The sequence below is a fragment of the Paraburkholderia sp. JPY419 genome (assembly GCF_050435705.1).
Classification (GTDB): Bacteria; Pseudomonadota; Gammaproteobacteria; order Burkholderiales; family Burkholderiaceae; genus Paraburkholderia; species Paraburkholderia youngii.
In genome coordinates this window covers 857,728-969,884 of sequence record NZ_JBNDKV010000001.1, presented here as the reverse complement: position 1 = coordinate 969,884, position 112,157 = coordinate 857,728, and the positions used below count along the sequence as shown (strand labels likewise).

Genomic DNA, 112,157 nt, shown 5'->3' with positions numbered 1-112,157 from the left:
TCCTACAATAATTCAAGCTGTCTGACCCGGCCCATCCGAACCAGCATCACAACCGCAGCAGGGCATCGGCGACGGCCAGCACAGGAGGGACTATGCGGTCGGAAGTGAAGTCCGGCGTGCGTCTGAGACGTTATGCAATCACGGTGGCGGCCGTCGTCGTTGCCCTGATCGTCGTCGGACGCATCACCGGCGTCCTCGTCGACTCGCTGTGGTTCTCTTCGGTCGGCTATGGTGGCGTTTTCTGGACCATCCTTTCGGCGCGGGTGCTGCTGTTTGCGACGGTGTTCGCGATCTCGGCGTGCGCGATCTGGCTGTCGGGGATGTTGGCGCATCGTTACGCGAGGCGTGTCGACGTCTTGCGAGCGCAAGCAGGCGATCCGTCGCATGCGAGCGAGGTTGCCGTCGAACTGTCCGAACTGATCGCGCCGCACGTTCCCTGGCGCGCCAGTATTGCCTGCGCCGCGGTCGTCCTGGGGCTGGTTATCGCCGCTAGCGAAGTTTCGAATTGGGACATCGCGCTTCGCTTCATTTATGAGGTGCCTGTTGGCGAGCGCGATCCGATTTTCGACAGGGATATCGGCTTTTATCTTTTCTCGCTCCCCGCGTATGTCGCTCTGAAGAACTGGCTGCTGCAGCTAGTGTTCTGGAGCGCGGTCGTGGCAGGTGCTGTGTACGCGTTGCGCGGCGACATTGCGCTGGAGCGGCCACCACGCACGCTGTCGGCCGCGGCCATCACTCATGGCTCGGCACTGCTCGGCTTGTTCTTTGCGGTGAAGGCATGGTCGTGGTGGCTCGACCGCTTCCTGCTGCTCTATGGCGACAACGGCGTCGTGGTCGGCGCCAGCTATACCGATGTCCACGTCGAGTTGCCGGTCCTGTGGATGCTTGTCGGCCTTGGAGCCGCCTCGTCGGTTGCTCTTTGGATCAACATGCGCCAGCGCAGCCATCTGCAGCCCGTCGCTCTCGCACTTCTCGTATTCGGCAGTTCGATTGTGTTCGCCGAGATCTATCCTGCGCTGTTTCAGCGCTTCTATGTCAAGCCGAGCGAGCTGAAACTGGAAACACCCTATATTGAGCATACGATCGCGCTAACGCGACAGGCGTACGGCCTTGCAAAGATCGAGGTCAAGCCGTTCGAGGCCGAGCAGGGATTGACGCTCGACTCGCTGCAGGCCAATCGGGCGACCATCGACAACATCCGGCTTTGGGATGTGCCACCGCTGATGGACACTTACGCACAGCTGCAGGAGATCAGGACTTACTACAAATTTCTTTCGGTGGACATCGACCGCTATCAGCTCGATAGCGGATACAGGCAGGTGGTGCTGTCGGCGCGAGAACTGGAACCGGCGATGCTTCCGTCCAACGCCCAAACGTGGGTGAACCTGCATCTTATCTTTACTCACGGCATCGGCGTCGTGATGTCGCCAGTCACCGAGAAATCCACTGAAGGCTTACCGTCTTTCTATCTGCACGATATTCCGCCCGTCTCCAGCGGCGGGCCGGCGATTCGCGAACCACGTCTCTATTTCGGTGAAGGCCGGCAGGACTATGTGATCGTGAACGGCAATGTAGCTGAGTTCGACTATTCCCGCAGGCCGACCAATGCGTACACGAGGTATAGCGGGCGCGACGGCGTCACGCTCGGCGGTGTGGGAGGCCGCAGTCTCTTTGCCTGGCAGCTCGACGATCCGAACATTTTGCTGAGCGGCTATATCACTGACCAGAGCCGGATTCTGCTTCACCGCAACATTCAGGACCGCGTGCGTACGATCGCGCCGTTTCTGACTCTCGACCATGACCCCTACGTCGTCGCAAGCGATGGGCGGCTGTTCTGGATACAGGACGCCTACACCGTCAGCCAGTGGTTTCCTTACTCCCGGCCCGGTTTCGGCGACAACGCCAATTACATTCGAAACGCGGTCAAGGTCGTGATCGACGCGTATAACGGCACGGTCGACTTCTACGTCAGCGATCCCGCCGATCCGCTCCTGCGCACCTACGAGCGCATCTTCCCCGCTATGTTCAAGCCTTTGGACGCGATGCCAGCGGCGCAACGGCAGCATATCCGCTACCCCGAGGATCTGTTCCTGATCCAGGCGCAGCTCTACCGCGCGTATCACATGGATGCGCCGGAAGTGTTCTACAACCGCGAGGATCTGTGGCAGTTTCCTCAGGAGCTGGTCGGCATGGATGGCGGAAGCTCCGCCAGCACGATGCCGCCGTATTACACGATCATGCGACTCCCCGGCGACCCGCGCGCCGAGTTCATCCTGATGCTGCCGATGGTGCCGAGCCAGCGGGAGAACATGATTGCCTGGCTCGCGGCGCGCTGCGATCAGCCCGGGTACGGCAAGCTCATCGTGTATACCTTTCCGAAGGACAAGCTGGTGTACGGGCCGTTTCAGATCGAAGCGCGCATTCAGCAGAATACGGAGATCTCGCAGCAGATTTCGCTGTGGAACCAGATGGGCTCACGCGTCATTCGCGGTCATCTTGTAGTCGTGCCGATCGAGAACTCGATCCTCTACGTTTCTCCGCTCTATTTGCGCGCGGCCTCCGGTCAGTTGCCGGAGATGAAGAGAGTAATTGCCGCCTATGGCGACCGTGTGGTGATGGAGGACACGCTGGATCAAGCGTTGGCGGCGCTTTTCCAGGAGACCGCGCGAGCGGCATCGCCATCTCGGGGCACAGTGGATGCTCGCGCGCGAGAGGCACTTGCCCACTATGACCGCGCGATCGAGCGACTGAAGGCGGAAGACTGGAGCGGCTTCGGTGCGGAACTGAATGCGCTGCGGCCGTTGCTCGAGGCACTCGGTGCTGGCCGTTCCGATGATCACAAATGACCAGCGGGACAAGGAACGGGTCGTTGAAAGCCTGCGCGTCGATCAATGCGGTTCGCCGAGGCAAGCGTCGGCAACATCGACGATCGGCTCGCTGTCGGCGTGAGCTTCAGGAAACCGATCAACACACCTGATCTGAACGTAGGTCCACCAGGTTCCCGGTGGATCGTGACCCAGCCACATCACCGTGGCTGCGACCTTGGTTCGCAGCCCCCATTGCCGCCAGTCGGCGCCGGTTGGCGAAAAGTTTCCGTGAATGTCCTTATAAAGGTTGCGGTCCAGGCCGTACCGCTTCAGATAGGGCGGGTTGATGCGTTCCTCGACCGTAGCCGGCTCGCCACGTCCGATGCCCACCTGCGCTACAGCCGCGTCCCGGCGGAAATCGCTGACCGCACGGCCGACCACCAACAGCTCGAACAGCAATACCCCACCAACGGCGATGCAAGTCGCAATAATGCAAAGCGAGAGCGCCCAAAGCACCCGCCTTGTGGTCGTCGGTGTCTTCATCCCTGCCGACCTCCCTACCGGCATTGGAATTCGCGGCCAGCAAGAGCCAAGCCGGTCCGCAGTCCGGTACGGGTACTTCAGGCCCTTTGTAGAAGGTCAATCGCCTTTTCGGCGTCGTCCAGCGAGTCGAGCGCGAGATAAGCGATGAATTGCGTGCCAAGCACAGCGGCCGAGACGCCGCGCAGATTGATCCCGCCATCCGCCAGCATCTGGCTCAATTGCGCGATGATGCCCAACTGGTCCAGACCCATTACACGGATGGAGTGAAGGCTCGGGGTGACGCTGAATCCCGCCTGGGTGGCGGCGCGGGTCGCACTGTCTCCCTGTAGCGGAGCGACGAACACGACTCCTTTACCCGATGCCTCTGGCGTGCGACGCGCCACGATGAACTGCAAGTCGGCACCAGCATCCCGCAAGACGCTTAAGACTTTCGCAAGACCTCCCGGTTTGTCGTCGATGGTAGCTGCCCAAACCTCGACACGTTCCACACTCAGTTCCATGGCCGTCCCTCCCGGCTCGAATCTCATTAGAAAAATCTACTTCACGAACGGCATGCGGGCAAGGCCCGTTGGACTGCGCACCGGTCGGCGATCCGCGTCCAACTTGCTGCTGCCCGGCATCTGTATCAAGATCAAGTCGCCTCTTCACACACAGGCGACTCTGATGACAGACGATCCCGATGACGATCCCGACGCGCTCAAAGGCCCAGGCGGCATGAGCTTGAGGCAGATCCACGAACAGGTGCAGAAGTCCGTCCAGCGCGACCGCGAAGCGCAGACTGCGCGCCACGCGCCCGTTCCACCGCAAAGCCGCTGGCAGCGATGGGTGCGCTATGTATGGGGCCGTAGCGGGCGGCGTTAGCCGCAGGTTGAATAGGGCCGGCACTGCATTTACGCGGCTACCCATTTGGGTGGTGTGCGCCCCCTGTGGTTCTGTCATTGTGAATCCGTCGTCATAACGCAATGGGCAGGGGGCTTGAAATGGAAACCACATCCTCGAGCAGCAATCCTTTGATGGATCTCTCGGACAATCTGGCGGACGTCGTCGCGCGAGTGGGGCGGAGTGTCGTGGCGGTACACGGCCGGCATCGCATGCCGTCGAGCGGCGTAATCTGGCGCCGTGGCGTCGTCGTGACCGCCGCACACACGCTCAGGCGCGAGGAAGGGATCGAAGTCACATTGACCGACGGCCGTACGGTCGCCGCGGTCCTCGCGGGTCTGGACCCGGGCTCCGACGTCGGCGTGCTGAAACTGGACGGCGTCGATCTCGACCCGATCGATTCTGGCGATGCCCACTCACTGAAGCCGGGTCATCTTGCGCTCGCCGTCGCCCGTGCGGATGATTCCGGCGTTAGCGCTGATTTTGGCGTGATCGGCGGCGTAGGGGGGGCCTGGCGCACGTGGAGAGGCGGACAACTCGATGCGTTCGTGCGGCTGGACGGCGGTCTGCGCCCCGGTTTCTCCGGTGCGGCCCTCGCGGATATGCGCGGGCTGGTGGTCGGCATCTGCACGTCGGCACTGATGCGCGGCGCCGGCATCGTGATTCCCGGGACGACCGTGGAGCGCGTCACCGATGAACTGTTAGCGAAAGGGCGCGTGTCGCGGGGCTACCTTGGTGTCGGCACGCAGCGGGTCGGCCTGCCGGACGCCTGGGTCAAGGAAATGAACCTGTCGTTCGGCAGTGGCTTGTTGATCAACTCGCTTGCGCCGGGCGGCCCTGCGGAGCAGGCGGGCGTGCTGATAGGCGATGTACTGATCGAACTGGACGGCAAGCCTTGCCGCGACATGGGCGACGTAAGTGCCGCGCTGGGCTCCGCAAGCGTTGGGCAGCAGTTGCAGATCGCCTTGATCCGAGGCGGCGAACGCCACGCGTGTTCGGTAACAGTGGGCGAACGGCCCCAACGGAATTCGTGCAGATGAGGTCCGGGAAGGGACGAAATGTCGGATGGACGGACGAGACAGACGGTGCCTTTGCGGGTCGCAGTGATTGCGGCATCGTGGCAGGAGCGCGCCAGCCTGCAAGCGCTTGTCGAGGCGAACCCCCACACTCGAGTTCCTGGGTAGCGCAGCCGATGCCGAAAAGCTCGTCGATTGCCTCGCCGGATCGGTGCCGGATGTGATCGTCGCCGACACCGCGCCGGAGGCAAGCGACGCGCTCAAGATTCCACTCCAACTCTCGCACGCGTTGCCGTCGCTCGTGCTGTTGAGCGACGACCCGGACAGCGACTGGATGCTCGATGCGTTGCCCACCGACGCAGTAGCCATCCTGCCGCGCAACGCGATGCCAGCCGAAATCGTCGTCTCCATCGAAGCCGTGGCCGCGGGCCTTTGCGTGCTGACGCCCGACATCCTCGCAAGGCTGCTCGCGGAAACGAGACCGTCGCGCCAGAAGGCACCCGGCGAAACGTTCGAAGCGTTGACGTTACGAGAGATCGAGGTGCTGGCGATGCTCGCCGACGGACTCGGCAACAAGGAGATCGCGCGGCAACTCGACATCTCCGACAACACGGTGAAATTCCACCTGTCGTCCATCTTCGGCAAACCTCGGTGCGACCAACCGCACCGAGGCGGTGATGCTCGGCATGCGGCACGGATTCATCATGGTGTAGAAAAGCTCGTGCGCACACCGTAAAGACCGGTTACCCGCTCGCGGAGCTCATCGGTGAAGAACGCTTTGGCAGCGTCCTCCGATTCCCAAACGTAGAAGTTCGTGGCTTCACGCTTTGCCGAATTGAGCGTGAAAGCCTTTGAACGTAGCCCGGGCATTCCCTCGAACCTTGCAGGTGCGGTCTCGGCAATCGTCCGCACGGCTCGGCTTCACGCACCTCAACGAAGAATCATCGGTGGGATCTCCGCAACCAGTGCATCGATCGCGCAACGAGTCTTCGATGGAAGATATCGCGTGTTCGGCCACACCGCGTGGATGTCCTGTGGTCGCACGCCGCAACGCTCCCTCACCGCGACGAGTTCGCCCGTCATCACATATCGTGTCAGCAACCAGCATGGCAACTGCACGAGCCCCAGACCGGCGACACCGGCTCCGGCAATCGCCTGGATATCGTCGAGGCTCAGTTGCGGCTTGATCAGCAATTCCCGTTCAACCCCGTCCGTGTCGAGTACGCGCCATGGCGACACCACGCCGGCGCGCGAGTAAGCGATGCCCGCATGCTTCGCGAAATCGTCGATATCGACGGGCGTCCCATGCCGCGCAAGATACGCTGGGGCCGCTCCGATGCTGGTTTCCTGAACGCCGAGATGCCGTGCGGCGAGGCTCGTGCTGTCGCGCAAAGCGCCGATGCGCACCGCAAGATCGATGTTTTCCTCGACGAGATCGACTGCCCGGTCTGTAAACGAGATGTCGATCTGTAGTTTGGGGTGCTTGCGTGCCAGTCCGAACAACACCGGAGCGACGCAATGGTGGCCGAATGCGAGCGGCGCGCTGACCCGCAGGCGACCGCGTGGCTCGCTGTATCCGGTCTCCAGTTCGGCTTCGGCGGCGTCCAGCTCGGCAAGCGCGCGGACGCATCGATCGTAATAGCTGCGCCCAGCCTCCGTCAGTGTCTGGCTACGCGTCGTGCGCTGGAGCAGGCGTACGCCGAGGCGCGCCTCGAGCTTCGCAATCACCTTGCCGATGGCCGACCGCGTGAGGTGCATGCGTTCGGCCGCAACAGTAAAGCTACCGGCTTCGATCACCTTGACAAAGACCGCTACGCCATCGAGTTGATCCATCGAATTGGGTCCTCGCGGGAACAAGTTGTGGGAAAAAACCGCCTCAATAGGGACGCTGGTTCCCGTTATAGTACATCCGACGTGATGCTGATCGAGTAGCTCCATCCGTGTACGCCGACGTGTACGCGCAAACGCACCTTTCCCTTGCGATAGTCATGACACTCGCCTCCCCACCAAAAAATGCCCTCGCGCTCGCCGCGGTATGCCTGACCTCGTTGATGTTCGGCCTCGAAATTTCCAGTGTGCCGACGGTGCTCTCCACCCTTGAAGGCGTGCTGCACGCAGATTTCAAGGAGATTCAATGGATCATGAACGCCTACACGCTCGCGTGCACCACCGTGCTGATGGGCACCGGCGCGCTGGCAGACCGTTTCGGACGCAAACGCATCTACGTGGCCAGCATCGTGATGTTCGGGATCACCTCGCTCATCTGCGGCCTCGCACAGAGTGCGTCCGTCCTGATCGTCAGCCGTTTTTTGCAAGGGACGGGCGGCGGAGCGATGCTGATCTGCCAGGTGGCGGTGCTGTCGCATCAGTTTCAGGAAGGGCGCGACCGCAGCAAAGCGTTTGGCGCGTGGGGAATCATCTTCGGCATCGGCCTCGGCTTTGGTCCGATCATCGGCGGCATGATCGTCGCAGTCGCCAACTGGCAGTGGGTGTTCCTCGTCCACGCGTTGATCTCGATCGTGGCGCTAGGTCTCGTCTACGCGGGTGTGCAGGAGTCCCGCGACCCGCATGCGCAACATCTGGACGTTGCTGGCATGCTCACGCTTTCCGCGTCGTGTTTCGGTCTCGTCTATTTGATTACGCAAGGTCCGGATCTCGGCTTGGAGAGCCCCGCCGCGCTCGGCATCGTCGCGGCGACGGCGTCGGGTTTTATCGCGTTCATCCTCGTCGAGAAGCGTAGTCGTCGGCCGATGTTCGACTTTTCCGTGTTCCGGACCCGCCGGTTTTCAGGTGCGATATGCGGATCGACGGGCATGAACTTCAGCTATTGGCCGTTCATGATCTATCTGCCGATCTATTTTCAGGGCGCGCTCGGCTACACGAATGTGAAGTCCGGACTGTCGCTGCTCGCCTATACGCTACCCACGCTCATCGTGCCGCCATTTGCCGAGCGGCTTGCGCTGCGCTTCGATGCGAGCAGGGTCATTCCGCTCGGACTGTTCATCATCGGTCTCGGCTTCATCCTGATGAGGTGCGGAGCTGGCGTGGAGCAAGCGAGTTGGCTCACGATGCTACCGGGGTGCCTGTTGTGCGGAACCGGGCTGGGGATGACCAACACGCCCGTCACCAATACTGCGACCGGCTCGGTCTCGTCGAACCGCGCAGGCATGGCCTCGGGTATCGATATGAGCGCGAGACTGATCAGTCTGGCCATCAATATCGCGCTGATGGGTTGCATACTCTTCGAAGGTGTGCTTTCTTATCTTTCTCGCGCGCTTCCCGGCCATTCCGAAACCTCGTCGCTGCGTTTTCTCGCGCAAAAAGTGGCAGCCGGCAATATTGCGCATCTGACGCGGGACAGCGCGAAACTCGCAACCGCCGATCCGCATGGCGTGATCGCTCATGCGGCGCTCGTGCACGGCTTCGGTCTCGTGATGCTGTACGCCGTGATCTGTGTATGGGCTTTGGCGCTGCTCAGCGTCGTCGCGTTCGGACTGGGCACCTACGCGCATCGTCCGAACTCTGCGCTGGATGAGTGTGCCCGTCATCCGAGCACGTAAGCCTGCTGCACAAGCCATCCCGCGACCATTGAGGAACGCGGACACTTCAGCAGCCGTTGTGCTCAGTCACGCGTCCCATTGGGGAGCGAAGGGGGGAACGACGTAACGCTGATCCTTGCGAAGCGCTGCGATTGCTTTGCGGTCATCGTCGTCGAGTCGAACAGCCAGTGCATTCAGATTTGCTTGCTGGCTTTCGCGCCGCTGCGCCTTGGGGATCGCAATAACGCCGTTCTGATCGAGCAGCCAGGCAATGGCAATCTGTGCGGCAGTCGCACCGTGCTTGCTGCCGATCCGCGCCAATGTCGCATCGCTTGCCGCACGTCCCTGGGCGAGCGGCGCATACGCGATCAACGGGATGTTTTTCGAGCGCAGATAGGCGAGCATCGCGGACTGATCCAGGAACGGGTGATATTCAAGTTGATGACAGGCGATCGGCGCGCCTATGTCCTCAACGGCCGCTTCGATCAACGGCATATTGAAATTGCACACGCCGATGCCGCGGGTAAGCCCCGCCTCCTTGAGCTGCATGAGCGTCTCCAAAGCAGCCGCAAGATTCATGTCGCGGGACGGCCAATGGATCATGTAGAGGTCGACGAAATCAAGTCGCAGCTTCTCGAGGCTCTTGGCAAATGCGCGGCGCAGGGCATTGGGTTCGAGGTTCTCGTGCCATACCTTGGTCGTCACGAATAGCTCGTCCCGCGCGATGCCCGAGCCGGCGATGGCGGCCCCCACCGATTCTTCGTTCCGGTACATCTCGGCGGTATCGATATGCCGATAGCCGACTTCCAGCGCGCTTTCTACGACCGGCTGACAGTCGTTGCCGGGCATGCGGAACGTACCGAAGCCCAGGCGTGGTATGGCGAGCTCTCCGCGTTTGATCGTTTCCATACTGTTCCTCCGTGTTGATGAGGCGTCCAATGTCTCACGCGCCAATTGATGAATAAAGTATGGTTCAATCAAATTTGAAATGATTAAAATCACGAATCCATCAGTATTCGAGGCGCATCATGACCTTCGACGGTCGATTGTTCGCGGGGATAACGGTGCTTGCCGCTGTCGCCGAAAGCGGAAGTTTCGTTCGTGCCGCAGAGGCGCTCGGCGTGTCTCCGTCGGGCGTAAGCAGAGCGATAAGCCGGCTGGAACAGCAGATCGGCGTCCGCTTGCTCGACCGTACGACCCGATCGCAAACCTTGACCGACGAAGGAAGGCGTCTCTACGAGACTGTCAGCCCACATCTGGTCGGCATCGAGTGCGCGGCAAGTGCAGCATCGGGTTCTGCCGGCGTGGTCCAAGGCAAGTTGCGCGTCAATGTGGACCCCTTCTTTTCTCGGACCGTCCTCGCGTCGAAGCTGCCCGGATTTCTGCGGCAGTTTCCAGAGCTTTCGGTGGAATTGATCATGCGCGATGACGTGGGCGATCTCGTTGCGGATGGCTTCGACCTTGCGATACGCTTCGGGCCGCCACCGGTTGGTACTCTGGTTGCTCGCAAGCTGCTGGAAGCGCGGATCATCACGGTTGCGTCTGCGGCTTACCTTGAAAGCAACGGCCGCCCCAATTGTCCTGATGACGTCGTCGATCACGAACGCATACTTTTCTACAATCCCGTATCGGGACGCCCCTTTGAATGGGAGTTCCAGCGGGGCAAGGAAGTCGTTAGCATCCCGATCTCCGGGCGGCTGCTGGTCTCCGATGTCGGCACGATGCTGAACGCTTGCGTAGCGGGCGCAGGAATCGCCCAGGTCATGTCGATCGGCACGGAAACACTGATCGCACAGCACGAGCTCGTCGATCTGTTTCCGGACTGGCCGGATGAACGTTTCCCTCTATATGCGCTCTATCCGTCGCGGCGGCACCTGGCCGCAAAGGTGCAGGTGTTCATCGCGTTCTGCGTTGATGCGCAGATCACGCCAAATGGGTCTGCGACCTCGGAGCAAGCAAAGCGGAGCCGATCTCCATCGAGGCGTTCGCGTTCCCGCTCGCGCTGATATGTGCGGAGAAGGCGAGGAGCGGGGATTTCAATATTTAACGAACGCTGACCGGCGAGGCGGCACAGGACCCAAGGAGGCTATGCGATGCTCGCACTCTTTACCGATTTCGGGGCCGACGACATCTATGTCGGGCAGGTAAGGGTCGCTTTGCTGCGACACGCGGCAGCCGGCACCCCCATTATCGATGTGCTGCATACTGCCCCGAACTACGACCCGCGGGCAGGCGCGCATCTACTCGCGGCGCTAGCACGGTGGTATCCGCCGGATTGTGTGTTCCTTGCCGTGGTCGATCCCGGCGTGGGTAGCGAGCGGGATGCCGTCGTGCTGCAAGCCGACGGGCAGCGGTTCGTCGGGCCGGACAACGGGCTGCTCTCGGTCGTGGCGGCGCGCGCGGCACATACCCGGGCCTGGCGGATTACATGGCGTCCCGCCGCGCTTTCCGCCTCGTTTCATGGTCGCGATCTGTTCGCCCCGATGGCGGCATGGGTGAGCCGCGGCGAGTTGCCTTCCGACAAGCTCGTTGAGAGGACAGGCTTGAGCGTGCAACTGGATGCGGGCGATTTCGCCGAGGTCATTTACGTCGATCACTATGGCAATGCGCTGACGGGGCTGCGGGCTGGAACCGTGCCGAGGTCTGCACGGCTGAGCATCGCAGATGCCGATGTCGGGTATGCGCGGGTCTTTTCCGATGTAACGGCAGGTCGAGCTTTCTGGTACGAGAACTCGATCGGGCTCGTCGAGATCGCCGTGAATCGCGGCAGCGCCGCGACGCAGCTTGGCGTGCGTGTCGGAGATGCGGTCCAGGTGAAGGAGGGCGGCGAATCGGTGAGGTAGCGCGCCCTATCAGAGTTGGAGCGTCGCGAATGGCAAGGTGATTTTGCGGGTGAATTCGTCCGTCACGAATGGCATGGTAATTGCGACGGATCACACATCGGTCGAAGAACGTATCCGCTGCAGAAACGTGACGTATGAGACCGATGAACCCCAAAAAAAAAGGTTCTTCGCGGATTTCAGTGGAGGATGGGAACTATCGGCTGGAGTCGGACAGGAGGCGCCGGTCGCAACAACGTTGGTGGCGATTTGCGAGTGCCAACCAGTCGTTTTCAGACGGAGACGGTCCCTCCTCGAAACTGATTGCCTCGTCCCCGCAAAATTCGACCGAGCCATGGCGCCGGCGCCGAGCTATCTGTTCGAATGCACGCCGCATAGCCGGAGAAATGACTTTCCATATTCGTTTTTCTTGGTTCCGCTGTTCCTTAACGTCCAATAGATTGTGCGTTCGAAAATTCCAATAACTTAGACACGCTCGACATGTTCAATAGACGTTTGATAGCTTTGGCCGCGCTCCCATTCATTCTGGAGGCCTGCGGTGGAGGCAGTATTTCGGATAGCCCGAACCCTTTGGCGACCTCGGATCAGTTGGCAGCCGAGAAACTTGCAATCGCTGTTGTTGAGGAGCCCGCCGTTGTTGCGGCAAAAGCTACGCTTAAAGCCAACTGGCTGGCGGCGGCTCGAGCGACCGGCGGCGTATCGGACGAGGCGTTGACAAACCTCGATGAAGCCGTAGATGAAAGTGTGTTCGCCTTCGCGCTATCGCTTGCTTCCGGCGATGCCAACGACCCGAAGGTGGTTTCGTTTCTCGCAGCCCCGCACAATTGGTACGGAATGAACGTGCCGGGATCGCGGACAACCTTTGATAACCCGGACACCATATACCGCAAGATCCCGATTGATCCTGCGTCGAGCTACGTGTTAACGGGAACAGTCCACGCACAAAAACCTGTCGATTTCAATTTCAGCCTCTACAGCAGCACCAGCGCAACGCTTTCCAACCTCGCCGGCGACCAACTCGCCACACAGGCAGATGGCAGTTTCGTCATCAACGCCAGCTCGTCATCAGGCGGGGGCAGCAATCAAATCCAGCTCGTCTCGGGTGCCGCGTCCATCTTCGTGCGCGATACGATCAACGAATGGGGAGTACAACAATTCAACAGCCTGGCGATAAAGCGGACCCCGTCAGTCTCGACGCAAGCACAGACCGCTGACGCGCTCGCTACGACTCTGGCAGCGACGCTACAAACTCCGGCTGCGGCTGCGCCCTTCATTGCCTACAATGCTCTTGGGTACGCTCAGCCTGTCAACACGCTTCCTACGCCATCGCTGGGCGGCACCGGGGGGCGCCTCGCCAACCAGGCCGGGTCATATGCTGCATTCCAGCTTGCCGATGACGAAGCACTGGTCCTCACCGCCAACCTCGGTGGGGCAAAATACTTCATCGCACCGGCCTATGGCCGATGGACGATCACGACCGACTACATCAATCACACCCAGACGCTAAATAACGCGCAAGCGGTGCCCAATCCGGATGGCACGTACACGTTCGTGATATCGCCGAAAGACCCAGGCGTCTACAACTGGGTTGACACGGCAGGACTGCACCAGGGCTTCCTTAACCCACGTTGGCAAGGATTACCCACGTCACCTGCTTCGGTGGGTCCGTCGGCGACGGTCAAGGTTGTGAAGCTTAGCGACCTTCAGACCGTTCTCCCCACGACAACGAAGTACGTCACTGCGACGGAACGACAAGCACAGTTGGCTGCGCGTGCTGCGAGTTACGCGTCGCGATACGCACCCTGAACTCTTCGCGTTGGCGTGAATGAGCGCCTGGCGGCGACGCAAGATCTCGCCGCCGGCTATACATTGAGCGCGGTCGTCCAAGACGCTACATCAATGACTCGTTCCCAGATAAGCGGCCTTCACTGACGGATCGTTGCGCAATTGCAGCGCCGGCCCGTGCGCGGCGATCCGGCCGTTCTCCAATACGTAACCGTAATCCGCCACGTTGAGCGCCGCCGCGGCGAACTGCTCGACGAGCAGCATCGTCACGCCCTGGCCCTTCAGATTCTCGATGATGCGAAAGACCTCTTCGACGAGTATCGGTGCGAGCCCCATCGAAGGTTCGTCGAGCAGCACGAGTTCCGGATTCAGCATGATCGCGCGCGCCATCGCGAGCATCTGCTGCTCGCCCCCGGAGAGGGTGCCGGCCAGTTGATGGCGCCGCTCTTTCAGACGCGGAAAGAGTTCGATCGCGCGTTCCAGATCGGCGTTCACGTCGCCGCGCGGACGCGCCCACGTGAGGCGTGGAAAGGCGCCGAGGATCAGGTTGTCGTGCACGCTCATCGTCGCGAACACGCGCCGTCCTTCCGGCGAATGCGCGAGCCCGAGACGCGCGATGCGATGCGAGTCGAGCGCATCGATCCGCTTTGCGCTCGCGCCCACGCCCATCGTGATCTCACCGTCGCTGGGGCGGATCATGCCGGAGATCGCGCGCATCGTGGTGGTTTTCCCCGCGCCGTTCGAGCCGATCAGCGTGACGACCGAGCCCTTGGGCACGTCGATCGAAATGCCGTGCAGCACTTTCACCTTGCCATATCCTGCATGCAGATTCTTGACCGATAGCATGTGTGTTCCTGAGTGTTCCTGTGTATCTCGTGGGTCGAGATGAGCCCGGCTCAGGCCGCTTGCCCCGCCGCCTCGCCGCCGAGATAAGCCTCGATGACTTTTTCGTTCGACTGGATGTCGGCCGGCTTGCCTTCCGCGATCTTCTGCCCGAAGTCGAGCACCGACACGCGATCGCAGACGCTCATCACGACGTCCATGTGATGTTCGATCAGCACGACGGTGATGCCGTGAGCGCGCACCTTGCGGATGATTGCGACCAGCTCCTTGATGTCGGGCGCGGTCAGGCCGGCCGCCGGTTCGTCGAGCAGCAGCACTTGCGGATCGAGCGCGAGCGCCCGCGCGATTTCCAGCAGCCGTTGCTTGCCGTAGGGCAGGTTGCGCGCTTCTTCGCCGGCGGCATGTTCAAGCCCGACAAAGCGCAGCATGCCCAACGCGCGCTCACGGGCGGCGCGCTCCTCGCGCCGGTACCGCGGGGACATCAGTCCGACGTCCGCGATATGTGCGCGAAACGTGTGATGCAAGCCGACCAGCACGTTTTCGAGCGCGCTCATCTCGCCGAACAGTTGCACGTTCTGGAAGGTGCGTGCGATGCCCGCCAACGCGATCTGCGACGAAGTCTTGCCCGCGAGCGACATGCCGCGATACTCGATCGAGCCCGCGGTCGGCACATAGATGCCGGTCAACACGTTCATCATCGTGCTCTTGCCGGAGCCATTAGGGCCGATCAGCCCGTGAACCGTGCCACGCCGCACGCTCAGGTCGACCTGGTTGAGCGCCTTGAGCCCGCTGAACTGCATCAGGATGCCGCGTAGTTGCAGGATTTCTTCCGTGTCGCCCGCGTGCACGGCGGCGACCGCGTCTGCGCCGATCGTCGCGGGTTGATGGGCGTTGACGGTGCTCGCGCGCACCACGCCGCCCATCATGCTCTTGCGCACGAATCCGATCACGCCGTCCTGCAGGTAGTACACGACGAGCAGGATCATCAGGCCAAAGATGCTCAGCCGCCAGTCGGCGAGCGTGTCGATGCAGTACGAAAACGCGGCGAGCCCCACCGTACCGAATACCGGAATCGCCACCTTGCGTGGCGTCGACACCTTGCGCGCGAGCGCTATGCCTGCGCCGATCACTACCGCGGCTGCCAGCACCGATGCGACGACGCGGAACATATCGATGTCATCGAGCAGCTTGGGTAGGAGCACGATGATCGCCGAGCCGAGCACCGCGCCGGTGCGCGTCTTGCGCCCGCCCATGATGATCGCGAGCAGGAACAGGATGGTCAGCTCGAAGTTGTAGGTATTCGGTGAGATGTACTGCTCCGAATACGAGTAGAGGCAGCCGGCCAGACCGGCGAAGCCCGCGCTTATCACGAACGCGTAGACCTTGTAGCGGTACACCGATACGCCCATACAGTCCGACGCGATCGGACTGTCTCGGAGGGCTTCGAAGGCCCGGCCCAGATGCGACTTGAGCACCCGGTGCACGACGATCAGCGAGGCCACCAGCAGGACCGCGACGAGCCAGTAGTACTCGACTTCGTTCATCGGCCGCGCACCGAGCGACGGCTTCGGAATCTTGACGCCCATCGGCCCGTTGGTCAGAAAATCCATCTCGTTGATGAGAATCTGAAGGATCGTGCCGAACGCGAGCGTCACCATCGCGAGGTAGGGGCCGGACACGCGCAGTGCGGGCAGCGCGAGGATCGCGCCGAAGCCGGCCGTGACGAGAATCGCGAGCGGCGCGGTCACGAAAATCGGCAAGCCGAGCTTCATGAACAGCACGCCCGCCGTGTAGGCGCCAACCCCGAACAGCCCCGCATGCCCGAGCGAAACCTGGCCGGTGTAGCCGACCACGATGTCGAGACCGAACAACAGGATCGCGTAGATCATGATGGTCTCGACCAGATGGATGTAGTACGGATTGCCCGACAGCACCGGGAACACCGCAAGCGCGATCAGCACAAGTGCCGTCGCAACGAGTTTCTTCAGATTCACGGCGGCCCTCACACTTTCTTGATCGAAGTCTTGCCGAACAGCCCGGCGGGTTTCATCGCGAGCACGATGAGCAGCAGGACCAGCCCCGGCACATCCTTGTAGCCGGTGGAGAGATAGAAGCCGGTAGTGGTCTCGGCGATGCCGAGAATCACGCCGCCGACAAGAATGCCCAAACCGCTGGTGAGACCGCCGATGATCGCCACTGCGAACGCCTTGAGGCCGAGCACTGCGCCCATCGTCGCGCCGGTCAGCGTGAGCGGAGCGATCAGCACGCCGGCGAACGCGGCGGTCAGCGACGAGAGGGCATACGAAAACGTGATCACGAGGCCGGTGTTGATGCCCATCAGCGCCGCGGCGTCGCGGTCGTTCGCCGTGGCCACGACGGCCTTGCCGAAGATCGTCTTGCGGTTGAAGAACTCGACGGCCAGCATCATCGCGAGCGCGCCGCCGACCACCAGAAGTTCCATCGGCAGAACGTTGGCGCCGAACACCTTGAGCGGCGCTTCCGGCAACGGCGACGGGAAGCGCAGATCGTCGCGGCCCCAGACGTTTTCCGCGACGTTCTTGAAGATGATGCCCAGCGCAATCGTCGACATGATCCAGCCGAATTCGGATTTGATCCTGATCGCGGGCCGCACCCCGATCCGTTCGACGAACGCGCCCTGCAACAGACCGAACGCGCAGACGAGCGGGATCATCAGCCAATAGTTGACGCCGAGCGAAACCAGCGTGAGGCCGACTAGCGCGCCGAGCATCAGCGCGTCGCCCTGGCCGAAGTTCAGCGTGCCGGAGGTCGCGAATGTGAGTTGGTAGCCGAATGCGATCACGGCGTAGATCATGCCGAGTGCGATCCCGCTATAGATGAGCTGTAAAAAAATGGTCATCGTCGAGCGCCTTAGAGTTCACCATCTATAAAACAAAGCCGCCCCCGCTGGCGGGCGGGTGCGGCTTTGGAGCATGCTGCCGCGCTGGATTTGGGCTTTTATCCGCGCTTAGTTCGTCGACGCCTGCTTGCTGCGCAACTGGCTGCCGTCCTTGCGATCAGCGTCATACGCATAGATCACGCGGCCGCCCTTGACCTCGCCAACCACCGGCACGTTCGGGCTGATCGCCTCGTGGTCGTCGTGAGTGAACGGCTTGTCGTACACCATCACGACGCCTTCCACCTTGCTGTTGAGGTTTTCGAGCGCGGCGCGCACCTTCGAACCATCGGTCGAACCTGCCTGGGTCATCGCCGCGGCCAGCAAATAGACCGAGTCGTACCCTTGGGCGGCGGACACCGCCGATTCGATGCGGTTGTTCTTCGGCTTGAACTCCTTGAGGTACGCGTCGATGAACGCCTTGCGCTTGGGCGTGTTCGCTTCCTGAATGAACGTCTGCGGCATCCGCGCGCCTTCGCCGTTGGTGCTCGCGTTGTCGATGTAGTTCGCCATCGACAGGGTCCAACTGCCGACCAGCGGCACTTTCCAGCCGAGCTTGGCCATGCCGTTGGCGATCTGCGCGAGTTCCGGCCCAATGCCGTAGGTCAATACCGCTTCAGCGCCGGCCTCCTTGGCCTTGAGCAGCTGCGCGGTCATGTCGACGTCCTTGATATTGAATTTTTCTACGGCAACCGGCTTCACGCCTTTCGTGGCCAGCGCCTTTTCGAGGTCTTCGCGGCCGAGCTGACCGTAATTGGTCGAGTCCGCGAGAATCGCGACCTTCTTGAAGCCGCGTTTGGTGATCGCTTCTTCAACGATCATCGGCGCCTGAATGCGGTCGGCAGCGGCGTTGCGGAACACGTAGTTATCTGGTTGATCGGTGAACTGCTTCGTCAGGACACTGCCAGTCGCGACGTTGTTGAACACCGGGATCTTCGCTTCCTGGAAGAAGCGTTGAGACGCGAGTGCCACGCCGGTATTGATGTAGCCCACCACCGCAGCCACTTTTTCCTTGTTGATCAGCTCTTGCGCGATCTGTACGCCGCGTTCATTTTTCGCCTCGTCGTCGCGCTCGACCAGCACGATCTGACGGCCAAGCACGCCACCGGCTTTATTGATTTCCGCGGTGGCGAGCCGCACGCCGTCGCGCATGCTCACGCCCATCGAAGACGAACCGCCGGTGAAAGGTCCGTCGACACCGATCTTGATCGGCTCGGCGGCGAAACTGACGTCAATGAGGGCACACAACGCGAGCGCGCTCACGACGCTCTTCAAGCGAATTCCCATACTGTCTCCGTAGCATGTCTTTTTTTGCACAGGGCCTGGAAGCGGCTTCCATGCACGCCGACTGGACGTTCTCAGGGAGCCTGAGCGCCCGTCGTGACGGAGTATGGAATTGTTAATATATATGTAATATTCGGACTTACCCGCGTGGTGCAATAGCGCGGTTATTGGCAGCGCCAATCCGGTCCCGTCGCCAAGCCTGACAAACCATCACCTCGCCCGTGCCGCAAGGCGCGCAATGATCCGCTCAGCCATTGCGCGATCGATGACTTCGAATGAGCGGCTCGTGCGCTCATAGGCATACATGGCGCCAGTCGCAATATCGAACCACCAGCCGCTCAGTACGAGTGCCCCGGCGGTGACTTGCTGGCGGACGATCGGGTAGGTCATCAGGTGCTCGAGCTGCACGAGCACGTTGAGTTGCGACAATTGATCGTGCGCTTTCAAGCTGTCATCGAGCGGACCTTCCTGTTCGAGCCGAAACGCCGCGGTGTTGGCGTGGCATAGCCATTTATCGAGGTTTGGCGATTTCAGCTTGGCGTTGCGTGAGAACACGGCCTTCATCGCGCCGCACTCAGAATGCCCGCACACGACGATATTCGCGACTTTCAACACCAGCACCGCATATTCGATTGCGCTGGCCTCGGAAAGATCTCCGGTGGAGACACCGTCCGCAGTGGCCGGCGGGATCAGATTGCCCACGTTGCGCATCGTAAAGAGATCGCCGGGATGGGTCGATGCCAGCAGATCCGGCACGACGCGGCTGTCCGAGCAGGTGATGAAGAGCGCATCGGGAGTCTGCGCGAGCGCCAGTTTGCTGAACTGCTGTGCGTATTGCGGCAGCATTTTCTCCCGGAACTCGACGATGCCCATGATGAGTTTTCGCACGATCGCCTCTCAAACGACGGGTTGCCTTGCCGCCGAGGTCTCCGAGCCTCCAAGCCCTTGCGAGTCCGGGATACGGGCCAACGCCAGGTCCTCCGGAAATGGATGCCTCACGCCGATCTCACGGTCCAGCAGGGTCAGCTCGACCCGCAATGCGTCGTGACGATGCTCCGGCAAGCACTGGAGGAGATTCTCTATCGCCGCGCGCTGACGTCGCGCGATCTGGATGCTGCCCGCGCCATACTGACGTATCTCGCGAAAACTGATATGCACGAAATCTTCCCAGTTCGGCGTTCGAAAGATCACGCACACACGGCCAGACTTATCCCTGATCTCTTCGGTGTACAAAGACCGTTTTCCGACTACGCGCAATAGCCGCTGTAGTTGGTCGATGGCCAGCACGGCCGTTGTGGGATCGTTGATCGCGGCCGATAACGCCTTCAGCGCAATATCGACGAGGATGCGGAACGCGAACATGGGATCCTGTTCCATCGTGCGTTCGGTCCCAAAGGCGACCAGCGTACGCAGCCGGTTTTCATCGATTGCGCCCGCGTCCCCGTACAGATAGAACAAGGGTTCGTCCACCGCGACGAAATCGCCGACTTGCGGCACGAATTCGATAACCGAGTTCGTGCGTCTCGCCTTGGCAACCAGCCTTTCGAGATTCACGGCCAGAACGATGCCGGATGTACCGCTGTGGCGAATGATGCGATCAGGTGCGCCTCGCTTGCGGTCAATGCACGGCGGGGCGATCCGGCCCGTCGCCGGCGCGGGATAAACGCCTTCGATGACCGCTATCCCAAGTTCCCCAACTCGCGCCACGAGGCTCACTGGCCGCAGGAATTTCGCCGCATAGTCGATCAGGAAAAGGAAGGCGACGACGGAAGCGAATCCGAATAGCGCTGCGATGAATACCTGAAGCTGGTGCACCTCGCTGTCACCCATCCAGCCTAGGGTCCTGTTGGCGAATAACAGTGTGAAAACGAACAATCCCGAGATGTTGCGGATCACGTTGTCGCGCAGCAAGGTCGTCGCGATGATCCGCGGGGTGTATTGACCGCCAGCGACCTGGATCGCGACGAGCAGCGACCCGAAGGTAAATACCAGAAACGCCAGGTCCGCGGAAACGATGTCGCCGACAAGCGACCGCGCTCCAGTCATGGACAGCCCGAAAAGGCCAGTTTTTGGATCGAGGATGTCGTGTCCGATCAACCACCTTCCCAGCATTTCAGTGAGCGGCTTCACCACCGCATAGATCGCTACCGCGACGAGCGGTACCGTCCACAGGGAAGATCTGAGGTAACTCTTTAGGCTGTACCAGCGGTTCCAGTCCATGATTGCACGGTTCCTACGTCGCGATTCGCCTCGGACGATGAAAAGGAGACTCCTCGGGCACGTGGAGTCTCCCCAACCAATAAGACACGCGACCTTCAGGTCGGTCAATGAGACTTTGGTCCGACAGCTCGACGCCTGTGGATGCGAAACCGCGCGACGACGATGACAAGAGATCGTTATGAAGAATGGCCGCAGGTGAGCGTCGTCTAACGCGCCATCGTGGGGAGTGCGTCTTCGGCGACTGGCGCTCCCGCCCGCACATCTTCGGCAGCGGCGGCGGTATCGGACGCCACATGGGCCAGCTTCATCAGACGCGGCTGCAGCAGCAGCGCGACGAGACCGCTCCAGCCCGTCTGATGCGAAGCGCCGACGCCACGCCCGCTGTCGCCGTGAAAGTACTCATGGAAAAGCACGAGATCGGACGAACGCGGGTCGGCCTGCAACTGCGGATAAGCCGCCATCACCGGTCGCATGCCGTGCTCGTCCTTCAGAAAGAGGGTGGTGACACGCCGTGCGAGACCGTCGGCGATCTCGCTGAGCGAGCACCGGTTGCCTGACCCCGTCGGATACTCGATGCGGAACTCGTCGCCGTAGTAGCGATGGAATTCATACAGCGATTCGATCAGCAGATAGTTGACGGGCATCCACACGGGTCCGCGCCAGTTCGAATTGCCGCCGAATACGCGCGATTCCGATTCGGCCGGCTGATACTCGATGCAGACATGCGCGCCGCCATGATCGAACTCGTACGGTGTATCGCGATGCACGCGTGACAGTGCACGCACGCCGTGATCGGACAGGAATTCGTTTTCGTCGAGCGCGCGCCGCAGCAGCGCCGTCATCCGGTATCCGCGCAGCAGCGACAGCAGCGTGGTATTGCCCTTGCCGGGTTCGGTCCAGCGCGACACCAGCTTGGCCAGGTTCGGCCGGTGATCGAGAAACCACGCGAGCCGTTCTCGCAAGCCGGGCAGATGGCCGTATATCCGTTCTTCGAGCACATGCACGGCGAACAGCGGGATCAGGCCGACGATCGAGCGAACGCGCATCGGCACACGCGTTCCATCCGGAAGATGCAGTACGTCATAGAAGAATTCGTCGCGGCCGTCCCACAGCCCTGTTCTGCAGCCCTCGCTGCAACCGACGGCTTCCGCGATATACAGGAAGTGCTCGAAAAACTTCACCGCGATTTCGACATACGCGTTGTTCGTCATCGCGAGCTCGAGTCCGATCTGCATCAGGTCGAGCGCATACGAGGCCATCCACGCGGTGCCGTCGGCCTGGTCGATGCGGCCGCCGGTCGGCAGCGGCGAAGAGCGGTCGAAGATCCCGACGTTGTCGAGCCCGAGAAAGCCACCCTGGAAGATGTTGCGATCCTCCGCATCCTTGCGGTTGACCCACCACGAAAAGTTCAGCAGCAGCTTGTGGAACATCACTTCGAGAAACTGGTGGTCGCCGACGCCCGTGACTTCACGGTCGAGTTCGTACACGCGCCATGTCGCCCATGCATGAACCGGCGGGTTCGCGTCGCCGAACGCCCACTCGTACGCGGGCAATTGTCCGTTCGGATGCATGTACCGTTCTTTCACGAGCAGCAGCAACTGTTTCTTCGCGAAGTCGGGATCGATCATCGCGAACGCTGCGGCATGAAACGCGAGATCCCACGACGCGTACCACGGGTATTCCCACTTGTCCGGCATCGAGACGACGTCGCCGTTGCACATATGCCGCCAGTCGGCGTTGCGACCGTACCGGCGTCCTTTCGGCGGCTTCGGCTGACCGGGGTCGCCGTCGTGCCAGCGCGTCACGTCGAACTGGTAGTACTGCTTCGTCCATAGCATGCCGGCGAGCGCCTGGCGTTGCACGAGCCGTGCATCGGCGTCGGCGATGTCGTGCTGGAGCGCGGCGTAGAACTCATCGGCCTCCGCGATCCGGCGCGCGAACAGCGCTTCGAAGTCGAGCGGCGCGTCGCCGCGCGTGATGCCCGCTAGTGTCGCCGGACGCCAGCGCAGATACAGCACCGCGCGCTCGTGCGGCGCGAGCGACAGCGCCACATGCGCGGCGGCGCGGGTGCCCGCGTCGCGGCGTATCGCCTGCTCGTCGCCATCGACGAGGTAATCGTTGAAGCCATCCTTGAACGGGCCCGCGCCGGCGATGCCGAAAATGCGGCGCACATTGGTTTCGTTTTCGCAGAACAGCCATTCGATCGGCTGCGGCGCCGAGGCCGTGACGATCATCGTGCCCAGCGCGGGATTGTGCGCGATCACGCGCGCGCCTTCGGCGGACTTCGCCTCGAGCGTCAGCGAGGGCCTGCCGGGCTTGCCCGACCAGGCCCAGCGGTTGCGCGCCCAGAACAGCGGCAGCACATGAAGTGGCGCGTGCTGATCCGCGCGATTTTCGACGCTGATGCGCATCACGATGTCGTCAGGTGTGTGCTTCGCGTATTCGACCCAGACGTCGAAATAGCGATCGTTGTCGAACACGCCGGTATCGAGAATTTCGTATTCGGGCTGATCGGCGCCGCGCCGGCCGTTTTCGCCGATCAGGTCCTGATACGGATACGCATCGTGCGGGTACTTGTAGAGCATCTTCATGTACGAGTGCGTCGGCGTGCCATCGACATAAAAGTAAAGCTCCTTCACGTCTTCGCCGTGATTGCCCTGCGCATTGGTCAAGCCAAACAGCCGCTCCTTCAGGATGGGGTCGCGCCCGTTCCAGAGCGCGAGCGACACGCACCAGTCGAGTGGATCGTTGCCGAATCCGGCAATGCCGTCCTCGCCCCAGCGGTACATGCGGCTGCGCGCCTGATCGTGGGGGAAATACTCCCAGGCGGTTCCGTAGTCGCTGTAGTCCTCGCGAACCGTGCCCCACTGCCGGTCGCTCAGATAAGGCCCCCAGCGGCGCCAGCAGTCCAGGTCCGGGCCATGCAGACGGATTCCTTCCTTCGAACGGAGCAGATCGTTGGTGCGTAGCGATGACATGAGACCTCCCAAGCTGGGATCGACTGCCAAACACTTTCAGTGCGTGAGTCCCCGCCGGTCCTGTGGCGCATGCGCTGCCGGGCGGTATCTGGATGATAGGCGCCCTTTAGCCTTATTGAGTTCGGCTCCGAACCAGGGAGGTGCAGATACTAGCGCCATCGGGCATCCATGACGATGCACGTTTTGTCCAGGCAAACGTCGTCTCTATCCGTTGCGGGGAACGCGGCTCAGGCTCTAAATTGGCGCCATTAAGCCCAACTGGCGCTTGCGCGAGAAACAAGATTACCTCGCGCGCCACCCGCGCGAACATACCGACAGCGAAGCGGACTGTTCGGACGGCTCTGGAGGAGACACCGGCATGGCCCACCGGATAACCCTCCGTTTTGAGGACAAAGTGACCCGCTTCATCGACTGCGAGGAGGGCGAGCGCGTCACCGATGCCGCCATCCGCGCCAGGATCAATATCCCGCTCGATTGCCGCGATGGTGTGTGTGGCACCTGCAAGGCGGTCTGCGAGTCCGGCGAATACGTTCTGGGCGACTGTGTGGAAGAGATCGGCCAGATCGCGCTCGATCCGGCCAGGCCGATCCAGTATGTGCGGGGCAACAATCTGACCAACTCCGGGCCGGAGCATCTGTTCGCGAAGCTGGGTGCGTTGTCGTCCTGACGCGGATCAGGGGGGCGAAAGCGAGTCAGTTCGCTCTCGCCTTTTCAGGTGGCAAGGAACGATCGTGGGCCGCGGAGCGGTATTCGGTTGGCCGCAGTCCCGTCTGCTTGCGGAAGAAGCGTCCGAAATACGCCTCGTCCTGAAAGCCCAGTTCGCTGGCGATCTGCTTCACGCTGAGCGTCGAATAGCCGAGCAGCCGCTTGGCCTCATGGATCGAGCGTGCATCGATCGCCTCGATGGCCGAGACCCCGAACGTAGCGCGGCAGATGCGGGAGAGCTGGCCGGTGGTCACGCCCATCTCGCCGGCATAGCTGGCGACCGGGCGCCGCTCACGGCAATGGCGGTCGAGCAGGGCGCGGAACCGTTCGATTCGCGCGGCCATCGTGCGCTGCTCGGAACTGGCCGAGAGCCGGGCGCTCTCGCTGAGACGCCCGATCTTGACGAACAGCGTGATGGTGAGTGCGGCGCCCGCGGTGAACTGCCAGCGCTCGTGGCTCTCCGCCTCGTGCCCGATCGACTGAAACAGGGTGTCCAGAGATGTGCCGCGCTCGACGTCGGGATCGATCGACAGCACCGTCGGCGTGCGGATGAATTCCAGCAGCTCGGGCGCGGCCGTCATCGCCAGTGATTCCAGCGCGGACTGCGCGGCGGTGATCACGTGACCGTCGATGTCGCTGCGGAAGTGAAAGCCGTGGACCGAGCGCGCCGGCACGACGACCAGGCATGGCGCCTGGACGGCCCAGGTCTTGCCGTCGATGAAAGTCTCGCCGCCGCCGGCGGTGACGTACAGCACCTGGATCAGCGCATCGTGGACGTGCGGTTCGATGTCGAAGTCGAAACGCCCGGCACGCAGCGGAATGCGCTCGTAATGGACCATGTCGACCCAAGGCTGGTCGGCTTCCGCGCCATAGAGCGCGAAATGCAGCACGGTCCGGCGGCGCTGCTGGTCAGAGGCCATGATGCACGTTATGTCCTGCTCTATGTCGACTCTGTCCATTGTTCCACAGGCGCTCGAGGCGTTCAATGGCGATACGGATATCAGGAAGCGTATTCGCATAGATATTTCAGGAAGGTAATTACATGAGACAGGAACTTGAAAATCGCGGAGCGGCCTCGACCCCGTACGCGCTGAACTTGCACGGAAAGGTCTGCGTGGTCACGGGTGCGGGCAGTGGCATTGGTGCCGGCATCGCGCGCGCCTTCGCCGCTGTCGGCGCGCATGTGGCGCTCGTGGATCGGAATCTTGCCGGTGCTGAAGCTGTCGCCGCCGAGCTTCGGAAGGCCGGTGCGGTGGCGCAGGCGATCGGCTGCGACGTGTCGGACGAAGCCTCGGTCGCCGCAGCTGCCGACAAGGTTCGCGCGGAGATCGGGCCGGTCAGCGCGCTCGTCAACAATGCAGGGCTGCTGCGCGCCGGCGCGCTCGAGACGGTCTCGATCGAGGACTGGAACCAGGCCATCGCCGTCAACCTGACCGGCTATCTGCTGTGTGCCCGGGCGTTCGGGCGCGGCATGCTGGCGGCGGGCAAGGGCAGTATCGTCCACGTTGCGTCGATTGCGTCGCTCAATCCGCAGACCAATAGCGGTTCTTATAGCCCGACCAAAGCGGGCGTGCTGCTGCTGTCGCGGCAGTTGGCGGCGGAATGGGGCCCACGCGGCGTACGCAGCAACTGCGTGCTGCCCGGCATGATCCGCACCGCGCTGTCCGCGAAGTTCTACGAGGAGCCCGGCTTCGAGGCTCGCCGCGCCGCCGCCACCGCGAGCCGCCGCATCGGCGAGCCGGAGGACCTGGCCGGCCCGGCGCTGTTCCTCGCTTCCGATATGGCTGCCTACGTCAATGGCGCGGAGGTGCTCGTCGACGGCGGGCTCGATTGCATGCTGATGGACATGGTTCCGCGCCCCGGCTTCAACGCTACCGCGGCCACGTGAGCGCCATCACACCACAACGACAAGGAGATTGGATATGACCAAGGAGATCACCTGCGATCTGGTCGTGGTCGGATCGGGTGCCGCGGGCCTCGCCACTGCGATCACCGCACGCAAGCGCGGCCTCGATGTCATCGTGCTCGAGAAGGAGCCCGTGTTCGGTGGTACGACCGCGCTGTCGGGCGGGGTCTTATGGATTCCGCTCAGCAAATACGGCCGGCAGCAAAACCCGGCCGACACCGTCGAGCGCGTGCGCGAATACATGATGAGCGAGACGGGCAATAACTACGATGCCGCCGCGGTCGAGTGCTTTGTCGAGAACGGGCCGAAAATGGTCGAGTTCTTCGAGCGCGAGACCGAGATGAAGTTCGTGCCCACGCTCTATCCGGACTATCACCCGGATGCGCCCGGCGGCGTCGACATCGGCCGCTCGATCCTCGCCGCGCCCTATGACATTCGCGGGCTGGGCAAGGACATGCGACGCCTCAAGCAGCCGCTCGAGACGATCACGTTCATGGGCATGATGTTCAATTCATCGAACGCGGACCTCAAGCACTTCTTCCGCGCGACCAGGTCGATCGTTTCGTTCCTCTATGTGGCGCGCCGTCTGGCTACGCACATCAAGGAGCTGGCGCTCTACCGGCGCGGAATCAACGTCACGAGCGGCAACGCGCTCGCCGCGAGGCTCGCGAAGTCGGCGCTGGCGATCGACATCCCGATCCTCACTTCGACGCCCGTGAAGGAACTGCTGAGCGAGAGCGGCAAGGTGACCGGTGTGCGCGCGAGCGCCGCGGACGGTGAGCTTCGAATCACTGCCCGGCACGGCGTCGTGCTGGCTTGTGGCGGCTTCCCGCACGATCTGAAGCGCATCGCGCAGGTCTATCCGCATGTGAAGCGTGGCGGTGAGCATCTGTCGCCCACGCCCGTCGGCAATACCGGCGACGGGCTGACCCTGGCGGAGAAGGTGGGTGGTGCCGTGAAGCTCGGCTTCGCCGATGCGGCGGCGTGGATGCCTGCCTCGAAGGTGCCCTTCGGCAAGGGCCGCACTGGCGTGTTTCCGCATCTGCTCGACCGGTATAAGCCCGGCGTGATCGGCGTGCTGCGCAGCGGTCAGCGCTTCACCAATGAATCGAACTCCTACCACGACGTTGGCGCCGCTTTGATGCGCGCCTGCGAGGGTGAACGGGAGACGGCGATGTGGCTGATCTGCGATAAGGTGGCGCTGGGCAAGTATGGACTGGGCTATGCCAAGCCCGCACCGATGCCGGTGGGGCCGCTGCTGCGCAAAGGCTACCTGATCAAGGGCGACACGATCGGCGAGCTGGCGCGCAATTGCGGCATCGCTCCCGATGCGCTCGAACTGACGGTCCATGCCTACAATCGCGATGCCGGGCGCGGAGAAGACCCGGCGTTCCATCGCGGTCGCACCTCGTTCAACCGTTATCTCGCCGATCCGGACCACAAGCCCAATCCTTGCGTTGCGCCTATCGCGACCGGCCCCTTCTATGCGGTGAAGGTGGTGATGGGCGATCTGGGCACCTTCGACGGCCTCGAGACGAGCGTCACTGGCGAAGTGCTGCGGGCCGACGGCAGCGAGATCGAGGGCCTTTACGCGGTCGGCAATGACCGGCGCAGCGTGATGGGCGGCAACTATCCGGGCGCCGGTATCACGCACGGGCCGAATATGACGTTCGGCTTCGTCACCGGTAACGCGATCGCCACCAAAGCCATGTCTTCCAAAGAGGAGGTGTGCGCATGAATACACGCTCCATGTATCTGGCAAAGCCCCTGTTGGATTTCCGGGTCTACACGATCGCGCTACGCAAGATGCCCGAGTTTCTCGACGTGTTCGACAGGCTCGCGATGCCAATCCTGCTCGAGACGCTTGGACATCCGCTCGGCTTTTGGACGAGCATGGTCGGGCCGCAGAACCAGTTCACCCACCTGTGGGGATATGACGATCTGGCCGACTACGAACGACGGTGCCTGGCACGCGATACGCACCCGGACTTCCCCGCCTATCTGAAGGCATCGGGCCATCTGATCACGGCGCAGGAGACACGGCTCATTCGCGCCACCGCGCTGGATAGCGTCGCAAAGTAAGCCGAAGCTGTCCGCCGAAGCGGGCTCCATCGCGGAGCCCGCGTGCTTCTCTCACAGAAGAGGCGGCTCAGGTCTGGTTGCCCCACAGATCGTCGATCGGGCGGATCGCCAGCAAGTATCCGTTCGCAGTGCGCGACGCAACGAATGAACTGGCCCAGCTGAGCAATATGGCGGGATTTCCGGGTCGGTCGCCGCTCGGCAAGGGATGAAGAATTTGCGGGCACATCCCTGCGCGCATGCTTCTCCACCTGCATTGACGCGCACTACGCAGCAGAAAATTTCGCACCTTATCCCCGCTTTCTCTGTCAAACGATAAGCCGCCCGAACCGCCGTTCAGGGCGCCGGCACTTCCGCGCCTACAGGCACGGGTTGTGCACGTGATCTCCTGCACGCATTCGACATCGGACGAATAGGGAGGGCGGTCATGACCACGACTGCCAGTTTTCACATCGGGTATACGCGATATCTCGGACCCGAAAGCGAGCCCGTGCAGCCATTGCCGGCCTTCGCGCGGGAACCCGAGGCGCTGATTTCCCTCTATCGAGCGATGGTGCTGACCCGCGCATTCGATACCAAAGCGGTCGCGCTGCAGCGCACCGGCAAGCTCGGCACATTTGCATCGTCGGTGGGGCAGGAGGCGATCGGGGTGGGCGTCGCGAGCGCGATGCAGGCCGATGACGTGCTGTTCCCTTCATATCGCGATCATGCGGCGCAATTGCTGCGCGGCGTCACGATGACGGAAAGCCTCTTGTATTGGGGCGGTGACGAACGCGGCAGCGACTTCAGCGTGCCGCGGCTCGACTTTCCAAATTGCGTTCCTATCGGCACCCAGGTGTGTCATGCCGCCGGCGCGGCCTACGCATTCAAGCTGCGCGGCGAGCCGCGCGTCGCCGTGACGATCTGCGGCGATGGCAGCACATCGAAGGGCGACTTCTACGAAGCGATGAACATGGCGGGCGTCTGGCAGGCCCCGCTCGTGCTCGTCGTCAACAACAACCAGTGGGCGATCTCGGTGCCGCGCAGCAGACAGAGCGCGGCCCAGACGCTCGCGCAGAAGGCAATCGCGGCGGGCATCGACGGCTTGCAGGTCGACGGCAACGATGTGATCGCCGTGCATCAGGTGATGCATGCGGCACTCGCGAAAGGGCGCCGAGGCGACGGCCCGACGCTGATCGAAGCGCTCAGCTATCGACTCGGCGATCACACGACGGCCGACGATGCAACGCGCTATCGCGACTCGGATGAGATTCAGAAGCAATGGGAACAAGAGCCGCTGCTGCGTTTGCGCAAGTATCTGATGCGGATGAACCTCTGGGACAAAGCGCAGGACGAGCAACTCGGCCGGGCGTGTCACGCGCAGGTCGAGGCAGCCGTCGAGGCGTATCTGGCTGTGCCGCCCCCCGATACTTCCGCGATGTTCGATCACCTGTACGAGACGCTGCCGCATGCCATGCGTGAGCAACTGGAAAGCGCGCAGCGATTCGCGCCGATCGCGGGCAATGGTCGGCATGGTCAGAACGGAGGCAACGGCCATGGCTGATCTGAACATGATCGATGCGCTCAATCTGGCGCTCGCGTACGAACTCGAGCACGATCCCGCCGTCGTGCTGCTCGGCGAGGACATCGGCGTGAACGGCGGCGTGTTTCGCGCGACGGTCGGCCTGCAGGCACGCTTCGGCACGCAACGCGTGCTCGACACGCCGCTCGCCGAGGCAGCGATCGCGGGCACCGCGATCGGCATGGCGGCGATGGGACTGAAGCCCGTTGCCGAGATCCAGTTCAGCGGGTTTCTGTATCCGGCGATCGATCACGTGCTCAATCATGCGTCCCGTCTGCGGCATCGGACCCGCGGACGCCTCACCTGTCCGCTCGTGATCCGCACGCCGTGCGGCGCAGGCATCCATGCCCCCGAGCATCACTCCGAAAACCCCGAAGCGCTGTTCGCGCACATTCCCGGCTTGCGCGTTGTCACGCCTTCCTCGCCGGCGCGCGCGTACGGCCTGTTGCTGGCCGCGATTCGCGATCCCGACCCGGTGATCTTCTTCGAGCCGACGCGCCTCTATCGGCTGTTCCGGCAGACAGTGGAAGACAACGGCGAAGGGCTGCCGCTCGACACCTGCTTTACGCTGCGCGACGGCTCGGATGTGACGCTGGTGTGCTGGGGCGGTGCCGTGCAGGACGCACAGGGCGCCGCCGATCTGCTCGCGCAGGAAGGCGTGATGGCCGAAGTGATCGACGTCGCGACCCTCAAGCCGATCGACATGAACACGATCCTGGCCTCGGTCGCGAAGACGGGTCGCTGCGTGATCGTGCACGAGGGTTCGCGCACGGGCGGCATCGGCGCGGAGATCGCCGCCAATATCGCCGAGCGCGGACTTTATTCGCTGCTCGCGCCTGTGCAGCGCGTGACCGGCTACGACGTCGTGGTGCCGCTGTACCGGCTCGAGAATCAATACATGCCTGGTGCCTCGCGCATCGTCGCCGCGGTGCGGCAAGCTATGGAGGCGTCATAAAGCCATGAAAATCTTCAAACTGCCGGACCTCGGCGAAGGCTTGCAGGAAGCGGAAATCGTCGAATGGCATGTGAGCGACGGCGATGAAGTGCGGGCGGATCAACCGTTGCTGTCGGTCGAAACGGCGAAGGCGATCGTCGAGATTCCGTCGCCGCAATCCGGCCGCATCACGAAGCTGTTCGGACGGACGGGCGATATCGTGCATCTGGGCGCGCCGCTCGTCGCGTTCGAGGGCGAGGCCGATGATGCGGACGCGGGCACTGTCGTCGGCCATATGGAAGTTGGCCAGCATGTCGTGCAGGACGCGCCTGCGTCGCCTGGCACGGGAGGTGGCGTCAGCGCGGGCGGCGGTGTGATCAAGGCGATACCGGCGGCGCGCGCGCTGGCGCGCAAGCTGGATGTCGATCTCTCGATGGTGACGCCGTCCGGCCCGGAAGGCGTCATCACAGCGGCTGACGTGCAGCGCGTCGCGAAGATACTTGGCGAAGTCGGTCCGGCCGAAGTGCTGCGCGGCGTGCGGCGTGCGATGGCGCACAACATGGCACGAGCGCAAAGCGAAGTGGCCGCCGCGACCGTGATCGACGATGCCGACATTCACGCATGGCCGCCGCACACCGACGTGACGATCCGCCTGATCCGCGCGCTGGTCGCGGGCTGCCGCGCCGAGCCGGCACTGAACGCATGGTTCGACGGACATACGGGGCGACGCCACGTACTTGAGAAGATCGATCTCGGCATTGCCGTCGATCTGGCCGATGGGCTTTTCGTGCCGGTGCTGCGCGACGTCGCGCATCGCGATGCGGCGGATCTGCGCGGCGGTCTCGACCGGATGCGCGCCGATATCCGCGCGCGCAAGATTCCGCCGGAAGAAATGCGCGGCAACACGATCACGCTGTCGAACTTCGGGATGATTTCGGGGAAGTACGCGGCGCCCATCGTCGTGCCGCCCACCGTCGCGATCCTCGGCGCGGGGCGCATCCATGAACAGGTCGTCGCGGCAGACGGCGCGCCTGCCGTGCACCGGATCTTGCCGCTCAGCCTGACGTTCGATCATCGCGTCGTGACAGGCGGCGAGGCGGCGCGCTTCCTGGCGGCGACGATCGCGGATCTGCAGAACGCGTAATGACGGTCAGCGCGTGCTAGGCCTGATTCGCCAGCATCGCATCGATAAGAGCGCGAGCGTCGCGGTCGATGCACGTGAGGGCAACGCTCTCCGACTCGTATGTAACGGGATCGGCGAAGTCACCGGTGACGTGTTGTTTTCGAGTCCTTCTGCGTAGCGACCACGTGACGCGATAGGTCAGCGCGATTCCATCGGACAAGCGCGCCGTGCGTGGCTCCATTTGCGCTTCGATAACGAATCCGCGATAGCGCCCGACGATGTGACGTTTCATCGATTGATGAACGATCAGGCAGCCAGGCGGCCTATCCCCATTTCCGGACGGCGCAGGCCCGGCGGGAACACGTGCCATGTGCCGTCGGCATGGCGAAAGAAGAAGAGTGAAAACGTCCCGGACGGCCGATCGATCTGGATGCACACGCGGCATGTGCCGTCCGAGCGGCAGCGGTCGAGCAGACGCACGCACGCCCCGCGGCCCCGTGTCGGGCCAACGAGTTTTTCGACCTCGGAACGCAGTGACCTGTTGCCCGCCATGATTTTCCCTTCGATATCCGATGAGTCCATGCTATGGAGATCGGCGCGTGCGTCCAATCGGCGCGGGCGGAATGTCGTCTCAGGAAGCGCTGATTTCGGCCGTCAGGATTTCCTGAATCAGGACCAGCACGCGGAACGGCAATATTCAAAGATCCAGAACCAGCTCCGCGGATTTCGCTCGCGACACGCATACCATGATCTGCGTATCTTTCTCGTCGTCGCGCAGCACCAGATCACGATGATCTGCCTCCCCTGAGCACAGCGCTGTCTTGCACGAGCCGCAGGTGCCGCTTTCGCACGAACTCGGCACGCGCACGTTGGCGTCGCGCAGCACCTCGAGGATCGAGCGATTGGCGGGAATGTCGAACGAAGTGCCGCTGCGCGATAGCCGTACGGTGAACGGCGTGCTTTCGCGTGCATTCGCATTGCTTGCGCCGAAGCTCTCGAAGTGCACCGTGCCCGACGGCCAATGGCCGGTCATGTCCCGCACGGTGTCCATCAGCGCCTGCGGGCCGCAGCAGTACACGTGTTGCGCCGGCTTCGACCGCTCGAATACGGGCCAGAAGTCGAATGCTTTCGACGGGTCGCCGTGATCGTGATGAATCTTCACGTCGGAACGCCATTCTTCGCTGGTCAGTTCATCGAAGAACGCTGTGCCTTCCGGATCGCGGGCGAGGTAGTACAGCTTGAACGAGCGCAGGCCTTCCGCCCGCAACTGCCGCGCCATCGACAGCATAGGCGTGATGCCGATGCCGCCCGCGACGAGAACGAATGACTTGGCGCGCTCATCGAGGGGAAACTCGTTGCGGGGCAAGGAGACGTCCACGGCGTCACCCTCGGCCGTATCGTCGATGAAGCTCATCGAACCGCCGCGTCCGTTGCTGTCGCGCTTGACCGCGATGACGTAGCGATGACGCTCCTGCGAGTCATTGCACAGCGAATAACTGCGTCGCGAACCGTTGGGCACCACGACGGTCAAGTTCGCGCCCGCCTCGAACGCCGGCAGCGGCGCGCCTTGCGGGTCGGTCAGTTCAAAGCGCCAGATGTCACGGGCGATCTTCTCCTTGCCGGCAATCTTCAGTCGAAGAAAACCGTCTTCGAGTGGGGGCGTCATGTCTGTCTCCTTCTGGCCAGTCCAGTCTTGCGTTGCATCAACATGGACGCATCTTATGGCTAGATCTCTAATGATGCAAGTCAAGGCGCACGATTTTTCGCGGTGTTGCTCTCGGTATAAACCCGTGCTTGTCAGCGACATAAAGCCGCCGTAACCTGAATATTAGAGCTCTAATCAAACTATCCAGAAAGAAATTCGGAGAGATTCAGTCATGGCACATTCAACGTTGCACTCAGGGGACCTATCCCTGTCTGCCATAGCCGATTCGGCGGCGGAGGAGGCGACATACCGCAAGATCACGCTGCGGCTAATGAGCTTTCTTTTCCTGTGCTGGGTCCTCAACTATCTCGATCGCGTCAACGTCAGCTTCGCGCAGCTACAACTGAAGCACGATCTCGGGTTGAGCGACGCGGCGTACGGGCTCGGCGTGAGTCTGTTCTTTATCGGCTACATCCTGCTCGAAGTGCCGAGCACGCTGCTGCTGCGGCGCATTGGCGCCCGCAAGACCGTCACCCGGATCATGCTGCTGTGGGGCGGCATCTCCACTGCCATGGCTTTCATGACCGCTCCGTGGCAGTTCTATCTCGCGCGCACGCTCCTCGGCGCGGCCGAAGCGGGCTTCTGGCCCGGCATCATCCTCTATCTGTCGTACTGGTATCCGGCGAAGCGCCGCGCTCGTATCACATCGCGGTTCCTGCTGGCGATCGCGGTTGCGGGGATTATCGGCGGCCCGCTTTCCGGGTTCATCCTGCAAAACTTCATGGACGTCTGGGGTTTTCGCAACTGGCAGTGGCTGTTCTTCCTTGAAGGCTTGCCGGCCGTGATTGCCGGTGTCGTTGCCTACTTCTACCTGATCGACCGACCGCAGGATGCGAGGTGGCTAACCGAGGAGCAAAAACGAATCGTCATCGGCGCGCTCGACGAGGAAGGCCGCAGCAAGCCGCATAACTCGCCGAGCACGCTCCTCGCGGCGCTGCGCGACCCGCGCGTGTACGTGATTGCCGCGGGCTGGGCCACGGTGCCCATCTGCGGAACCATCCTCAACTACTGGACGCCCACGATCATCAAGCAGTCAGGTGTTTCCAACCTGCTGCAGATCGGCTTCCTGTCGGCGCTGCCTTATATCGTCGGCGCGGTCGCCATGCTGCTGATCGCACGCAGCTCCGACCTGCGGCTCGAGCGCCGCTGGCACTTCGTGCTGTCGACGACAGCGGGCGCCACGGGCGCGGTGCTCCTGACGGTGCTGACGAACAACTCGGTTGCCGCCATCGCGTGCCTGAGCCTCGTTTCGGTGAGCTATTTCGCGGCCGCAGCCATTATCTGGACCATTCCGCCGAACTACCTGAAGGGCGCGGCGGCCGCCGGCGGTATCGGCGTGATCAGCAGTCTCGGTCAAGTGGGCGCTTTCTTCGCACCAATAGTCCTCGGCTGGGTGAAGAGCGCGACCGGCAGCTTCTCGGCCGGCATCCTGCTGGTCGCGGCGCTCGTTTTCATCGGCGGCATCGCCGTCTTCTTCGGCGTGCCGCGCGAGCGGCAGGCACAGCAATCCGGCGCGTGACGATGCACGCGACGACCAGCATTTTGACAGTCAGACAGGAACAGGAATGAGCAAGCTTCAACTTTCCATCGCGGTGGGCAACTACGACCGGATGCGACCGCTGATCGACGGCGACGTGCAGATCGACGGAGTAGACCCCGTGTTCATGCTGCAGGACCCGGAGGAGATCTTCTTTCGTGCGTTCCGGCACGCGGATTACGACATTTGCGAGCTGTCGCTCAGCAGCTATTCGGTGAAGACGGCCGCGGGCACGTCGCCCTACATCGCGGTGCCGGTTTTTCCGTCGCGCGCGTTCCGGCACAGCTCGATCTACGTGCGTTCCGACCGCGGGATCGACCGGCCCGAAGACCTGAAGGGCAAACGCATCGGCGTGCCGGAATATCAGCTGACCGCCAACGTATGGGTGCGGCTCTTTCTCGAAGAAGAATACGGCGTGAAAGCATCGGATATCCGCTGGGTGCGGGGCGGCTACGAGGATCCGACGCGCGTTGAGAAGATTGCGCTGAAGCTTCCCGAAGGCGTCGTGCTGGAAAACGCGCCAGAAGGACAGACGATCTCGAATCTGCTGGCCAATGGCGAGATTGACGGCGTGATCGGACCGCGCGCGCCGTCGTGCTTCGACCGTGGGCATCCGAGGGTCAAGTACCTTTTCGATGATCCGCAAGAGAGCGCCGCCCAATGGTACGAGCGCAGGAAGCTTTTCCCGATCATGCACACCCTGGGCATTCGCAAGACGCTCGCGGATCAGCACCCGTGGCTGCCCGGTGCGATCGCGAAGGCGTTCGAGCAATCGAAGGAAGTCGCGCTGTCCCGTTTGAGCGACACCTCGGCGACCAAGGTGACGCTGCCGTTCATCGAGGACCAGTTGCGCAATGCGCGGCGTCTGATGGGGCACGACTTCTGGTCGTATGGATTCGCCAACAATGAACACGTGATCGACCGCTTTCTCGCGCAGCACCACGCCGAGGGACTGTCGAGTCGACGCCTCGAGCCTGCCGAACTGTTCCACCCGGCCAGCCTGGAGCGATTCAAGATCTGATCCCTCACGGCGGTTGTTCGCGCCGTCGCGCATCCGGCAGGTGCTGGGCGCGCGATGGATGCGCGGAAGGGAACAACGCATCCAGAATAATCAGTCGTCCAGAATAGAGATGAAAATGAAGAGACACACATTCCCGCTCGCCTGCGGCGGGTTGCTGACGCTCGCCTGCACGGCGGCCCATGCGCAGAGTTCGGTTACGCTGTACGGCATCGTCGATGCGGGCGTCGAGTACGTCAACCGGGTGACCCAAGGCAAACAGACGGGCTCGGTGATCCGCGAGCAGTCGGGCAATCTCGCCGGATCGCGCTGGGGGCTCAAGGGCTCGGAGGATCTCGGCGGCGGTTACAAGGCCGTGTTTACGCTGGAGGGCGGCTTCAACGTGAACACCGGCGCGCTGGGTCAGAGCGGACGGCTGTTCGGCCGCAAGGCATTCGTTGGTGTCTCGACGCCGTACGGCACGCTCACGCTCGGACGTCACCAGAACCTGCTTTACGAGTTGATGTACAAGTACGACGCGCTGACGTTCAACCCCAGCTACTCCGCGCAAAGCATGGACAGCCAGTTCGTGAACCGCGCGGACAACTCGGTGCGCTATGGCGTGCATCTCGGCGGCGTTACGTTCGCGGCACTGTATAGCACTGGATTCGACGCGACGATTCCGAACGGTGGGAATGTGCCCGGCGCAACGAAAGTGGGCCGGGAAATGAGCGCGGCGGTGCTGTATGACCGCGGGCCGTTCAGCATCGGCCTGACGTACGACCAGTTGCAGGGCACCTCGATCGCGACGCAGAGCGACGCGCAGCAGCGCGCGCTGCTCGGCCTCTCGTACGACTTCGGGCCGGTCACGACGCTGGCAGGCCTGCGCTGGCTGAACACGCGCAATACGGATGCGCCGCCGAGTTCGCTGCTCTACTGGGGTGGCGTGACCTGGAGGGTGAATGCACCGCTTTCCATTTCGGCCAGCGTCTATCACACGCAGTTTCGCAATCCGCACGGCGGCCCGACGATGGGAGCATTGCTCGTCGACTACTCGCTGTCCAAGCGCACCGACGTGTATGCGGAAGGGGCGTATGTCTCCAATCGTTCGTTTTCCAATGTCGGTATTCGCGGCACGGGCGTGGATATTGCGCCAGGCATGGACCAGGCGGGCGTGACCGTGGGCATTCGCCACACCTTCTGAGCGGTCCGGGCGGTGCGCTCAAGTGGCTCTCGCGCGGGCTAAAGCGCTATGATTATCAGCGGTGTGATCACAATAACAGCGAGGAAGGCATGGCAGCAGCACGTACTTCGGGCAGAGGCAAGGGCAAGGGCGGGGTCGCGAGCGAGGACCCCATTCTGCGGCACTGGCGTGAGGCGGTACCGGACGATCGTCTCGCTCACCTGGTGAAGGATGCGGGCCGCGCGATGATTCGCGGTCTGCAAATGCGCCTGGCGCAGCATGAAGTCTCGTTCGGCCACTGGGCGTATCTGCGCGTGCTATGGGTCACCGACGGGCTGACGCAGAAGGAACTCAGCGACGAGACCGGCACCACCACCCCCACCACGTTCAGTGCGGTGTCGGCAATGGAAAAGCTCGGCTATGTCGAGCGCCGCTACGAACCCGGCAATCGCAAGAACACGCACGTCTATCTGACGCCGCGCGGACGGAGCCTGAAACACAAACTCGTCCCGCTCGCGGAAGAAGTCAACGAAATTAGCGTCCGGGGCCTGAAAGCCACCGAGATCAACGTCGCACGCAAGGTTCTGCTGACGATCATCGAGAACATGGCACGCGACGAATCGGAGTCGGACGACCCGGCGCTGCGTATTCCGTCGACTCGGGAAGTGGGGAATCTGATCGCGGCGCGCGGGGAAGAAGTCGATCAGGATTGACGCGCGGCTCGGCGTTGCGGGTCATTCCCGACTGGCAAATTCATTATAGATCTAATAATATTTGCGGGCGTGCCAAGTCCATGACAGGCACGACGGCAGGCCACGGCATGCTGCTGCTCCTTCGCTCAAAACATACGGATCTGGAATGGATGGAATGACCCGCGCGGCGATGACGCGCAACGTCCGCGATGCGCTCGCGGAAGATGTCGGCGAGGCCGACTGGACGTCGCTACTGATCGACCCCGACGCTTCAGCCGAAGGGGTCTTGACGGTGCGAGAACCTGCGCTGTTGTGCGGCAGACCGTGGTTCGATGAAACACTGCGGCAGGTCGACCCGCGCATCACGGTTGAATGGTTGGTCGGCGAGGGCGAACGGATGCACGAAGGGCAGACCGTCTGCCGGATCGCTGGTCCGGCGCGCGGCATGCTGACCGCCGAGCGCACCGCGCTCAACTTCATTCAGTTGCTTTCTGGCGTAGCCACCGAGACAAGCGTGATGACGCGGATCGTCGAAGGCACGTCTGCGCGGATTCTCGACACGCGAAAAACGCTTCCAGGATTGCGCCTCGCGCAAAAATACGCAGTTCGTGTCGGCGGCGGCGAAAACCATCGTCGGGGGCTGTACGACGGAATCCTGATCAAGGAAAACCACATCGCGGCGGGTGGCGGCATTGCGTCGACCCTTCGCGCTACCGAAGCATTGGGTGCAGGTGTGCCCGTGCAGGTCGAGGTGGAGACGCTCGATGAATTAACGGAAGCGTTGGCTGCTGGCGCCGCGGCGATTCTGCTCGACAATTTCTCGATCGAATCGATGCGCGAGGCTGTGCGCGTCACCGCGGGGCGCGCCGAGCTGGAAGTCTCGGGCGGTGTGACAGAGCGGACGCTGCGAACGATTGCCGAAACCGGCGTGGACCGTATCTCGTTGGGCAAGCTGACGAAGAACATCAGGGCGATCGATTTTTCACTGCGCTTCGCGGCGTTCGCCGGATAAGCGGAGGTCGGGGCGCATGTGTGCGCTCCGTAGAAGGAAGCGCCGATAAAAAAAATCCCTCGTTTTAACTGTGCATGGCGCAGTTCAAAACGAGGGTTTTTGCGCTTACCTCGAACTATCCAAGCGTCACATCTGCGCCCGTTTCGCTCGACTTCAGTATCGCGATACAGATTTCCAGCGTGCCCTTCGCCCATTCGCCGTCGTGAAGGGGCGAGCGTGCGTCCACGACCGCGCCATACAACTCGTCGATGACTTCGGCGCGCGGCACGGCGGGCGCAGGCAACGGCAGCGTTTGGCGCTGCTCGTCGCCGTAGACGACGATCGAATCGGGCAGCGGGCGCAGGTCGGCGCGTTCGCACGAGACGATGATCGGGCCGAAATGCTGATGCAAGCGCGGCGGCTCGTGCGCGTCGGCCGTTGGCGGCTTGTATGCGGAACCGCCGTAGGTGCCGGCCGCTTTGAGCCTGGCCTCGTCGCCCGAGGACGCGAGCGTCTCCAGACGGCGGCGGGCGCTGCCGTACGTGTCGGGGCTCGTACGATCGCCCATTTCGCCGATCCAGCCGCTCCACTCTTCGGTGTTGAAGTGGCCATAGCCGTTGTACGAGAGCGAGGCATAAGCACCGTTCTCGAACCAGATCAGCGCCGAATAAGCGCCTTCGGTCGGGCGGGACGGATCCCACCGTCCCACGCTCGCGCGCAGCCGCGTCGCGCGCGAGCCGGCGAGCATCCGCACGATATCGACCTGATGAGCCGCCTGGCTGAAGACGGCGCCGCCACCTTCAGCCGTGGCCAGCTCCTCGGGCCGGCGCGGGCGATACAGATAGTCGGTGTAGTTGACGGCCTGGATCATTTTCACCGCGCCGAAATCGCCACGACCGATCAGTTCGCGCGTACGCAGGTACGGCGTGTCGAAACTATGGCAATGACCGACGATCAGATGCACGTTCGCTGCGCGGCATGCAGCGATCATGCGATCGCAGTCCGCAGCGGCGAGCGCCATCGGCTTTTCGACCAGCACGTGCTTGCCTTTTGCCGCGGCAATTTCAGTGTGCTGCGCGTGGAACTGGTGCGGACTCGCAACGTAGATGATCTCGACGTTGGGGTCAGCCGCCAACTCCGCCACGTCCGCATAGGTGGGCGCCGCGAAGTCGGCGGCGAACTGCCGCCGCGCTTCGTCACGCGGATCGCACGCAGCGACGAGCTGGACTCTGGGGTCGCGCAGGAAGGTCGGCAGCATCAGCGAGAATGCCCGTCCCAGTCCTGCGACCCCGATGCGCAAACGGCGTTGCTCCATGGCCGTGTGCCTCCCGTTATTGCTTGACCTGATAGTCCGTTGCGAGCGCGGACGGCTGGTCGGCCGGTTCCGGATTCCTCTTGCTGACGTAACGCGCGGCATACGTGCGCCAGTCGATTTCCTTCGGCACGACAGCCTGGTACGAACACACTTCGCGGGGAATCGCTTTTGCACCGGTGCCAATTGCGTCGCCATCTTTCTCGAATTCGGCGAGCGCATCGATCATGCGGCGACGGAATTCGACGATGGCGAGATCGCTCGCGCCGAGGCGTTCGTCCGAGCGGTTCGCGATCGGGCCCATCGTGACCCACATCGCAATGTCCTGGTTCGGGAAGCCCGAAATGCCGGTGAAATTGCCAGCCTTCATCGCCTGGCGGTCCTGCCAGAAGCGGTTGTCGTGATTGCGCAGCGGGCGATAGTACTGGTCGAGGTCAACACCGACCTGCTGACGCAGGAACTTGCGCCACGTTTCCGTTTCCGGCGTCGTCTCCGGATCGCCCCAGGCGATGAAGTAGAAACGCCGTGTTCGTGTCGTCCATCGGCACGTTGATGTTCGCAACGTTGTACAGGTTGTTCGGCGGAATCAGCACCGTTCCCGGCGCCACGAACACCGTGGAGCGCACGTAGTCGTGCGTGTTGGCGTTGAAGATCGGGCGGCGCAGCGCGGCGTAACGGAAGCCGTAGTCGGTGCGCTCGACCTGCAGGCGCGGGGCCTTGTCGGTGGACGGGCGCAACCAGTTCTTCGCGGTCGCCTCGGCGCCGCCTACGCGTGCCGGCACGAAGTCCGACGAATGCAGGCTGGAGCTGTGCGCGGAGTCGATCGCGCCTTCGAGGATTTGCGCCCAATTGCACGGCAGCAGCGCCTTGGCGATGCTCACGCGGGTGTCGGAAGTCGGCGCCCAGGCCGGCGGCACGAATTCGGGGATCGCGTCTTGCGGGCCCATATATGCCCATACCATGCCTCCCCATTCCTGCACCGTGTAGGCCTTGTGCTTGACCTTGTCGGTCATGCAGCTCGCTGCCGGCTCGGACACCATTTCAAGCACGTTGCCCGAGACGTCGAACTTCCAGCCGTGATACAGGCAGCGCAGGCCGGAGTCTTCATTGCGGCCGTAGACGAGCGATGCGCGACGGTGCGGGCAGTACTCGTCCAGCACGCCAACGCTGCCTTCCGAGTCCCGGAACACAACGAGGTCCTCGCCAAATACGCGCGCCTTGACCGGCGCGCCGTCCGGCTCGCTGACTTCTTCGATGAGGCAAACCGGCGTCCAGTGCCGGCGCATCAGTTGGCCCATCGGGGCATCGCCTTCGACGCGGCACAGCAATTCATTTTCTTGGTGGGTCAGCATGTAATGTCTCCCGGCGAAAGCTCGCCTTCATCAACAGGTGTTGCCCAACTATATTAGATATCTAGTGAAAATGGCAAGAGCCTTTCGAGACATCCGGGAAAGTACGTATGGTCGAAAGCGACCCTGGCTCATGAATATTCGATCTCTAATGTAAAGTGGCGGGATTCATCGCCGACGGATCCGATTTGCGAGGCGCTGGTGTTCCACCCGGCTGGTCTCGAAAGACGGAAGGATTCAAGCCACGCTGATGACGGAACGCTGGCAACTTCGCGGCGTTCTATGTTGGACGGCTATGATAGAGCCCTTGATAAAGCCGGATTGAACGGACATGACAGACTCTGTATTGAAAGATGTCGAAGCCCCTGTGCGGGAAAGTGACAACAGTCTTGTGTGGTCAGACGCACGGCTACTCGGCTTCACGCCGATGGATGACGTGCATAAGGAATTCTACGAAGTCGCGCTGAGGCTCGTGACCTGCACCGATGCGAGCGCCCTTGCCGCGATCGAGGAATTCGAAAAACACGCCGTCAGCCATTTCGAGCAGGAAGACGAATGGATGCGCACGACCAACTTTCCCCCGCGCGATTGCCACATCGAAGAACACGAAGCCGTGCTGAAGTCAGTGCGGGACGTTAAAGCAGCGGTCGAAGCAGGGCAGGCTGGTTGCGCGCTGGTGCATGACATCGGCATGCATCTGTACAACTGGTTTCCCGGACACGCCGACTACCTGGATTCGGCGCTTGCCGCATGGATGACCAAACAGACGATGGGTGGAAAGCCCGTTGTGTTAAGACGGACGATTTGAAGATTGCCGTTTCGACCGTCGAAATACACCGGGCGCCATAAGTTGTAGCCAGGGGACTGCCGGCTCAACGAAACATATCCTCGAGGCGCCTATTTGCGCGACTCACTATGCGTTTCTGCCTTGCGCGCTCAGAGTTTCACCGCGCTGCGGCTTCCGTCAACGCATCGTCGCGTGCGGACGTAGCTGCTGGGATTGCCGCTGCAGATATCAGCCCCGTTCAACTACCCGACTCGCGCAGCATGATGTCGCCCGTTTCAGAGAGGCCGCGAAGGCGGTAGCCTCGGCATACTCGATTACCTGACGCCCAAATACATTCGTCATCGCCTGATCGTAAGGAATGGGACATGAATCAAAAACCGCGTGGCCTGGACAATGGCCTGACGAACTACGGTGATCACGACTTCGCGCGCTATCTGCGCCGGTCGTTTGCCAAATCGATGGGCTACACCGGCGAATCGCTCGACAAGCCGATCGTCGGGATCTGCACCTCGGAGAGTGGTTTCAACAACTGCCATCGTCACTTCCCCGAAATGGTCAGGGCGGTCGAGCGCGGTGTGCTCGCGGCGGGCGCGTTGCCGGTGGTATTTCCGGTGATTTCGCTTGGCGAGGTATTCCTTTCGCCGACTTCGCTGGTCTATCGCAACCTGATGGCGATGGCCGTCGAGGAAATGATCCGCGCCCAGCCGATGGATGCGGTGGTGATGCTCGGCGGATGCGACAAGACCGTGCCGGCGATGTTGATGGGCGCGATCTCCGCAGGGCGGCCCGCTGCCATGGTGGTGGCCGGTCCGATGATGACCGGTCGACATCGCGGCGAGCGGCTTGGCGCTTGCACGGACTGCCGCCGCTTCTGGGCGAATTTCCGCGCGGGGAAAGTCCCGGAGCAGGAGATCAGGCAGGTGGAGGGGCGTCTGGCCGTCACCGCGGGAACGTGTGCGGTCATGGGCACGGCGTCGACGATGGCGCTGATCGCGGAAACGCTGGGCATGATGCTGCCCGGGTCGGCGGCGATCCCGGCCGTGCACGCGGATCGTCTGCGCAATTGCGAGGAAACCGGAGCGCTGGTTGCGCGCATGGCCCTCGATGGCGGACCGAAACCGGCCGAGATCGTGACGCCCGCATCGGTGCGCAACGCGTTGCGCGTATTGTTGGCGGTCTCCGGTTCGACCAACGCCGTGATTCATCTGGCGGCGATCGCCGGTCGTATCGGACTGAAAATCGATTACGACGAGTTCAACCGGCTGTCAGATGAAACGCCGGTACTCGTGGATCTCAAGCCGGTAGGCAACGGCTACATGGAAGATTTCCATGCGGCCGGCGGGCTGGAGGGCGTTCTGCGCGGCTTGATGCCCCAACTTGATCTGACTTGTCGCGACATCGCCGGGCAGAGCCTCGATGAGCGGTTGAACAAGCCGCTTGCCGATCCGATCGATACGGCAGTGATCCGCTCGACGGAGAAACCGGTCAGTGCCGAGGGCGGGCTGATCGTTCTGAACGGCAGCCTGGCGCCTGACGGTGCTGTTCTGAAGCGCGCCGCCGCTACCCCCGAACTGCTCGAACACGAAGGGCGCGCGGTGGTATTTACTTCGCTCGAAGATCTGGCCGCGCGCATCGACGACCCCGATCTGGACGTTCGCGCGGACGACATTCTCGTATTGCAGAACGCGGGGCCGCGCAGTGCTTCAGGCATGCCCGAGGCCGGCTATCTGCCGATTCCGCAGAAACTTGCGCGGGCGGGGGTGAAGGACATGGTGCGCATTTCCGATGCGCGCATGTCGGGCACCGCATACGGGACCATCGTGCTTCACGTGACGCCGGAGGCGGCGCTCGGCGGCCCGCTCGCGCTGGTGCGCAACGGCGACCGGATTCGGCTGTCGGCGCGGGACAAGCGGATCGATCTGCTGGTTGACGACGCCGAACTGGCGCGTCGTGCCAGTGAATTTCGTCCGGCGGAAGGGATGTATGCGCGCGGTTACCAGCGGCTTTATCACGATCACGTGCTATCCGCCGCGGCAGGGTGCGACTTTGATTTTCTCACCGCCTTTCCTTCCGACGAGCTCAAGTAAGCTCATCCGCTCCAGCGGTGTCGTCGAAAATGCGCTCATCGAATTCGATCGGGAAGGGGGCGTTCCGGCTCAGCGTTCCGGCGTCGGATGCGTTCCGGTACTCGGCAAGACGGGCCGAAACGATGTTTCGAATGTGATTCCCGACTATCGCGGTTTGCTTGGGCCCCAGTGTTTCGAGGCGACCCAGCAGGTCGCCAGGGAAGCGAAGCGAAATGTAGGGAGTATCGGGCCCGGCTGGGTTGCGCACTAGCAGCACGTTCAACCGACCGTCCGCCGCAGCCTCTTCGCTGTAGATAGCGTCATCGTGGAAGGAGCGCGATACCGCCTGGGCGACGCGCTCCAGAACACTGCGAGTGATCTGATAGATGGGCATATTCGTCTCCTGATCGGACGCCCGACAATCGTATCACTTTCCCTTTTTCGCGCCTGCACGTAGCGCGTCACCCTGGTACGCGTCGCCGACCTCAGGCAAATTTGTTTGAGGCTGCGTTATACTCAATTCCATGGATACGAAACTGACCTCGCTGAAACTGCACCGTTGGTGGCACGCCTGAATCCGGCGGCCCGTTTCCACACACATACGCATATTCGCAAACGTGATGCCGCCAGTCCTGGCGGCAATTTCGTTTCAGCACGCTCGTGGCTGGTGGCATCCAAATCAGGAACCTCCTGTCCATGACACACACCAACCGCCCCACGATCTTGACCGGTGACCGCACCACCGGCCCGCTTCACCTCGGCCACTATATCGGCTCGCTGCGTGCGCGCGTCCAACTTCAGCATGAGGCACAGCAGTTCCTGCTTCTCGCTGACACGCAGGCGTTAACCGACAACGTCGGCCGGCATCAGAAGGTTACCCAGAACGTCATCGAAGTAGCGCTCGACTATCTTGCGGTGGGCATCGACCCAGCGAAGTCGACCATCTTCATCCAGTCCCAGGTGCCAGAACTGGCCGAGCTGTTTCAGTATCTGCTGAACGTCGTGACGGTCGCGCGCCTCGAGCGAAACCCGACCATCAAGGAGGAGATTCGCCTGCGCGGTTTCGAGCGCGACATCCCGGCGGGCTTCCTGACGTATCCGATCAGTCAGGCGGCTGATATCACCGCGTTCAAGGCAACCCACGTACCCGTGGGCGATGACCAGCTACCGATGATCGAGCAGACCAACGAATTGGTGCGGCGCTTTAACAACACCGTCGACCGACCTGTGCTGGTCGAATGCGAGGCTGTGCTGTCACAGGTCACGCGATTACCCGGCATCGATGGCAAAGCCAAGATGAGCAAGTCCCTCGGGAACGCCATCGCACTAGGCGCCACGCCGGACGAAATCACGAGGGCGGTCAACAACATGTACACCGACCAGAACCACTTGCGAGTCAGCGATCCTGGTCAGGTGGAAGGCAATGTCGTGTTCGCGTTTCTCGATGCGTTCGAGCCGGACGTGCAGAAAGTCGACGAACTGAAATCCCACTATCGGCGGGGTGGACTTGGCGATAGCGTGATCAAGCGCGTGCTGAACGAGCGGCTCCAGTCGCTCATTGAACCGATTCGCACACGACGTCGCGAGCTGGAGCAAGACCCGGCCGAGGTGCTTGCGATCCTGCGTCGCGGTACGATGCGCGCACGGGAGGTGGCGGGAGAAACTTTGTCAGAGGTCAAAAGCGCGCTGGGCTTGACGTACTTTCAAAGCTAAACCGAGAGGATCGGCTGTGTCGCGCTCCCCCGCTATTCGTCAGCTTCCATCACGTCAGTGAGGTAGGCGACGTCGTCAGTCTCCGACAGCGGCGTTGCCAGATGTTCACCAAAAAGCGCCAGCGCCTCTTTCGTATAGGGCTGTTGCCAATGCCAGTCCAACGCAGCCTGATCTTTCCAGCGCTCGAACACCACGTATTTGTCGTCGCTGCCTTTTACCTTGAACATCTGAAACTCATTGTTGCCTGTCTCCGTTCTCGTGAGGCGGATGCCTGGCAGCATCTTCTCCAGCACCTTTCCGGCTGAACCCGGCTTGAAGTGGAGGTTGAGCATCACGATCACTTCACCGGAAGCGGTAGTTCGAGTGTGTTGATTCATGGTCACGATTCCTCAGGCAACGTGCGGTTTCATTCTGGCGCGGTCGTGTACTTCAAGATCGATGATGACTAACGCTGACATGTCACTGCTCCTGTCGGGTTGCGAATGTATTGTCCTGAACGATTGGAATGATACTGGTCGGTATCATTGTGTGTGCTAGTATGATGCCGATCAGTATCGTGGTCAACAAGTCAGCCCGAATTCTCCAGTTGGCGACTGTGGCAGACCACTCAAATCTGCAGAAAACATGACTACCTCCGCACTTTCGCCTCGCGAACGCATCATCGAAGCCGCGCAGTCGCTCTTTTATCGTGAGGGCATTCGCGGCATCGGCGTCGAGGCTATTGCTTCAGCCGCAAACACCAACAAGATGGCGATCTATCGTCACTTTGATACCAAAGACGATCTGGTCACTTACTGGCTGGCTTCGGTGGCGCACGAGTACGAACAGATGTGGGCCCATTGGGAAAATCTGTACCCCGGGGATCCCGCATCGCAACTCAAGGCGTTGGTCCAGTCCGTCGTTCAGCGACTTCGCACCGAGGGCAACCGCGGATGTGCGCTCGCGAACAGCCTGGCGGAACTCCCGGACGAGAACCATCCGGCCCGCGTGGTAATTGACCGGCACAAGAATGCCCAACTGCAGCGCATTCAGACACTATGCGGCGAGGCCGGGCTTGGAAATCCCGAACATTGCGCGATGATCCTGCATCTGTGCTTCGAGGGTGCCCAGATTGCGGCGCAATATTTAGGCGCGGATCGTGTCGCTACGCAGTTGGAGAATTTAGTCGACGCGATGCTGGGCACACGAGGCGCGGCACGTTCCAGGCATGACGTAAAAGGTGGTCGACATGGTAAGGCCCATGTTACGAAACGATCCGTCTGACGAAGGCGAGAACGATGTCGTTCTCCGCTCGCTTCGGTGAGCATCGGTAGGCGTCGTCGTGCGCCGCGTGCCTATCTATTTTCGACGACGGCAAGAATCAGCAATCACGGTGGCGGATTTCGCAATTGCCGCGTCGAGGCACAACCGGCAGCATGGAGTCACATCATGCATCGCTCTCCCTTGCCGGGGTCGCTTTAGTGCTGCATCGCGACAACGGTTCGCCATTTTTTTCATTGGCGGTTTTTGGCTCCGGGTCGATTCAGGTCCTCGAAGAATCGGTTGCTGCCCAGAAGGCGATGATGAACCGCATGATCTGGCCAGGTATTCGCGACGAAATCGAAATCTCGAAGCTGGACCGTGCGGTCGTCTTGTCCGACGACACATCGAGGGCTCAACAAATCACGGAATTGTTGCGCCGCAGGAGCCTCAAGGGCATTTCCCGACCTATGGAGATCGTGATGCAAACGCTGTCACACTGGATCGTTGTTCTGACCAATGCGTACATGGAATACACGACGTGCAACTGGAACGCCACGCACGTATACCGGCGCACGGTTGGATATGACCAGGTGATATGGTGCTGAACGGGAGGCGGGCTTATTGTTCCTTGCGGTGCGTGACAGTTCTCGTTCAACACTCGCAGTTTGTAAATTACACCTTTTTCACGTAGGCGTTACACCATCCTTTTGCTTCGACCAGTTTGCCCCCATAGGTCGGGCAAGGTCCATTCGTGGAATCGGGTTTGCCTTGATACAGTTGGCAATTGGCGCAAGTCTGCCCTGTCTGATACCGAGGGAATTTCGCCTTGTCGACCTTCGACGCGTCCATCTTGTATCCGAGCGCCTGCGCGGTCGGATCGTTTTTGGGCCAGCACGGGCGCGTCCGCGTTTGACTTCGTCGAGAGAACGGTCGTTGAGGCAACGGATGCGGCAAGTATCATGAAATGACGGCGAGAGAGCGGCACGATCGAAACTCCTTTCGAGACACAATCAGACGGCCGCAAAGTGACGGTTAACCGGTCAATCGCGAACCGCCTCGTCATAACGCATGAGCAATCGGCATACCTTTCGATTGTCGAACACCGGTTTCGCAGCTGGCCTGCTGGCCGACATATCACATTGAGACATATTGAAAGCGAGGGCGTGCGCGGGCCCGCGTGACTCTCGTGTCATCCGCCTACCGGCGAACGCCTGTCATTGCGACTTGAGGTGCAGATCGTTGCTCACGGATTGAACCCCCGGCACGCTGTGGGTCACCGCAAGGGCTTCCAGAATCTGAGCCTGTGAATCCACGTATCCCGACAACTGCACGACGCCTCGGTACGTTGCCACGCTGATCGGCAACGAACGTAGCGTGGAGTCCGCGGCAAGCGCCTGCTTTACTCGGCCGGCGAGCGTGGCGTCGTCAGTGGCGACTGCCGTCGGCGCGGTCGCGGACGGTCTCGCCGTAGTCGTCGACTTACAGCCGTTGGTGAACATGAACGCGAGCAACGCGAACATAGCGACGATCAGTAACCGGCCTTTGATGTAGGGCGCCTTTCGCATTGAAGTCGATTTCCTGAAGAAGCTCTAAATGAAACATTCGTGCATTCACTTCATCTAAACGAAGCGGTCCGGCTTTCTCGAGTATACGGCGTCGGGCGGGGCTTGGACGATTCGACCAGGCATCCTCAAAGCTGGCGGTTATTCGACGTCGAGGAGCGGAAAATGCCGGCGTTGAAACCACGTCGGTCCTGGCTACAGGCTTTCCCGCCCACCGCCTTCGCGATGGTCATGGCGACAGGCATCGTCTCCATCGCTGCGCATCTGCTTGACTACGACATCGTTGGCTGGCTCCTTCTCGGCATCAATGCGGTGAGGTGGCCTGTCTTGCTCGCCATCACGTTATGCCGTCTGTTGCGCTATCCGCGCGCGGTGCATGCCGATGTTGTCGATCACAGCCGCGGGCCGGGCTTTCTGACGCTGGTCGCGGCGACGGCCATGCTCGGCAGCCAACGATCGGTGTATCGCGTCCTGCCGCGCGTTGTGCCATCGTTCCTCGGTCTCGCGGCCGCGATGTGGCTCGTCATCACCTATACGTTTCTGGCCGCGATGACGATCGGACAAAGCAAGCCCGGTCTGCACACTGGACTCAACGGAACCTGGCCGCTGCTGCTCGTTGCGACCGAGTCGATTGCCGTGCTTGCGACTGCGATATCGCGAATGGACGCGCTTTTTATCGAAAAGCACGTGATCGTCGGCGAGCCAGTTCGCTATACGGCGGCTGAATGGTCCGTCGTCTTTCCGCTCGGCATGTACTCCGCCGCGACCTGTCTGTACGCGGAGGCCACCCAGCTTCACGCTCTCAGTTCCGTGGCTCGTGTCACCGTCGTTGTCGCCTTTGCGGCGTGGGCGCTGGCCTCGGTCGGCCTGCTACGCGCGGCGCTCAGGTCGGTCACGGGAAAATGACGCGCTTTCCGCGAACCCATTGGCAGTGCTCTGAGCGTCGTTCGCCCGGCTCATCGGTCGTTGACATATTTGCCTTAGGCAAATAATAATTTGCTCAAGGCAAATATATGGGTGCGATCATGTCAGATGTCACCGTCGACCAGCGCGCGCAAACCGTTCGCAGCTTCAACCGTTTCTATACGCGCCAGATCGGCGTGCTGCACGAGCATCTGCTCGAAAGCGAGTTTTCGCTGACCGAGGTCCGCATCCTGTATGAGCTCGCGCACCGCACGGACCTCACGACTTCGGACCTGTGCCGCGAACTGGGCCTCAATGCCGGCTATCTGAGCCGCGTGATCTCGGGCTTTGAAAAGAAAGGCCTCGTCGTCAAATCGCGCTCGGCGACGGATGCGCGCGTTGCGCATCTGGAACTGACGGACCAAGGCCGCGCGACCTTTGCGCCGCTCGATCAAGCCTCGCAGCGCGAGGTCATCGCGATGCTCGAGCGGCTGCCGCAAACCGCGCAGCAGCAACTGGTCGATGCGATGGAACAGATCCGCGCGCTGCTGAGCGATCCGGAGCCGGGCTTCATTCTGCGCGAGCCGCAACCGGGCGACATGGGCTGGATTGTGCATCGGCAAGCCGTGCTGTACGCGCGGGAGTTCGGCTGGAACGCAGAGTACGAGGCGCTGGTCGCCGAAATCGTCGCGAAGTTCGTCCGCGAATTCGATCCGAAGCGCGAACGCTGCTGGATCGCCGAGAAAGACGGCAAGCCGGTCGGCTCGGTGTTCGTGGTACGGCAGGACGACGCGACCGCGAAGCTGCGGCTGCTTGCCGTCGAAGCAAGCGCGCGAGGCCTCGGCATCGGCCATCGTCTCGTCGACGAGTGCATCCGCTTCGCGCGCTACGCCGGCTACCGGCAACTCGTGCTGTGGACCAACAGCGTGCTCACCGACGCTCGCCGCATCTATGAAAGGGCGGGTTTCACGCTGATAGAGGAGGAGCCGCATCACAGCTTCGGCAAGGACCTGATCGGTCAGAACTGGGCGCTCGATCTGTGAAGGTGGATGGCAAGGCGTCGTCGGCCGCCGCAATCACCGGTGTGCTGGTCGGCGTGGCAATGGTGTCGACGCGCGCGGTGTCGACCGAAGCATCGCCGCCAACGCTCGCTTTTCTGCGGTACCTGAGCGGCACGCTCGTCCTCGCCATCCCGGCGCTGTGCGGCCCGCGGCCGCGCTTCACGCTGAAAGACGCCATCGCGATCGCCGTCCTTGGCGTTTTTCAGTTCGCGCTTCTGATCGTGCTGATCAATGACGCGTTGCGAACATTGTCCGCGGCTAGCTGCGCGCTCGTGTTCTCGACCATGCCGCTTTTTACGATGATTTTCGCAATCATGGTTGGCCGCGAGGTCTTTCGCTGGACCAAGCTTGCCGGCCTCGCGCTTGCGGTTTGCGGCATCGCGTTGCTGTTGGCGTCGTCGGCTTCACCTGCTGGCGCGCATCCCAGCACGGCCCCTGCATTCGCTGCATTGTTCGGGGCAACGTTGATCGGCGCGGTGTGCAGCATCATGTACCGGCCGTATGTGCAACGCTATCCGGCGCTGCCCACCAGCGCATTGGCGATGACCGCCGCGGTCGTCTTTCTCGCCGTATGGTGCGTTGTTGCATCGGAGCCGCTCGTCCCCGGCTTGACCGCAACGCAATGGGCGAACGTCGGCGTCATTGGCTTATCGAGCGGCATCGGATATCTTTGTCTGCTGTGGGCGCTCGCGCGTATCGATGCGAGCCGCGTCGTCGCGTTTCAGGCGCTCGGGCCGGTCACGGCCGCGGCCATCGAACTGTTCATCGCGCGGCGTCCGCCTTCGATGCCGTTGCTCATTTCGATAGCGATCGTCGTCATTGGTCTCAAGCTGGCGGTGAGCGAGGCTCCGCCTTGGCCGAGACGATGCGGCATGCGGCGCGCCGCGCGGCGTTGAATAGCGGTCATTGCGCCACTCAACCGCAAGCGCGGAATCGCCTAGACTACAGAACCTACGGACGCTGTCGTCCCCGCGACTCTATCCGGCCATGGCGCATATCTTTTTTGCAGCTTCGATTCAGCGACATATCGCAACGCCCGAGCGCGAGATCGACGCGCGCACACTCGGCGAAGCGCTCGAAGCCGTGTTCGTCGCGCAACCTCGACTGCGCGGCTACATCCTTGACGATCAGGGCTCGCTGCGACCGCATCTCGCGGTGTTCGTCGACGGCCGGCGGGTCCACGACCGGGAACATCTGTCCGACGCGCTCGGCGAGCAAAGCCGGGTTTACGTGGTTCAGGCGCTGTCGGGCGGGTGAGAGGGCCTATCAGTACTCGAGGAGTCACTCGATATGAGCGATCGATTGCTTGTCGCGACCCGCAAGGGCCTGTTCGATGTCAGAGCCGATGGTGAGGGCGGCTGGCACTTCGGCGATCTGCATTTCGCCGGCGAGCCAGTGAGTATGGTGCTGCGCGATCCGCGCGACAGCTCGCTGTATGCGGCGCTCAATCTCGGCCACTTCGGCGTGAAGCTGCATCGCCGGCGCGCGGGCATCGCGGATTGGGAGGAGTGCGCGGTTCCGGTCTACCCGCCGCAGCCTGCCGACGAGACGCCTGCCGCGGACGGCGCGCACGCGAGCGCAGGCGCCGACAGCGATGACGAAGCCCCGCCCAGCCGGCCAGCCACTCCCTGGACGCTTCAGCAGATATGGTCGCTTGAAGCAGGCGGCCCCGACGAGCCGGGCGTCTTGTGGGCCGGCACGATTCCAGGCGGGCTTTTCCGATCCGGCGATGGCGGCGACACGTGGGTGCTCAACCGCGCGCTGTGGGATCGCCCGGAGCGCCGTGAATGGTTCGGAGGCGGCTACGACGCGGCGGGAATCCATTCCGTGATGGTCGATCCGCGCGACAGCCGGCACGTGACGATCGGTGTGTCGTGCGGCGGCGTCTGGCAAACCGACGACGGCGGCGCGAACTGGCGCGTGAGTGCCGAGGGCATGGAGGCCGACTACATGCCGCCGGAGCGGCGCGGCGACGCCAACGTGCAAGACCCGCACCGCGTCGTGCAATGCCCGGCAAACCCGGATGCGCTGTGGACTCAGCATCACTGCGCCATCTTCCGCTCGCTCGACGGTGCGGCTCACTGGCAGCGGATCGAAGCGCAGCCATCGAGCTTCGGCTTCGCGGTTGCCGTCCATCCGCGCGACCCGGACACCGCGTGGTTCGTGCCTGCCGTGAAAGACCAGTGCCGCATTCCGGTGGACGGCCAATTCGTTGTCACGCGCACACGCGACGGCGGCCGCACGTTCGAACGTTTCTCGAACGGGTTGCCGCGAAAACCGGCGTATGACCTTGTGTATCGGCACGGGCTCGCGGTGGATGACTCTGGCATGCGCCTCGCGATGGGGTCGACCACCGGCTCGCTCTGGACGTCCGACGACGGCGGTGAAAACTGGCAATTGATTTCAGCGCATTTGCCGCCTGTTTATTGTGTTCGGTTTGGATGAGAGATCTGCGTCAGAAGACTTTCGAGGCGGCGGCGCGCGTGCCATGCCCACATTAGTCAGCGTGCCGCCACGCGTATCAACCTTGCCGTCGGACCCGGCTCCCGCGGCGCGCCTGCCTGGTCAATGGCGACGCGCCACTTCGGAAACGTGCCGGAGCCGTCGACTGTCCACGACTCGCCCATTTCGTCGACATACATCGCGTTCGCGCTTCGCCTGGCCGCCGACGCGCGCCGCAGCGCGCCTGGCGCAGCGCGTTCGAACGACCGGCTGCCCAGTTCGTTGAACACTGTCGCAAGCGGCCGCCGCGCTTGCCCGGACCGGCTGAGCGGTGTGGCAAGCGGTCCGGCGGGCGCGCGCAGCACCGCGTCGGCGGGCTCGCGGCCGGCGAGGATTGCGCCGAGCAGCGCGGACGGACCGCTCGAAGCCGATGTCTCGCTGGACGCATCGGCGGCGCGCTTCGCGTTCGGTGAATCGAGTGCGAGCGGTTCGCTCGCGCCATCGATCTGCACGACGAGGATCACGTGCCAGTCGTCCGGCGTGTTGTTGTAGCGCGGCGCGAGCGATACGAGACGCAGCCGCTCGATGTCGAAACCCGCGTCGCGCAGCAGCAGGTATTTGGCGACGGCGAAGTCCTTGCAGACGCCGCTTTCGGCAAAGAACCGTGCCGGCGCGTAGTAGCTGCCGTCGGTTCCGTCGCGGTAGCGGACCTCGTTGACGAGCGCGTCAGCGAGCAGCACGGCCGACGCATCGCCGGCCTTCGCGCGCTCTGCCCGCACCTGCGCAACGAGGCGAGTCCAGCCGGCGGGTTCGCGCATCAGGTGGCCGCGCAGCGCCTCGCGCAGGCGCTGTACGCGGCCGATAGCATCTGACGATGGTTCGAGCTGCCTGTCGGCAAGCGGCAGCAGGAACATCAGGTCGCCGACTTGCGCGAGTTCCGGGCGGATCTTGCGGTTGGCTTCCCACCACGTCCCGGTGCGCAGGCGCTCGATGCCAGCTTTCAGCTCGCGAGGCGTCGTCGAATCGCTGGGATCCGCATCGAGCGTGCCGGATGCATAGCGTTGCGATGCGTCCGGCAGGTTCGCGGCGCCGGCGACGATGGGCAACAGCGCCGCGGCTGCGAGCGAGCACTGGAGAAAGCAGAGGAGCAGTCGAGCGAGCGGCATAGGTAGACTCCAGGAAGCCACACCGGACGCCGATGCGCGACAGTGTTTCGAAGTCCCTCCGATGGCGTCTTACGCCATTCGGCGCAGGGCAACGCGGGCTGAACCCAACACTGCACGCGACGTGCCAATTCGTCATATTTCTCTACTTCGTTGATTACAAAGAGATTGGCTTTGTGGTTCGAGCGCCGCGAACGCTCCGTGGCGCCCATCGCCCAACAGACACGCGATATACCTGTTCGCGCTACCCGCACACTTCGAGTGGATGGAAGCCGCGGGCCGCGTCTCCGTTACCATCGCTGTTGGGGATCCTCGACGAAACAGGCGACCACGCGGAATTATCCGAAGGCATTGGGAGGCTTGAATGGCTGCTGACCACGACACGTTGCATCCACTCCGCCCGCTCCTGAAGAACTGGATTTGGGAGCATGGACGAATCGGAACTCGCTATCTCGACTGTAGCGATGGCCAAATCAAGTTTGATGAAGGCAAGAAATCGCGCTTTGCGGCCGAAAAATACGTCTACGTGCCGCTCGATAAGGACGCTGACGGCGACACATCCGCGGATGGCCCTCCGATCCAGGAAGCGGGACTTGCCCGGTTCTTGCGGGCAGCGCAATTGGGCAAGCCAGATGAGGCCGGCTCGGTAGCGGAGATCCACCGCGCGGTTCAGGACTGCGTGGAACTCGGGGTGTTCAGCGCATATCAGTCGGACGCCCGGGAGGCATTCGCGCGCTATGCGAACGAGCCGATGTTCGAGGATGAAATCCGCGCGGCAGTCGTTGCTGATATCCGGCGCGGTTACGCGGGCCTGCGCAAGCAACTGGCGCTGTACGATTTCAGCGTGCTTTACGGCTTGGCCACGCCGCTGCTTATCAGCGAGACGCCCTTCATCGACTGGCGCGTGCGAGGGAGTCCAGCGGTACCCTTCGTATCGCTTCCTCTTGGACCTTATTGCCTGCTGGTAGGCGCCCCGTCCGGCAGGAGCAGCCGAGTGGGCCCGGTGGTCTGGAAGGCCGCGACCTCGATGGGGCCGCTGAAGGACCACAACCGGAAAATCGAGGAGCACGCACGCTTGTGGCTGGTCGCGACCACGGACGACCAACTCGTCGCGATTCAACACCGCTTCGCTGCGGTTAAAGGCCCCAAGCCAGAGACGTGATGCGCTGACTGAACTGCGCGGTTCCTTCAGGGCAGTTGTGAATCGAGCGCTGCCGTAGCCGGAGGCTCATTGCTCCGATGAAACGAGACGATGTCCATCATGGACTCACCAAGGTGCTGTTCAAACGTACAGTAGCGCGCACTTCACGTATCGGCCTAGACTTAACATATGGATATGGACAAGAACGCGGAGCGAGTTATGGTCACCAGGACTGTCCGACGGACACTTACCACTCTGACTTCGGCGATTACCCATGCGCCCACTAGCAAGCGTCGGATCGAACATACCGTGAAATCGGCTCAACAAAGAGCGGACGAGGCCTGGAGGCGCACGACTCACGGACCGCAAAACTCCCTGGTACGTAAAGATCCGAAAGGGTGATTTTCGCAAGGCAGACGCAAGGCCGAGCCCGTCGGATCGGACGCATATGCTGCTTCTCCCAGAACCGGATGCGGAGGCACCACTATGTCGAGCAAAAGCGATAGGGGCGTTAGATCCACCCAATTGAATCCCGGCAATCCAGCCTCCGCGAGTTCTCGAGCGCGCAACTTCCGCGATGATGATGACGATGGGGAACCCGTCTCTTACGTCGATCGATATTTTTATACTCCGCCTCGCGCTACCCCGTTTCAGGTGATAGGGCAGTACGGAGTTGGGGTGGTTTCACAGGAAGGCGAAGCAAGGTTTGTCACCTTTCGTCTGGAAGCCACCGCGAGCGCGACACTTCTTTATTCCCACTCAAGCCTGCAGTCCCGCATGGAGGACTATTTCGAGCGTTTCGCGATCCATGTGCATGGGTTGTTCCACATGCACTTCAAGGCTCCGCCGGTGTTGTATGTGCAGTTTGACGGAACGTCTGGCCGGCTGCCGTGGCACGTTCCGCTCAATCTGGAACGACCAGAGACAATGCGGACGTTTCTGATGTCGCACAAGCCATTCATGAACCGCGCACCCGCTCCGGATGCAGTGATCAAACTGTTATGTGACCGCCTCAGCGAACCGGGCGAGGATTGGGGTACTTTTCAAGTGCCGCATCGAGACGCTTCGGATCTGACATTCATCTACGCGACGCGCTGCAGCGCTGAGATTCAGAAATACTCGCCCCCGGGCGCGACAGCGATCGAGGCGACAAGAACGAGAGCGATTATTTGAATTGACGCGTCGATCGTTGCGTTTCCCGGGAAAGCCAAACCCGGTCAGAACCCGGACGCAAGCTTGTCCGAGTCGCGACTTTTGACCTGGCAGCCGGAGTACACTGGATTTGCGGCGTCGTTACCGCACAAGGAGATCGAGATGAAATTCGCCGAAATGTTCAGGTTCGCAAGGCGCGGCGCCAAGGCCGGTCAAGCAGCCGACGGAGAACATCAGCATGATCACGGCAAGTCGGCGCAAAAGGAAGCGAGAAAGCAGTGGGACGTAGTCGGTCGCAATCGTCATAAGCACGCGAAGTGGCAATAGGACACGACGACTGCGTCAGGGAGCCAAAGAACAAGGGGCGGTAGTCGTACCTCGGTTCGCATCGTTTCGTCGCTCGATCTGCCCGCTGTCACGCGCACACGGACAGCGGTTGCCCGCGCCCATGTGCGCCGGCATCAGGATGCCGGTGCGGTCAGCGACGTGTTGTACGTGGTGCCCGCGATCACCGCCTTGTTCAGCTTAATGCCGCTCACATTGGTCACGAACACCGGACCCGGCGATCAGCGACGGGCTCCAGCGTACCGCATCGCCGGATGGGCTGTAATCGCAGTCGAATGTGATCGATCCGCCCTGGCCGGTCGAACGATTCGGTGAAAGGCCGGTCGTGCCCGACCCGGTAATCTTGTACAGCGAACTCAGCGAGCCGTCGCCGTACCTCCCAGCCAGATTCACGGCGTTGGCCAGCGTCACGCCGTTGATCCACACGTGCCGACAGTGTCGCGACATTCGTGGATCTATGGATTCAGTACATACGTGCTGGACCCCAGCGATCCTTTCACGAATGGTTTTACTGCTAGTGATATCTGGTGATATCTGGTGATGAATCCTGTCGCAAAGCAAAAGTGGCCGCGTTCCGGCCTCGAGACGACCGTGAAGGTTCGGCGCGGCTGCACCCGCTCGAAGCCGGAGTTCGCACGTCCAGGAGTAAACAGATGCTCGACACCTCCAAAAAATGCTTTGCGGCTGGACTGGCTGCCGTCGCCTTATTGCTCGCAAGCAGCCAGGCGTTCGCACAGGAGGTCGTGAAGATCGGCGTATCGGCCCCGCTGACCGGCGCCGGAGCCGCCAACGGTAAGGACATCGAGAATGGTGTTCGGCTCGCTGTCGAAGAAGCCAATGCCCAGCACACGAAGGTGGGCGGGCAGGAGGTGCGCTTCGAGCTGGACTCCGTCGATGACCAGGGCGACCCACGCATTGGCGTACAAGTCGCTCAGAAGCTCGTCGATAATGGCGTGGTCGCCGTGGTGGGCTACTACAACTCCGGAGTAGCGTTGCCCTCGTCGCCGATATTCGCCAAAGCCGGCATTCCGTTGATAGACCCCGCGGCCACGAACCCGGCCATAACCCGACAAGGGCTGAAGAACGTCTTCCGTATTATCGCCACCGACGCACAGAACTCGGGCAATGCAGGGGAGTACGCGGTAGCGGTCACCAAGGCGCAGCGAATTGCAGTGATGGACGATCGCACGGCATTTGGCCAGGGAGCCGCGGATGAATTCAAGAAGGCCGTCATCGCGGCCGGCGGCCATATCGTCGCGTCGGAATATACCAACGAGAAGGCCGTCGAATTCAACGCACAGCTCACGAATATCAAGGCGGCGAACGCGGACCTGCTGTACTTTGCGGGCCTCGATAACCAGGCGGCCCTTCTTACCAGGCGGATGAAACAACTCGGCATGCGGACGCAGTTCGTAGGGAGCGGTGGCATCGCCGACAGCATCTTCATCGGCGTTGCCGGCAGTGCCGCCGAGGGCGCAATGGCCTGGGAGTACGGACGGCCAGTCGAGTCCCTTCCCCAAGGCAAAGCGTTCGCGGATAAATTCAAAAAACGATTCGGCGCGGATACGCTGACTTACGCGCCATTCGCCTACGACTGCGCGTGGGTCGCTATCACCGCCATGAAACAGGCGAATTCCTTAAAACCCGAGGTATTTATGCCTGCGTTGCGAGCTATTCAGTACAACGGCATCACGGGAAAGATCGAATTCGATTCGTACGGAGATCTAAAACACCCGACGTCGACGCTCTATCAGGTGAAAGGCGGCAAGTGGGTGCCCGTGACGACCATCGGTGCCAAGTGAGTTGCCGGGCGACGGTTAGCACGCAACGGACTCTTTCTGAAGATATCGAAGCTTCGACCGAACATCTTTCCAGTCCTCGGCGTCGGGAAGCGGCGCCTGTCGGGCGGCGATCGTCGGCCACTGTTTGGCAAGCTCGGCGTTCAGTTCAACGAACCCAAGTTGGTCTTCGGCAATGTCCTCGGACGGCACAATCGCGTCGACGGGGCACTCTGGCGCGCAAACTCCGCAGTCGATGCACTCATCCGGATCGATCACGAGAAGGTTCGGACCTTGGCGGAAGCAGTCGGTGGGGCAGACCTCTACGCAGTCGGTATAGCGACACCGGATGCAGCTTTCGGTTACCACGTAAGTCATTTCGAATCCCTATTCATATGAGTCGATAAGACGCCGGTCCGCCGGGAGCGGACCGGTTGTTGGTGATGGATTACGCTTCGGCCGTTACCGCGGGTATCTCGACTGTCGACTCAGGAACATGCCGGCCAGCGTGCCGCGACATGATATGTACGGTTTTATGCCGCGTGTCTTCATCGGTTTCAAAGAAGAATTTCTTTTCACCGAAAGCCGGAACGAGATCGTGGAGCCACGTCGCGGTGGGATCGAACCTGGCATAGAAGGGGCGACGCACCCAGTCCGGGTTGCGTGCCTGGAGAAACTGCAAGGCAAACACCTTTTCGCCGGCAATCGTGACGATGCCGTCGATGACCACCTTGCCGGGAAACGCACTCATCGACGGGCCGCGAACCGTACGCGCAAGTCCCGACACCTGCTGATAAGCAGACTGGAATATCTCGTATGCTTTTGCGAGCGGCAGTTCAAAGTAATGACTGGGCCCGGTATCGCGTTCGACGAACATGTAGTACGGAATGGCGCCCAGACGCACGCCCGTCGTCCATAGTTCCACCCACCCGTTGGGGTCCTCGTTGATGTGCCGGATCAGCGGCGCCTGCATGCGTAGGGTCGCGCCTGTCGAGACGATCCGTTTGACCGCGCGCTGTGCGATCTCGGTTCGCAGTTCGGCCGGATGATTGTAGTGGCCCATGATCGCGAGATTTTTGCCGGACGCCACGACCTTTTCGAATAGACGCAGCAACTCGTCGGAGTCTTTGTCGCTCACATAGCGTTGTGGCCAGTAAGCGACCGACTTGGTGCCGATGCGGATATTCTGGATATGCGAGAGCTCGGGTGCCAGCAGAGGTTCGATATACCCGGCAAGCGAACGCGTGTTCATGATGAGCGGGTCGCCACCGGTGATCAGCACGTCGGTCACCTCGGGATGCAGCTTGAGGTACGCAACGAGCTCGCTCGATTCGCGAGCGTCGAACTTGAGATCGTCCATGCCCACGAACTGCGGCCAGCGGAAACAGAATGTGCAGTACGCGTGGCATGTCTGCCCCGCGCTCGGGAAGAACAGTACCGTCTCCTTGTACTTGTGCTGAAGTCCGCTCACGGGCTGCCCGTTCATGAACGGCACGTTGTGTGTCATCTGCCCGGCCGGGTGCGGATTCATCGCCAGCCGGATACCGCGAACTGTTTCCTCGATGGCGGCCTCGTCCTTTTTCACGAGCACCAGGTCTCGCAGCTTCGAATAGTCCGCGGGCGAGAGCATGTCCTGATGCGGGAACGTCAGGCGATAGATGGGATCGTCGGGCACGTTGCCCCAGTCGATCAGTTCGTCCATCACATACTGGTTGGTACGAAACGGCATGACACGCGATACGACCTGCACGGCCTCACGCAGCGATTCAGGAAGGTGTTGCCACTGTGGCGCCTGGCTGATCGTCTGCCGGGTATATGGTTTGAAGTTTACAGGGGGCGAGTCGAAAGTCATGGCCTGATCCTTCGTGAGGTTTGGAAAGATGCTGACGAACACCGCCACTGTTGCCGGGCGATGATGAATCGAAGCGAAAGGAATTTCTGCAACGTGAAGCCAACCGAACGGACGGGTGCGTTGTCCGTCGCTCGGCAAGTTGGAATTAATTGTGGCGTCGTCGGCTACCGCCCCGCAAACGATATAAACTCGCAACGTTGTGCGTTTGAGGAAGGAACGTGAGGCGAAGAATTCCCAGTATCGGGTGGGCAGCGCTACGAGCTGTTTTCAATGCTCGTGGAAGCCGCGCGCGCGGGCCTTGGTATCGCGCTCGTTCCTCGATTCTTCGTGTCGCACGAATTGGAACTGGGTGAATTGTTCGTGCCGTGCAATTTGTCCTTGCGCAGCGACAAGGGCTATTACCTCGTATATCCGGAGTACAAACAGAATATGCCGCTGGTGCAAGCGTTCGAGCGATGGATGCTCTCAGAAGCAGGCCGATATGTCGAACTCGGCGGATGCCGCTAACCGTCGCCGAGGCGCCTTTACACCAGCAAACACCACAGCGCTCTTCCGGTGGTGGTGATCGGGGTGATTCTGGGCCTGAGCGACAACCGACGATGCCCGGCGCGAGAAGTCAGCGGGTCGCCGGATCTCCCCGCAGCCATTCGATTAGCTGCGTAATGACCGGTGTGATGGTCCGACCATGCGGAACCACGACGAAATAGGCGTCGCTCGGCCGGAACGTCGCCACGTCCATCCGGACCAGTTCTCCTGAGAGCAACAGGTCATCGACCAGGCGGCTCCACCCCAACGCAATTCCCTGTCCATATCTCACGGCTTGAATCGCATCGGTGTAGAGACTGCACCGCAGCACCTTGTTGAGTCGCCCAGGCCGGTACCCGACCGCGCGAAACCATTCGTTCCAGCCCATCCAACCTTCAGTCGTAGCGTCAGACTCGACGAGCGCCAGCTTCGCCAGTTCATCGAGTGAGCGAGGCGTGCCGTATCCCCGAAGGAACTCCGGCGAACATACGGGGAAGACCTCGACGTCGAACAGCAACGTCGAGGTTCCGTCCGGCCAGTTGCCGTCCCCGTAGCGCACAGCGACATCGACTTCGACATGGCGCAGGTCCGCTTTGAACATGTCGGTCGACAGCCGCAGTTGCAAAGGAGGGACGAGCTTCTTTAGCTTCGCGAGCCGCGGCAAGAGCCGGAATTGCGAAAAGGCGGCCGTCGACACCAGCACTAGTTCCCGCAATTCGGTTCCCGTCACCAGCCGATCGAACACGCCGGCGATTTTCTGCATCGACTCGGCGACGACCATGTACAACGCTTCGCCCTCACTCGTCAGATCAATCGAACGGTGCAGCCGGTGAAAGAGTTGAACGCCGAGCGTCTCTTCGAGGAATCTAACCTGTCGACTCACCGCGGACTGCGTGACGCCCAATTCACTCGCGGCATAGGTGAAACTCCCAAGCCGAGCCACGGCTTCGAATTCGACAAGGGCGGTCAGCGAGGGAACGATCCGACGATAGCCTTTGGTTGCTTTGGTGGTTTTCATCTTGCTCAGGCGGAACCCTGGTTTGAGAGCAGATCCATGATGCCCGGTTCAGGAGTCCGGTTTCACGTGGATTCTCGCATGATTTAAAGGAATGTGAACCGGCTTATAAAGGACGTTGACGATGCGTTTCGACGATCCAATACTCGACGCCATATCAGTGCCGCGAGCGCTGCGAAACGTTCTCATCACGAGGTCCACCATGTCTGAAGTTCAGCTTCAAACGCATCGCGAACTAATCGAAAGCCGCAAGAAGGGACACGGCATGCCCGGCGAGTTGTTCGGGCGTCGTGACGTCTTCGAGACGGACGTCGAGGTGTTCTTTTACAAGCTCTGGATTCTCGTTGGCGTCACAGCCGATGTACCGGAACCGGGCGATGTCCACACGGTCGACATCGGCCGGGCATCGATCGTCATCGTGCGGGACGACGACCAGAACGTGCGCGCCTATCGCAACGTTTGCCGCCATCGCGGCTCGCGGATCATGAAGAAGGCCGGCAAGGCCAGCGTGGGGATGCTCGTGTGCCCATACCATCAGTGGACCTATGATCTCGACGGCAGCCTCAAGCATTCGACGCATATGGGCAAGGACTTCGACGCAAGCTGCCACAGCCTGATTCCCGTCCATGTGAAGACGGTGGGCGCGCATATCTTCGTTTGCCTCGCCGACGTTCCGCCCGCTGACTTCGAGAAGCTCGAGACCGTGATGGCCCCGCGCTTCGCGCCATACGATCTGACGCGAACGAAGATCGCCCATGAGATGGAGATCGTCGAAAACGGCAACTGGAAGCTCGTGATGGAAAACAACCGCGAGTGCTACCACTGCGCCGGCACCCATCCGGAACTGACAAACTCGTTCCTGGCGGAGGACTTCGGTTTTTGTCCGGACGGCCAGAGCGAAGAATCGCTGCGAAGCTACGAGGACTACCTGAAACGCAACGCGGCTTGCCGGGAGAACTGGGAAAAGGACGGCTATCTCTGCGCCACGTTCGAATCGCTCGACGAGACTGTGGATACCAACTTCCGGACCCAGCGCCTCGTCATCTCGGGGTCCAACGAATCGCAGACGCTGGACACGAAAGTCGCATGCACGAAACTGCTCGGCGGAGTCAGCCGGCGCGACCTTGGTGACGTCCACATGTGGGGTCATCATTCGTGGACTCACGTGATGAGCGACCATGCGGTGATCGCCTATCTTTTGCCGCTCGCGCCGGACAAGACGCTCGTGCGCACGGTCTGGCTCGTCCACGCGGACGCTGTTGAAGGTGTGGACTATGACCTGAAGCGGCTAACCGAGGTCTGGATCGCGACGACGAACCAGGACGCGGAACTCGTCGCGAACACGCACGCAGGCACGCAGGATCCGGCTTATATCCCTGGGCCGTTTTCGAGCTATACAGAGGCAGCGCTGGCTCAGTTTTCGCGGTGGTACGACGCGAAGCTGAGAGCGCACGGAGTTTGAGGTCGCCATGAACGTTGCCGTGGATTCATGTTTCATCGAGCCGGGTCGGGAAATGCCTGATCGCTTTTGCAGTGCGAGCACGTGGGAACTCGCGGACACGCAGTGGCCGAGTCACGAGCAGCGCACGCTCACGTGCACGCGGGTGTCCGCTGAAACGCACGATGTCCGGACATTCGTGTTTAGCGCCCGGGACGGCCGGCTCTTCAGCTTTGAGCCGGGGCAGTTCATCACGGTATCGGCCGAGATCGCCGGCAAGGAGGTCAGCCGTTGCTACACGATCTCTTCGCCGCCGACACGCCCCCATACGCTTTCCATTACGGTCAAACGCACGCCGGGCGGCGTCATGTCGAACTGGCTGCACGAGAACATGAGGGAGGGTGTCGAGCTGAAAGCCTTCGGGCCCTCGGGCGTATTCACACCTTCTTCGGGCCCCGCTGCAAAGCTTCTGTATCTTTCGGCGGGATCGGGCGTGACACCACTTATGTCAATGACGCGGGCGGCACTCGACCTCGGCCTGAATCGCGATATCGTGTTTATTCATAGCGCCCGGACGCCGGAAGACATCATCTTTCGCAACGAGCTTGCGTGCTTGTGCGCGCTCTCGGACAAGCTCCGGGTCGTGCACGTATGCGAGGCGCCCGGGAACGAGCCGGATCGGTCGGGCCCCGTGGGGCGTCTTGGTCTTGGACTGTTGAGCCAGCATGTGCCGGACTACCGCGCTCGTGAAGTGTTCATCTGTGGTCCGGGCGGCTATATGGACGCTTGCAGAAAGATGCTCGAGGAAGGTGGGCACGATCCTTCCCGATATCATCAGGAAAGCTTCAACTTCGCGGAGACCATGGAGTGCGCTGAAGGGCCGGGCGCGGAGCCCAGCGCAGAAGCGAGCGGGCAGATAGGCTATACGGTGCAGCTGGCGCGCTCGGGTCGCACGTTCACGATGGACGGATCGCAGACGGTGCTCGTCGCCGCGCGCAAGGCCGGTGTGCCCTTGCCATCGTCATGCAGCCAGGGCATATGCGGGACCTGCAAGACGAAAGTACTCGATGGCTCGGTGGAAATGAGGCACAACGGAGGCATCCGCCCGCGTGAAATCGACAAGGGCATGCGCTTGATGTGCTGCAGCCGACCGACTTCGGATCTGATTCTCGATCTGTAGCTTTTCCCATTCAGGAGGGACCCAGGGCGCGGATAGCGCGGCCAGCCGCCGCTACGAGCGGCGGCGCCCGCGAAGTTCGCGCGCCTTCCCGATGCCCCGGTTAGCCTGCCGAGACCGGGGCCTCTCTCCGTCCTTCGGTGTCAGTAATGAACCACGGTCCGGATCGATTTGCCCTCGTGCATCAAATCGAAAGCTTCATTGATGCCAGACAACGGCCTCGTGTGGGTAACGAACGGCGCGAGCTGGATCTTGCCCTTCATCGCGTCTTCCACCATGCCGGGCAGTTCCGAGCGGCCCTTCACGCCGCCAAAGGCGGTGCCGAGCCAGCGGCGGCCGGTCACGAGCTGGAACGGACGGGTGGAGATTTCCTGACCCGCACCGGCCACGCCAATGACGACCGACTGGCCCCAGCCACGGTGCGCGCATTCCAGCGCCGCACGCATCACGTTGACGTTGCCGATGCATTCGAAGCTGTGGTCCACGCCCCAGCCCGTCATTTCGACGATGACTTGCTGGATCGGCTTTTCGTAATCCTTGGGGTTGATGCAGTCGGTCGCCCCGAAGGCGCGCGCCAGGTCGAACTTGCCCGGGTTGGTGTCAATGGCGATGATGCGGCCAGCCTTGGCGAGCTTGGCGCCCTGGATCACGGCGAGGCCGATGCCGCCCAGCCCGAATACGGCGACGGTATCGCCTTCCTGCACCTTCGCGGTGTTCTTCACCGCGCCCAGCCCCGTGGTCACGCCGCAGCCGAGCAGGCACACCTGCTCGGGATTGGCCTGCGGGTTGATTCTGGCGAGCGACACCTCGGCCACCACGGTGTACTCGCTGAACGTGGAGCAGCCCATGTAGTGATAGAGGGGCTGGCCGTTGTAACTGAAGCGGGTCGTGCCGTCGGGCATCACGCCCTTGCCCTGCGTGGCGCGCACGGACACGCACAGATTGGTCTTGCCGCTCTTGCAGAACAGACACTCGCCACATTCCGCGGTGTAGAGCGGGATCACGTGATCGCCGGGTTTGACGCTCGTCACGCCTTCACCCACTTCCACGACGATGCCGGCGCCCTCGTGACCGAGCACGACTGGGAAAAGGCCTTCGGGATCGTCCCCCGAGAGGGTGAATGCGTCGGTATGGCATACACCAGTATGCGTAATCTTGATCAGCACCTCGCCCTTGCGAGGCGGTTCTACGTCGATCTCGACGATCTCGAGGGGCTTACCTGGCGCAAACGCAACTGCAGCACGCGATTTCATAGTGGTCCTGTTAAGAAAGGGGCGGCCAATTGCGGGGTGGAATTCCCGCATTGAACTAGCGTAGATAGGTTCGAACGAGGGTCACGACATCGTCGATCGACCCCGATGAGGCATCCGCGGATCCCGCAAGGTGCGAGAACTCCTCGCGCAGATGGCTTTCGAGCACACCGGCCATCACACCGTTGATCGCCCCGCGGATGGCCGCCAGTTGCTGGAGCACCGGGGCGCAATCGGCGCCGTCCTCCAGCGCGCGCTCGAGCGCGTCCAGTTGGCCGCGAACCCTGCGCACGCGTGTCAGCACACGTTTCTTTTCTTCGGCGGAATGAGGCATGACAGCAACGATGTGTTGATACTAGGGGGCAGTATATGACAATACTTAGGGGGAGTATACGTGTCCCGGCGATTCGGCGGCCGAAACACCAGGTGAATAGCCGGACTGCTCCCATGGTGCATCCGGCGCATAATGAATTCCTATTGGTCGTGCCGCGACTACGCTGTTCCATGCGGTGACGATCGCAGGCCAGCACTACTGGGATGGCGGCTATATGGGCAACCCCGCCATTTATCCGCTGATCTATCACTGCGAGACGCGCGACGTGGTGATCGTCCACATCAATCCGCTCGTACGCGCCGGCGTGCCAGTCACGGCCGCCGGAATTCTGAATCGGATCAGCGAAATCAGCCTCAATTCATCGCTGATGCGCGAGATGCGTGCAATTGCATTTGTCACGGATCTGATCCAGCAAGGTAAACTCGCTCGGGACGAGATGAAGGAAATGCTGATTCATTCGATCCGCTCCGACGCCGCGATGTGCGCGCTCAGCCTGTCCAGCAAGTACATCGCGGATTGGAGCTTTCTCTGCGAACTGCGCGACAACGGCCGGAACGAGGCCGATGCGTGGCTCGCGCGGCACTACGCGGATATCGGTCGACGCTCCAGCATCGACATTCGCGCGGAGTTTCTCTGAGCAGCCTGCTGAAGAAAGCGGCGGACAATCGTAGTGAGCCGACGTGCGCAAAGGAGCAGAGATGAGCGACTTGCAGGAACGCTTCGTCGAGTTATGGACGCGCTGCGGCGGCGCACGCGCCGAGGCTGTCTATGCCGATCTCGCGCAACGTTACAGCGAACCCATTCGTCACTATCACACGCTGCGTCACATTCGCCGCTGTCTGCGCTATTTCGATGCGGCACGCAGCGCGATCCCGCATCCTGATCTCGTGGAACTTGCGCTGTGGTGCCACGACATCATCTATGTTCCAGGCGCAAGCGACAACGAGCGGCGTAGCGCGGACTGGCTTCGACGCTCGGCCGGCCATCGCATCGCGAGGTGTGAGCGAATCTGCGCAATGATCCTCGCCACCCGACATACCGGCGCGCCGGAAGAGCTCGATGAGCGCTTTACATGCGACATCGACCTCGCTGTCCTGGGCGCAGCGAGATCCCGGTTTCTCGCGGAAGGACTGCGCGTGCGCCGAGAGCGCTCGGACCTCGACGACCTCGCATATGACTTGCAGGAGCGAAAGTTCCTGGGCAGCCTGCTTGCACGACCTCGCATCTATTTCACGGACTATTTCCACGCGAGATGCGAGGTGCGTGCTCGCCGGAATCTCACGTGGCGGCTCGCGTCGGAGACGCCGGGATCGCGGTAGACCCAGGCGGTGCTTAGTCCCGGGATCAATGTTTAGAGCCGGGCGCCGCCGGTCGCATCGATCACCTGTCCCGTAGTCCAGCGTGCGTCATTCGAGGCCAGGAAGGTGATCACGTCAGCCACGTCGTCAGGTCGACCCACTCGCGAGAATACCGACATGGCCTCCGCGCCGGCGCGCGCCTCCGGTACGGTAAGCCACTCCGCATTCATGTCGGTGTCCGTCACACCCGGCATGACCGTATTGACCGTGATGCCGCGACGCCCGAACTCGGGAGCAAGCGCCAGCGTCAGGGTCTCAACGGCACCCTTCGATGCGGCGTACGCGGGATGCGTTGGCGCGGCCACACGCGTAAAGCCAGTCGAAACGTTGATAATTCGTCCATTGTCGCGGAGATGATCGGCAACGGCCCTGGATCAGAAAGAACGGTGCCTTGAAGTTGACCCTCAGGACCTCGTCGAAGGTCGCCTCACTGGTCTCGGACAAGGGAATCCCGGGTGCAATGCCGGCGTTGTTGACTAGAATGTCAAGCCGAGGTTCGCCCGTGGCGGCAATCGCGGCTGCCTTGAACTGCTCCCAGATACTGTCCGTTGCTTCCTTCCCGCGGTTCAAGTCCGCTTTGATGGCGACGGCTTTTGCTCCGAGGGCCTCGATCTCGCGAACGGTGGCGTGAGCGGCATCCGCGTTGCTGCCGTAATGCACGCCGATGAGCGCGGCTCCTTCTCGCGCGAAGGCCAGTGCCACAGCACGGCCGATACCACGCGAGCTTCCCGTTATGATGGCCGTTTTGCTTGAAAGCTTTCCAGACATCATTCACTCCTTTCTGAATTGAATAGTGATCGTTATATTAATGACGCTGGAAACACGCTGTCAATGTTTTTTATAGGAATCGCTACAAAATGAGTCACCCCACCCGAAAACGTGGCAGACCGAGGTTGCTGGAGCGCGACGTGGGGCTCGATGTCGCCGCGCGGCTGTTCTGGGAGCATGGATACGAGGGCACCTCGATAGCCGACCTGACCGAGGCCATGGGTATCCCGCCGCCGTCCCTCTACGCAACGTTCGGCTCGAAGGAGGAGCTTTACAGAGAGGCGGTCGACCATATCAGCAAGCGTGAGAACGGGCAGTGGCTGGAAGCCCTGCAAGGAGGCATGCCGGCCTACGATGCGATAGCGTTCTACCTGCACGACGCCGCGGCACGTTTTACCGACCCCGGAAGGCCGCGCGGCTGCATGATTTCGACGGCTGTTCTTCAATATGCCGAAAAGAGCGAGTCCGTCGCACGGACGGTCGCCGAGCGGCGGGAGTCCTGGTTCCGGGCCGTCAAGGCACGCTTCGACCGTGCCGTCGCCGAGGGTGAGCTTGCCGCTGAGACCGACACCGAAGCTCTCGCCCGCTTTTACGAGGCGGTTGTGCAAGGCATGTCGGCGCAAGCCTGTGACGGGGCATGCAGGGCAATATTGAAGCGGCTGGCTGATATTGCGCTGTCGGCATGGCCTCGGCCTCAACCTCGTCGCAAGAAACCGGTTGCGTGAGTGTATCGGTCTGGAGTTGTGTAAAAGATGAGGAGGATGGGCCAAATCTCGGGGCCGCGGATTCGTGCCACGAAGGGAATGAGAATCGCGGCAATCACGGCAAATCGCAGCCCAGCGAAGAATAGCGGTGGCAGCACCGTGAGCCCCGCTTTTACGACGCAAACTGAAATCCCCACAGCAAAGGAACAAGCAGAGCCGCTGCTATATGAATAGCTTCCATTGATAACCAAACCAATCAGCCCACAAGTAGACGCGGGAAATGCGTCGCGCCCCTTCGTCAGCAGTTACGCAGCCGGGCTGCTGTTCAGTGTCTGCACGGCGTCACGGCACACCTGCTTGCGCGGCGCGAATCATTGCCCGAAGGCTCGTCTGCACATCCGTCTCAGTGGTGGCCCAACTGGAGACGCTGATTCGCATGGCGACGCGGCCATGCCATACTGTGCCGCCACACCAGCAAATCCTCTCGGCTTGAAGACGGTCAATTACGGCGCGCGTCATCTCCGGGGTACCAAATGAGACGAGCACCTGATTGAGTACGACACGATTCAGGATTTCAAAGCCACTGGCCTGGAGACCTTGGGCAAACATTCGGGCATAGCGGCAGGTACGTTCGACTAGCCCCGCAACGCCATCTCTGCCCAGGTTAAGAAGCGCGGCCCAGATATCCACACCACGCGCTCGTCTCGAGGATTCCGGCGTGTAGTGCGACGGTTCTCGGTCAGTCGCATCGCCCTCTGCCAGGTATGCGGCATTCAACGACATTGCCGCACGCAGAGTGGCAGCTCTGCGCACTAGAACGATGCCATTGTCATACGGTACGTTGAGCCATTTATGCCCATCCGTCGCCCAGGAGTCGGCTTCGGCGACGCCATCCGTCAGAGTGTCGAACTGACGATTTGCAAGCGCCCACAGACCGAATGCACCATCAACATGGACCCAAGCCCCGGCTTTCCTCGCAAGCCGGCATATCTGGCGCGCCGGATCGAAATCGCCGGTATTCACGTTGCCAGCCTGGATGCACACGATCGTTTGCTCATCCAGTTCCGGAAGCTCGCTGACTCGCATCCGGCCCTGGTGATCTGTTGGCACTACGATGACCCGCTCGCGTCCGAGTCCTAACATCGACAACGCCTTGGAGACGGTCACGTGAGTCTCTTTACTGACGACTACGCGGAGTTCCGGAGCGCCGTAGAGCCCCTTCGCCTCCACGTCCCAGCCCAGGCGGGATAGCAGGGCGTGGCGTGCTGCTGCCAGCGCCGTAAAGTTCGCCATCGAGGCACCCGTAACGAAGGCTTCTCCGATGTCGTCCGGCAAGCCGAACAGGTCGCCGATCCAGCGTAGCGCGACGTCTTCGAGCGTTGCCGCGATCGGCGAAGTCCACCGAAAACACGCGTTTTGATCCCAGGCAGTGGCGAGCCAGTTTGCTGCGATGGTCGCGGGCAGCGCGCCGCCGATCACCAAACCGAAGTACCGTCCGCCCGTTGTCGCGACGGTAGCGGGTGACCCAGCCTCGTCGAGGCGGCGCAAGACTTCACGTGCATCCAGCCCAGCGTCTGGCAGTGAGTGCCGGAATTCGTTCAGGCCTTGCAATGCCTGGGTAGAAACGTTGACAGGCCTGTCATGCACAGACTGAACATAGGCGAGCGCACGTTGCGCGGCGTCCTGCAGCAGTTCGGCGGTCGGGGTCAGTCCGGCTGCTTTTGCACTTTCGTCGAGTGTCATTTGGTTCGTCCCGAAGGTTTAGGCACACGATCATGCGGGCGCAATAGAAAATGGTCATGTTTCTCAAGCAGCGCCTTGCGACCAACGCTACCCGAGCGACGCTGGATCGCTCACTACCTTGGTCTGGTATTGCGCACGCAATGATGCGGCGAAAATCGTATCTATCTCGCGCGGAATACCCGGGCGGGTGAACAGCGCAACGGGTGGCAAGGTCCAGTCGAACGCATAGGGGACAATCGCCACACCCGCAATCCGTACCAGTTCTTCCGCGATGTCTGCGGGCATGATGGACACCGCGTTCTCGTTCAATGCGACCGTCTCGCCAATCAGCCGCGGCGAAAGGCTTTCGACAACGGGAAAGGGCGGTGTAACGCCGGCGTACAGGAACAGATCGGATATCTGGTCGCGCATCGGGGTTTGCGATGCACCGAGAATCCAGTCGAGTTCGGCGAGTTTTCGCCAGTTCATTGCGCTGCGCGAGAGTCTGGCAGCGAGGCGTCGGGAAGCGATCAGACGGGGTTTTTGCTGATGAATTACTTCGAAATGAAGGTGGTCGAGATCGACGCTCGACGATGCCCGTCCGATCACGATGTCGAGCGTATGGTCGCGCAATTGGGACATTAGCCCTTCGCTCGTGCCTTCGTGGATGGAAAACGTGAGCCGCTGCGAAATCTGCGACTGCGTATGACGGATTGCCGACGCCAGAGTCTTTCCTGAAATGAAGGAAATCACGCCAATGTGAAACCGCGTTGCGTGACCGGAGATCAGCGCACCGACATCGGATGCGAGGTGGTCGAGATCGTGCAGCATCGACTCGGCGCGTGCGAGGACGGTCGTGCCGAGCGCCGTCGGAATCATGCCGCGCGACGAACGCTCGAACAGCGCGCCGCCGAACATATCCTCCAGTTCAGCGAGGGCATTCGTGATGGCTGGCTGACTGCTCGCCATGTGCTCGGCTACGCGTGTTAGAGAGCCATGTTGCCGTATTTGCAGCAGCAACATGAGATGGCGCATTTTCAGGCGTGCGCTCAAGCGCCTTATCACTTCGTCCGTGTTGAATGACACGATGGTGGGAATCCAGCCATAACCAAAAGGTGATGCCCCGATAATAAAACAAAATAAACCCCGCATGCCTCGTTCCTAGAATGTGTTCCACGACGATCAGCCGGGATGGGCCCGGCGTACACATAGGAGCACGCACATATGGACAGGACCGAACGCGAGGCAGCCCTGCAGTATCACGAGTTTCCTACGCGGGGGAAGATATCGGTGAGCGCAAGCAAACCGCTCGTCACGCAGCGCGATCTCGCACTCGCCTATACGCCGGGCGTGGCGGTCGCATGCGAGGAAATCGCGGCGGACCCGCGCGAGTCGTTCCGCTACACGAGCCGAGGAAACCTGGTCGGCGTGATCACGAATGGCTCGGCGGTGCTGGGTCTCGGCAATATCGGTGCGCTCGCGTCCAAGCCGGTGATGGAGGGCAAGGCGGTCCTGTTCAAGAAGTTCGCGGGCATTGACGTCTTCGACATCGAAATTACAGAGAGCGATCCCAACAAGCTCGTGGATATCATCGCGAGCCTCGAGGCGACATTTGGCGGCATCAATCTGGAGGACATCAAGGCGCCCGATTGCTTTATCGTCGAGCAAAAGCTGCGCGACCGTATGAAGATTCCCGTTTTCCATGACGACCAGCACGGTACTGCGATCACCGTATCGGCCGCGTTTCTCAACGGTCTGAAAGTGGTGGGCAAGGACATCTCGAAGGTGAAGGTCGTCACTTCAGGCGCAGGTGCCGCGGCGCTCGCGTGCCTCGAGCTGATGGTCGGTCTCGGACTGCCGCGCGAAAACGTCTGGGTGACCGACATCGAAGGTGTGGTCTATCAAGGACGCAAGGCCGCGATGGACCCCGACAAGGCGCGCTTTGCACAGGCCACGTCGGCGCGGGTGCTGTCCGATGTCATCGAAGGTGCCGACGTATTCCTTGGGCTTTCGGTGGGGGGAGTGCTGACTGCGGAAATGGTGAAGCAGATGGGGCCGCGTCCGCTGATTCTCGCGCTCGCCAATCCGACGCCGGAGATCTTTCCGGAGAAAGCGCGCGAAGCCCGTGATGACGCGGTCATCGCGACGGGCCGTTCGGACTATCCGAATCAGGTCAACAATGTCCTGTGCTTTCCTTATGTGTTCCGCGGTGCGCTGGATGTTGGTGCGACCACCATCACGCGGAACATGGAAGTGGCCGCCGTTCACGCGATTGCCGGCCTCGCGCAAGAGGAACCGAACGACTCCGTCGCGGCCGCGTATGGTGCGTACGATCTTTCCTTCGGGCCGCAGTATCTGATTCCAAAGCCGTTCGATTCCCGGCTTATCGTGCGCATCGCACCCGCCGTCGCAAAGGCCGCGATGGAGGACGGCGTGGCTACGCGCCCGATTGCCGATTTCGATGCTTACGCGGATCAGCTTCAGCAGTTCGTCTATCACTCCGGCGCGTTCATGAAGCCGTTGTTCTCCGCCGCGAAGCAATTCGTGCGCGAGGGTGGGAACTCGCGCATCGTCTTCACGGAGGGCGAGGAGGAACGTGTTCTGAGGGCGGTTCAGGTGATCGTCGACGAGAAGCTGGCGCGGCCGATTCTTGTCGGCCGACCGGAAGTGCTGCTATCGAGAATAGAGAAATTCGGCCTGCGGCTGAAGCTCGGCGAGGACGTCGAGGTCACGAACCCGGAAAACGACGAACGCTTTCACCAATACTGGACGACGTATTGGGAACTGCGGTGCCGCGATGGGATCACGAAGGAAATGGCGCGGGTTGAAATGCGCCGCCGCCTGACGCTGATCGGCGCCATGATGGTGCGACTGGGCGACGCGGACGGGATGATATGCGGGACTGTCGGTGCTTATCACAAGCATTTGCGCTTCATCGACGAAGTGATCGGCAGGAAACACGACGCACAAACTTATGGGGCGATGAATATCCTGCTGCTCGACAAGCGCACGCTGGCACTCGTCGACACACACGTCAACGACAACCCCACGGCGGAACAGATTGCGGAGTTCGCGATTGCGGCCGCAGCGCAAATGGCATGGTTGAATCTGTCGCCCAAAGTTGCGTTGTTATCGCGTTCGAATTTTGGCTCGGGCAGTTCTGCATCGGGCGAGAAGATGCGGAAAGTACTGGCACTCGTCAGCGAACAGGCACCCGACATCGAGATCGACGGAGAAATGCACGGAGATTGCGCGCTGGATGAAGCGCTGCGTCAGCGTGTTTTACCCACGTCGCGACTGAAGGGCGCCGCCAATCTGCTGGTCTGTCCGAACGTCGATTCGGCAAATATTGCGTATAACCTGCTGAAGACGGAGGCAGGAAGTAATGTTGCTGTGGGGCCGTTCCTGCTCGGCGTCAATGCACCCGTCAACATACTGACGTCCAGTTCGACGGTTCGTCGGATCATCAACATGGCCGCGCTCACGGTGTTGCAGGCAAATCGCGACTAAGTACAAAGCAACGTTCCTCTGGACCAATGCCAGTTGCCGCTGCGCGCTCGACAACGTGAGCGCGATGCCAGCGCGGTTCAGATGATGGCGGGGCGGTTTTGCCAGTTGCTGCGGTATGAAGGAACGACCTGGCGACGAGGCGCCAGTCGCGACGACGTACTATCATGCAATGAAGGGAAGTCCACGTACTATGACCAAGTCGCTTCATTCAGGATTGACGCTTCCTGCCGCGGTACTTTTGCTCGCTGGCTGTGTCGTCGGCGGCATGCCATATACCGGGCGGCATCTCAGCCCGGCGGAGTGCCGCGACCTGGCGGCGCTCAAAACCAACGCGCCTCCGACCTTGGCACAGCACCAGAACGAACTCGCGGCCTTGAGGAAAGCAGGTTACGACCCGTCGCCGTGGAATGACGACCCGTACTACCCGGATGATCTGCAAGCGGCGCAGCGCCTGGTCGACTATTGGTTCCAAACTGAGTGCCTGCCGCATTGATTGCAGTTGGCCCGGCGTCTTCGGCTATCAGCCGCTTACTGCGGCTTCGTCAAATCCTGCCCAATTGCTGCGACGACTGCCTGTTCGCAATCCTTGAGACCTGTCACCGACTGATCGAACTGGTCGGTCAGCGTGCCGAAGCTGCCATAACGATATTTGGCGTCTGCTTCGATATGAATCGAATTGGCCTTGATGTCCCAGCCGCAAGCGAATGTCTTAAAGTACATGTCCTGCCTGGACTTGGAATCGAGCAGGCGCGCACGGATAACGACCCACGGAATGAAGTCGCTCGTGTCCGGTGGGGATGCATAGCCAAAGGAAGTAATCCACACGTTCAGGATGGCATCCGCGTCGGTCTTGATATCTGAGAAGTCGTCCGACTTGCCATCGCTTGCGAGCTTGACGCTCTGGCCGTGCAGCGCAACGATCTGATAGCCGGCATTGGAAAGTCGCGCTGTAAGGCCATCGTCAACAACGGGAGCGAAAACGATTTTTTCGCTCGCCACACGCTGCGTGTACGTACTCGTATGATTGGCGTTGACCCCTGCTTGCACCAATCCACCAATCAATCCAAATGCTCCAGCAGCGCCACCGAAGTTGACCACGCTCTCTCCGCGCGGTTCCTTGACGTCCAGCATGGCGATCGTATGGAGCTTTTGTCGATTGCCGGCGGCAAGGTCGGTTTTCGGAAGCGAAGTGCAACCGGTGAGCAGTGTTGTGACGACAAAACAAGCGGCAAGCACGAACTTTGAAAGTGCTTTGGTCTTCATGATTGTGTATCTGCGGATTGAGAGCGTCGACGCCCAGCGCCTTTTTGAATAATGGCCATCCCGGGAAATGAGGGACCGGCAAGCCATTTATCGGCATCACAGGTATGAACTTTAGAACTGCGACGAAGCTAGACCCGCTTTCTGATCCATGAAGACATCGAACACTATTGCGCGTGTCCGCACTCGACAAACAAAGATTTACACGGCGCGACGGGCTGTTTCCGGACCGAAACCAGCCATCTATTCGCAGCCTCTTGATTGCTCGTCGGTTTGCGACCGACCTCGTCGTCGGGGATTGCTTTGGGAGCGACGCGGCCTGGCCGGCCTCAAGCTGCTACGTCACCGTCCAGCGGTTCGGCAACTTCATGTCCTCGGCCCTGCTGGTTCCGATGCCGATCGGCAGCACCGTATGCATGGCTCATGGCATGGCTGCATCGCAGTCTTTTGGCCTGGTGATGTTCTGCGTCGCAAGGCGCCATGGCGAGTCGGGGTGACCCTGCCGCGAGCTCGATGGTTATCTCGTCTCACCCAGCAAGTCGGCGCGTTCGCGCTGCTCCCGTATTTGACGTTAGAGGCGCTTTCTGATGTTTCGCACCAACATAACGGCGCCCGCGTTCACCGTCGCATGAGGCCCATCACGAGCGTGACCAGGAAAATCACAACAAATATGACGAAAAGTATTTTTGCGATGCTGGCTGCACCTGCAGCGATGCCGCCAAAGCCGAACGCTGCGGCAATGATCGCAATGATGAAAAATACAAGGGCGTAATACAACATGATGTGTCCTCCTCCCATCGCGGGCAGCTCGCGTTATATGCACGCTTGACGTTGTAGTCATAGCAACTCCCGTTCCTCACCGGATGGAGCCGGCATATGAATGCCACGGGAACGGAATCAGCCAGCTATCGCAGTACTCCATGGATGGTCCGACGAATGACCGCTCGGTTCATTCATCGCGGCCGGCGGCTTCGAAGTCTCGCCAGAGGCGGGCCGTTGCTATCTCGCCGAGGCGACCGCGGTGCTCGACCGCCCTGCCGTCGCGTCGATGCATCCCGTGGACCAGGTCGATTGGCCGGCGCTAGCGCGTGTTACTTCAAATCATTCGGCGGCGCAGATAGCGCCCCATGCGGTCAACGTTTCCATATCGTCGTCAATCTCGCGGCAAGGACGCCATGCTGGCTGCGCGGATGAGCGTCGATGGGAGTTTGCGGTTGTGCAGCACCGGAGGCGCGGCGACTCATGATTGCGTGTCTGGCATATTCGTTGCGCTTCGGGAAATGCCGGCTTGCGAAATCTGGCAGCCCACCGGGTATAGCGCAGATTCGCCCAACGGCGTTGCCGCGAGTTTGCGGTCATTCAAGGGAGGCAATCATGAAAGCAACGAAGACAGTAATCGTCTGTCTTGCATTGGCGCTAGCGTCGGTCGGCGCGGCCTATGGGCAGGGCGGTGGAGGCGGTGGAGGCGGTGGAGGCGGTGGGACGAGCGCTGGTGCTGGCGTGGCGGGAGGAGCCAACGGAGCGGGCCAGGGTGGTGCGGGAATCAGTGCGCCGAACACAGGCGCGACCAGTGGTTCGACATCCATGTCGAAAGGTTCGACGGCGGGGTCGCCAACCCGACTCCCGCAGAAAGGCCCACACGCTAAAGGCGCGTCGGACACGGCTGCATCAGGTGCGCAGTAAACAGGCACAGCGAGGCGATGTCCGATGAGCAGATTCCTCGGGCACTCGTTTTGTCAGTCGCATGTTTGCATCCCGACGGGGACGTATGAGGTTTCAGGAATGACCACTGATGCATCGAAAACAGGCTGAAGCCGAGGGCGCATCAACGGAGGACCGATGACTCAGTCATGCATTGCCATAACCGTCCGGCGCGAGGACCCTGCCTCGCTTGATGGACAAATCCTGCTTGATGAACTCAGCGCCACGCTGGCGGTATTTTCAGGCGATGGCGGGCAGTCGAGGTTTTGTCTCGCCGACTTTCACTCGTCGAATGGAAGGTTTTACGTTGCCCGCACCCTGGTCGGGGAACCGGTCGGATGCGGCGCATTCTGGCATTTCGACTCGCGCACGGCGGAACTCAAAAGAATCTACAGCAGGCCGCATTATTCAGGCGTCGGTAAAGTGATTCTGCAGCAGCTTGAAGTCAACGCGGCAGCCGCCGGTTATCAAAGGCTGGTCCTCGAGACTCGCGCGGTAAACAGGCGCGCGATCCGATTTTATGAGCGCAACGGCTTCAGGGCGGCTCAAAGGTACGGGTCCTATGTAGAACAGTCCGACGCGTGCTGCTTTGAAAAGATGCTCCTTACCGCAGGAGGTGAAGAGGCTGGTTGGCCGACCGGCAGGCAAGGCGGCCCAGATCGTTCAATGCGCGAACGCGGTTGTGGCGATGCCGATCGAATTGACCGCCGCCAATGAAGCCGAATAGGCTCATCACATGAGCAGCCGGTGGAACTCCTCGCGGACCCGTCGCGCCCGTACTCCTGTGGGTGAGCCCGGAACGTTTCCCGTTCTGATCGAGCCACAGCTCGCTACGCTGGTCGATCGCGCACCGGCAGGCGGCGACTGGTCCTACGAAATCAAGTTCGACGGTTATCGGATGATGGTCCGCATCGAGCGTGGCACCGTCCAGATTTTTACCCGCAACGGACATGATTGGACTTCACGTATGCCCAGTCTGACCGACGCACTCACGGCTTTGCCAGTCGAGGAGGTGTGGCTCGACGGCGAGGTAGTCGTGTTGGACGCGGAGGGTCGCCCCGACTTCAATGCGCTTCAGAATGCCTTTGACCGGCGCAGCACCGCGGACATCGTCCTGTTCGTCTTCGATATCCTCTGGCTGAACGGCACCGATCTGCGTGAACACCCGTTGCGTGAGCGTCGCAAGCTTCTTCGCGCATTGATGCATGAAACGGACGCCGATGTGTTGCGATTGTCGGAAGACTTCGCGAAAGACCCGGTGTCGCTGGTCGCTTCCGCTTGCCGCATGAAGCTCGAAGGGATCATCGGCAAGCGCGGCGACGCGCCATACCGCTCCGGACGATCTACCGAGTGGATCAAGCTCAAATGCAATTTGCGCCAGGAGTTCGTGGTAGGCGGCTTCACCCGGACCAAAGGTGCGCGCTCAGGTGTTCATTCCCTGCTGCTCGGCGTGTACGAACAGGATGGGTCGCTGCGCTACGCGGGCAACGTCAAGCCATACTTGTCCAGTCGCGCCGCGCACGCCTTCCTGCGGCGCGCCAGCCCAGTCACCGCTAGCAAAACAGCGTTCTACAACCCTCCCAAACCGGAAAAAAACCGCGACTATCTTTGGTTGGAGCCGATGCTCGTCGTCGAGTGTTCGTTCCTCGAATGGACGCCCGCTGGCGAAGTCCGACATCCGGTTTTTCACGCGATCCGGGAAGACAAGGCCGCGGGCTCGATCACCGAAGAGCCGATGATCGCCGTCGAGTCGGACGAACCGGTCGAGGCCGATACGGGTTCGACTCGCCAGCGTCCAGGGCCGAAAGGAGCCGTGACGATCGGCGGCATCCGGATATCCAACCCCGAGCGGGTCATGGATGAGGTGACCGGGCACACCAAGCGCGACATGGTCGAGTACTACGCTGCGATATCCGAATGGGCGTTGCCGCATCTGCATAACCGGCCGTTGGCGTTGGTTCGCGCGCCAAACGGAATTAAGGGCGAATTGTTCTTCCAGAAACACAGCGAAAAGTTCCAGATTCCCGGCGTCGAAGAACTGCCTGCCGAATTGCATCCGAGGCATCCGCCGCTGCTAGTTGCCAACAAACCGGAGGCGCTGATCGGTCTCGCCCAGATGGGCGTTGTCGAACTGCACTGTTGGAACGCCGCAGCACCAGACCTCGAGCATCCCGACCGGATCATCTTCGACCTCGATCCCGACCCGAACCTACCATGGAGCGCAATGCTGGAAGCGGCCGAGCTGCTGAAGGTCGTGCTCGACGAGATAGGTTTGCGGTCATTCCCGAAAACCAGCGGAGGCAAAGGATTCCATGTCGTCGTGCCGTTGACGCGACGTCAGGCCTGGAGTGAAGCAAAGGAGTTCGCGCAGGCGGTCGCCCGTCACATGTCGCGGGTGGTGCCAGACCGCTTTTCGGCGGTCCTTGGTCCTAAAAACCGCATCGGCAAAATCTTTATCGACTATCTTCGCAATGGCCGCGGCGCGAGCACCGTTGCCCCTTTCTCGGTCAGGGCCCGTTCCGGAATGGCAGTTTCGATGCCGGTGTCGTGGGACGAATTGCGGCGGGTCGGTCGAGGCGACGAATGGACCATGCGCAAGGCGATCGAACGTCAGCGTTCCCTGAAGTTCGATCCATGGGAAGACTACTGGCGCACGCGGCAGGGAATCACCGCCGCGATGCGCCGCGCCGTGGGCATGAAGCGCTAGCTGCCGCGCTACTCGGTGCCTTTCAGCTCAGCGTGCCGGTGTGAATGCGTCGCTGCGTACTTGAGCTCGTAGTGAGCTCCTTTGCCGCTGCGTGTCGGGGGAAAATGCTCTCCTTCCACGCACGTTACTTCGAAAGTCCCCTTGCCATCGTCATGGACAACCGAATAGATGCCGGACGTTTTGACGATCTCGCCGGGCTTGAAAGAGTTATCGCCTGCCATGTTGACTACTCCGTTGATGAATAGACCGGACCAGCAATGGCTGTACCACGCGCGCGAGACATGGGGATGTTGATGATTTTCGTCGCTGTCGTGCGATAGGTTCGGACAGCCGGGTTGACGACGGCACGTCCGTTGCTCCTGCACGGTGGCGCTTGCGATGGCGTCGGCGCGATCGACACGCCGCGTCGTCGCACGCGCATCCGCGAATCCCGACCCTGTTGGCCCGCGCGACGGGCCCATCGACTACGAGGCACGACATGAGAGCCCTTTGCTGGCACGGCAAGAAAGACGTCCGCTTCGACAACGTCCCGGACCCGGTCATCGAGCATCCGCGCGATGCGATCGTCAAGGTGTCCAGTTGCGCGATCTGCGGCTCGGACCTGCATCTGTTCGATGGCTTTATGCCGTCGATGAAGTCGGGCGACATCCTCGGCCATGAGTTCATGGGGGAGGTCGTCGAAGTCGGCTCCGGCAACGCGAGGCTGAAAGTGGGCGAGCGCGTAGTCGTGCCGTTTACGATCGCCTGCGGCGAGTGCGATCAGTGCCGGCGTGGCTTCTTTTCGGTGTGTGAGCGTTCGAATCGCAACAAGGAGATGGCCGACAAGGTGTTCGGCCATACCACCGCTGGCCTGTTCGGTTACTCGCATCTGACGGGCGGCTATCCGGGCGGGCAGGCCGAATACGTGCGTGTGCCGTTCGCGGACGTCACGCCGGTCAAGATTCCCGACGGCCTGACCGACGAGCAGGTGCTGTTTCTTGGCGATATTTTGCCGACCGGCTGGCAGGCCGCGGTGCAATGCGAAATACAGCCGACCGACACTGTCGCGATCTGGGGCGCGGGCCCGGTCGGCCAGTTCGCGATCCGCAGTGCGATCATGCTCGGCGCAAGGCAGGTGATCGTGATCGACCGCGTTCCCGAGCGCCTCGACATGGCGCGCGCCGTCGGCGCGATCACGATCAACTTCGAGGACGAGAGCGTGCTCGACCGGTTGAAGGAACTAACGCACGGCAAGGGTCCGGAAAAATGCATCGACGCGGTCGGTATGGAATCGCATGCGACGCGCTCGTTCGATGCGCTTTACGACCGCGCAAAGCAGGCGGTGATGCTGGAAACGGACCGTCCGCATGTGCTGCGCGAAATGATCTACGTGTGCCGGCCGGCGGGCGTGCTGTCGATTCCGGGCGTGTACGGCGGCCTGATCGACAAGATCCCGTTCGGCGCCGCAATGAACAAGGGCTTGACGTTTCGCATGGGGCAGACGCACGTGAATCGCTGGACCGACGATCTGCTGAAGCGCATCCAGGATGGGCATATCGATCCGTCGTTCGTGATCACCCATACGGTTCCACTCGAACAAGGGCCCGACATGTACCGCGTGTTTCGGGAGAAGGAAGACGGCTGCATCAAGGTGGTGATGAAACCGTAGAACTTCCAGGCACTTTTTCCATTTCCTATCGGTGGCGACAACAAAGGCGCACAACCGACCCTTCATGTGTTTGAGCAGAAGGGCGGCTGGCCTTCGGACGTCAGTGCGAGTTGCAAAGTCGCCAGCGGGATCCCGGCGGCCTTAGGGCGAACGCCCCGCAGTCTTTCAGCCTTGCGCAGATCTGTACCAGCAGTGCTGGCGGCGGATCGGCGGCGACCAGCAATGCGTGGCCGGCACGCCTGTCCTCACTTATGCTCGCTACGAAACAGTCGGCTTGCGGCTCGATGAACCGGTTGACGGCGATCGACCCCCATTCCCCGTGAGCCGCATATTCTGCATGATCCATTTCGTGCGTCGGGAGCACCCATTTCGCGGCGCCAGGCGAAGCCGCGAGTGAGAAAACGAACACGTCCAGCTCACATAAATCGGACTCAGCGAGAGCTTGGCGTGCGTCAGAAGCGTCGCGATAACAGCGGAAGATTGCGCTCAGATACTCGGCCATTTGGCGCCCCGTCCTTTTTTCTATCGCTTAAGCGGGAAGCACGCTCTGTGCCGCGTTCCGGCCGCCGGTCGATATCTTCAGCGGCTACGCCAGTCCCTGAACCTCAGCCACATCGCACAGCAGGCGCGGGTGCCTGGGATCGGACACGTCGATCTGGTTCCACGCAATCCGATGATGCCGCCAGCGCCCCTTGCGCTGCGCCACGTCACGCAACAGCCTTGGCAGCCAGCGTACGGCGAGCCGCTCGACCAAGGCACTCGGACCGATGTGAAATTCGCTGATCATCCAGGCGTCGTGGTCTTGAACGAGCTTGATTGCCTCGATGCGGCCTGGTGATGAGCCGTCTGGCGTCAGCACTTGCCGACCGACGATCAGATCGATGTTGATCTGCGCCATCATCGCGATCCCGGAATGCGCTCGACGACGTGCTCGCGTAGCCAGCGCTGCCAGTTGCCAAGCGGGGTATCGCGCGCATCCAGGTCCACCTCGATGTCGACCCCCAAGCGACGGACCCGACTCCAGGGAATCCAGTACGGTTCGACGTAACGCGCGCCGCCGATTTTGCCAGCGAGTCGCGCGACCCGACGCCCGGCTTGCTCGCCAATGCGTCGCGCCATCGCGACTGAACCCGTCTCGAGCGCAACCAATTCTGGCGGCCGTCCCGGCCGCAATTCGGCGACGATACCGTCGACCCGCCCCATCTTCGCACCATAGCGATCGACAAGCTGTTTATCGAGCACGTCTCGAACAAGATCCATTACGCACCTCCGAGTATCTGTAGTGGCACTGTGACGATCGCCAGCACGAAGCTGAGCGCGACGATCGCGATGACAACAAGATTGGAAAATACGCCGTTGCAGTGACGCCCGAGATAGCTCTCATCGTTCATCAACGCCAGGAACGGAATCACGGTGAGCGGCAAGCTCAGCGCAGTCAGAGCCATGGAGAATACGGTTAGCTTGAGCGGGTCGATGCCGGCCGCGATCGGTATCGCACTGACCGCAAGCGCACACGTGTAGACGAGGCTGAATGCCGGGTCCTCGCGCGGCTTGCGGTTTTCGCCCCAGTTCCAGCCGAAGCCCTGGGCAAAGAAGTACGCCTGCTCGAGCGCGATCTCCAGCGTCGCGCCGAAGCACGCGAAGGACAGCGACGCGATGAACAGAATGAATCCCCAGAAGCCGAAGACCGCGACGAGCATCAGTGGCAACTGGTGATAGCTGTCGACGCGCGTGATGCCGTACGCGCGAAACACGCATCCGGCAGTGATCAACACGGCTAGCGATATGACGCCGCCAAACGCCATGCCGAGGGCGGCGATCGCGCGGTTCGCGCCAAGATAGCTCTGGTCCCAACTGTCCTCGATCGCCCCGGACGAATAGAACAGGAACAGTGATGGCGTTATCGACGCGCCGAGAATGCTCACGACGGTGAACCAGTAGTTCGCCGGATCGTTACGCGGCAAGCCAGGCATCGCGCCCAACGCTACCTGATGCCAATCGGGCCTGAGCACGACTGCTGCCGCGACAAAGCTCAAGGTGACGAGGCCGAGCAGCGACATACCTTTTTCGATCAGCCCGAACGTGCTACGCCACAGGACAAACCATGCCAGCACCGCAACCGGCAAGGCCCACCATTCGTGTCTTACCCCGCTGGCCAGTTCGAGCGATACACTGACGCCTCCGATCTCCGCCGACAGCACCAGGGCGTTGACGATGAGCGTCGTGACGAAGGGGAAAAGGAAGAATTTGATGCCAAACCGGTCACGAATTCCGTCGGCGATCGTATGGCTGCTCACCGCGGCGAATCGTCCCGACATCTCGGTCAGAAAGACGATGCATACCGTGCCGACGACGATCGGCCAAGCCAGCTGGAAACGGAACGCGGCGCCTCCTTGCGCCGCCGTCGACAGCGACCCCATCTCCAGAAAGCCCCCAACGCTCGTCACAATGCCGAGAGAAATCTCGAGCAGCTTTTTCATCCGTCCCGCTCCCGCTGAGCACAGCGATGCCAGAGCATCGTTCGTTCCCGCGTGACCGGCCAGTTCGCAGACAACGCATGAGCGGTCCTTCCCGGAATACTGGGAAGGACAGGACCACCGAGAGACGCACTCTCGCGGCAGGACCGCTGCCGCACGGCGGCCGCTTCGTAGGCGGATCAGGAAGCATTGCCCAGACGGAACGAATCTGAACATCACGCAAACAGGCTCGCGGGGCATCATCGAATGAGAGTGTTCTGGAATAGCGAGTCGTCCGGGGCGACTGCGGGGTGGGCTCGGGAACGCCGGTGGCGAGTTCGAGCGGACTAACTAATGCGCAGCTATTCGAGCCGGCGAGCGCGCAGGGCCGCCCAGGAGCGCACAAGGTCCTGTCCTGTGCTGCTAGCGGCGTGTCCCCGAAGCCTTTTCGATATCCTCGAGAAGTCTCAGTACGGTCTCGCCGCCGCCGCGTTCCCAGCAATTGGTGTGATCTGCACCCTGCAGCATCAATAGTCGCCGCGGCGCGGCAGTGTGCGCATATAGGTGGGCGAAATGCTGCGGTGGGATCACGTTGTCATTTGTTCCGCCATAGATCACGACGGGCACCCGCACCCGCGCGATCTTCGCGAGATTGTCATACTGATCGCGAACCAGCAGGCCCACTGGCATGAACCAGAAGACCCGTGCCGCGACATCTGCGATCCGTGTAAAAGGCGCTTCGAGGATGAGGCCTTCGATCCGCCCTGGAGCCTGTGCTTCGGCCGCGAGTTGCACCGCCACGCCGGAGCCGAGCGAATAGCCGTGTAGAACGATGCGTGCATTCGTACGCTCGACGAAGCGAAGTGCTGCGCGCCCATCCTCGTAAAGGCCCGCTTCGTGAGGTATGCCGGAATTGCCTCCGTAGCCGCGATACTCGGCGAGGTAGACTCCGTAGCCACAGTCGAGCAGTGCGCGCGCGATATGCCCGCGTTGCGAGAGGTCTTCGCCGTTGCCGTGAAAAAGCACCACGGTCAAGCGTCGTGACGATGCCGGCGCTTTGTACCAGCCATGCAGATCGAGCCCGTCCGCTGTGGTGGCGGTGACTACCGACATGTCGGCGAGCCCTGCTTCGTTCGGCTCACGCCGCCGCCATTCCCCCGGATAAATCAGGCGTCCCTGCATCCAGAAAAGTGTGGCGGCCGCCGCGCCGTATGTCGCGGCGCAGGCCCCGAAAAACCAGGCCAGCAGCGCGGTGGCGCCGGTCATGAGACCTGCTCGGCGCGTGGCAGCATCGCGGCGACGCCATACCGGCTCCCGTGACGCAGCAGGGCGGCGTCGAATGCTTGCACGCTCAGCGGCGCCGGTAGGGGCATGCGTGGCCTTTCGCTGCCGCGTCGAGCGAGTGCTTCGTCGAAGCGCACAAAGGTGGCAAAGTCGCGAGGAAAGCGTTTCGCATCGACGCCGCACAGACGCGCGTCGGGCGAGGCCGACGCGATGATCGTTTGCCATTCGCGCGCGGGCACCACGCCGACGCCTTCGGTGCCGTGCGAAAACAGCATCAGGTCAATGTGTTCGAAACGGCCTTCCCGTTGAAGCAGCCGCGTGAGGTTTCGCGCCGATGGCTCGGTGCAGAACACCAGCCAGAACGGCAACGCGCCAAGATGCATCGTCGTGTATGGATCGAGCAGCACGAAGCTATCGACGACGAGGTGCCGCGGCTCGATACCTTCATCGCAGTACCATTCGCGCAGTGTGTCGAACGCGAAAAAGCTCAGCGATTCGGGTTCCTCGAAGCGAAACTCGACTAGGCGCCAGTCGGCCTGCTGCGCGAGGGCACGCAGAGAGTCCAGCAGGCTCATGTCGAAGCCCCATTCGGCTTCAGGCGCGGGCGCATCTGGCGAGGGCGGATCCCAGCGGGTGCGGGCGCTGCCATAACGGGCCAGGTATTCCCGCACACGCGGGCCGCCACCGAAGTATTCCTCGCGTGTCGCGCCACCCGCCGCGCCAAACTGAAAGAAGGCGCGCTCGCCGATACGCGTGACGGGCCACTGCAAAGTGCATATGTCTACATACAGCGTCGCGCCGGCGGGCAGACTGCGTAGCAGGAACTCGCGAAACCCGAGTGCCAGCGCGCGCTGCTTGATGCGGTAGTAGCGCATCGTACGCAACATGAGCCGGTCCTGATTTGGATCGTGCATGTGGTGAACGGCGATTCGTCCGTCTGCCGCGAGCAGCGCCTCGCGCGCATGTCTGCCGTCGCGCAGGCCTGCTGCGGCATCATCGGGATCGCTGCCGGGCGCACGGACGGGGCAGAGAAAGGTCTGCGGCAGCCAGGGCACGCCCATGGCGGCGGCCAGATGCACGAGCGCGCCGTTGGACGAGCCAACGAAGGCGGCCGGGTACTGGCGGCGCGGATAACGATCGGCAAGCCACGTCGCTATGGTCTCGATGTCAAGGCGCCGCGCCGCGCGCTCACCTATCGCCTCGGTTGCGCCGCCGATGGAGTACGCCCATTCGCGAGCGAACCGAGGCAGGAGATTGATCAGCGGCATGCTGCGGTCGAGCAGTGGTGACCCGCTCGGGCTGCTAAAAGGCTCGCCGTGCAGACAGGCGCCCAGTGCACCGACCATCGCGGCGGCCGAATCGAATCGCGCAATTCCTCGCGGTGCGCTGCTCATGGCTGCTCCATTCGCCCGGAAGGTTCGCCGGGTAACGCGTCGACGAACTGACGGATCGCCAGCGCAAGACTGTTTGGATACACATAATTCAGAGTGTGTGTGCCGCCGTCGATGATGACCAGTTGCGCGCAGCGCAGCCGCGCGGTCACCTCGATGGCCCACTCGCGCGGCGACACAGGATCCCGGGAGCCGCACACTACGAGGACGGGAGCGCGAACGAGCGGGAGCCGGTTCTCGATGCGATCGCGAATCATGATGCGCATCGTGGCCAGTGCGCGCAGCAGTCCGGCCTTGGCGTAATCGATGCGCCCTGGCGCCGCCGGCGAATGAGGCCGCTCGCGGCGGCCGTTGACCAGGGCGCGCCAGATTTGGACCGGCAGATGCCGGGCCCGGCGATCCGCGGTGGGCCCTTGCAGCACCAATGCCTTGACGTCGCCGGGATGACGCGCGGCAAGTTCGGTCAGGATCTGGCAGCCGAACGAATTGCCCACAAGAACGGCCGGTCGGAGCCCGGTGGCAACCAGCCACAGGTGCAAAGCATCGGCGAGACCGGGCAGATCGAGCCAGCGGCCGCACAATGCGCTTTCACCGAAGCCAGGTAGATCGGGAGCAAACACTGGAAACCACCTGGCTAGAGCTAGTGCAAGCGGTTCCATGTAGCGGCTGGAGACGACGAGACCGTGGACGAGTATCACTGGCGGGCGAGCGGCAAATCCATTCGTGGCGGTGGCGTCGGTCGTGCTTGCGGTCCGCGCGAACATCCTGTAAGGACCCGCCTGCACCCAGCGCCCTCGAATTCCAGAGAGCCGGCTTTCCTCAGTCAGCTCCGGCGTTTGACGCAGGCGCCCCCAGTAGCGGAGCAGCGCCACGGCGGCGGCACTCCCGGCGATGGCGCTGGCAACCAGCGCGATCTTGCGATGCATACGCGTGTCGCCCGTTTCCGTGCGCCCGACATCGCAGTGATCGTCGCGAGAACGGGTCCCAGGGTACGCGGCCCGTGCGCTGCTTGTGTTGGCCCGACTTTGACTCATCCGTCATCCTTGGAGCGGTGGTGGCAGATTGAGCGCGGTTGCAGTGGTCCTCTCCGGCGCACTGTTGCGACCGGGGACTGCCACCATGCCCGCGCGCAATGCGCGGCATCGTGAGTGTGCAACCGGCGTGCCACGAATGCCGCTCGTCAGCGATTGCGAGCTTGTCAGGGCCGGTGCATGTCGCTTCGCGATTTCGCTGAGCCGTCCGTAAATGTCGAGTTAGGGACGCGGAATCAGAATCGGCGATCGGCTGGGCGAGCGTCGAGGCTAAGGGCATGGAACTTGCGCTACCCACCTTGAAATTTTCTCCGTGCATACTATTCTAAATTCCGCTCAGGCAGCCGCGCCCGCCATGCGGCGCGCTGCGTGTTTCGATTTGTTTGCCGCAGCCCGGCAGACGGACTGGAGCGCGTAGGCCGGTTCGTTTCCGTGCTGCATCCAAGGAGGAAACGATCATGAGTGACCTTTACTTCGGGACCGACCTGTTCAGTGAGTTCGACCGTCTGCAACGGCAGATGGCGAGCCTCTTCGGCGGCTTCCCTTCCAGTATCCGTTCAGGCCGCGCTGGCGCCTTCCCGCAGATCAACATCGGTTCGACCGACGACTCGATCGAGATCGTCGCGTTCGCGCCCGGGGTCGATCCGGCCAAGCTCGACGTATCGCTAGACAAGGGGTTGCTGGCCATCAGCGGCGAGCGCGCGAGCTCGCAACCGGAAACCCGCGGCGACGATGTGCGCACCTATGCGCAGGAGCGATTCGCTGGCACGTTCCGGCGCGTGGTCGAGCTCCCGCAAAACGCTGACCCTGGCAAGGTCAGCGCGCGATACACCAATGGATGCCTGATGGTGAGCATCGGCAAAAGCGAGGCGTCAAAGCCGCGGGCGATCACCGTTCAGTGAGCGGCTGGCAGAACTACGGAGGACATCATGAACGACACGACTGAACTCGCCAGAAAGGACCAAACGGCGGTGGCCCAGCGCGACGGTGATGCGTCGCAACGTCGGATCACGTTGACACCGCCGGTAGACATCTTCGAAGACAGCCACGGCATCACGCTGTGGGCGGATCTTCCGGGCGTGACCAGGGAGCGGCTGGACGTCAAGGTCCACGATGGCAACCTGTACATCGAAGCAGAAGCGGTGGTGCCGACACCGGCGGAACTGCGCCTGCAGCATGCGGAGATCCGGCAGCCTCACTTCGCGCGGGCGTTCTCGATCAGCGCCGACTTCGATGCGTCGAAAATCGAAGCCAATCTGAAGGACGGCGTATTGAAGCTGACGATACCGCGCCGCGACGAAGCGCGACCGCGCCGCATCGAGGTGAGTACCGACTGAAGTCGGCCGGGGGAGGGGGACAGCAGTAGCAAGAAGCTGGATGCTGTCCTCCGGCCACCGCCTTTCGGCTGTCGAGTCGAAGCAGTCGCGGCGCGGAGACCGGAATCCCGTTTCGACGCTGATAGGAAAGGAGCACATGATGAACACTGATCCGAAAAAATGGAACCCCTTCAAGTTCCTTCGCGGAGCCGCCCGCAAATCCGATGCGGACGACACGGACGGTCGGCGCGCGGATGAGTGGCGGGCCGCATGGCCTGACATTCCACGACTATCTCTTCGTGAACCGTGGCGTGCCGTGGAGGAATTTTTTCGTGACCCATTTGCAGGCGGTGGTGCGTTTGAACGATGGTTTGGCGACTTCAGTTCGTCGCGCTTCCAGCCGCGCATCGACGTCGTGGACGAAGGGCCGGTGCTTCGCGTAACTGCGGAACTGCCCGGGATGGGACGGGAGGACTTGAACGTGAGCGTCGAGGAAGGGGCAATCGTGCTGCGCGGCGAGAAGAAGCAGGACGTGCGCAGCGAGGAAGACGGATGCTATCGGTTGGAGCGAGCCTATGGAAGCTTCGTGCGCAGAATTCCGATGCCGGACAATGCCGATCCAGACCATGCATTGGCAAAGTTTGACAACGGCATTCTTACATTGACCGTGCCGAAAACGGAACCGGCGCGCTCCACTAGTCGGACCATCGATATTGGGTAGCACCCAGGCCAGAATTGCCTGGCAGCGGGGACTTTCTGGCTGGCCGGGCCGTTAGCTCAATTGGTGGAGCAGTGGCGGTGTGTGCGCAATCGGGAGCAACCTGGCTTCACGAAAGCCTTGGCATTCGCGCACGTCGAATCCGTGAGTATCTTGACACATGCGGGGTACTCGCAAAGCGGCTGTTTGCGCTTATCAGATTCCGCTTGTCGGGTCGATGTCGAGTCGTCGCACCAGCACGTTTTCCGCAAGCCGTGTGTTGACGAGTTCTCTGCATAGCCATGTCACGTCTGACGCGCACGTGGCGAAAATGCACAGTTCAACGGTCTGGTCGTTGAACTGCCTGACGTTGCCCGCAAGTTGCGCATCGCTGTCGTGCAACGCCCGGCATAGAAGCAGAAGGCCTGACCTGTCCGCGAGGCGAATCGTCATGTGGATCAGCATCTTTCACCTGTTCGCTTGCCACGGGGAACGGGCATCCTTTCTCCCGGCGGCATCGGCCGGTCGATCTTTCCAATGGTCACGCAGTGAGCAATCCGCGACATGACTCGTTGAATGCCGACGAATGTATGGCGATCGCGCATCCGGCATGCCAGGGCACGACACAACGGCATGCCCGATTCGGATTCCTTGGCTTTAATGCGTCGGTGCTCAGCCGGAGGCGTGAAGCGAGGGCTTATGGAGAAGCTCTAGTGCGGTCCCGGGAATAACCCCTGCTCATTCCAGGTGATGCTGCCGCGAGACTGACGTTCGGCAGTAGCGGGCTGTCGCAAGTGACGAAGCGACTGCGGCGTTGCGCCCGACAGTTGGCGACATCGATCCAATGGAATGGAGGCGAACCATGAAGTTCACGACAAAAGCGATGCTGGCTTCTGCGCTGGTGACGGCACTGTCGGGCGGCGCCTATGCGCAGGGTGGCGGCGCAGGCGGAGCGGGCGGGGCCGGCGGCGGAGGCGAAGCTGGGAACGGCGTGGCCGCTGGCGGCGGCAATGCTGGGGGCGCCGGAGGGATGGCGACGGGTGCGACAGGAACCGGTGGCGGTATGGGAACCGGAACTGGCGCTGCGCCTGACAACCCGACGAGGGACCGGTCGAGCGGGATGAACAATAGCACCCGTCCCAACACCGGCCACGGCACGAACGACAATACGGATAGCAAGCAGCAAAACGGCCAGTGATGAATCGAAGCATCGGACCCACGGACCAACGTGACTGGCACAAATCGAAGGCAAATCACAAGATGGCGAGCGCAGGCAGACCATTCGACCGGTACGCCTGCGCTGTGTCCTCATGGTTTACTGTTGCGTAGCCTTCTTGTTACCGGCTCTTTCCGCAAACTCGGTAAGCTTGAGGTCCGTGGCCTTTTCTTCGTCCAGCGTCTCTGTCAGCAGTTTCACGGCTTCGGTGAAACCCAGTTGCTTGCCAATGGCGCACAGACTACCGTAGGTGGCGATCTCGTAGTGTTCGACCTTCTGCGCGGCAGCCACGAGGCCCGCATCCAGGACCGGACCTTTTTCGATCTCGTCGATCAGTTCCTGTCCTTCTTCTATCAGTCCCTCCATCGCGATGCACTTCATTCTCTTCAGGCGGATATCGCAAGTTTCCACCACCTTGTCGATCCGTTCGACCTGTCCTTGCGTTTCTTCAAGATGAGTCTTGAATGCGTCGCTCAGCGCCGGGTCGGAAGCGGCGCGGGAGAGTTTCGCTAGTGCTCGCGTCAGTTGCTTCTCCGCGCTATAGATATCGGAAAGCATGTGCACGAACAGATCATCGACCGTCTTTCGCTGTGACATTTGTGAGCTCCTAAAAGGTTGTTTAGAGCCCTCACTGGCGCAACGAGTGTGCCCGAGACGGACCGACACGCATTCAAACCGGCGGCCGCCAGTGGGGATCGTCAATGGTCCTCACCGCAGCGACGTTCACTGGGCTCGCGATATGTCTTCGCACAGGTGGAGAGTGCCGCATTCCCTGGCCATCGCGGATATCGAAGCATCTTTGGGCAAACGTCGAGGCCGCAAAAAACGGCGCAACCGTGCTGGCAAAAGCATCGGCTGCGTGTCAAGAGGACGAGACTTGCTTGATGTGAGGGGAATTGCCAACGCTTAGAAGTTGACGTCGAGCCATGCCTTCGCCCAGGCCACACCGCGCTCGTTTGCGGAAGCCTGGGTATCGAAATAGCCGATGTCGGTGAAGCGAAAGACTTGGCGATTGTCTACGTAGTCCTGAGGGCGGCGCTCAACCTCCACGCGAGCGTGGTAGTGAAAGCCTCTCTTCTCCGGTGAGGAACGAATCACCCACTCCCGATGCGTCACCTGCCATGATACGTCGGTCATTCTGAGTTGTATGGACGCCTTCCCGTTTGCCAGGTGCGACCAATCTCCATAGTAAGTGGGTCTTCTACGCGGCGTGAACCGCGTAACCGGATCGGATCGATACGTTCGACCATAAGCCATTAGCGCACCAGATGGTGCACTCAATCTTGTGGGCCAGCGCAACGCGCCGGTTCCACGCAGCAGACTCCCGGACAGAGAGGGTATCCATCGAGCCCACGCTCATTGGCTGCAGCTATAGTTCCTTCTGGCCTCTCCGCTTCGATGCATGTTTGCGAGCAGTCAATGTGCCTCGGCGGTTTGCATGTGCCTGTCCGAAAGACGCGGTCAACGACGCACACGCGTGAGCAGATTTTCCGCCACCCTCGAAAATGGGGACGTTTGCGCGGAAGGCCCTTCCTGGCTAGGGGGCGTAAAGATCTTTGCGCTTTCCACCTTGCGCCGTGACGCGTTATATCGGCGTGTCTCGTCGGCCGCTATGTTCAGTCTCATCGCGGTCGGCCCTTCACTCAACCAGCTAGAACGGACCTTGCGCCAATCAAGGTTCACTCAGAACGATGAACGTGTGAACATTCTCGTCAGGATGTTGCTCACAACCGCTTCGGCTGAAGTCTTCGACAGCTCGTTGGGCATGGTAACGGTGAAATAGACGACGTCGTCCATCAATGCGATCGTGGCAAGTGCCTGGGCGGCACAGGCTCCTGGCACTTGCATGTTGACGTGCTTGCAGAACTGCTCGATGAAGGAGGCGATCATCTCGCGCTTTTCTAACCAAAGGACGTTCATCTGTTGCCGGAACTTCGCGTCACGCATGGCATGCAGGCGTGCCTCGGCCCACATGACGTAGTTGTTGTCGTCGCGATAACGCTGCGCGTATAACAAGGTGAGCCGCTTTCGCAGGTCCTGGCTGGACGAACCGGCCTCTAACAGCTTCCGCAAGTTTTCCTGGATGTTCTGGTGATCGAGACGGAGCAGTTCGACGAACAGGTCGCTTTTGCTGTCGAAGTTCGAGTAGAACGCACCACGGGTATAGCCGGCCCGGGCGGCGATATCCTCTACGCTCGTGGCGGCCAACCCCTTGCTGGCAATGCTCAAGGCCGCTGCACCGAGCAGGCGCCTGCGGGTCTCTTTGCGGGATTCTTCCCGGGTCAATCGTTTGCGTGACATGCGATAAGGCGGTGTAGACGAAACGCTGCGCTTCCATTTCCTGATGGCAAGTGACTGCAGGGACCTTTCGACAGGTAGCCGCTCCGCTGCGCGGGAGAAGCGGAGTCCTCATCAACCGCCATCGAAGAACAAAGATTGCCAAATTCCCGACGCCGCTTTGCGTGCTTTCGGCGCGTGCGCTAGCTACCTGGTGGCAACCGTCGCTTCGGATTCGCTGGATTGCCAACCACCCCCGAGCGCCCTGAAAGCAGCGACTGCCGCGCGGGCTGACTCCGTTTGTGCCTGCACTCGCGCGTCGGAAGTGCGTAGCAGGCTGTCGTCGGCTTGCAGGACTTCAATCAGACTGACCGCGCCTTTTTGATAGGCTGCAAACGAGGCAGCTCTTGCGCGGCCGAGCGAGTCCACGCCCTGCGTGAGCGCAGCAGCCTGTTCCTCGCGCTTGACCAGTGCCGAAAAAGCGTTCTCCACGTCCTCAGTCGCATGTAATGCGGCAAGCCGATAGGCAGCCAGCATCTCGGCCTCCTGACCCTTGGCCTGGCTGATCTGCGCATTGATCCGGCCGAAGTCGAACAAACGCCAGCGCAGACCCAGCACGCCGGCGGCCTGGCTGGCGCCGCTCGAGAACAGATTGCCGCTGGCCACGGATGTCGCGCTGCCGATCAGCCCACTGAGGGAGACCTTGGGGTAGTACTCGGCGATGGCCACTCCAATACGCGCATTCGATGCGGCGAGGTGTCGCTCGGCCACGATCAGGTCTGGCCGCCGCCTGAGCAACTCGCGCGGCGATCCGGTGGCTCCGATCTGCGGGGGGACGGGGATGTCGCCAGCTTCGAGCAACTCGGCCCGATGTACGCCGGGCTGGGCGCCGAGCATCACATCCAGTGCGTTCATGGCCGCGTCGAGGCCCGTCTCGAGGACCGGGACCGAGGCCCGGACCTGGGCAAGCGCCCCCTCGGCCTGTCTTACCTGAAGCTCGGCTGCCAACCCCTTGCCATACAGAAGGTTGATGGTGGAGAGCAGATCCTGCTGCGTCTGCACCTGTCGCCGCGCGACGTTCAGACGGGCTTGCAATCCGCGGATGCTGATATAGATGTCGGCGGTCTGTGCAGCCACGGCCAGGCGTGTGGCCGCGGCGCCGGCTTCCGAAGCCTCGTACTCGGCGAGCGCCGCTTCCCGTCCACGACGCAGGCCTCCGAACACATCCAGTTCCCAGCTCGCGCTGAGATTGGCTTCGTACTCGTTGCCGTAGCGCTCGAAACCGGGCGTCGAGTTCAAAACTCGCCCGAGGGGCGTTTCAACGGACTGGTAGACCCTGGCTGCCTGGCCGCTGACATTGCCGGAAGGCAGCAGCGCGGCATTCGCCGCCCCCAGTGCTGAACGTGCCTGGGCGACCCGAGCAGAAGCTTGCGCGAGGTCAAGGTTCTGCTCCAGCGCAAGCGCGACGAATCGCGTCAGTTGCGGATCGCCAAACGCCGTCCACCAGGTCACGAGGTCCGCGGTGGTCGTTGCATGCCGATGATCGACCGCTGTCTGGCCCATGAACCGCTCCGGCATCGGTACATCGGGCCGAACGTAATCGGGACCTACCGCGCAGCCTGCTGAAAGGCTGGCGACGACAAGCATGGCAAGGGTGCGTTTGGGCAGCATGAGCTTCTTCCGGGCGAAGAGGACGAGTAAAGGTGACTATAATACAATTTAGTCACTTGTTGTCGATTTCTGGGGGCGGCGGTAAGCTAGGAACCATGAAAAATGCAGCCACCTATCCCATTTCGGCCCGCGGCCCAGCCGACCATGACGTGCGCGATCAGATCGTTGCCGCGGCCACCGAGCACTTCAGCCGGTATGGCTACGAGAAAACGACCGTCTCTGATCTCGCCAAGTCCATCGGCTTTTCCAAGGCGTATATCTACAAGTTCTTCGAGTCCAAGCAGGCTATTGGCGAGATGATCTGCGCGAACTGCCTGCGCGAGATCGAAAGCGAGGTCAAAGCTGCCGTCGAAGAGGTCGCCCGGCCGCCAGAGAAACTGCGGCGGATGTTCAAGGCGATCGTCGAGGCGAGCCTTCGCCTGTTCTCCCAGGACCGCAAGCTTTACGAGATTGCCGCGTCGGCCGCCACCGAGCAATGGCAGGCGACGCGCGCCTATGAAGAGCGCATCCAGAAGCTGCTTCAGGACATCCTCCAGGAGGGGCGGCAAAGCGGGGACTTCGAGCGCAAGACGCCGCTGGATGAGACCGCGATGGCGATCTACCTGGTTTTACGCCCGTACCTCAACCCGTTGATCCTGCAGCACAGCTTCGATTACACCGAGGAGGCGCCGGCGAAATTGTCCAGTCTGGTGCTCCGCAGCCTCTCACCTTAACGCGCACCATTTGTGACTATTGACTATATTGGTCACTAGAACCATAATCGGACCCATCATCCTTTCGTCGATGGGTCTTTCATGCTTGCGCGCCGCCTCGCTACCTCAGCCGTCGTCTTCGCGTTGCCGTTTGCGCTGGCCGCTTGCGGCGCAAAAGCACCGCCCGATCCGCGCACGGAGGCGCCGCTGGTGCGTTCCGCCATCGTTCGGGACGCACCGCCTGCCTCGCGCTCATTTACCGGAACCGTAGCCGCCCGGGTGCAGAGCGACCTGGGGTTTCGTGTCTCCGGCAAGGTGCTCGAGCGGCTGGTCAATGCCGGGCAGAGCGTCAGGCGCGGCCAGCCGCTCATGCGCATCGACCCCGTCGATCTGAAGCTGGCCGCGCAGGCGCAGCAGCAGGCCGTCGCTGCCGCGCGGGCACGGGCGCAGCAGACGGCAGAGGATGAAGCGCGCTACCGCGATCTGCGCGGCACGGGCGCCATTTCCGCCTCGGCCTACGACCAGGTCAAGGCCGCGACCGATGCTGCCAAAGCCCAGCTCAGCGCAGCCGAAGCACAAGCCGACGTCGCGCTTAATGCGAGTCGCTATACGGAGCTGGTGGCCGACGCCGATGGTGTCGTCATGGAAACGCTGGCCGAGCCCGGGCAGGTCGTCAACGCCGGGCAGACCGTGGTGCGCCTGGCTCACGCAGGACGTCGCGAGGCCGTCATCCAGTTGCCGGAAACCCTGCGCCCTGAGGTCGGTTCCGTCGCGCAGGCAACGCTCTTCGGCAAGCAAGACGTCACGGTTCCCGCCGAATTGCGGCAACTATCCGATGCTGCGGACCCGCTCACGCGCACCTTCGAGGCTCGGTACGTGCTCGGCGGCACGCTGTCCGATGCACCGCTAGGAGCAACGGTCACCATCCAGATTCCGGATGCGCATCGTTCCGCGCAAAGCGCGCTGAAGGTGCCGCTTGGCGCCCTTTTCGATGCGGGCAAGGGACCGGGAGTATGGGTCGTCGACGGCGTGCCGCCAAAGGTCTCCTGGCGGCCGGTCACGGTCGAGCACGTGGATGACGACGACGTCCGCATCAACGGCCCGATCAAGCAAGGCGACCGGATCGTCGCGCTCGGCGCGCATCTGCTACGCGAAGGCGAACCGGTCCGTGTGGCGGGCCAGGCTCCCGTGACCGCAACTGAGGGAGCCCGTCCGTGAGCGAAGGTCGTTTCAACCTTTCCGCGCTCGCTGTGCGCGAGCGCTCCATCACCCTGTTCCTGATCTGCCTGATCTCGCTGGCCGGACTCGTTTCATTCTTCAAGCTCGGCCGTGCCGAAGATCCCGCCTTCACGGTCAAGGTGATGACCATCATCACTGCCTGGCCGGGGGCCACCGCGCAGGAAATGCAGGACCAGGTCGCCGAAAAGCTCGAAAAGCGCATGCAGGAGCTGCGCTGGTACGACCGTACGGAGACCTACACAAGGCCGGGCCTCGCCTTCACGACCTTGACCCTGCTCGACAGCACACCGCCTTCGGAAGTGCAGGAACAGTTCTACCAGGCCCGCAAGAAAATCAGCGACGAGGCAGGCAACCTGCCGCCTGGTGCGATCGGGCCGATGGTCAACGACGAATACGCAGACGTCACCTTCGCGCTGTTTGCGCTCAAGGCCAAAGGCGAACCGCAGCGCCTGCTGGTACGCGACGCCGAGACGCTGCGCCAGCGGCTGTTGCACGTGCCGGGGGTGAAGAAGGTCAACATCATTGGCGAGCAGGCGGAGCGGATCTATGTCGAGTTTTCGCATGACCGTCTGGCAACGCTGGGCGTCAGTCCGCAGGACGTGTTCGCCGCGCTGAACGGCCAGAATGCGCTGACGCCCGCCGGCTCGGTGGAGACCAGGGGCCCGGAGGTGTTCATCCGCCTCGACGGCGCGTTCGACGCGTTGCAGAAGATCCGCGATACGCCCGTCGTGGCGCGGGGACGCACGCTGAAGCTATCGGACATTGCCACCGTCACGCGTGGCTATGAAGATCCGGCGACGTTCCTGATCCGCAACAACGGCGAACCTGCCCTGCTGCTGGGCGCCGTGATGCGCGACGGCTGGAACGGCCTCGACCTGGGTCGCGCGCTGGACCGCGAGGTGGGCGCGATCAACGGCGGGCTGCCGCTCGGCATGAGCCTGACCAAGGTCAGCGACCAGGCCGTCAACATCAGTTCGGCGGTCGATGAGTTCATGGTGAAGTTTTTCGCGGCCCTGCTGGTGGTCATGCTGGTGAGCTTCGTGAGCATGGGCTGGCGCGTGGGCCTCGTGGTTGCCGCGGCCGTGCCGCTGACCCTGGCGGTGGTCTTCCTGGTGATGCTCGCTACTGGCAAGAACTTCGACCGCATCACGCTGGGATCGCTGATCCTGGCGCTGGGCCTGCTGGTGGACGACGCCATCATCGCCATCGAAATGATGGTGGTGAAGATGGAAGAGGGCTACAGCCGCGTTGCCGCCTCCGCTTATGCCTGGAGCCATACCGCGGCGCCCATGCTCTCCGGCACGCTGGTCACGGCGGTCGGCTTCATGCCCAATGGCTTCGCCCGATCCACTGCGGGCGAGTACACGAGCAACATGTTCTGGATCGTTGGGATCGCGCTGATCGCATCGTGGGTGGTCGCCGTGGTGTTCACACCTTACCTCGGCGTCAAGATGCTGCCCGACTTCAAGAAAGTCGAAGGTGGCCACGACGCGCTTTATGACACGCCGCGATACAACGGTTTCCGTCAACTGCTGAAGCGCGTCATTGCGCGCAAGTGGCTGGTCGCCGGTTCGGTCGTGGGCCTCTTCGTGCTGGCCGTCCTTGGCATGGCGGTAGTCAAGAAACAGTTCTTCCCGATCTCCGACCGCCCTGAAGTGCTGATCGAAGTGCAGATGCCGTATGGCACGTCGATCGCCCAGACCAGCGCCGCCACAGCGAAGGTCGAAGGCTGGCTGGCCAGACAGAAGGAAGCGAGAATCGTCACCGCCTATGTCGGTCAGGGCGCACCGCGGTTCTACTTCTCGATGGGACCGGAGCTGCCCGATCCGTCATTTGCCAAGATCGTGGTGCGCACGGATAACCAGGACGAGCGCGAGGCACTCAAACAGCGGCTGCGACAGGCAATCGCCGATGGGCTTGCCCCTGAGGCGCGCCTGCGCGTCACGCAGCTCGTATTCGGCCCGTACTCGCCGTACCCGGTCGCTTACCGGGTCACGGGTCCGGACCCGGACAAGCTCCGCGGTATCGCGGAGCAGGTTCAGCAGGTGATGGATGCGAGCCCGATGATGCGCACCGTCAACACCGACTGGGGCACGCGCACGCCCACGCTGCACTTCACCTTGCAGCAGGACCGGCTGCAGGCCGTGGGGCTGACATCGAGCGCGGTCGCGCAACAACTGCAATTCCTGCTCACCGGCGTGCCTGTCACCGTCGTGCGCGAGGACATTCGCACGGTGCAGGTCATCGCGCGCTCGGCCGGCGAGGTCCGGCTCGACCCGGCGCGGATCGACGACTTCACGCTGGCTGGCGCCAACGGCCAGCGCATCCCGCTGTCGCAGGTGGGCAAGGTCGACGTGCGCATGGAGGAACCGATCATGCGCCGGCGCGACCGGATGCCGACGATCACCGTGCGCGGTGACATCGCCGATGGCTTGCAGCCGCCAGACGTATCGACGGCGATCACGAGGCAGCTTCGGCCCATCATGGACAAGCTGCCGGACGGCTACCGCATCGAGCAGGCCGGCTCGATCGAAGAATCAGGCAAGGCGACGACAGCCATGTTGCCGCTCTTTCCGATCATGCTGGCGGTCACGCTGGTCATCATCATCCTGCAGGTGCGCTCGATCTCCGCGATGGTCATGGTCTTTCTGACCAGCCCGCTGGGACTGATCGGTGTCGTGCCGACCTTGATCCTTTTCCGGCAGCCGTTCGGAATCAATGCGCTGGTCGGCCTCATTGCGCTATCGGGGATAGTGATGCGCAACACGCTGATTCTGATCGGCCAGATTCACCAGAACGAACAGGCCGGGCTGGATCCGTTCAATGCCGTGATCGAGGCAACCGTGCAGCGTGCGCGGCCCGTGATCCTGACCGCGCTGGCGGCGATCCTGGCGTTCATCCCGCTGACCCATTCGGTGTTCTGGGGGACGCTCGCGTATACGCTGATCGGTGGCACTTTTGCAGGAACGATCCTGACGCTGGTGTTCCTGCCGGCCATGTATTCGATCTGGTTCAGGATTCGGCCGGTCGATACGACTAATCTGCGCAGAGGCAGGCACGAGCAGGCGCAGCCTGCGAAAGAAATGCCGCAGGACGTGCTCGCTGCCAGGCAATGAACCTTGGTTGCAAGGTCAATCGGAGCGGCTGATCCGCTATTTATCCCATTCACCTGCATCGAACGGAACTGCCATGTCGAATTCTAAAGTCGTCGTTGTTACTGGTGTGTCGTCGGGGATCGGACGAGCCACCGCGGAGAAGTTTGCCAGCCGGGGTTGCCGGGTATTCGGCACCGTACGCAACGCTACAACCGCGCAATCGATACCCGGTGTTGTGCTGGTCGAGATGGATGTCCGTAACGACGCCTCAGTGCAACGTGCAATCCAGAGCGTCATCGCGGAAGCCACCCGCATCGATGTGCTTGTCAATAGCGCGGGCGTGACGCTGCTCGGCGCGACGGAAGAAACGTCGATTGCCGAGGCTCAGTCGCTATTCGATACCAACGTTTTCGGGATTTTGCGCACAACACGAGCGGTACTGCCGCACATGCGCTCGCAACGTTCGGGAAGAATCGTCAATGTGAGCTCAGTGCTGGGCTTCCTTCCGGCTCCGTACATGGGGCTCTATTCAGCATCGAAGCATGCCGTCGAGGGAATGTCTGAAACCTTGGACCATGAGGTGCGCAAGTTAGGAATCCGCGTGGTGCTTGTCGAGCCTTCCTATACCAGGACCAATCTGGATCTCAATGCACCGCATGCGGCTTCCAAAATCGCAGCCTATGACGATGAGCGCGCCATCGTGTCCCGCGCGATTCAAAAAAATGTCAATGAGGCGCCGGCACCTGATGGCGTCGCAACCACGATTGTCGATTCCGCGTTGGGCGCATGGAGAATGAGGCGCACTCCAAAAGGCCAGGCTTCTCTCCTAAGCAAATTGCGTCGCTTCGTGCCTGCTGGACCCCTCGACGCAAACCTGATAAAGACATTTGGACTCTCGTGAAGTCGCCTACCGATTCATGTCTGGACTGCCAACCGATTTTAAAAATCGCTTTCGCGAATATCACGATTGATTTACAACGCCAGAGAAAATTGGTGTGGTCTCCTATATTCACCGATCCTATTTTGTCTGATAAAAATGCGCTTAAACAATACCTAATTCCCGATAGAACAAATCAATATCGCGCCAACGTTTGCGGATTCGATAGGCGGGGCAATCCTGGCTTCAGTTCATTGAGTCTGCCGCCGTAAATGCATATGCGAGGCGCATCAGTTTTCACGGGCGCGGGCGCATACCGGTGCGTGACTCGGGCATCACGAACGATCGCCTGCATTTACGTGTCTTTCCGTCGAAAATGGAAGCGAAAAATGATCCTGAATAACTTGTCTGTGAAGACAAAGCTTACGGTGGCTTTCGGAGCATTGGCCGTTGTTGTACTGATCGTTTCAGGACTCGCCTTGAAGGAGCTGGACGACGCGAATGACCGCTTTTCCGGCTACATCAATGGTATTAACGCACGGGCCACGATGGCTGAAGCTGTCCGCACCGCAGTTGATGATCGTGCCGTGGCGGTGCGCAATCTGGTGCTGGTCACCACGCCTGAGGACATCGAGCTGGAAAAGGCCGCCGTCATCGACGCTGAACGCAGAGTCGAGGCTAACCTGGAAAAGTTCAATGCCATGGTAGCGGGCGCTTCCGACATGAGCGACAAGGCACGCAGACTCGCGGCCGAACTTCCCAGGATCGAGGCGCTTTACCGCCCCGTGGCCCTGGAAATCAACAGGCTCGCGGTGAGTAATCAGCGCGATGCGGCGATTGCGGCAATTGATACCAAATGCAGGCCACTGCTTTCGGCTCTGATCAAGGCGTCCAACGAGTACGAGGACTTCACCCGTGAACGCGCACAACAAATGGTCCGCCAATCGAGCGATCAATTCGCGACTCAGCGGAATCTGCTGATTGCAATCTGTCTGGCTGCGCTCGTGCTGGCGGTCATGGCAGGGGCAGTCATCACCCGCAGCCTGCTACGCGCTTTGGGCGCCGAGCCCACGGCGCTGGTCGAAGTGACGCAGCGCGTGGCCGGCGGCGATCTGAGCCCGGTGCCGGGGGCGAACAGTGCGCCGACCGGAAGCGTGCTCGCCTCGATGGGCAAGATGCAGCTTAGCCTCGTTCACCTGATCGGTCAGGTTCGTACTTCCGCCGACAGTATCGCGACGGGTTCGAGCCAGATCGCGTCGGGCAACGTGGATCTTTCCACGCGTACAGAACAGCAGGCTGCGTCATTGCAGGAAACTGCGGCAAGCATGGAGGAGCTGACGTCAACGGTGAAGCAGAATGCCGAAAACGCACAGCAGGCGAGCTCGCTGTCGGCCAACGCATCCGAAGTGGCGGGACGGGGCAATCAGGTCGTTGGCGAGGTGGTCGATACGATGAGCGAAATCAGGACGAGTTCCACCAGAATCGCGGATATCACCGGGATCATCGAGGGGATCGCCTTCCAGACCAACATCCTCGCATTGAATGCCGCGGTGGAGGCCGCCCGTGCAGGCGAGCAGGGACGCGGGTTCGCGGTGGTCGCGAGCGAAGTGCGCAGCCTCGCTCAGCGCTCGTCCAGTGCCGCGAAGGAGATCAAGGATCTGATCAACGCGTCCGTGCAGAAGATCCAGAATGGGTCGTCGCTCGCCAACGAGGCGGGGAAGACGATGGCGGAGGTGACCCAGGCCGTCGCGCGGGTGACCGACATCATGGGGGAAATCGCAGCCGCGTCGACCGAGCAGAGCCGCGGGATCGAGCAGGTCAATCAGGCGATTACGCAGATGGACGAAGTGACGCAGCAGAATGCCGCGCTGGTGGAGGAAGCGGCGGCGGCGTCGAAATCGCTCGAGGATCAGGGCCGGCAGCTGAACCAGGCGGTTTCGTTCTTCCGTCTGGATTCTCAGGCCCGTGCGCACGCAACGGGAGGAGCTGCTGCCCCGGCAAGCGTCCCGGTAGCACGGCTGCGGACCGCGCCACGAGCACCTCGGAATAGGGCAGCCTACACGTAACGTTGCGCTCGGGAGGCGGTAGATGTTGGCGAGATGCGGCTCGTGCGCAACCAGAAAGAGCGAGCCGCGGCACTTCTGAACCGATCGAATCCAGGCATCGCTGTAATGCGACGATGGTGCGGTTCGATCAGATTATCGAGCTACTTCGAAGAGCGCGCCTCCGTGCCCCTAGGCTGCAGGACATCAACAACACTCATCCCACGCACGGCCCGGTTGACCCGCGCACTTTCAATTCCACCGGCACGGCATACCCTTGTCGCGTCGGTCGTCCATCCAGCGCATCGAGCAGATGCTTCGCGGCGACCGTGCCGATCTGGCGCGTGTCCACATGCATCGTGGTCAGTGGCGGCCGCGCTTCGCGCGCGATCGCGAGATCGTCGAAGCCGGTGACCGAAAGCCGCTCGGGTATCGCGATGCCGAGCTCTTCCGCCTCCCGTAAGACGCCCAGCGCAATATGATCGTTGCCGCAGATCACGGCGGTTGGACGCGGCCCCGGTTGTTGCCAGAGCGCGCGCAACGCCCGTCGCCCAAAATCGAGCGTGGATTCACCTTCGATCAGATGCTCCGGCCGAACCGCGAGACCATGACGTTCGAGCGCGACGCGAATTCCCGCGAGCCGCGCCTGCACGCGGTCGTTATCCCGTGTCGGCTGGATGCAGACCGCGAATGACCGGTGTCCGATCGCGACGAGATGCTCGGTAATCTGCTCATAGGCCGCGCGGTTGTCGAAGCCAATGCAATCGTGGGGGCTTCCCTCGCGCCACGCATAGAGCACGACGTAAGGCACGCGCCACACGCGCAGCGCTTCGAAGAGTTCCGGCGGATGCGCCTCGCCCACGACCGCGATAGCCTCCACGCCACGCGCGAGCATCGCGTGAACCTGAGAGAGCGCTTCATTGGGGCTGTAGTTCGAACATCCTAGAAAAAGCGTGATGCCGCGCGCGGCGAACTCCGCCTGCATGCCGCTCACCTGCGATGCGAAGACCTGATCGTCGAGCGTGGGAATCACGATGCCCGCAATGTGACTGCGGGTGGACGCGAGCGCGCGCCCGGCCGCATTCGGAAACCAGTTCAGCTCCAGCGCGGCCTGTTCGACGCGCTCGCGCACGCTGTCGGACACCTTGCCGGGCTCGTTGTAGACGCGCGATACCGTCGCCGTGGACACGCCCGCGCGTTTTGCGACATCCGACAGGACAGGGCGGCCCGCGCCGCGGCGGGCGCGCACGCCGGCCGAACGTCCGGTCGGCGACGGTTCTTCGAGAGTGGAGGCGGAGTCAGAGGAGCGAGGCATCAACGGTGTGATTCGAATAGAACGCCCGTCATCTTACCCGCGGCGGGGTGATGACTGGGTCAAATCCCGGCGGCGATGCGTGAACGGAAATGCTCGGTGCCTTCGACGATCCTGTCGAGCACCGCGTCGAGCGCCCAGAAGCGCTCGCGCACGTCGTAGTCGATTGCGCGGCAACGAATCGACTGAAAGGTGCCGATGCGCTGGTGATACATCTTCGCGAGCGCCGGATAGCCGAGCGCCTCTGACACCGCAGCGAGTACGAGAAAAGTCGAAAGCTCGCGGGCGAGCGCCGGATTCTCGTCGGAGCGGTTGCGCAACCAGTTGTACAGGTCCGGATGAAAGTTCGTGAACACACCGTTGAAACCTGCCGAGCCGGCTTTCATCGCGTCCCACGCGATCGCGGCATTCGCGTTCAGGATCTTCATGGGCGAGCCCTTCGCCAGCGCGACGCGGCGCTTCACGGTGCTGAGATCGCAGCTCACGTCCTTCAGCATCACGAAGCGGCCGGTATCGATGCACATCTTGAGCTCGTCGTCGGACAGCAGGCGCCGGTAAGGAGCGGGGCACTCGTACAGCCCCAATGGAATGTCGGAAGGAAGGCGGCTCATCAGGCGACGCAGGTTCACCGTGAACGCTTCGGTGCCTTCGCGGCGCGGATCGAGCCGGTTCGTCACCAGCACGATGCCGTCCGCGCCCGTCGCCGCGGCCGCGTTCAGCTCCAGGGCCTGGGCGTCCGGATCGTCGCTGATATGGCCTGAGACCACGACCGGCGCGCGGCCGGCCACGCGCTCGACCACGAAGCGGCCGAGCGCGGCGCGTTCGTCGAGGCTCAGGAATTGCATTTCGCTCGACTGGGCGACCGCGAAGAGCGCGTCCGAGCCATGCGCGAGATACCACTCGATCAATCGTTCGAGCCCGGCATAGTCGATGGTCCCGGCGTCGTCGAAAGGCGTCAGCATGACGGGAACGATGCCTTCGATCGAGCGCGTCGAGCGCGGCAGGGAAGTGGGGAGGGTCATGTCGGTGTTGTCCTCTTGAGAATTGAAAATGACGCTTCTCAGGCGTGAGCGCGAGCCGGCGTACCCGGTTCGATCTCGAACTCGATCGGCTTGCGCACGAGGAAGAGATAGCTCATTGCGCCGACGAAGGCGATTCCCGCGGCCGTCAGCAAAGCCGGCACGAAGGACCACGACTGCGCGATGTAGCCCGTGAGAATGGGCGCGAGTGCGCCGCCGAGAAAGCCGCCGAAGTTCTGGATGGCGCCGAGCGAGCCGACGCGGTTGGCCGGTGCGGCTGCGGTTGCCAGTGCCCATGAGCAGGCTGATGCTGCATTGGCGAGAAAGATCACGACCGAGATGCAGACGATGGCGATCGTATTGCTTTCGACGAGTGCGGCCGGCACGGTAAACGCCACCATGCCGAGCATCGCGATGACGACCGCGTTGCGCCTGCTCGCCACCGGCGAGGCGCTCCTCTTCGTGATGAGGTCGGAGAACCAGCCTGCGCAGAGCGCGCCGAGAAAGCCGCAGAAGAAGGGCACCGAGGCCGCGATTCCCGTGTGCATCAGAGTCATGTGGCGCTCTGTCGTCAGGTAGCCGGGCAGCCAGGTCAGATAAACCCAGTTCAGATAGACCGAGCCGAAGAAGCCGATCAGCATCCCCCAGGTCGTGACGTTCGAGAACAGCGCGCGCCAGTCGGCGAAGCTGAGCTGCTCGGCAGGCTTCGTCTCCCCGGCGTCGCCTTTGAGGTAGTGCAGTTCCTCTGCAGTGAGCGCAGAGGGGGTTGGATCGCGATAGATAGCGAGCCAGATCACCGCAACCACGAGACCGAGCGCGCCGGTAACGATGAAAGCCCAGCGCCAGTGAAATTCCACCACGAGCACCGACAGGCACAGCGGTGCGAGCGCCGTGCCGAGCGGCGACGCGGAATTGAAGATGCCGGTCGGCTTGCCTCGCGCACGCAGCGGAAACCAGTTGCTCACGACGCGCGCCGCCGACGGAAACTGCGGCGACTCGCCGATGCCGAGCACGATGCGCGCGACGACGAACCAGCCGAAGGTGGACACGATGCCGCCCGCGGCCTGCGCGAGCGACCAGATGATCAGGCCGACTCCGAGCAGCCTGCGCGGTCCGATGCGATCGACGAGGCCGCCGACCGGCAGTTGGAAGAGCGCGTAGCTCCATGAGAATGCCGACAGCAGCAGCCCCATTTCCCCGAGCGACAGACCGAGATCCTTGCGGATCAGCGGATTCGCGACCGCGAGCGTGCCGCGATCGAGATAGTTCACGATGCCACTCACCATCAGCAGCGTCAGCGCCACGATCTGGGCGCGGCGCACGCGCGGAGGTGCCTGCTCGGACACGGGGGTTGGGTTCATGCTGTCGTCTCCATGTTGTGTTGTGGATAGGCTGCGATCCCACGCAGCCGGGTCTATCGAACCGTTGCCGGGAACGCGGGTTGCGCCCGCACCTCGGCCTGGGTCGGGATGGATGCCTGCGCGCCTTGACGCGTGACGCTGAGCGCCGCGGCCCGCTGTCCGAACTCGATCGCGTCGCGAATGCTGGCGCCGCGCACGCGCTCGGCTGCGAAGCCGCCGACGAAGGTATCGCCGGCCGCCGTGGTGTCGATCGCATCGACGCGCGGCGCGGGCAGGTGACCTTCTTCCCCGGTTGTCGCGTACCAGACGCCCTCGGCGCCGAGGGTGACGATCACCGTCTCCACGCCTTTCGCATGCAGGTGCGCTGCGGCTTCACGCGCGGACGCCGGGCCATCGACGGGCACGTCCGTCAACAAGTGGGCCTCGGTCTCGTTGAGAACCATATAGCTGACCTGCTGGTAAAGCGCGTCCGCAAGCGGCTGTGCCGGAGCCGGGTTCAGCAGCACCGGCGTGCCGAGCCTTCCCGCAACTGAAATGGCGTGCCGCACGGTATCGAGCGGCACCTCGAGTTGGCAAATCAGCATGCCGGCGGCGCCGATGGCGTCTTGCGCCGCATCGACGTGAGCAGGAGTAAGCGCGGCGTTGGCGCCCGGCGAAACGACGATCGTATTCGTACCGTCCGCGGCCACCGTGATGGCGGCGATGCCGGTCGACACGTCGTTCACCATGTGCAGGTGCGCCGTGTCGATGTGCTCGCTGTCCAGACGCGCGCGGAGCTGTGCGCCGAAGTCGTCGTCTCCGATGCAGCCGAGCATCGCCACTGAAGCGCCGAGCCGCGCCGCTGCGACCGCCTGATTGGCGCCTTTGCCGCCGGCGAATGTGGCGAACGCGCCGCCGAGCAAGGTTTCCCCCCGCGCCGGCAGACGCTCCGCGTGCACCACGAGATCCATGTTCGCGCTACCTGCGACGATGAGCCGGACCGAGGAGGATGCTTCGGTGGAGCGTATGTTAGCGATTACATTTCCAAATGTTTTTACGGATGACATGCGATGAGGACCGGTGAAGGTTGCAATTCGCGACGTGTTAGCGCTTACATTACCCGCCAAGGCACGACGACGCAATCCAAAAGTCACGACCCTCGGGAAGTCCCCTAAAAAGCTGATGACATGGCGCCCATTCACTTGTCAAAGCCAGATCCAAATGTCGGGGGCGGGGGGGGGCTGTGACTGCGGTTACGCGGTCAAGCGTCTCCGTTAGCAACGCCCGGAACATGTCTGGCACTGGCTGAGTCTCCTCGTGAAGTACCCGGCTATCAGACTCTTCGTCCTGCTGTTTCTCGGCGAAATGTCGGATCATCAGGGAAGTAGAGATACCACCGAGTTCGCCAGGTGGCCGCCCGTTCGAATCGAAGTAAGCACGCTCCCGTTTCCAATCGGTAGGCAACAGCCCAACTTCGCCTCCGCGCATTCCGCTTATGATCAATGTACGCAATGCAGCAAAGCGAAGTACATCCATGAACGTGCGCGGCTCTTCGGTCATTACGATGCGGGTGAGGTTCGGCTCCCCCTTGCCTCGAACAAAGGGTAGCTAGTTAAGAACGGATCAGAGCAAGGAGATGACATGGCAGAGCAAAATGCTTATCAGGTGGCCGACTGGAATGGTCAAAGCGGGGAGCGCTGGGTCGCCAACCAGGCCCGGCTCGACGCTATGGTGGCGGTGTTCGGCCAGGCCGCGATAGAAGCCGCCGCGCCCGCGGCGGGCGAGCGCGTGCTGGACGTCGGCTGCGGCGCGGGCGCGTCGAGTCTGGCTCTGGCCGCCCGCGTCGGCCCGGGGGGCCAAGTGCTGGGGGTGGACATATCCGAACCGCTGATCAGCCGGGCGCGCGCGCTTGCGCCACAGGATACGCCGGCCCTGTTCCGAGTGGCCGACGCCAGCAGCGCAGAGCTGCCCGAGGGCGCGTTCGACATCCTGTTCTCGCGTTTCGGGGTGATGTTCTTCGACGATCCGACAGGAGCGTTCGCCCATATGCGACGCGCGCTGCGGCCGGGCGGGCGGGTCGCGTTCGTCTGCTGGCGCGGCGCGGCCGAGAACGATTGGGTGCGCCTGCCGATGGGCGCGATCAAGGGCATCCTCCCGCCGAGCGCGGCGCCGGATCCCGAAGCGCCCGGCCCATTTTCGTTCGGCGACCGGGGTCGCGTGGCACGCATCCTGACGGCGGCCGGCTTCACCGATATCGCTATCGCGCCCTTCGATGCTTCCGTCCCGTTCGGCGAGGGCGGGACGCGGGACGCTGCGATCGACGACGCGGTGAAGATGACGCTCGAGGTCGGCCCGCTGTCGCGCGCGCTCGCTGATAAGCCTGACGACATCCGCGCCCGCGCCTCGGCCGCGGTTCGTGCCGCCTTCGCGGGCCTGCCCGGCGAGCGGTCGGTGATGATCGACGGCGCGGCGTGGATCGTCATGGCACGCAATCCGGCACGCTGACAGGGATTAACAGGGGAGACGCCCCCGCTCGGTAGAGCGGGCGTCGTTGGCCGCTCAGATTGATGCGGTCGAGTTTCCCATGTAAGGCTTTGCGATAGACTGCCTTGATCCTGGAGGGGTTTGTCGTGGCTGATCTCAAAACCGTGCTGGTCCGTTCGAACGTCGCTTGCACCCTTGTGTGCATGTCGCTCCTGGCGCACGCCGGGATGTCGGCAGACTCAGCCACTGTTCCCAATGCGATTGAGCCTGAAACTTCCGCCTCTGCAGATGTCCTGTCCACTCGGCCTTTCGTCGGCGACGACCCGGTTGCCATCAGGGACGCTTTGGCGGGCCAGAGATTCAATGCCGACTCGCTTTCGTTGAGCGATCGCATCAGGAACCTGATCCACGTCCCTGTCCCTAAGGCGCCAAGCGAGCTCGACTCGCCGAAAGCCAGTCTCGAGCGCGACCTTGCTTTCGTCGTACCTGCGCCCTACGGAATACGATATCAGTCAAAGACGCACCTGTTGACGGTAGACGTAGATCTATCCGACGACAACAAGCCGGGAGCGATCCTACTCAAGAAAACCATTACCGGACAACGCGGTCGAGGGCTGGTGGTGGCGCCAGAGGCGAAGGCTAAGGGGTACATCCAACATATCGATCTGATTGTGCTCAAGTCCGGTGAACGGACCAAAACCAGGGTTCACGGACGCGTGACACTCTCGCAGGCGGCGTTCGACGAAGCGAATGGAGACTTCGCGATTGTGCTGATGTGCAGCATGGCGCCGCCTTACCTGACCGATCGACGCGAACATAGTGATCCCAGCAATGACGAGCCCACCGACATCACGACAAGAACCTCGACCCTTTACACCGACATTCACGCCATCTGGTTGGTGAGCCCGCAGCGGGGTATCGTGCTATCGAAGAAGCTGCGTCTGTCGAAGTAAAGAGCCATGGATTGTTTTTCGACATAACCTCTCTCAAGGTGTCGGTTTCGAATCAGACAGAGGAGGCCGCGGCTTCTGAGTGTAAAGCGGTGACCCTTTGCAACGGTTAATAGACGGCGGGCAACGCGTCGCTACACCCTCTCTCGTTCGAACGTGATCGGAGTCAGACTGATCAAATATCCGAAATCGACCCTCCGGTCAGATGACCTTCTCCAAACCGGTCAGTCAAATGAATTCAGTTTTTGCGAACCGGAGTGCCAATAAGCGGCCATTGGCAACTTCACCCGATCGGCCATGGCCACTGGAGATCGCGGCAGCAATCCGCGACAATCAGCAAATATTCGAAAACCAGGGAGCACGAAAAATGTTGATTGTTTTCGGTGGATTACCGGGCACCGGAAAGACAACCGTAGGGCAAACACTCGCTCGCAAACTCGCCGCAGCTTATCTGCGTATTGATACGTTGGAACAGGCGTTTCTCGCTTCTGGGGTCGGCGGGAAGGATGTTGGACCTGCCGGTTATCTCGCCGGCTACGCAGTTGCGAAAGACAATTTGCGCCTCGGGTTGACCGTCGTCGCGGACTCGGTGAATCCGTTGCATATCACGCGTAGTCACTGGAGAGGTGTGGCGCTCGAAGCAGGTGCACGCGTCTTCGAGATAGAGTTGATTTGTTCTGATACCACTGTGCACCGTCTGAGAGTCGAGGGGCGACGGGCAGATATCTCTGGCCACAACCTGCCGACATGGAAGAGCGTGCTTGAGCGCCGATATGACGCATGGGAATCAGAGCATCTTGTAGTCGACACAGCTACCGTTTCTGTTGAGCAGGCCGTCGAAACTATCACTCGTCACGTGTCGACATCAACTCCACAAACTGGGACGCTTTAGCCGTTCGAAGGCATTCGTTTCTTTCGGACAATGCGTCTGGGTGGACGCTGTTCGAGTGATAATTCCGAGCAGGTCGGCGTGGATTTTTGTACCGTACGCTCCTCGTATGGTCGCGCTTGTGCATCTGCCATCTGTCTAGCGACGCAGGTCAGCGATAGCGTGGCCAGTGCCACTGCCGCCACTGCCTTGAGCGCCCGTCCCCCGGACGGGCCACACGCCGCCCGGTAACGATAGGAACGCGGGCGCATGCCAAAATCCGCGGTTCGTCAAATCAACCAACCGCTCAGGATGGGCAGGAGCACTGGGAGGACAAACGCCGACATAGTGCCGTTCATCGCCATGCCCAGTCCCGAGTAGGCGCCTGCTTCTTCGCTGATCTGAAACGCCCTGGCAGTACCTATGCCGTGGGAAGCAACACCCATTGCAAAGCCGCGCACGTCGTCACGCCGCACACCAACGGTATCCAGGACCACGTTGCTCAGCGTCGCACCGGTAATGCCGGTCAGGATGACGATCGCCGCGGTGAGCGAGGGCAAACCACCAATTTTTGCCGAGATCAGCATTGCTACGGCCGTAGTGACCGACTTCGGAGCGACCGACGCGACCGTCACGAACGGACAATGTAGCCAGACACATATCGCAATCGCAGAGGCAACAGCCGTGGCCGAACCGGCGATCAGCCCGCCAAGCAGCGGCACAAGCGCTCGTCTGAGTCTGGGCATCTGATGGTGTAGCGGAATAGCCAATGCAATGACCGACGGGCCCAGTAGAAAGTGAATCAGTTTCGCGCCCGCGAAATATGCGCTGTAGGAGGTGCCTGTCAAATACAG

General features: G+C 61.8%; 105 protein-coding genes and 5 pseudogenes (1 of these 110 running past the window's edge). 59 read left to right on the top strand and 51 right to left on the bottom strand.

What is annotated here, in order from left to right; all coding sequences use genetic code 11:
* Positions 1–92: 92 nt before the first annotated feature.
* On the top strand, positions 93–2,846 hold the full coding sequence (locus QFZ91_RS04495) for a UPF0182 family protein (protein ID WP_429566380.1): 2,754 nt from the start codon (positions 93–95) through the stop codon (positions 2,844–2,846).
* Between the two features lie 42 nt (positions 2,847–2,888).
* Here QFZ91_RS04495 and QFZ91_RS04490 read toward each other — a convergent pair whose 3' ends face one another.
* Positions 2,889–3,350 (bottom strand): hypothetical protein, encoded by a 462-nt coding sequence (locus tag QFZ91_RS04490; RefSeq protein WP_429566379.1) that lies wholly within the window; start codon positions 3,348–3,350, stop codon positions 2,889–2,891.
* Positions 3,351–3,427: 77 nt separating this feature from the next.
* A complete protein-coding gene (locus QFZ91_RS04485; RefSeq protein ID WP_176111182.1) occupies positions 3,428–3,850 on the bottom strand; it encodes an ACT domain-containing protein in 423 nt (140 codons plus the stop codon).
* A gap of 163 nt (positions 3,851–4,013) precedes the next feature.
* Here QFZ91_RS04485 and QFZ91_RS04480 point away from each other — a divergent pair, with 163 nt between their 5' ends.
* From QFZ91_RS04480 to QFZ91_RS04470, 3 genes are all read left to right on the top strand, one after another.
* Positions 4,014–4,211 carry a hypothetical protein gene (locus QFZ91_RS04480; protein ID WP_429566378.1) on the top strand — a complete coding sequence of 66 codons (198 nt, stop codon included), beginning with the start codon at positions 4,014–4,016 and terminating at the stop codon, positions 4,209–4,211.
* A gap of 152 nt (positions 4,212–4,363) precedes the next feature.
* A complete protein-coding gene (locus QFZ91_RS04475; RefSeq protein ID WP_429566652.1) occupies positions 4,364–5,269 on the top strand; it encodes a S1C family serine protease in 906 nt (301 codons plus the stop codon).
* Positions 5,270–5,375: 106 nt separating this feature from the next.
* Entirely contained in the window at positions 5,376–5,981 is a 606-nt protein-coding gene (locus QFZ91_RS04470) for a LuxR C-terminal-related transcriptional regulator (protein ID WP_429566377.1), read from the top strand.
* A gap of 194 nt (positions 5,982–6,175) precedes the next feature.
* On the opposite strand, the gene QFZ91_RS04465 is transcribed toward QFZ91_RS04470, so the two are convergent.
* The gene (locus tag QFZ91_RS04465; RefSeq protein ID WP_176111959.1) at positions 6,176–7,078 is read right to left on the bottom strand and encodes a LysR family transcriptional regulator; all 903 of its coding nucleotides are present in this window, start codon (positions 7,076–7,078) and stop codon (positions 6,176–6,178) included.
* 155 nt (positions 7,079–7,233) lie between these two features.
* Between QFZ91_RS04465 and QFZ91_RS04460 the strand changes: the two genes are divergently transcribed.
* Positions 7,234–8,805 (top strand): MFS transporter, encoded by a 1,572-nt coding sequence (locus QFZ91_RS04460; protein WP_429566376.1) that lies wholly within the window; start codon positions 7,234–7,236, stop codon positions 8,803–8,805.
* 66 nt (positions 8,806–8,871) lie between these two features.
* On the opposite strand, the gene QFZ91_RS04455 is transcribed toward QFZ91_RS04460, so the two are convergent.
* Positions 8,872–9,693 (bottom strand): aldo/keto reductase, encoded by an 822-nt coding sequence (locus QFZ91_RS04455; protein WP_429566375.1) that lies wholly within the window; start codon positions 9,691–9,693, stop codon positions 8,872–8,874.
* 119 nt (positions 9,694–9,812) lie between these two features.
* On the opposite strand from QFZ91_RS04455, the gene QFZ91_RS04450 reads away from it, so the two are divergent.
* The 3 genes from QFZ91_RS04450 to QFZ91_RS04440 all read left to right on the top strand — a co-directional run bounded on the left by QFZ91_RS04450 (position 9,813) and on the right by QFZ91_RS04440 (position 13,430).
* Positions 9,813–10,790 (top strand): LysR family transcriptional regulator, encoded by a 978-nt coding sequence (locus QFZ91_RS04450; RefSeq protein WP_429566374.1) that lies wholly within the window; start codon positions 9,813–9,815, stop codon positions 10,788–10,790.
* Between the two features lie 87 nt (positions 10,791–10,877).
* Positions 10,878–11,627 carry an SAM hydrolase/SAM-dependent halogenase family protein gene (locus tag QFZ91_RS04445; RefSeq protein WP_429566373.1) on the top strand — a complete coding sequence of 250 codons (750 nt, stop codon included), beginning with the start codon at positions 10,878–10,880 and terminating at the stop codon, positions 11,625–11,627.
* A 567-nt stretch (positions 11,628–12,194) separates the two neighbouring features.
* Complete coding sequence (locus QFZ91_RS04440; protein WP_429566372.1) at positions 12,195–13,430, top strand: hypothetical protein; 1,236 nt, start codon at positions 12,195–12,197, stop codon at positions 13,428–13,430.
* Between the two features lie 90 nt (positions 13,431–13,520).
* Here the strand turns inward: QFZ91_RS04440 and QFZ91_RS04435 are convergent, their stop codons facing one another.
* From QFZ91_RS04435 to QFZ91_RS04405, 7 genes are all read right to left on the bottom strand, one after another.
* Positions 13,521–14,255: an ABC transporter ATP-binding protein gene (locus QFZ91_RS04435; protein ID WP_013093620.1), complete on the bottom strand. Its 735-nt coding sequence runs from the start codon at positions 14,253–14,255 to the stop codon at positions 13,521–13,523.
* A 50-nt stretch (positions 14,256–14,305) separates the two neighbouring features.
* Positions 14,306–16,246 carry an ABC transporter permease subunit gene (locus QFZ91_RS04430; RefSeq protein WP_429566371.1) on the bottom strand — a complete coding sequence of 647 codons (1,941 nt, stop codon included), beginning with the start codon at positions 16,244–16,246 and terminating at the stop codon, positions 14,306–14,308.
* A gap of 8 nt (positions 16,247–16,254) precedes the next feature.
* A complete protein-coding gene (locus QFZ91_RS04425) occupies positions 16,255–17,130 on the bottom strand; it encodes a branched-chain amino acid ABC transporter permease (protein ID WP_429566370.1) in 876 nt (291 codons plus the stop codon).
* Positions 17,131–17,238: 108 nt separating this feature from the next.
* Positions 17,239–18,453 (bottom strand): ABC transporter substrate-binding protein, encoded by a 1,215-nt coding sequence (locus tag QFZ91_RS04420; RefSeq protein ID WP_429566369.1) that lies wholly within the window; start codon positions 18,451–18,453, stop codon positions 17,239–17,241.
* Between the two features lie 207 nt (positions 18,454–18,660).
* Positions 18,661–19,338: a carbonic anhydrase gene (locus QFZ91_RS04415; protein WP_368717930.1), complete on the bottom strand. Its 678-nt coding sequence runs from the start codon at positions 19,336–19,338 to the stop codon at positions 18,661–18,663.
* A 9-nt stretch (positions 19,339–19,347) separates the two neighbouring features.
* Positions 19,348–20,670: a DUF2254 domain-containing protein gene (locus QFZ91_RS04410; RefSeq protein ID WP_429566368.1), complete on the bottom strand. Its 1,323-nt coding sequence runs from the start codon at positions 20,668–20,670 to the stop codon at positions 19,348–19,350.
* A 206-nt stretch (positions 20,671–20,876) separates the two neighbouring features.
* Entirely contained in the window at positions 20,877–23,648 is a 2,772-nt protein-coding gene (locus QFZ91_RS04405; RefSeq protein ID WP_429566367.1) for an MGH1-like glycoside hydrolase domain-containing protein, read from the bottom strand.
* A gap of 358 nt (positions 23,649–24,006) precedes the next feature.
* Between QFZ91_RS04405 and QFZ91_RS04400 the strand changes: the two are divergent.
* A pseudogene (locus QFZ91_RS04400) lies at positions 24,007–24,201 on the top strand (2Fe-2S iron-sulfur cluster-binding protein); the annotation flags it as partial.
* Between the two features lie 139 nt (positions 24,202–24,340).
* On the opposite strand, the gene QFZ91_RS04395 reads toward QFZ91_RS04400, so the two are convergent.
* Positions 24,341–25,273, bottom strand: a complete 933-nt coding sequence (locus QFZ91_RS04395) for a helix-turn-helix domain-containing protein (protein ID WP_368717931.1) — start codon at positions 25,271–25,273, stop codon at positions 24,341–24,343.
* A 122-nt stretch (positions 25,274–25,395) separates the two neighbouring features.
* On the opposite strand from QFZ91_RS04395, the gene QFZ91_RS04390 reads away from it, so the two are divergent.
* The 6 genes from QFZ91_RS04390 (at position 25,396) to QFZ91_RS04365 (ending at position 31,977) form a co-directional block, all read left to right on the top strand.
* Entirely contained in the window at positions 25,396–26,241 is an 846-nt protein-coding gene (locus QFZ91_RS04390; protein WP_429566366.1) for an SDR family NAD(P)-dependent oxidoreductase, read from the top strand.
* 34 nt (positions 26,242–26,275) lie between these two features.
* The gene (locus QFZ91_RS04385) at positions 26,276–27,997 is read left to right on the top strand and encodes an FAD-dependent oxidoreductase (RefSeq protein ID WP_429566365.1); all 1,722 of its coding nucleotides are present in this window, start codon (positions 26,276–26,278) and stop codon (positions 27,995–27,997) included.
* A complete protein-coding gene (locus QFZ91_RS04380; RefSeq protein WP_018436310.1) occupies positions 27,994–28,341 on the top strand; it encodes an NIPSNAP family protein in 348 nt (115 codons plus the stop codon). Before QFZ91_RS04385 ends, QFZ91_RS04380 begins: the two co-directional genes overlap by 4 nt.
* A gap of 424 nt (positions 28,342–28,765) precedes the next feature.
* Positions 28,766–29,881: a pyruvate dehydrogenase (acetyl-transferring) E1 component subunit alpha gene (gene pdhA, locus QFZ91_RS04375; protein WP_429566364.1), complete on the top strand. Its 1,116-nt coding sequence runs from the start codon at positions 28,766–28,768 to the stop codon at positions 29,879–29,881.
* Positions 29,874–30,854: an alpha-ketoacid dehydrogenase subunit beta gene (locus QFZ91_RS04370; RefSeq protein WP_368591981.1), complete on the top strand. Its 981-nt coding sequence runs from the start codon at positions 29,874–29,876 to the stop codon at positions 30,852–30,854. The genes pdhA and QFZ91_RS04370 overlap by 8 nt, the downstream gene beginning before the upstream one ends.
* 4 nt (positions 30,855–30,858) lie before the next feature.
* Positions 30,859–31,977 (top strand): dihydrolipoamide acetyltransferase family protein, encoded by a 1,119-nt coding sequence (locus tag QFZ91_RS04365; RefSeq protein ID WP_429566363.1) that lies wholly within the window; start codon positions 30,859–30,861, stop codon positions 31,975–31,977.
* A 285-nt stretch (positions 31,978–32,262) separates the two neighbouring features.
* Here QFZ91_RS04365 and QFZ91_RS04360 read toward each other — a convergent pair whose 3' ends face one another.
* Both QFZ91_RS04360 and QFZ91_RS04355 read right to left on the bottom strand, forming a co-directional pair.
* Positions 32,263–32,508: a hypothetical protein gene (locus QFZ91_RS04360; protein ID WP_429566651.1), complete on the bottom strand. Its 246-nt coding sequence runs from the start codon at positions 32,506–32,508 to the stop codon at positions 32,263–32,265.
* A 145-nt stretch (positions 32,509–32,653) separates the two neighbouring features.
* Positions 32,654–33,622 carry a PDR/VanB family oxidoreductase gene (locus tag QFZ91_RS04355; RefSeq protein WP_429566650.1) on the bottom strand — a complete coding sequence of 323 codons (969 nt, stop codon included), beginning with the start codon at positions 33,620–33,622 and terminating at the stop codon, positions 32,654–32,656.
* Between the two features lie 211 nt (positions 33,623–33,833).
* Between QFZ91_RS04355 and QFZ91_RS04350 the strand changes: the two genes are divergently transcribed.
* The 5 genes from QFZ91_RS04350 to nadC all read left to right on the top strand — a co-directional run bounded on the left by QFZ91_RS04350 (position 33,834) and on the right by nadC (position 39,082).
* Positions 33,834–35,180, top strand: coding sequence for an MFS transporter (locus QFZ91_RS04350; protein ID WP_429566362.1), 1,347 nt, complete (start codon positions 33,834–33,836; stop codon positions 35,178–35,180).
* A 46-nt stretch (positions 35,181–35,226) separates the two neighbouring features.
* A complete protein-coding gene (locus tag QFZ91_RS04345) occupies positions 35,227–36,219 on the top strand; it encodes an ABC transporter substrate-binding protein (RefSeq protein ID WP_368717937.1) in 993 nt (330 codons plus the stop codon).
* 109 nt (positions 36,220–36,328) lie between these two features.
* The gene (locus tag QFZ91_RS04340) at positions 36,329–37,399 is read left to right on the top strand and encodes a porin (protein ID WP_368717938.1); all 1,071 of its coding nucleotides are present in this window, start codon (positions 36,329–36,331) and stop codon (positions 37,397–37,399) included.
* An 89-nt stretch (positions 37,400–37,488) separates the two neighbouring features.
* Positions 37,489–38,091, top strand: a complete 603-nt coding sequence (locus QFZ91_RS04335; protein WP_176134982.1) for a MarR family winged helix-turn-helix transcriptional regulator — start codon at positions 37,489–37,491, stop codon at positions 38,089–38,091.
* A 145-nt stretch (positions 38,092–38,236) separates the two neighbouring features.
* Entirely contained in the window at positions 38,237–39,082 is an 846-nt protein-coding gene (gene nadC, locus QFZ91_RS04330; protein WP_429566361.1) for a carboxylating nicotinate-nucleotide diphosphorylase, read from the top strand.
* Positions 39,083–39,197: 115 nt separating this feature from the next.
* Here nadC and QFZ91_RS04325 read toward each other — a convergent pair whose 3' ends face one another.
* Together QFZ91_RS04325 and QFZ91_RS04320 are read right to left on the bottom strand one after the other, a co-directional pair.
* A complete protein-coding gene (locus QFZ91_RS04325) occupies positions 39,198–40,376 on the bottom strand; it encodes a Gfo/Idh/MocA family protein (RefSeq protein WP_429566360.1) in 1,179 nt (392 codons plus the stop codon).
* A 16-nt stretch (positions 40,377–40,392) separates the two neighbouring features.
* Positions 40,393–41,725 (bottom strand): annotated as a pseudogene (locus QFZ91_RS04320) (Rieske 2Fe-2S domain-containing protein).
* Between the two features lie 328 nt (positions 41,726–42,053).
* Between QFZ91_RS04320 and QFZ91_RS04315 the strand changes: the two are divergent.
* Together QFZ91_RS04315 and QFZ91_RS04310 are read left to right on the top strand one after the other, a co-directional pair.
* Entirely contained in the window at positions 42,054–42,530 is a 477-nt protein-coding gene (locus tag QFZ91_RS04315; RefSeq protein WP_013093601.1) for a bacteriohemerythrin, read from the top strand.
* Positions 42,531–42,874: 344 nt separating this feature from the next.
* Positions 42,875–44,596 (top strand): IlvD/Edd family dehydratase, encoded by a 1,722-nt coding sequence (locus QFZ91_RS04310; RefSeq protein WP_176378173.1) that lies wholly within the window; start codon positions 42,875–42,877, stop codon positions 44,594–44,596.
* On the opposite strand, the gene QFZ91_RS04305 is transcribed toward QFZ91_RS04310, so the two are convergent.
* Entirely contained in the window at positions 44,589–44,969 is a 381-nt protein-coding gene (locus QFZ91_RS04305) for a hypothetical protein (protein WP_176122055.1), read from the bottom strand. The genes QFZ91_RS04310 and QFZ91_RS04305 overlap by 8 nt on opposite strands.
* A gap of 302 nt (positions 44,970–45,271) precedes the next feature.
* On the opposite strand from QFZ91_RS04305, the gene trpS reads away from it, so the two are divergent.
* Complete coding sequence (gene trpS, locus QFZ91_RS04300; RefSeq protein WP_176378171.1) at positions 45,272–46,288, top strand: tryptophan--tRNA ligase; 1,017 nt, start codon at positions 45,272–45,274, stop codon at positions 46,286–46,288.
* A 32-nt stretch (positions 46,289–46,320) separates the two neighbouring features.
* Here the strand turns inward: trpS and QFZ91_RS04295 are convergent, their stop codons facing one another.
* Positions 46,321–46,665: a putative quinol monooxygenase gene (locus QFZ91_RS04295; RefSeq protein WP_176378170.1), complete on the bottom strand. Its 345-nt coding sequence runs from the start codon at positions 46,663–46,665 to the stop codon at positions 46,321–46,323.
* Positions 46,666–46,912: 247 nt separating this feature from the next.
* On the opposite strand from QFZ91_RS04295, the gene QFZ91_RS04290 reads away from it, so the two are divergent.
* Together QFZ91_RS04290 and QFZ91_RS04285 are read left to right on the top strand one after the other, a co-directional pair.
* Positions 46,913–47,551, top strand: coding sequence for a TetR/AcrR family transcriptional regulator (locus QFZ91_RS04290; RefSeq protein ID WP_429566359.1), 639 nt, complete (start codon positions 46,913–46,915; stop codon positions 47,549–47,551).
* Between the two features lie 152 nt (positions 47,552–47,703).
* Positions 47,704–48,135 (top strand): hypothetical protein, encoded by a 432-nt coding sequence (locus QFZ91_RS04285; RefSeq protein ID WP_429566668.1) that lies wholly within the window; start codon positions 47,704–47,706, stop codon positions 48,133–48,135.
* Positions 48,136–48,202: 67 nt separating this feature from the next.
* Here QFZ91_RS04285 and QFZ91_RS04280 read toward each other — a convergent pair.
* Positions 48,203–48,515 (bottom strand): annotated as a pseudogene (locus tag QFZ91_RS04280) (high-potential iron-sulfur protein).
* A 229-nt stretch (positions 48,516–48,744) separates the two neighbouring features.
* Positions 48,745–49,095 carry a BON domain-containing protein gene (locus QFZ91_RS04275; protein ID WP_176378167.1) on the bottom strand — a complete coding sequence of 117 codons (351 nt, stop codon included), beginning with the start codon at positions 49,093–49,095 and terminating at the stop codon, positions 48,745–48,747.
* Between the two features lie 162 nt (positions 49,096–49,257).
* On the opposite strand from QFZ91_RS04275, the gene QFZ91_RS04270 reads away from it, so the two are divergent.
* From QFZ91_RS04270 to QFZ91_RS04250, 5 genes are all read left to right on the top strand, one after another.
* On the top strand, positions 49,258–49,998 hold the full coding sequence (locus QFZ91_RS04270) for a tellurite resistance/C4-dicarboxylate transporter family protein (protein WP_429566358.1): 741 nt from the start codon (positions 49,258–49,260) through the stop codon (positions 49,996–49,998).
* Between the two features lie 119 nt (positions 49,999–50,117).
* Positions 50,118–51,038, top strand: a complete 921-nt coding sequence (locus tag QFZ91_RS04265) for a bifunctional helix-turn-helix transcriptional regulator/GNAT family N-acetyltransferase (RefSeq protein WP_176378165.1) — start codon at positions 50,118–50,120, stop codon at positions 51,036–51,038.
* A complete protein-coding gene (locus QFZ91_RS04260; protein WP_429566357.1) occupies positions 51,035–51,952 on the top strand; it encodes a DMT family transporter in 918 nt (305 codons plus the stop codon). Before QFZ91_RS04265 ends, QFZ91_RS04260 begins: the two co-directional genes overlap by 4 nt.
* Before the next feature lie 91 nt (positions 51,953–52,043).
* Positions 52,044–52,313: a MoaD/ThiS family protein gene (locus QFZ91_RS04255; protein WP_013093592.1), complete on the top strand. Its 270-nt coding sequence runs from the start codon at positions 52,044–52,046 to the stop codon at positions 52,311–52,313.
* Positions 52,314–52,346: 33 nt separating this feature from the next.
* Complete coding sequence (locus tag QFZ91_RS04250) at positions 52,347–53,501, top strand: WD40/YVTN/BNR-like repeat-containing protein (protein WP_429566356.1); 1,155 nt, start codon at positions 52,347–52,349, stop codon at positions 53,499–53,501.
* Positions 53,502–53,557: 56 nt separating this feature from the next.
* Here the strand turns inward: QFZ91_RS04250 and QFZ91_RS04245 are convergent, their stop codons facing one another.
* The gene (locus QFZ91_RS04245) at positions 53,558–54,664 is read right to left on the bottom strand and encodes a transglutaminase domain-containing protein (RefSeq protein ID WP_429566355.1); all 1,107 of its coding nucleotides are present in this window, start codon (positions 54,662–54,664) and stop codon (positions 53,558–53,560) included.
* A 361-nt stretch (positions 54,665–55,025) separates the two neighbouring features.
* Here QFZ91_RS04245 and QFZ91_RS04240 point away from each other — a divergent pair, with 361 nt between their 5' ends.
* The 3 genes from QFZ91_RS04240 to QFZ91_RS04230 all read left to right on the top strand — a co-directional run bounded on the left by QFZ91_RS04240 (position 55,026) and on the right by QFZ91_RS04230 (position 57,281).
* Positions 55,026–55,823 (top strand): hypothetical protein, encoded by a 798-nt coding sequence (locus QFZ91_RS04240; protein WP_429566354.1) that lies wholly within the window; start codon positions 55,026–55,028, stop codon positions 55,821–55,823.
* Positions 55,824–56,480: 657 nt separating this feature from the next.
* The gene (locus QFZ91_RS04235; protein WP_429566353.1) at positions 56,481–56,975 is read left to right on the top strand and encodes a hypothetical protein; all 495 of its coding nucleotides are present in this window, start codon (positions 56,481–56,483) and stop codon (positions 56,973–56,975) included.
* 141 nt (positions 56,976–57,116) lie between these two features.
* Positions 57,117–57,281, top strand: coding sequence for a hypothetical protein (locus tag QFZ91_RS04230; RefSeq protein WP_176111137.1), 165 nt, complete (start codon positions 57,117–57,119; stop codon positions 57,279–57,281).
* A 198-nt stretch (positions 57,282–57,479) separates the two neighbouring features.
* Here the strand turns inward: QFZ91_RS04230 and QFZ91_RS04225 are convergent, their stop codons facing one another.
* Complete coding sequence (locus tag QFZ91_RS04225) at positions 57,480–57,746, bottom strand: hypothetical protein (RefSeq protein ID WP_429566667.1); 267 nt, start codon at positions 57,744–57,746, stop codon at positions 57,480–57,482.
* On the opposite strand from QFZ91_RS04225, the gene QFZ91_RS04220 reads away from it, so the two are divergent.
* The gene (locus tag QFZ91_RS04220; protein WP_429566352.1) at positions 57,726–57,830 is read left to right on the top strand and encodes a hypothetical protein; all 105 of its coding nucleotides are present in this window, start codon (positions 57,726–57,728) and stop codon (positions 57,828–57,830) included. The two genes, QFZ91_RS04225 and QFZ91_RS04220, sit on opposite strands and share 21 nt — an antisense overlap.
* A 122-nt stretch (positions 57,831–57,952) precedes the next feature.
* The gene (locus QFZ91_RS04215) at positions 57,953–59,101 is read left to right on the top strand and encodes a branched-chain amino acid ABC transporter substrate-binding protein (RefSeq protein ID WP_429566351.1); all 1,149 of its coding nucleotides are present in this window, start codon (positions 57,953–57,955) and stop codon (positions 59,099–59,101) included.
* Between the two features lie 15 nt (positions 59,102–59,116).
* On the opposite strand, the gene fdxA is transcribed toward QFZ91_RS04215, so the two are convergent.
* On the bottom strand, positions 59,117–59,455 hold the full coding sequence (gene fdxA / locus QFZ91_RS04210) for a ferredoxin FdxA (RefSeq protein ID WP_429566350.1): 339 nt from the start codon (positions 59,453–59,455) through the stop codon (positions 59,117–59,119).
* 70 nt (positions 59,456–59,525) lie between these two features.
* On the bottom strand, positions 59,526–60,929 hold the full coding sequence (locus QFZ91_RS04205) for a KamA family radical SAM protein (RefSeq protein WP_429566649.1): 1,404 nt from the start codon (positions 60,927–60,929) through the stop codon (positions 59,526–59,528).
* A gap of 243 nt (positions 60,930–61,172) precedes the next feature.
* Here QFZ91_RS04205 and QFZ91_RS04200 point away from each other — a divergent pair.
* A pseudogene (locus QFZ91_RS04200) lies at positions 61,173–61,436 on the top strand (LysR substrate-binding domain-containing protein); the annotation flags it as partial.
* A gap of 109 nt (positions 61,437–61,545) precedes the next feature.
* On the opposite strand, the gene QFZ91_RS04195 reads toward QFZ91_RS04200, so the two are convergent.
* The gene (locus QFZ91_RS04195) at positions 61,546–62,472 is read right to left on the bottom strand and encodes a LysR substrate-binding domain-containing protein (protein WP_429566349.1); all 927 of its coding nucleotides are present in this window, start codon (positions 62,470–62,472) and stop codon (positions 61,546–61,548) included.
* Positions 62,473–62,671: 199 nt separating this feature from the next.
* Between QFZ91_RS04195 and QFZ91_RS04190 the strand changes: the two genes are divergently transcribed.
* On the top strand, positions 62,672–63,931 hold the full coding sequence (locus QFZ91_RS04190; protein ID WP_429566348.1) for an aromatic ring-hydroxylating oxygenase subunit alpha: 1,260 nt from the start codon (positions 62,672–62,674) through the stop codon (positions 63,929–63,931).
* 7 nt (positions 63,932–63,938) lie between these two features.
* A complete protein-coding gene (locus tag QFZ91_RS04185; RefSeq protein WP_429566347.1) occupies positions 63,939–65,087 on the top strand; it encodes a 2Fe-2S iron-sulfur cluster-binding protein in 1,149 nt (382 codons plus the stop codon).
* Between the two features lie 140 nt (positions 65,088–65,227).
* Here QFZ91_RS04185 and QFZ91_RS04180 read toward each other — a convergent pair whose 3' ends face one another.
* Positions 65,228–66,337, bottom strand: coding sequence for an S-(hydroxymethyl)glutathione dehydrogenase/class III alcohol dehydrogenase (locus tag QFZ91_RS04180; protein ID WP_368591951.1), 1,110 nt, complete (start codon positions 66,335–66,337; stop codon positions 65,228–65,230).
* Positions 66,338–66,392: 55 nt separating this feature from the next.
* A complete protein-coding gene (frmR, locus tag QFZ91_RS04175; RefSeq protein WP_368591950.1) occupies positions 66,393–66,668 on the bottom strand; it encodes a formaldehyde-responsive transcriptional repressor FrmR in 276 nt (91 codons plus the stop codon).
* A 160-nt stretch (positions 66,669–66,828) separates the two neighbouring features.
* Between frmR and QFZ91_RS04170 the strand changes: the two are divergent.
* A pseudogene (locus QFZ91_RS04170) lies at positions 66,829–67,305 on the top strand (patatin-like phospholipase family protein); the annotation flags it as partial.
* Positions 67,306–67,366: 61 nt separating this feature from the next.
* Positions 67,367–67,987, top strand: coding sequence for an HD domain-containing protein (locus QFZ91_RS04165; protein WP_429566346.1), 621 nt, complete (start codon positions 67,367–67,369; stop codon positions 67,985–67,987).
* A 32-nt stretch (positions 67,988–68,019) separates the two neighbouring features.
* On the opposite strand, the gene QFZ91_RS04160 is transcribed toward QFZ91_RS04165, so the two are convergent.
* Positions 68,020–68,358 (bottom strand): SDR family oxidoreductase, encoded by a 339-nt coding sequence (locus tag QFZ91_RS04160; protein WP_429566648.1) that lies wholly within the window; start codon positions 68,356–68,358, stop codon positions 68,020–68,022.
* Positions 68,282–68,794, bottom strand: coding sequence for an SDR family NAD(P)-dependent oxidoreductase (locus QFZ91_RS04155; protein ID WP_429566345.1), 513 nt, complete (start codon positions 68,792–68,794; stop codon positions 68,282–68,284). Before QFZ91_RS04155 ends, QFZ91_RS04160 begins: the two co-directional genes overlap by 77 nt.
* Before the next feature lie 89 nt (positions 68,795–68,883).
* On the opposite strand from QFZ91_RS04155, the gene QFZ91_RS04150 reads away from it, so the two are divergent.
* The gene (locus QFZ91_RS04150) at positions 68,884–69,519 is read left to right on the top strand and encodes a TetR/AcrR family transcriptional regulator (RefSeq protein WP_429566344.1); all 636 of its coding nucleotides are present in this window, start codon (positions 68,884–68,886) and stop codon (positions 69,517–69,519) included.
* A gap of 321 nt (positions 69,520–69,840) precedes the next feature.
* Here QFZ91_RS04150 and QFZ91_RS04145 read toward each other — a convergent pair whose 3' ends face one another.
* Together QFZ91_RS04145 and QFZ91_RS04140 are read right to left on the bottom strand one after the other, a co-directional pair.
* Positions 69,841–71,241 carry a pyridoxal phosphate-dependent decarboxylase family protein gene (locus tag QFZ91_RS04145; RefSeq protein WP_429566343.1) on the bottom strand — a complete coding sequence of 467 codons (1,401 nt, stop codon included), beginning with the start codon at positions 71,239–71,241 and terminating at the stop codon, positions 69,841–69,843.
* Between the two features lie 87 nt (positions 71,242–71,328).
* The gene (locus QFZ91_RS04140) at positions 71,329–72,255 is read right to left on the bottom strand and encodes a LysR family transcriptional regulator (protein ID WP_429566342.1); all 927 of its coding nucleotides are present in this window, start codon (positions 72,253–72,255) and stop codon (positions 71,329–71,331) included.
* 189 nt (positions 72,256–72,444) lie between these two features.
* On the opposite strand from QFZ91_RS04140, the gene QFZ91_RS04135 reads away from it, so the two are divergent.
* A complete protein-coding gene (locus QFZ91_RS04135) occupies positions 72,445–74,730 on the top strand; it encodes an NADP-dependent malic enzyme (protein WP_429566341.1) in 2,286 nt (761 codons plus the stop codon).
* A gap of 190 nt (positions 74,731–74,920) precedes the next feature.
* The gene (locus tag QFZ91_RS04130; RefSeq protein ID WP_176378150.1) at positions 74,921–75,223 is read left to right on the top strand and encodes a DUF4148 domain-containing protein; all 303 of its coding nucleotides are present in this window, start codon (positions 74,921–74,923) and stop codon (positions 75,221–75,223) included.
* Positions 75,224–75,258: 35 nt separating this feature from the next.
* Here QFZ91_RS04130 and QFZ91_RS04125 read toward each other — a convergent pair whose 3' ends face one another.
* Positions 75,259–75,993, bottom strand: coding sequence for a hypothetical protein (locus QFZ91_RS04125; protein ID WP_429566340.1), 735 nt, complete (start codon positions 75,991–75,993; stop codon positions 75,259–75,261).
* Between the two features lie 173 nt (positions 75,994–76,166).
* Between QFZ91_RS04125 and QFZ91_RS04120 the strand changes: the two genes are divergently transcribed.
* Positions 76,167–76,487, top strand: coding sequence for a hypothetical protein (locus QFZ91_RS04120; protein ID WP_429566339.1), 321 nt, complete (start codon positions 76,167–76,169; stop codon positions 76,485–76,487).
* A 121-nt stretch (positions 76,488–76,608) separates the two neighbouring features.
* Here the strand turns inward: QFZ91_RS04120 and QFZ91_RS04115 are convergent, their stop codons facing one another.
* The gene (locus tag QFZ91_RS04115) at positions 76,609–76,770 is read right to left on the bottom strand and encodes a DUF1328 family protein (protein ID WP_176122082.1); all 162 of its coding nucleotides are present in this window, start codon (positions 76,768–76,770) and stop codon (positions 76,609–76,611) included.
* A gap of 1,059 nt (positions 76,771–77,829) precedes the next feature.
* Between QFZ91_RS04115 and QFZ91_RS04110 the strand changes: the two genes are divergently transcribed.
* Both QFZ91_RS04110 and ligD read left to right on the top strand, forming a co-directional pair.
* Positions 77,830–78,408 (top strand): GNAT family N-acetyltransferase, encoded by a 579-nt coding sequence (locus QFZ91_RS04110; protein WP_429566338.1) that lies wholly within the window; start codon positions 77,830–77,832, stop codon positions 78,406–78,408.
* A gap of 19 nt (positions 78,409–78,427) precedes the next feature.
* Positions 78,428–80,398, top strand: a complete 1,971-nt coding sequence (gene ligD / locus QFZ91_RS04105) for a DNA ligase D (protein ID WP_429566337.1) — start codon at positions 78,428–78,430, stop codon at positions 80,396–80,398.
* Between the two features lie 8 nt (positions 80,399–80,406).
* Here the strand turns inward: ligD and QFZ91_RS04100 are convergent, their stop codons facing one another.
* A complete protein-coding gene (locus QFZ91_RS04100; protein WP_429566336.1) occupies positions 80,407–80,619 on the bottom strand; it encodes a hypothetical protein in 213 nt (70 codons plus the stop codon).
* 257 nt (positions 80,620–80,876) lie between these two features.
* Between QFZ91_RS04100 and QFZ91_RS04095 the strand changes: the two genes are divergently transcribed.
* Positions 80,877–82,046: a zinc-dependent alcohol dehydrogenase gene (locus QFZ91_RS04095; RefSeq protein WP_429566335.1), complete on the top strand. Its 1,170-nt coding sequence runs from the start codon at positions 80,877–80,879 to the stop codon at positions 82,044–82,046.
* 100 nt (positions 82,047–82,146) lie between these two features.
* Here QFZ91_RS04095 and QFZ91_RS04090 read toward each other — a convergent pair whose 3' ends face one another.
* From QFZ91_RS04090 to QFZ91_RS04060, 7 genes are all read right to left on the bottom strand, one after another.
* On the bottom strand, positions 82,147–82,548 hold the full coding sequence (locus QFZ91_RS04090; RefSeq protein ID WP_429566334.1) for a hypothetical protein: 402 nt from the start codon (positions 82,546–82,548) through the stop codon (positions 82,147–82,149).
* A gap of 84 nt (positions 82,549–82,632) precedes the next feature.
* Positions 82,633–82,944, bottom strand: coding sequence for a hypothetical protein (locus QFZ91_RS04085; protein WP_429566333.1), 312 nt, complete (start codon positions 82,942–82,944; stop codon positions 82,633–82,635).
* A complete protein-coding gene (locus tag QFZ91_RS04080) occupies positions 82,944–83,306 on the bottom strand; it encodes a hypothetical protein (RefSeq protein WP_176385824.1) in 363 nt (120 codons plus the stop codon). The genes QFZ91_RS04085 and QFZ91_RS04080 overlap by 1 nt, the downstream gene beginning before the upstream one ends.
* Positions 83,306–84,526: an NRAMP family divalent metal transporter gene (locus QFZ91_RS04075; protein WP_429566332.1), complete on the bottom strand. Its 1,221-nt coding sequence runs from the start codon at positions 84,524–84,526 to the stop codon at positions 83,306–83,308. The genes QFZ91_RS04080 and QFZ91_RS04075 overlap by 1 nt, the downstream gene beginning before the upstream one ends.
* Before the next feature lie 399 nt (positions 84,527–84,925).
* The gene (locus QFZ91_RS04070; protein WP_429566331.1) at positions 84,926–85,768 is read right to left on the bottom strand and encodes an alpha/beta hydrolase; all 843 of its coding nucleotides are present in this window, start codon (positions 85,766–85,768) and stop codon (positions 84,926–84,928) included.
* A complete protein-coding gene (locus QFZ91_RS04065) occupies positions 85,765–87,180 on the bottom strand; it encodes a hypothetical protein (protein WP_429566330.1) in 1,416 nt (471 codons plus the stop codon). The genes QFZ91_RS04070 and QFZ91_RS04065 overlap by 4 nt, the downstream gene beginning before the upstream one ends.
* Positions 87,177–88,103, bottom strand: coding sequence for an alpha/beta fold hydrolase (locus tag QFZ91_RS04060; RefSeq protein WP_429566329.1), 927 nt, complete (start codon positions 88,101–88,103; stop codon positions 87,177–87,179). Before QFZ91_RS04060 ends, QFZ91_RS04065 begins: the two co-directional genes overlap by 4 nt.
* Positions 88,104–88,666: 563 nt before the next feature.
* On the opposite strand from QFZ91_RS04060, the gene QFZ91_RS04055 reads away from it, so the two are divergent.
* From QFZ91_RS04055 to QFZ91_RS04045, 3 genes are all read left to right on the top strand, one after another.
* Positions 88,667–89,110, top strand: a complete 444-nt coding sequence (locus tag QFZ91_RS04055; protein WP_429566328.1) for an Hsp20/alpha crystallin family protein — start codon at positions 88,667–88,669, stop codon at positions 89,108–89,110.
* 27 nt (positions 89,111–89,137) lie between these two features.
* Positions 89,138–89,545, top strand: a complete 408-nt coding sequence (locus QFZ91_RS04050; RefSeq protein WP_429566184.1) for an Hsp20/alpha crystallin family protein — start codon at positions 89,138–89,140, stop codon at positions 89,543–89,545.
* 139 nt (positions 89,546–89,684) lie between these two features.
* Positions 89,685–90,245, top strand: a complete 561-nt coding sequence (locus QFZ91_RS04045) for an Hsp20/alpha crystallin family protein (protein ID WP_176122214.1) — start codon at positions 89,685–89,687, stop codon at positions 90,243–90,245.
* Between the two features lie 192 nt (positions 90,246–90,437).
* Here QFZ91_RS04045 and QFZ91_RS04040 read toward each other — a convergent pair whose 3' ends face one another.
* A complete protein-coding gene (locus QFZ91_RS04040; protein WP_429566327.1) occupies positions 90,438–90,686 on the bottom strand; it encodes a hypothetical protein in 249 nt (82 codons plus the stop codon).
* 397 nt (positions 90,687–91,083) lie between these two features.
* On the opposite strand from QFZ91_RS04040, the gene QFZ91_RS04035 reads away from it, so the two are divergent.
* Positions 91,084–91,419: a hypothetical protein gene (locus QFZ91_RS04035; protein ID WP_429566326.1), complete on the top strand. Its 336-nt coding sequence runs from the start codon at positions 91,084–91,086 to the stop codon at positions 91,417–91,419.
* A 117-nt stretch (positions 91,420–91,536) separates the two neighbouring features.
* On the opposite strand, the gene QFZ91_RS04030 is transcribed toward QFZ91_RS04035, so the two are convergent.
* The 4 genes from QFZ91_RS04030 to QFZ91_RS04015 form a co-directional block, all read right to left on the bottom strand.
* Positions 91,537–92,034 carry a ferritin-like domain-containing protein gene (locus tag QFZ91_RS04030; RefSeq protein ID WP_176383142.1) on the bottom strand — a complete coding sequence of 166 codons (498 nt, stop codon included), beginning with the start codon at positions 92,032–92,034 and terminating at the stop codon, positions 91,537–91,539.
* 309 nt (positions 92,035–92,343) lie between these two features.
* Entirely contained in the window at positions 92,344–92,574 is a 231-nt protein-coding gene (locus QFZ91_RS04025; RefSeq protein WP_176383144.1) for a hypothetical protein, read from the bottom strand.
* Positions 92,575–93,120: 546 nt separating this feature from the next.
* Entirely contained in the window at positions 93,121–93,738 is a 618-nt protein-coding gene (locus QFZ91_RS04020) for a TetR/AcrR family transcriptional regulator (RefSeq protein WP_429566325.1), read from the bottom strand.
* Between the two features lie 183 nt (positions 93,739–93,921).
* Complete coding sequence (locus QFZ91_RS04015; RefSeq protein ID WP_429566324.1) at positions 93,922–95,385, bottom strand: efflux transporter outer membrane subunit; 1,464 nt, start codon at positions 95,383–95,385, stop codon at positions 93,922–93,924.
* Positions 95,386–95,480: 95 nt separating this feature from the next.
* On the opposite strand from QFZ91_RS04015, the gene QFZ91_RS04010 reads away from it, so the two are divergent.
* The 5 genes from QFZ91_RS04010 to QFZ91_RS03990 all read left to right on the top strand — a co-directional run bounded on the left by QFZ91_RS04010 (position 95,481) and on the right by QFZ91_RS03990 (position 103,354).
* A complete protein-coding gene (locus QFZ91_RS04010; protein WP_368717970.1) occupies positions 95,481–96,098 on the top strand; it encodes a TetR/AcrR family transcriptional regulator in 618 nt (205 codons plus the stop codon).
* A gap of 81 nt (positions 96,099–96,179) precedes the next feature.
* On the top strand, positions 96,180–97,295 hold the full coding sequence (locus tag QFZ91_RS04005; protein ID WP_429566323.1) for an efflux RND transporter periplasmic adaptor subunit: 1,116 nt from the start codon (positions 96,180–96,182) through the stop codon (positions 97,293–97,295).
* On the top strand, positions 97,292–100,432 hold the full coding sequence (locus tag QFZ91_RS04000; RefSeq protein ID WP_429566322.1) for an efflux RND transporter permease subunit: 3,141 nt from the start codon (positions 97,292–97,294) through the stop codon (positions 100,430–100,432). The genes QFZ91_RS04005 and QFZ91_RS04000 overlap by 4 nt, the downstream gene beginning before the upstream one ends.
* A 73-nt stretch (positions 100,433–100,505) precedes the next feature.
* Positions 100,506–101,312 (top strand): oxidoreductase, encoded by an 807-nt coding sequence (locus QFZ91_RS03995; protein ID WP_429566321.1) that lies wholly within the window; start codon positions 100,506–100,508, stop codon positions 101,310–101,312.
* A 365-nt stretch (positions 101,313–101,677) separates the two neighbouring features.
* The gene (locus QFZ91_RS03990; RefSeq protein ID WP_429566320.1) at positions 101,678–103,354 is read left to right on the top strand and encodes a methyl-accepting chemotaxis protein; all 1,677 of its coding nucleotides are present in this window, start codon (positions 101,678–101,680) and stop codon (positions 103,352–103,354) included.
* A 193-nt stretch (positions 103,355–103,547) separates the two neighbouring features.
* On the opposite strand, the gene QFZ91_RS03985 is transcribed toward QFZ91_RS03990, so the two are convergent.
* From QFZ91_RS03985 to rbsK, 4 genes are read right to left on the bottom strand one after another with little or no spacing between them, the layout of a single operon-like run.
* Positions 103,548–104,645, bottom strand: a complete 1,098-nt coding sequence (locus tag QFZ91_RS03985; RefSeq protein ID WP_429566319.1) for a LacI family DNA-binding transcriptional regulator — start codon at positions 104,643–104,645, stop codon at positions 103,548–103,550.
* A 59-nt stretch (positions 104,646–104,704) separates the two neighbouring features.
* Positions 104,705–105,664 carry a dihydrodipicolinate synthase family protein gene (locus QFZ91_RS03980; RefSeq protein WP_429566318.1) on the bottom strand — a complete coding sequence of 320 codons (960 nt, stop codon included), beginning with the start codon at positions 105,662–105,664 and terminating at the stop codon, positions 104,705–104,707.
* Between the two features lie 38 nt (positions 105,665–105,702).
* The gene (locus tag QFZ91_RS03975; RefSeq protein WP_429566317.1) at positions 105,703–107,022 is read right to left on the bottom strand and encodes an MFS transporter; all 1,320 of its coding nucleotides are present in this window, start codon (positions 107,020–107,022) and stop codon (positions 105,703–105,705) included.
* 53 nt (positions 107,023–107,075) lie between these two features.
* Positions 107,076–108,068 carry a ribokinase gene (gene rbsK, locus QFZ91_RS03970; protein ID WP_429566647.1) on the bottom strand — a complete coding sequence of 331 codons (993 nt, stop codon included), beginning with the start codon at positions 108,066–108,068 and terminating at the stop codon, positions 107,076–107,078.
* A 574-nt stretch (positions 108,069–108,642) separates the two neighbouring features.
* Between rbsK and QFZ91_RS03965 the strand changes: the two genes are divergently transcribed.
* From QFZ91_RS03965 to QFZ91_RS03955, 3 genes are all read left to right on the top strand, one after another.
* Entirely contained in the window at positions 108,643–109,506 is an 864-nt protein-coding gene (locus QFZ91_RS03965) for a class I SAM-dependent methyltransferase (protein ID WP_429566316.1), read from the top strand.
* Positions 109,507–109,631: 125 nt separating this feature from the next.
* The gene (locus QFZ91_RS03960; protein WP_368599549.1) at positions 109,632–110,438 is read left to right on the top strand and encodes a hypothetical protein; all 807 of its coding nucleotides are present in this window, start codon (positions 109,632–109,634) and stop codon (positions 110,436–110,438) included.
* 202 nt (positions 110,439–110,640) lie between these two features.
* The gene (locus QFZ91_RS03955; RefSeq protein ID WP_429566315.1) at positions 110,641–111,327 is read left to right on the top strand and encodes an AAA family ATPase; all 687 of its coding nucleotides are present in this window, start codon (positions 110,641–110,643) and stop codon (positions 111,325–111,327) included.
* A gap of 266 nt (positions 111,328–111,593) precedes the next feature.
* Here QFZ91_RS03955 and QFZ91_RS03950 read toward each other — a convergent pair whose 3' ends face one another.
* Positions 111,594–112,157 carry the 3' portion of an LrgB family protein gene (locus QFZ91_RS03950; RefSeq protein WP_368717980.1) on the bottom strand. Its footprint extends 174 nt past the window's final position, so the window shows 564 of its 738 coding nt (coding positions 175–738); its start codon lies beyond the right edge, outside the window; it ends in the stop codon at positions 111,594–111,596.

Excerpts from the sequence above, each read along its gene's own strand:
- QFZ91_RS04495 (WP_429566380.1), top strand. The coding sequence starts at position 93 with ATGCGGTCGGAAGTGAAGTCCGGCGTGCGTCTGAGACGTTATGCAATC.
- QFZ91_RS04490 (WP_429566379.1), bottom strand. The coding sequence starts at position 3,350 with ATGAAGACACCGACGACCACAAGGCGGGTGCTTTGGGCGCTCTCGCTT.
- QFZ91_RS04485 (WP_176111182.1), bottom strand. The coding sequence starts at position 3,850 with ATGGAACTGAGTGTGGAACGTGTCGAGGTTTGGGCAGCTACCATCGAC.
- QFZ91_RS04480 (WP_429566378.1), top strand. The coding sequence starts at position 4,014 with ATGACAGACGATCCCGATGACGATCCCGACGCGCTCAAAGGCCCAGGC.
- QFZ91_RS04475 (WP_429566652.1), top strand. The coding sequence starts at position 4,364 with ATGGATCTCTCGGACAATCTGGCGGACGTCGTCGCGCGAGTGGGGCGG.
- QFZ91_RS04465 (WP_176111959.1), bottom strand. The coding sequence starts at position 7,078 with ATGGATCAACTCGATGGCGTAGCGGTCTTTGTCAAGGTGATCGAAGCC.
- QFZ91_RS04460 (WP_429566376.1), top strand. The coding sequence starts at position 7,234 with ATGACACTCGCCTCCCCACCAAAAAATGCCCTCGCGCTCGCCGCGGTA.
- QFZ91_RS04455 (WP_429566375.1), bottom strand. The coding sequence starts at position 9,693 with ATGGAAACGATCAAACGCGGAGAGCTCGCCATACCACGCCTGGGCTTC.
- QFZ91_RS04450 (WP_429566374.1), top strand. The coding sequence starts at position 9,813 with ATGACCTTCGACGGTCGATTGTTCGCGGGGATAACGGTGCTTGCCGCT.
- QFZ91_RS04445 (WP_429566373.1), top strand. The coding sequence starts at position 10,878 with ATGCTCGCACTCTTTACCGATTTCGGGGCCGACGACATCTATGTCGGG.
- QFZ91_RS04435 (WP_013093620.1), bottom strand. The coding sequence starts at position 14,255 with ATGCTATCGGTCAAGAATCTGCATGCAGGATATGGCAAGGTGAAAGTG.
- QFZ91_RS04425 (WP_429566370.1), bottom strand. The coding sequence starts at position 17,130 with ATGACCATTTTTTTACAGCTCATCTATAGCGGGATCGCACTCGGCATG.
- QFZ91_RS04420 (WP_429566369.1), bottom strand. The coding sequence starts at position 18,453 with ATGGGAATTCGCTTGAAGAGCGTCGTGAGCGCGCTCGCGTTGTGTGCC.
- QFZ91_RS04410 (WP_429566368.1), bottom strand. The coding sequence starts at position 20,670 with ATGGACTGGAACCGCTGGTACAGCCTAAAGAGTTACCTCAGATCTTCC.
- QFZ91_RS04405 (WP_429566367.1), bottom strand. The coding sequence starts at position 23,648 with ATGTCATCGCTACGCACCAACGATCTGCTCCGTTCGAAGGAAGGAATC.
- QFZ91_RS04395 (WP_368717931.1), bottom strand. The coding sequence starts at position 25,273 with ATGGCCTCTGACCAGCAGCGCCGCCGGACCGTGCTGCATTTCGCGCTC.
- QFZ91_RS04390 (WP_429566366.1), top strand. The coding sequence starts at position 25,396 with ATGAGACAGGAACTTGAAAATCGCGGAGCGGCCTCGACCCCGTACGCG.
- QFZ91_RS04385 (WP_429566365.1), top strand. The coding sequence starts at position 26,276 with ATGACCAAGGAGATCACCTGCGATCTGGTCGTGGTCGGATCGGGTGCC.
- QFZ91_RS04380 (WP_018436310.1), top strand. The coding sequence starts at position 27,994 with ATGAATACACGCTCCATGTATCTGGCAAAGCCCCTGTTGGATTTCCGG.
- pdhA (WP_429566364.1), top strand. The coding sequence starts at position 28,766 with ATGACCACGACTGCCAGTTTTCACATCGGGTATACGCGATATCTCGGA.
- QFZ91_RS04370 (WP_368591981.1), top strand. The coding sequence starts at position 29,874 with ATGGCTGATCTGAACATGATCGATGCGCTCAATCTGGCGCTCGCGTAC.
- QFZ91_RS04365 (WP_429566363.1), top strand. The coding sequence starts at position 30,859 with ATGAAAATCTTCAAACTGCCGGACCTCGGCGAAGGCTTGCAGGAAGCG.
- QFZ91_RS04360 (WP_429566651.1), bottom strand. The coding sequence starts at position 32,508 with ATGGCGGGCAACAGGTCACTGCGTTCCGAGGTCGAAAAACTCGTTGGC.
- QFZ91_RS04355 (WP_429566650.1), bottom strand. The coding sequence starts at position 33,622 with ATGACGCCCCCACTCGAAGACGGTTTTCTTCGACTGAAGATTGCCGGC.
- QFZ91_RS04350 (WP_429566362.1), top strand. The coding sequence starts at position 33,834 with ATGGCACATTCAACGTTGCACTCAGGGGACCTATCCCTGTCTGCCATA.
- QFZ91_RS04345 (WP_368717937.1), top strand. The coding sequence starts at position 35,227 with ATGAGCAAGCTTCAACTTTCCATCGCGGTGGGCAACTACGACCGGATG.
- QFZ91_RS04340 (WP_368717938.1), top strand. The coding sequence starts at position 36,329 with ATGAAAATGAAGAGACACACATTCCCGCTCGCCTGCGGCGGGTTGCTG.
- QFZ91_RS04335 (WP_176134982.1), top strand. The coding sequence starts at position 37,489 with ATGGCAGCAGCACGTACTTCGGGCAGAGGCAAGGGCAAGGGCGGGGTC.
- nadC (WP_429566361.1), top strand. The coding sequence starts at position 38,237 with ATGGATGGAATGACCCGCGCGGCGATGACGCGCAACGTCCGCGATGCG.
- QFZ91_RS04325 (WP_429566360.1), bottom strand. The coding sequence starts at position 40,376 with ATGGAGCAACGCCGTTTGCGCATCGGGGTCGCAGGACTGGGACGGGCA.
- QFZ91_RS04315 (WP_013093601.1), top strand. The coding sequence starts at position 42,054 with ATGACAGACTCTGTATTGAAAGATGTCGAAGCCCCTGTGCGGGAAAGT.
- QFZ91_RS04310 (WP_176378173.1), top strand. The coding sequence starts at position 42,875 with ATGAATCAAAAACCGCGTGGCCTGGACAATGGCCTGACGAACTACGGT.
- QFZ91_RS04305 (WP_176122055.1), bottom strand. The coding sequence starts at position 44,969 with ATGCCCATCTATCAGATCACTCGCAGTGTTCTGGAGCGCGTCGCCCAG.
- trpS (WP_176378171.1), top strand. The coding sequence starts at position 45,272 with ATGACACACACCAACCGCCCCACGATCTTGACCGGTGACCGCACCACC.
- QFZ91_RS04295 (WP_176378170.1), bottom strand. The coding sequence starts at position 46,665 with ATGAATCAACACACTCGAACTACCGCTTCCGGTGAAGTGATCGTGATG.
- QFZ91_RS04290 (WP_429566359.1), top strand. The coding sequence starts at position 46,913 with ATGACTACCTCCGCACTTTCGCCTCGCGAACGCATCATCGAAGCCGCG.
- QFZ91_RS04285 (WP_429566668.1), top strand. The coding sequence starts at position 47,704 with ATGGAGTCACATCATGCATCGCTCTCCCTTGCCGGGGTCGCTTTAGTG.
- QFZ91_RS04275 (WP_176378167.1), bottom strand. The coding sequence starts at position 49,095 with ATGCGAAAGGCGCCCTACATCAAAGGCCGGTTACTGATCGTCGCTATG.
- QFZ91_RS04270 (WP_429566358.1), top strand. The coding sequence starts at position 49,258 with ATGCCGGCGTTGAAACCACGTCGGTCCTGGCTACAGGCTTTCCCGCCC.
- QFZ91_RS04265 (WP_176378165.1), top strand. The coding sequence starts at position 50,118 with ATGTCAGATGTCACCGTCGACCAGCGCGCGCAAACCGTTCGCAGCTTC.
- QFZ91_RS04255 (WP_013093592.1), top strand. The coding sequence starts at position 52,044 with ATGGCGCATATCTTTTTTGCAGCTTCGATTCAGCGACATATCGCAACG.
- QFZ91_RS04250 (WP_429566356.1), top strand. The coding sequence starts at position 52,347 with ATGAGCGATCGATTGCTTGTCGCGACCCGCAAGGGCCTGTTCGATGTC.
- QFZ91_RS04245 (WP_429566355.1), bottom strand. The coding sequence starts at position 54,664 with ATGCCGCTCGCTCGACTGCTCCTCTGCTTTCTCCAGTGCTCGCTCGCA.
- QFZ91_RS04240 (WP_429566354.1), top strand. The coding sequence starts at position 55,026 with ATGGCTGCTGACCACGACACGTTGCATCCACTCCGCCCGCTCCTGAAG.
- QFZ91_RS04230 (WP_176111137.1), top strand. The coding sequence starts at position 57,117 with ATGAAATTCGCCGAAATGTTCAGGTTCGCAAGGCGCGGCGCCAAGGCC.
- QFZ91_RS04225 (WP_429566667.1), bottom strand. The coding sequence starts at position 57,746 with ATGTCGCGACACTGTCGGCACGTGTGGATCAACGGCGTGACGCTGGCC.
- QFZ91_RS04215 (WP_429566351.1), top strand. The coding sequence starts at position 57,953 with ATGCTCGACACCTCCAAAAAATGCTTTGCGGCTGGACTGGCTGCCGTC.
- fdxA (WP_429566350.1), bottom strand. The coding sequence starts at position 59,455 with ATGACTTACGTGGTAACCGAAAGCTGCATCCGGTGTCGCTATACCGAC.
- QFZ91_RS04205 (WP_429566649.1), bottom strand. The coding sequence starts at position 60,929 with ATGACTTTCGACTCGCCCCCTGTAAACTTCAAACCATATACCCGGCAG.
- QFZ91_RS04195 (WP_429566349.1), bottom strand. The coding sequence starts at position 62,472 with ATGAAAACCACCAAAGCAACCAAAGGCTATCGTCGGATCGTTCCCTCG.
- QFZ91_RS04190 (WP_429566348.1), top strand. The coding sequence starts at position 62,672 with ATGTCTGAAGTTCAGCTTCAAACGCATCGCGAACTAATCGAAAGCCGC.
- QFZ91_RS04185 (WP_429566347.1), top strand. The coding sequence starts at position 63,939 with ATGAACGTTGCCGTGGATTCATGTTTCATCGAGCCGGGTCGGGAAATG.
- QFZ91_RS04180 (WP_368591951.1), bottom strand. The coding sequence starts at position 66,337 with ATGAAATCGCGTGCTGCAGTTGCGTTTGCGCCAGGTAAGCCCCTCGAG.
- frmR (WP_368591950.1), bottom strand. The coding sequence starts at position 66,668 with ATGCCTCATTCCGCCGAAGAAAAGAAACGTGTGCTGACACGCGTGCGC.
- QFZ91_RS04165 (WP_429566346.1), top strand. The coding sequence starts at position 67,367 with ATGAGCGACTTGCAGGAACGCTTCGTCGAGTTATGGACGCGCTGCGGC.
- QFZ91_RS04155 (WP_429566345.1), bottom strand. The coding sequence starts at position 68,794 with ATGTCTGGAAAGCTTTCAAGCAAAACGGCCATCATAACGGGAAGCTCG.
- QFZ91_RS04150 (WP_429566344.1), top strand. The coding sequence starts at position 68,884 with ATGAGTCACCCCACCCGAAAACGTGGCAGACCGAGGTTGCTGGAGCGC.
- QFZ91_RS04145 (WP_429566343.1), bottom strand. The coding sequence starts at position 71,241 with ATGACACTCGACGAAAGTGCAAAAGCAGCCGGACTGACCCCGACCGCC.
- QFZ91_RS04140 (WP_429566342.1), bottom strand. The coding sequence starts at position 72,255 with ATGCGCCATCTCATGTTGCTGCTGCAAATACGGCAACATGGCTCTCTA.
- QFZ91_RS04135 (WP_429566341.1), top strand. The coding sequence starts at position 72,445 with ATGGACAGGACCGAACGCGAGGCAGCCCTGCAGTATCACGAGTTTCCT.
- QFZ91_RS04130 (WP_176378150.1), top strand. The coding sequence starts at position 74,921 with ATGACCAAGTCGCTTCATTCAGGATTGACGCTTCCTGCCGCGGTACTT.
- QFZ91_RS04125 (WP_429566340.1), bottom strand. The coding sequence starts at position 75,993 with ATGAAGACCAAAGCACTTTCAAAGTTCGTGCTTGCCGCTTGTTTTGTC.
- QFZ91_RS04115 (WP_176122082.1), bottom strand. The coding sequence starts at position 76,770 with ATGTTGTATTACGCCCTTGTATTTTTCATCATTGCGATCATTGCCGCA.
- QFZ91_RS04110 (WP_429566338.1), top strand. The coding sequence starts at position 77,830 with ATGACTCAGTCATGCATTGCCATAACCGTCCGGCGCGAGGACCCTGCC.
- ligD (WP_429566337.1), top strand. The coding sequence starts at position 78,428 with ATGAGCAGCCGGTGGAACTCCTCGCGGACCCGTCGCGCCCGTACTCCT.
- QFZ91_RS04100 (WP_429566336.1), bottom strand. The coding sequence starts at position 80,619 with ATGGCAGGCGATAACTCTTTCAAGCCCGGCGAGATCGTCAAAACGTCC.
- QFZ91_RS04095 (WP_429566335.1), top strand. The coding sequence starts at position 80,877 with ATGAGAGCCCTTTGCTGGCACGGCAAGAAAGACGTCCGCTTCGACAAC.
- QFZ91_RS04090 (WP_429566334.1), bottom strand. The coding sequence starts at position 82,548 with ATGGCCGAGTATCTGAGCGCAATCTTCCGCTGTTATCGCGACGCTTCT.
- QFZ91_RS04085 (WP_429566333.1), bottom strand. The coding sequence starts at position 82,944 with ATGGCGCAGATCAACATCGATCTGATCGTCGGTCGGCAAGTGCTGACG.
- QFZ91_RS04080 (WP_176385824.1), bottom strand. The coding sequence starts at position 83,306 with ATGGATCTTGTTCGAGACGTGCTCGATAAACAGCTTGTCGATCGCTAT.
- QFZ91_RS04075 (WP_429566332.1), bottom strand. The coding sequence starts at position 84,526 with ATGAAAAAGCTGCTCGAGATTTCTCTCGGCATTGTGACGAGCGTTGGG.
- QFZ91_RS04070 (WP_429566331.1), bottom strand. The coding sequence starts at position 85,768 with ATGACCGGCGCCACCGCGCTGCTGGCCTGGTTTTTCGGGGCCTGCGCC.
- QFZ91_RS04065 (WP_429566330.1), bottom strand. The coding sequence starts at position 87,180 with ATGAGCAGCGCACCGCGAGGAATTGCGCGATTCGATTCGGCCGCCGCG.
- QFZ91_RS04060 (WP_429566329.1), bottom strand. The coding sequence starts at position 88,103 with ATGCATCGCAAGATCGCGCTGGTTGCCAGCGCCATCGCCGGGAGTGCC.
- QFZ91_RS04055 (WP_429566328.1), top strand. The coding sequence starts at position 88,667 with ATGAGTGACCTTTACTTCGGGACCGACCTGTTCAGTGAGTTCGACCGT.
- QFZ91_RS04050 (WP_429566184.1), top strand. The coding sequence starts at position 89,138 with ATGAACGACACGACTGAACTCGCCAGAAAGGACCAAACGGCGGTGGCC.
- QFZ91_RS04045 (WP_176122214.1), top strand. The coding sequence starts at position 89,685 with ATGAACACTGATCCGAAAAAATGGAACCCCTTCAAGTTCCTTCGCGGA.
- QFZ91_RS04040 (WP_429566327.1), bottom strand. The coding sequence starts at position 90,686 with ATGCTGATCCACATGACGATTCGCCTCGCGGACAGGTCAGGCCTTCTG.
- QFZ91_RS04035 (WP_429566326.1), top strand. The coding sequence starts at position 91,084 with ATGAAGTTCACGACAAAAGCGATGCTGGCTTCTGCGCTGGTGACGGCA.
- QFZ91_RS04030 (WP_176383142.1), bottom strand. The coding sequence starts at position 92,034 with ATGTCACAGCGAAAGACGGTCGATGATCTGTTCGTGCACATGCTTTCC.
- QFZ91_RS04025 (WP_176383144.1), bottom strand. The coding sequence starts at position 92,574 with ATGACCGACGTATCATGGCAGGTGACGCATCGGGAGTGGGTGATTCGT.
- QFZ91_RS04020 (WP_429566325.1), bottom strand. The coding sequence starts at position 93,738 with ATGTCACGCAAACGATTGACCCGGGAAGAATCCCGCAAAGAGACCCGC.
- QFZ91_RS04015 (WP_429566324.1), bottom strand. The coding sequence starts at position 95,385 with ATGCTGCCCAAACGCACCCTTGCCATGCTTGTCGTCGCCAGCCTTTCA.
- QFZ91_RS04010 (WP_368717970.1), top strand. The coding sequence starts at position 95,481 with ATGAAAAATGCAGCCACCTATCCCATTTCGGCCCGCGGCCCAGCCGAC.
- QFZ91_RS04005 (WP_429566323.1), top strand. The coding sequence starts at position 96,180 with ATGCTTGCGCGCCGCCTCGCTACCTCAGCCGTCGTCTTCGCGTTGCCG.
- QFZ91_RS03995 (WP_429566321.1), top strand. The coding sequence starts at position 100,506 with ATGTCGAATTCTAAAGTCGTCGTTGTTACTGGTGTGTCGTCGGGGATC.
- QFZ91_RS03990 (WP_429566320.1), top strand. The coding sequence starts at position 101,678 with ATGATCCTGAATAACTTGTCTGTGAAGACAAAGCTTACGGTGGCTTTC.
- QFZ91_RS03985 (WP_429566319.1), bottom strand. The coding sequence starts at position 104,645 with ATGCCTCGCTCCTCTGACTCCGCCTCCACTCTCGAAGAACCGTCGCCG.
- QFZ91_RS03980 (WP_429566318.1), bottom strand. The coding sequence starts at position 105,664 with ATGACCCTCCCCACTTCCCTGCCGCGCTCGACGCGCTCGATCGAAGGC.
- QFZ91_RS03975 (WP_429566317.1), bottom strand. The coding sequence starts at position 107,022 with ATGAACCCAACCCCCGTGTCCGAGCAGGCACCTCCGCGCGTGCGCCGC.
- rbsK (WP_429566647.1), bottom strand. The coding sequence starts at position 108,068 with ATGTCATCCGTAAAAACATTTGGAAATGTAATCGCTAACATACGCTCC.
- QFZ91_RS03965 (WP_429566316.1), top strand. The coding sequence starts at position 108,643 with ATGGCAGAGCAAAATGCTTATCAGGTGGCCGACTGGAATGGTCAAAGC.
- QFZ91_RS03955 (WP_429566315.1), top strand. The coding sequence starts at position 110,641 with ATGACCTTCTCCAAACCGGTCAGTCAAATGAATTCAGTTTTTGCGAAC.